The sequence below is a fragment of the Paenibacillus sp. JT31N17 genome (genome assembly GCF_056269255.1).
In genome coordinates this window covers 57,672-173,014 of record NZ_JBWDNP010000005.1, presented here as the reverse complement: position 1 = coordinate 173,014, position 115,343 = coordinate 57,672, and the positions used below count along the sequence as shown (strand labels likewise).

98 protein-coding genes and 1 pseudogene (2 of these 99 cut by a window edge) are annotated in these 115,343 nt (G+C 47.6%); 98 read left to right on the top strand and 1 reads right to left on the bottom strand.

Going from position 1 to position 115,343, the window contains the following annotated elements:
* From AC0YOB_RS18580 to AC0YOB_RS18360, 45 genes and pseudogenes are all read left to right on the top strand, one after another.
* Positions 1-471, top strand: partial view of a serine hydroxymethyltransferase gene (locus AC0YOB_RS18580; protein WP_475769601.1) — the end only. Its footprint begins 777 nt before the window's first position; the window shows 471 of its 1,248 coding nt (coding positions 778-1,248); its start codon lies off the left edge, out of view; the stop codon is at positions 469-471.
* Positions 472-745: 274 nt separating this feature from the next.
* Positions 746-1,687, top strand: coding sequence for a glycine-rich domain-containing protein (locus AC0YOB_RS18575; RefSeq protein WP_475794039.1), 942 nt, complete (start codon positions 746-748; stop codon positions 1,685-1,687).
* Between the two features lie 262 nt (positions 1,688-1,949).
* Complete coding sequence (gene upp, locus AC0YOB_RS18570) at positions 1,950-2,579, top strand: uracil phosphoribosyltransferase (RefSeq protein WP_210039064.1); 630 nt, start codon at positions 1,950-1,952, stop codon at positions 2,577-2,579.
* Positions 2,580-2,662: 83 nt separating this feature from the next.
* Positions 2,663-3,811 carry a non-hydrolyzing UDP-N-acetylglucosamine 2-epimerase gene (gene wecB, locus AC0YOB_RS18565; RefSeq protein ID WP_475794038.1) on the top strand — a complete coding sequence of 383 codons (1,149 nt, stop codon included), beginning with the start codon at positions 2,663-2,665 and terminating at the stop codon, positions 3,809-3,811.
* A 188-nt stretch (positions 3,812-3,999) separates the two neighbouring features.
* Complete coding sequence (locus AC0YOB_RS18560; RefSeq protein ID WP_475794037.1) at positions 4,000-4,221, top strand: hypothetical protein; 222 nt, start codon at positions 4,000-4,002, stop codon at positions 4,219-4,221.
* Positions 4,214-4,591, top strand: a complete 378-nt coding sequence (locus AC0YOB_RS18555) for an ATP synthase subunit I (protein ID WP_210039062.1) — start codon at positions 4,214-4,216, stop codon at positions 4,589-4,591. The genes AC0YOB_RS18560 and AC0YOB_RS18555 overlap by 8 nt, the downstream gene beginning before the upstream one ends.
* 10 nt (positions 4,592-4,601) lie before the next feature.
* The gene (gene atpB, locus AC0YOB_RS18550) at positions 4,602-5,369 is read left to right on the top strand and encodes a F0F1 ATP synthase subunit A (RefSeq protein ID WP_210039061.1); all 768 of its coding nucleotides are present in this window, start codon (positions 4,602-4,604) and stop codon (positions 5,367-5,369) included.
* A 100-nt stretch (positions 5,370-5,469) separates the two neighbouring features.
* The gene (atpE, locus tag AC0YOB_RS18545; RefSeq protein ID WP_036583039.1) at positions 5,470-5,685 is read left to right on the top strand and encodes a F0F1 ATP synthase subunit C; all 216 of its coding nucleotides are present in this window, start codon (positions 5,470-5,472) and stop codon (positions 5,683-5,685) included.
* Positions 5,686-5,786: 101 nt separating this feature from the next.
* Positions 5,787-6,269 carry a F0F1 ATP synthase subunit B gene (gene atpF, locus AC0YOB_RS18540; protein ID WP_475794036.1) on the top strand — a complete coding sequence of 161 codons (483 nt, stop codon included), beginning with the start codon at positions 5,787-5,789 and terminating at the stop codon, positions 6,267-6,269.
* Complete coding sequence (locus AC0YOB_RS18535; RefSeq protein ID WP_475794035.1) at positions 6,266-6,814, top strand: F0F1 ATP synthase subunit delta; 549 nt, start codon at positions 6,266-6,268, stop codon at positions 6,812-6,814. The genes atpF and AC0YOB_RS18535 overlap by 4 nt, the downstream gene beginning before the upstream one ends.
* A 16-nt stretch (positions 6,815-6,830) precedes the next feature.
* Positions 6,831-8,345 carry a F0F1 ATP synthase subunit alpha gene (atpA, locus tag AC0YOB_RS18530; protein WP_210039059.1) on the top strand — a complete coding sequence of 505 codons (1,515 nt, stop codon included), beginning with the start codon at positions 6,831-6,833 and terminating at the stop codon, positions 8,343-8,345.
* Positions 8,346-8,435: 90 nt separating this feature from the next.
* Positions 8,436-9,296, top strand: coding sequence for an ATP synthase F1 subunit gamma (atpG, locus tag AC0YOB_RS18525; protein WP_379114452.1), 861 nt, complete (start codon positions 8,436-8,438; stop codon positions 9,294-9,296).
* Positions 9,297-9,329: 33 nt separating this feature from the next.
* Positions 9,330-10,748, top strand: coding sequence for a F0F1 ATP synthase subunit beta (gene atpD / locus AC0YOB_RS18520; RefSeq protein ID WP_210039058.1), 1,419 nt, complete (start codon positions 9,330-9,332; stop codon positions 10,746-10,748).
* Between the two features lie 24 nt (positions 10,749-10,772).
* Positions 10,773-11,180, top strand: a complete 408-nt coding sequence (locus AC0YOB_RS18515) for a F0F1 ATP synthase subunit epsilon (protein WP_210039057.1) — start codon at positions 10,773-10,775, stop codon at positions 11,178-11,180.
* Between the two features lie 380 nt (positions 11,181-11,560).
* Positions 11,561-13,021, top strand: a pseudogene (locus AC0YOB_RS18510) (alkaline phosphatase family protein); the annotation flags it as partial.
* Positions 13,022-13,367: 346 nt separating this feature from the next.
* Entirely contained in the window at positions 13,368-13,592 is a 225-nt protein-coding gene (locus AC0YOB_RS18505) for a hypothetical protein (RefSeq protein ID WP_475794034.1), read from the top strand.
* Between the two features lie 138 nt (positions 13,593-13,730).
* Positions 13,731-14,501: a glycosyltransferase family 2 protein gene (locus AC0YOB_RS18500; RefSeq protein WP_475794033.1), complete on the top strand. Its 771-nt coding sequence runs from the start codon at positions 13,731-13,733 to the stop codon at positions 14,499-14,501.
* Positions 14,502-14,542: 41 nt separating this feature from the next.
* Positions 14,543-16,369 (top strand): glycosyltransferase family 39 protein, encoded by a 1,827-nt coding sequence (locus AC0YOB_RS18495; protein ID WP_475794032.1) that lies wholly within the window; start codon positions 14,543-14,545, stop codon positions 16,367-16,369.
* A gap of 127 nt (positions 16,370-16,496) precedes the next feature.
* On the top strand, positions 16,497-17,321 hold the full coding sequence (locus AC0YOB_RS18490) for a hypothetical protein (protein ID WP_475794031.1): 825 nt from the start codon (positions 16,497-16,499) through the stop codon (positions 17,319-17,321).
* Between the two features lie 15 nt (positions 17,322-17,336).
* A complete protein-coding gene (locus AC0YOB_RS18485) occupies positions 17,337-18,287 on the top strand; it encodes an FTR1 family iron permease (RefSeq protein ID WP_475794030.1) in 951 nt (316 codons plus the stop codon).
* Positions 18,288-18,545: 258 nt separating this feature from the next.
* Positions 18,546-20,153: a spore germination protein gene (locus tag AC0YOB_RS18480; protein ID WP_475794029.1), complete on the top strand. Its 1,608-nt coding sequence runs from the start codon at positions 18,546-18,548 to the stop codon at positions 20,151-20,153.
* Complete coding sequence (locus tag AC0YOB_RS18475; RefSeq protein WP_475794028.1) at positions 20,153-21,415, top strand: Ger(x)C family spore germination protein; 1,263 nt, start codon at positions 20,153-20,155, stop codon at positions 21,413-21,415. The genes AC0YOB_RS18480 and AC0YOB_RS18475 overlap by 1 nt, the downstream gene beginning before the upstream one ends.
* 16 nt (positions 21,416-21,431) lie before the next feature.
* Complete coding sequence (locus AC0YOB_RS18470; protein WP_475794027.1) at positions 21,432-21,674, top strand: hypothetical protein; 243 nt, start codon at positions 21,432-21,434, stop codon at positions 21,672-21,674.
* Positions 21,671-23,020, top strand: coding sequence for a GerAB/ArcD/ProY family transporter (locus tag AC0YOB_RS18465; protein ID WP_475794026.1), 1,350 nt, complete (start codon positions 21,671-21,673; stop codon positions 23,018-23,020). Before AC0YOB_RS18470 ends, AC0YOB_RS18465 begins: the two co-directional genes overlap by 4 nt.
* Positions 23,021-23,163: 143 nt before the next feature.
* Positions 23,164-23,535: an NADH-quinone oxidoreductase subunit A gene (locus AC0YOB_RS18460; protein WP_210039047.1), complete on the top strand. Its 372-nt coding sequence runs from the start codon at positions 23,164-23,166 to the stop codon at positions 23,533-23,535.
* Positions 23,520-24,038: a NuoB/complex I 20 kDa subunit family protein gene (locus AC0YOB_RS18455; protein ID WP_210039046.1), complete on the top strand. Its 519-nt coding sequence runs from the start codon at positions 23,520-23,522 to the stop codon at positions 24,036-24,038. Before AC0YOB_RS18460 ends, AC0YOB_RS18455 begins: the two co-directional genes overlap by 16 nt.
* Positions 24,035-25,048 (top strand): NADH-quinone oxidoreductase subunit C, encoded by a 1,014-nt coding sequence (locus tag AC0YOB_RS18450; RefSeq protein WP_475794025.1) that lies wholly within the window; start codon positions 24,035-24,037, stop codon positions 25,046-25,048. Before AC0YOB_RS18455 ends, AC0YOB_RS18450 begins: the two co-directional genes overlap by 4 nt.
* Before the next feature lie 6 nt (positions 25,049-25,054).
* Positions 25,055-26,155, top strand: a complete 1,101-nt coding sequence (locus tag AC0YOB_RS18445) for an NADH-quinone oxidoreductase subunit D (RefSeq protein WP_475794024.1) — start codon at positions 25,055-25,057, stop codon at positions 26,153-26,155.
* Positions 26,155-27,168 carry an NADH-quinone oxidoreductase subunit NuoH gene (nuoH, locus tag AC0YOB_RS18440; protein ID WP_475794023.1) on the top strand — a complete coding sequence of 338 codons (1,014 nt, stop codon included), beginning with the start codon at positions 26,155-26,157 and terminating at the stop codon, positions 27,166-27,168. The genes AC0YOB_RS18445 and nuoH overlap by 1 nt, the downstream gene beginning before the upstream one ends.
* A gap of 14 nt (positions 27,169-27,182) precedes the next feature.
* The gene (gene nuoI, locus AC0YOB_RS18435) at positions 27,183-27,638 is read left to right on the top strand and encodes an NADH-quinone oxidoreductase subunit NuoI (RefSeq protein ID WP_210039042.1); all 456 of its coding nucleotides are present in this window, start codon (positions 27,183-27,185) and stop codon (positions 27,636-27,638) included.
* 2 nt (positions 27,639-27,640) lie between these two features.
* Positions 27,641-28,156 carry an NADH-quinone oxidoreductase subunit J gene (locus tag AC0YOB_RS18430; protein ID WP_475794022.1) on the top strand — a complete coding sequence of 172 codons (516 nt, stop codon included), beginning with the start codon at positions 27,641-27,643 and terminating at the stop codon, positions 28,154-28,156.
* A gap of 1 nt (position 28,157) precedes the next feature.
* Complete coding sequence (nuoK, locus tag AC0YOB_RS18425; protein WP_210039040.1) at positions 28,158-28,460, top strand: NADH-quinone oxidoreductase subunit NuoK; 303 nt, start codon at positions 28,158-28,160, stop codon at positions 28,458-28,460.
* A 6-nt stretch (positions 28,461-28,466) separates the two neighbouring features.
* On the top strand, positions 28,467-30,338 hold the full coding sequence (gene nuoL, locus AC0YOB_RS18420; RefSeq protein ID WP_475794021.1) for an NADH-quinone oxidoreductase subunit L: 1,872 nt from the start codon (positions 28,467-28,469) through the stop codon (positions 30,336-30,338).
* Positions 30,338-31,969 carry a complex I subunit 4 family protein gene (locus AC0YOB_RS18415; protein WP_475794020.1) on the top strand — a complete coding sequence of 544 codons (1,632 nt, stop codon included), beginning with the start codon at positions 30,338-30,340 and terminating at the stop codon, positions 31,967-31,969. The genes nuoL and AC0YOB_RS18415 overlap by 1 nt, the downstream gene beginning before the upstream one ends.
* Before the next feature lie 3 nt (positions 31,970-31,972).
* Positions 31,973-33,562: an NADH-quinone oxidoreductase subunit N gene (locus AC0YOB_RS18410; RefSeq protein WP_475794019.1), complete on the top strand. Its 1,590-nt coding sequence runs from the start codon at positions 31,973-31,975 to the stop codon at positions 33,560-33,562.
* Positions 33,563-33,855: 293 nt separating this feature from the next.
* Positions 33,856-36,993: a S8 family serine peptidase gene (locus AC0YOB_RS18405; RefSeq protein WP_475794018.1), complete on the top strand. Its 3,138-nt coding sequence runs from the start codon at positions 33,856-33,858 to the stop codon at positions 36,991-36,993.
* 45 nt (positions 36,994-37,038) lie between these two features.
* A complete protein-coding gene (locus tag AC0YOB_RS18400) occupies positions 37,039-37,290 on the top strand; it encodes a DUF1146 family protein (RefSeq protein WP_475794017.1) in 252 nt (83 codons plus the stop codon).
* 217 nt (positions 37,291-37,507) lie between these two features.
* Positions 37,508-38,974 (top strand): UDP-N-acetylglucosamine 1-carboxyvinyltransferase, encoded by a 1,467-nt coding sequence (gene murA, locus AC0YOB_RS18395; RefSeq protein WP_475794016.1) that lies wholly within the window; start codon positions 37,508-37,510, stop codon positions 38,972-38,974.
* Between the two features lie 275 nt (positions 38,975-39,249).
* Complete coding sequence (gene spoIID / locus AC0YOB_RS18390; protein ID WP_475794015.1) at positions 39,250-40,458, top strand: stage II sporulation protein D; 1,209 nt, start codon at positions 39,250-39,252, stop codon at positions 40,456-40,458.
* A 135-nt stretch (positions 40,459-40,593) separates the two neighbouring features.
* Positions 40,594-41,349 carry a peptidoglycan DD-metalloendopeptidase family protein gene (locus AC0YOB_RS18385; RefSeq protein WP_210039034.1) on the top strand — a complete coding sequence of 252 codons (756 nt, stop codon included), beginning with the start codon at positions 40,594-40,596 and terminating at the stop codon, positions 41,347-41,349.
* Positions 41,350-41,565: 216 nt separating this feature from the next.
* On the top strand, positions 41,566-41,853 hold the full coding sequence (spoIIID, locus tag AC0YOB_RS18380) for a sporulation transcriptional regulator SpoIIID (protein WP_188997743.1): 288 nt from the start codon (positions 41,566-41,568) through the stop codon (positions 41,851-41,853).
* Positions 41,854-41,956: 103 nt separating this feature from the next.
* Positions 41,957-42,946, top strand: coding sequence for a rod shape-determining protein (gene mreB, locus AC0YOB_RS18375; protein ID WP_210039033.1), 990 nt, complete (start codon positions 41,957-41,959; stop codon positions 42,944-42,946).
* Positions 42,947-43,244: 298 nt separating this feature from the next.
* A complete protein-coding gene (locus AC0YOB_RS18370) occupies positions 43,245-44,315 on the top strand; it encodes a flagellar hook-basal body protein (protein WP_475794014.1) in 1,071 nt (356 codons plus the stop codon).
* A gap of 70 nt (positions 44,316-44,385) precedes the next feature.
* The gene (locus AC0YOB_RS18365; RefSeq protein WP_475794013.1) at positions 44,386-45,207 is read left to right on the top strand and encodes a flagellar hook-basal body protein; all 822 of its coding nucleotides are present in this window, start codon (positions 44,386-44,388) and stop codon (positions 45,205-45,207) included.
* A 16-nt stretch (positions 45,208-45,223) separates the two neighbouring features.
* Positions 45,224-45,589, top strand: coding sequence for a DNA-directed RNA polymerase subunit beta (locus tag AC0YOB_RS18360; protein WP_475794012.1), 366 nt, complete (start codon positions 45,224-45,226; stop codon positions 45,587-45,589).
* A gap of 140 nt (positions 45,590-45,729) precedes the next feature.
* Here AC0YOB_RS18360 and AC0YOB_RS18355 read toward each other — a convergent pair whose 3' ends face one another.
* A complete protein-coding gene (locus AC0YOB_RS18355; protein ID WP_475794011.1) occupies positions 45,730-48,075 on the bottom strand; it encodes an Ig-like domain-containing protein in 2,346 nt (781 codons plus the stop codon).
* Between the two features lie 316 nt (positions 48,076-48,391).
* On the opposite strand from AC0YOB_RS18355, the gene AC0YOB_RS18350 reads away from it, so the two are divergent.
* From AC0YOB_RS18350 to AC0YOB_RS18090, 53 genes are all read left to right on the top strand, one after another.
* Positions 48,392-48,919 (top strand): CDP-alcohol phosphatidyltransferase family protein, encoded by a 528-nt coding sequence (locus tag AC0YOB_RS18350; RefSeq protein WP_475794010.1) that lies wholly within the window; start codon positions 48,392-48,394, stop codon positions 48,917-48,919.
* 327 nt (positions 48,920-49,246) lie between these two features.
* Positions 49,247-49,681: a 3-hydroxyacyl-ACP dehydratase FabZ gene (gene fabZ / locus AC0YOB_RS18345; RefSeq protein WP_210039279.1), complete on the top strand. Its 435-nt coding sequence runs from the start codon at positions 49,247-49,249 to the stop codon at positions 49,679-49,681.
* Positions 49,682-49,758: 77 nt separating this feature from the next.
* Positions 49,759-51,471 (top strand): phospho-sugar mutase, encoded by a 1,713-nt coding sequence (locus AC0YOB_RS18340; RefSeq protein WP_475794009.1) that lies wholly within the window; start codon positions 49,759-49,761, stop codon positions 51,469-51,471.
* 12 nt (positions 51,472-51,483) lie between these two features.
* A complete protein-coding gene (locus tag AC0YOB_RS18335) occupies positions 51,484-53,595 on the top strand; it encodes a DUF5693 family protein (protein ID WP_475794008.1) in 2,112 nt (703 codons plus the stop codon).
* A complete protein-coding gene (csaB, locus tag AC0YOB_RS18330) occupies positions 53,544-54,752 on the top strand; it encodes a polysaccharide pyruvyl transferase CsaB (protein ID WP_475794007.1) in 1,209 nt (402 codons plus the stop codon). Before AC0YOB_RS18335 ends, csaB begins: the two co-directional genes overlap by 52 nt.
* An 18-nt stretch (positions 54,753-54,770) precedes the next feature.
* Complete coding sequence (locus AC0YOB_RS18325) at positions 54,771-55,544, top strand: WecB/TagA/CpsF family glycosyltransferase (protein ID WP_475794006.1); 774 nt, start codon at positions 54,771-54,773, stop codon at positions 55,542-55,544.
* A gap of 244 nt (positions 55,545-55,788) precedes the next feature.
* Positions 55,789-56,922 (top strand): glycosyltransferase family 4 protein, encoded by a 1,134-nt coding sequence (locus AC0YOB_RS18320; protein WP_210039277.1) that lies wholly within the window; start codon positions 55,789-55,791, stop codon positions 56,920-56,922.
* Between the two features lie 189 nt (positions 56,923-57,111).
* A complete protein-coding gene (locus AC0YOB_RS18315; protein ID WP_475794005.1) occupies positions 57,112-61,317 on the top strand; it encodes an S-layer homology domain-containing protein in 4,206 nt (1,401 codons plus the stop codon).
* 511 nt (positions 61,318-61,828) lie between these two features.
* Positions 61,829-64,687, top strand: a complete 2,859-nt coding sequence (locus tag AC0YOB_RS18310; RefSeq protein ID WP_475794004.1) for an S-layer homology domain-containing protein — start codon at positions 61,829-61,831, stop codon at positions 64,685-64,687.
* A 191-nt stretch (positions 64,688-64,878) separates the two neighbouring features.
* Positions 64,879-67,443: a hypothetical protein gene (locus AC0YOB_RS18305; RefSeq protein WP_475794003.1), complete on the top strand. Its 2,565-nt coding sequence runs from the start codon at positions 64,879-64,881 to the stop codon at positions 67,441-67,443.
* Positions 67,444-67,663: 220 nt separating this feature from the next.
* A complete protein-coding gene (locus AC0YOB_RS18300) occupies positions 67,664-68,212 on the top strand; it encodes a hypothetical protein (RefSeq protein ID WP_475794002.1) in 549 nt (182 codons plus the stop codon).
* A gap of 99 nt (positions 68,213-68,311) precedes the next feature.
* Positions 68,312-68,596, top strand: a complete 285-nt coding sequence (locus tag AC0YOB_RS18295; RefSeq protein WP_475794001.1) for a small, acid-soluble spore protein, alpha/beta type — start codon at positions 68,312-68,314, stop codon at positions 68,594-68,596.
* Positions 68,597-69,033: 437 nt separating this feature from the next.
* On the top strand, positions 69,034-70,236 hold the full coding sequence (gene metK / locus AC0YOB_RS18290) for a methionine adenosyltransferase (RefSeq protein ID WP_475788771.1): 1,203 nt from the start codon (positions 69,034-69,036) through the stop codon (positions 70,234-70,236).
* Between the two features lie 333 nt (positions 70,237-70,569).
* On the top strand, positions 70,570-74,883 hold the full coding sequence (locus tag AC0YOB_RS18285) for an Ig-like domain-containing protein (RefSeq protein WP_475794000.1): 4,314 nt from the start codon (positions 70,570-70,572) through the stop codon (positions 74,881-74,883).
* A 186-nt stretch (positions 74,884-75,069) separates the two neighbouring features.
* Positions 75,070-77,790 carry a stalk domain-containing protein gene (locus AC0YOB_RS18280; RefSeq protein ID WP_475793999.1) on the top strand — a complete coding sequence of 907 codons (2,721 nt, stop codon included), beginning with the start codon at positions 75,070-75,072 and terminating at the stop codon, positions 77,788-77,790.
* A 73-nt stretch (positions 77,791-77,863) separates the two neighbouring features.
* Positions 77,864-79,024 (top strand): sensor histidine kinase, encoded by a 1,161-nt coding sequence (locus AC0YOB_RS18275; protein ID WP_210039017.1) that lies wholly within the window; start codon positions 77,864-77,866, stop codon positions 79,022-79,024.
* A gap of 7 nt (positions 79,025-79,031) precedes the next feature.
* Entirely contained in the window at positions 79,032-79,760 is a 729-nt protein-coding gene (locus tag AC0YOB_RS18270; RefSeq protein ID WP_210039016.1) for a response regulator, read from the top strand.
* 170 nt (positions 79,761-79,930) lie between these two features.
* On the top strand, positions 79,931-80,329 hold the full coding sequence (locus AC0YOB_RS18265) for a glycosyltransferase family A protein (RefSeq protein ID WP_475793998.1): 399 nt from the start codon (positions 79,931-79,933) through the stop codon (positions 80,327-80,329).
* Positions 80,330-80,537: 208 nt separating this feature from the next.
* Positions 80,538-82,628 carry an ATP-dependent helicase ComFA gene (locus AC0YOB_RS18260; protein WP_475793997.1) on the top strand — a complete coding sequence of 697 codons (2,091 nt, stop codon included), beginning with the start codon at positions 80,538-80,540 and terminating at the stop codon, positions 82,626-82,628.
* A 12-nt stretch (positions 82,629-82,640) separates the two neighbouring features.
* The gene (locus AC0YOB_RS18255; protein ID WP_475793996.1) at positions 82,641-83,477 is read left to right on the top strand and encodes a ComF family protein; all 837 of its coding nucleotides are present in this window, start codon (positions 82,641-82,643) and stop codon (positions 83,475-83,477) included.
* A 120-nt stretch (positions 83,478-83,597) separates the two neighbouring features.
* A complete protein-coding gene (locus tag AC0YOB_RS18250) occupies positions 83,598-84,020 on the top strand; it encodes a TIGR03826 family flagellar region protein (RefSeq protein WP_475793995.1) in 423 nt (140 codons plus the stop codon).
* Between the two features lie 174 nt (positions 84,021-84,194).
* The gene (gene flgM / locus AC0YOB_RS18245) at positions 84,195-84,476 is read left to right on the top strand and encodes a flagellar biosynthesis anti-sigma factor FlgM (protein ID WP_210039012.1); all 282 of its coding nucleotides are present in this window, start codon (positions 84,195-84,197) and stop codon (positions 84,474-84,476) included.
* Between the two features lie 28 nt (positions 84,477-84,504).
* Positions 84,505-85,005, top strand: coding sequence for a flagellar protein FlgN (locus tag AC0YOB_RS18240; RefSeq protein ID WP_210039011.1), 501 nt, complete (start codon positions 84,505-84,507; stop codon positions 85,003-85,005).
* Between the two features lie 19 nt (positions 85,006-85,024).
* Positions 85,025-86,557: a flagellar hook-associated protein FlgK gene (gene flgK / locus AC0YOB_RS18235; RefSeq protein WP_210039010.1), complete on the top strand. Its 1,533-nt coding sequence runs from the start codon at positions 85,025-85,027 to the stop codon at positions 86,555-86,557.
* Positions 86,558-86,575: 18 nt separating this feature from the next.
* Positions 86,576-87,484: a flagellar hook-associated protein FlgL gene (gene flgL / locus AC0YOB_RS18230; protein ID WP_475793994.1), complete on the top strand. Its 909-nt coding sequence runs from the start codon at positions 86,576-86,578 to the stop codon at positions 87,482-87,484.
* A gap of 13 nt (positions 87,485-87,497) precedes the next feature.
* The gene (locus tag AC0YOB_RS18225) at positions 87,498-88,067 is read left to right on the top strand and encodes a DUF6470 family protein (protein WP_475793993.1); all 570 of its coding nucleotides are present in this window, start codon (positions 87,498-87,500) and stop codon (positions 88,065-88,067) included.
* A 108-nt stretch (positions 88,068-88,175) separates the two neighbouring features.
* Positions 88,176-88,613 (top strand): flagellar assembly protein FliW, encoded by a 438-nt coding sequence (fliW, locus tag AC0YOB_RS18220; protein ID WP_475793992.1) that lies wholly within the window; start codon positions 88,176-88,178, stop codon positions 88,611-88,613.
* 14 nt (positions 88,614-88,627) lie between these two features.
* The gene (gene csrA / locus AC0YOB_RS18215; RefSeq protein WP_475788760.1) at positions 88,628-88,876 is read left to right on the top strand and encodes a carbon storage regulator CsrA; all 249 of its coding nucleotides are present in this window, start codon (positions 88,628-88,630) and stop codon (positions 88,874-88,876) included.
* Positions 88,877-88,991: 115 nt separating this feature from the next.
* Positions 88,992-89,759, top strand: coding sequence for a flagellin N-terminal helical domain-containing protein (locus AC0YOB_RS18210; protein ID WP_475793991.1), 768 nt, complete (start codon positions 88,992-88,994; stop codon positions 89,757-89,759).
* Between the two features lie 153 nt (positions 89,760-89,912).
* Positions 89,913-90,296 carry a flagellar protein FlaG gene (locus AC0YOB_RS18205; RefSeq protein WP_475788758.1) on the top strand — a complete coding sequence of 128 codons (384 nt, stop codon included), beginning with the start codon at positions 89,913-89,915 and terminating at the stop codon, positions 90,294-90,296.
* A gap of 12 nt (positions 90,297-90,308) precedes the next feature.
* A complete protein-coding gene (gene fliD / locus AC0YOB_RS18200; protein ID WP_475793990.1) occupies positions 90,309-91,784 on the top strand; it encodes a flagellar filament capping protein FliD in 1,476 nt (491 codons plus the stop codon).
* A 14-nt stretch (positions 91,785-91,798) separates the two neighbouring features.
* Complete coding sequence (fliS, locus tag AC0YOB_RS18195; protein WP_475793989.1) at positions 91,799-92,176, top strand: flagellar export chaperone FliS; 378 nt, start codon at positions 91,799-91,801, stop codon at positions 92,174-92,176.
* Entirely contained in the window at positions 92,176-92,502 is a 327-nt protein-coding gene (locus AC0YOB_RS18190; protein WP_475793988.1) for a hypothetical protein, read from the top strand. Before fliS ends, AC0YOB_RS18190 begins: the two co-directional genes overlap by 1 nt.
* Positions 92,503-92,626: 124 nt before the next feature.
* Positions 92,627-94,897 (top strand): motility associated factor glycosyltransferase family protein, encoded by a 2,271-nt coding sequence (locus AC0YOB_RS18185; RefSeq protein WP_475793987.1) that lies wholly within the window; start codon positions 92,627-92,629, stop codon positions 94,895-94,897.
* 53 nt (positions 94,898-94,950) lie between these two features.
* A complete protein-coding gene (locus tag AC0YOB_RS18180) occupies positions 94,951-95,895 on the top strand; it encodes a class I SAM-dependent methyltransferase (protein ID WP_475793986.1) in 945 nt (314 codons plus the stop codon).
* A 46-nt stretch (positions 95,896-95,941) separates the two neighbouring features.
* Positions 95,942-96,949, top strand: a complete 1,008-nt coding sequence (locus AC0YOB_RS18175) for an SDR family NAD(P)-dependent oxidoreductase (protein ID WP_475793985.1) — start codon at positions 95,942-95,944, stop codon at positions 96,947-96,949.
* A gap of 35 nt (positions 96,950-96,984) precedes the next feature.
* Positions 96,985-98,265 carry an ATP-grasp domain-containing protein gene (locus tag AC0YOB_RS18170; RefSeq protein ID WP_475793984.1) on the top strand — a complete coding sequence of 427 codons (1,281 nt, stop codon included), beginning with the start codon at positions 96,985-96,987 and terminating at the stop codon, positions 98,263-98,265.
* A gap of 29 nt (positions 98,266-98,294) precedes the next feature.
* Positions 98,295-99,581 (top strand): sulfatase-like hydrolase/transferase, encoded by a 1,287-nt coding sequence (locus tag AC0YOB_RS18165; protein ID WP_475793983.1) that lies wholly within the window; start codon positions 98,295-98,297, stop codon positions 99,579-99,581.
* Between the two features lie 30 nt (positions 99,582-99,611).
* Positions 99,612-100,754, top strand: a complete 1,143-nt coding sequence (locus tag AC0YOB_RS18160; RefSeq protein ID WP_475793982.1) for a DegT/DnrJ/EryC1/StrS family aminotransferase — start codon at positions 99,612-99,614, stop codon at positions 100,752-100,754.
* A gap of 21 nt (positions 100,755-100,775) precedes the next feature.
* Entirely contained in the window at positions 100,776-101,975 is a 1,200-nt protein-coding gene (locus AC0YOB_RS18155) for a glycosyltransferase (protein WP_475793981.1), read from the top strand.
* A gap of 7 nt (positions 101,976-101,982) precedes the next feature.
* The gene (locus AC0YOB_RS18150) at positions 101,983-103,839 is read left to right on the top strand and encodes a sulfatase-like hydrolase/transferase (protein ID WP_475793980.1); all 1,857 of its coding nucleotides are present in this window, start codon (positions 101,983-101,985) and stop codon (positions 103,837-103,839) included.
* An 18-nt stretch (positions 103,840-103,857) separates the two neighbouring features.
* Positions 103,858-105,465: a phosphoenolpyruvate mutase gene (gene aepX, locus AC0YOB_RS18145; protein WP_475793979.1), complete on the top strand. Its 1,608-nt coding sequence runs from the start codon at positions 103,858-103,860 to the stop codon at positions 105,463-105,465.
* Complete coding sequence (aepY, locus tag AC0YOB_RS18140) at positions 105,455-106,588, top strand: phosphonopyruvate decarboxylase (RefSeq protein ID WP_475793978.1); 1,134 nt, start codon at positions 105,455-105,457, stop codon at positions 106,586-106,588. Before aepX ends, aepY begins: the two co-directional genes overlap by 11 nt.
* Before the next feature lie 16 nt (positions 106,589-106,604).
* Positions 106,605-107,324, top strand: coding sequence for a phosphocholine cytidylyltransferase family protein (locus AC0YOB_RS18135; protein ID WP_475793977.1), 720 nt, complete (start codon positions 106,605-106,607; stop codon positions 107,322-107,324).
* On the top strand, positions 107,272-108,429 hold the full coding sequence (locus AC0YOB_RS18130) for a phosphonoacetaldehyde reductase (protein WP_475793976.1): 1,158 nt from the start codon (positions 107,272-107,274) through the stop codon (positions 108,427-108,429). The genes AC0YOB_RS18135 and AC0YOB_RS18130 overlap by 53 nt, the downstream gene beginning before the upstream one ends.
* Positions 108,430-108,457: 28 nt before the next feature.
* Positions 108,458-109,153 carry a CDP-alcohol phosphatidyltransferase family protein gene (locus AC0YOB_RS18125; RefSeq protein ID WP_475793975.1) on the top strand — a complete coding sequence of 232 codons (696 nt, stop codon included), beginning with the start codon at positions 108,458-108,460 and terminating at the stop codon, positions 109,151-109,153.
* Positions 109,154-109,189: 36 nt separating this feature from the next.
* A complete protein-coding gene (pseH, locus tag AC0YOB_RS18120) occupies positions 109,190-109,729 on the top strand; it encodes a UDP-4-amino-4,6-dideoxy-N-acetyl-beta-L-altrosamine N-acetyltransferase (protein ID WP_475793974.1) in 540 nt (179 codons plus the stop codon).
* Between the two features lie 144 nt (positions 109,730-109,873).
* Positions 109,874-110,116, top strand: a complete 243-nt coding sequence (locus AC0YOB_RS18115; RefSeq protein WP_475793973.1) for an acyl carrier protein — start codon at positions 109,874-109,876, stop codon at positions 110,114-110,116.
* Entirely contained in the window at positions 110,116-111,576 is a 1,461-nt protein-coding gene (locus tag AC0YOB_RS18110; protein WP_475793972.1) for a class I adenylate-forming enzyme family protein, read from the top strand. The genes AC0YOB_RS18115 and AC0YOB_RS18110 overlap by 1 nt, the downstream gene beginning before the upstream one ends.
* Positions 111,573-112,649 (top strand): iron-containing alcohol dehydrogenase, encoded by a 1,077-nt coding sequence (locus tag AC0YOB_RS18105; protein ID WP_475793971.1) that lies wholly within the window; start codon positions 111,573-111,575, stop codon positions 112,647-112,649. The genes AC0YOB_RS18110 and AC0YOB_RS18105 overlap by 4 nt, the downstream gene beginning before the upstream one ends.
* Positions 112,642-113,781 (top strand): LuxE/PaaK family acyltransferase, encoded by a 1,140-nt coding sequence (locus AC0YOB_RS18100; RefSeq protein WP_475793970.1) that lies wholly within the window; start codon positions 112,642-112,644, stop codon positions 113,779-113,781. The genes AC0YOB_RS18105 and AC0YOB_RS18100 overlap by 8 nt, the downstream gene beginning before the upstream one ends.
* 65 nt (positions 113,782-113,846) lie before the next feature.
* Complete coding sequence (locus tag AC0YOB_RS18095) at positions 113,847-114,539, top strand: hypothetical protein (RefSeq protein ID WP_475793969.1); 693 nt, start codon at positions 113,847-113,849, stop codon at positions 114,537-114,539.
* Positions 114,533-115,343, top strand: the 5' portion of a protein-coding gene (locus AC0YOB_RS18090) for an acyl-CoA reductase (protein WP_475793968.1). 461 nt of this gene lie beyond the right edge of the window; only the first 811 of its 1,272 coding nucleotides appear in the window; the start codon lies at positions 114,533-114,535; the stop codon falls past the right edge of the window. Before AC0YOB_RS18095 ends, AC0YOB_RS18090 begins: the two co-directional genes overlap by 7 nt.

The following is a 115,343-nucleotide window of genomic DNA, read 5'->3' as shown; positions in this document are numbered from 1 at the left end:
ATGCATATTATTGCCGCCAAAGCGGTTGCTTTCGGCGAAGCGCTGGATCCATCATTCAAAGTCTACGGCAAAAACGTCGTCGATAACGCCAAGGCGCTGTCTGAATCGTTGATGGCCCAAGGCATTAATATCGTATCCGGCGGAACAGACAATCACCTGATGCTGATTGATCTGCGCAGTCTGAACATTACCGGCAAGGATGCGGAGCATGTACTGGATTCCGTGCAAATCACAGTCAACAAAAACGCCATTCCATTCGATCCGACCAGCCCGTTCATTACCAGCGGCGTGCGTATCGGTACTCCAGCGGCAACTTCACGGGGAATGGGCGTCGAAGCGATGAAGACCATTGCAGAAATTATCGCCATGACCTTGAAAAACCCGAAAGATGAAGCGGTGCTTGCCAAAGCACGCGGCATGGTCAGCGACCTGACCTCCCAATACCCGCTTTATCCCGGATTGAAATATTAAAAAAGCTTCATAACAAGGAAAGCGAAGAGGCTGCTGCGCAAGTCCACGAGGACAGCGCCGCAGCCTTTTTTGCAGCACCGGCCTGATACAGCCCTAATGTTTACCAAAAACGGCAGAAAGACATGGTTTATTCATGCTATGATGGAACTAATCCTACGAAAAGCGGGTGATAGCTATGGGTGGTTTCCTTATCATTGTTCTCGCTGTCATTATTATCTTTTTTATCGTATCGCGATTGAACAATCAGAAATCACAGAGCAGGGGATCGCGCGGGATGGCTTCAACCAAGCGCAAGCCGCCGGAGGCTCTCGGCGTACCTTCAGGACATCCCGCTCGACCGGCGGCAGAGCGTCTTGAAGCTGTGCTGACCGCCGATATGGAAGCCAGGGTAAAGGACCGCGTCTTGAGAAACAGGCCTTCTATGCGTGACGGCGAGTGGCAGTGGCTGTGGTTTGAATTGAAACGTTATTTCCTGATGTGCGCCATTATGCGGGGCGTACCGATGTATAGTGGGAAGGTTGATGAGGTTTGGCATGAAATGCTGATGTTTACCCGGGAGTATGAACAGTTTTGCATCCAGTTGAGCGGCGGATTTATTCATCATGCGCCGCATGGGGACGGAGCAGGGCCGGATCAGGGCGAACGGGCTTGGTTTGACTGGATTTACGGGGAGCTGTTTGTGCAGACGCCTGTGAGCAGCCAGCTGTGGGGAGCCTTCTACCGGACTCCGCTTACACCGCAGCGGATGGAAGCGCTGGAGCAGCTAAGCGCGAATGAACTCCGCGGACATTATTTTAATGTCAAGGCTGCAGAGAAGTTTCCTGATTTAAGTGCCGCGGTTGACTATTTAATTCAAAGGGGCCAGGAACTTGCAGCAGATGCACGGAGCGGCACAGGCAATCCATACGATAGATATGAAACGGGCCGGGGTACCCAATGGTCTGATCCGCTCATGATGACAGGAGCGCTATCAGGTGCGTTATTCATGTCCTCCATACTCCCGCCCGATCAGTTTGCGAACGAGATGGATGCCGCTCACAGGAAAGAACAGGGTGGCTCCGCGAGCAGCTGCGGATCAAACTCTTATGTGTGCGACAGCGACAGCTCAGGTAACGGTAACGGGGGCCACGATGGAGGCGGTTCTTCCTGCGGATCGGGCAGCGACGGCGGCGGCTCCTCCTGCGGGGGAGGCGGCTGTGGAGGCGGAGGAGACTGAGTCTATATTCCCAAAGCCATGGAACGCACTAAATCTTGGAGGTCCTTCGACTCACCGATCAACCGGCGTCCGTCTATTCGGACTGGCCGGTTTTTTAATATTTACAGGAGAAAATAATTCAAAAGAACCGTTTCTTCTTGATTTTTACTGTGCAGTGCATAATGAAGCTACCGATGCTATAATAGACGAGGTTGTGATAGGATTGTAAAGAATGAGGATGTTCCAGGAAGGGACGCAAAGCTTTTACAGGAGGATGAAACCAATGGGCAAATTGACGATTTGTGACCACCCGCTTATCCAACATAAGCTGACGCATATTCGCGACAAAGGTACCAATACGAAGGATTTCCGCGAGCTGGTGGACGAAGTGGCAACGTTAATGGCCTATGAAATTACACGGGATGTTCCCTTGGAACCGGTGCCGGTAACAACGCCGGTCACAGAAGCGGTAGGCCAGGTGATATCCGGCCGCATGCTCGGTCTTATCCCCGTGCTTCGCGCGGGCCTTGGAATGGTGGATGGCATGCTTAAGCTGATTCCGGCGGCCAAGGTTGGTCATATTGGTCTGTACCGGCATCCGGATACATTGGAGCCGATCGAGTACTATGTGAATTTGCCCGCGGATGCAACCGAGCGGATGCTGATCGTCATTGATCCCATGCTCGCCACTGGCGGATCGGCCAATGCGGCGATCGAGACTCTGAAGCAGCGCGGCTGTCTCCAGATTAAGCTGATGTGTTTGATTGCAGCGCCTGAAGGTGTTGCAGCCGTCCAGAAAGACCATCCCGATGTGGATATTTTCATTGCCGCACTTGACGAGCGCTTGAATGAGCACGGTTACATTGTTCCCGGTCTGGGAGACGCCGGCGACCGCATGTACGGTACGAAATAGCGGGGAAGTTTTGCGGCATACGCAGTTTCAATGTCACCGGAGAACACACATAACGCATTAATTTATCATAGGAGTGACAATCATTGGCTAAACTGAAGGTAATGACTATTTTTGGCACGCGTCCGGAGGCTGTAAAGATGGCTCCGCTTGTTCTGGAGCTGCAGAAACATCCGGATGAGATCGAATCGATTGTTTGTGTGACGGCGCAGCATAGGCAAATGCTGGATCAGGTGCTTGACTTTTTTGAGATCAGACCGAATTATGACCTGAACGTGATGCAGGATCGCCAGACGTTGACGGGAACGACCGTACGGGTGCTGGAAGGGCTTGAGCCTATTCTGCGGGAATCGAAGCCTGATATCGTGCTCGTCCATGGCGATACGCAAACTACTTTTCTGGCGAGCTATGCTTCTTTCATTCAGCAGATTCAGGTGGGTCATGTCGAGGCAGGCCTGCGTACGTGGAACAAAATGTCGCCTTATCCCGAGGAGATGAACCGCCAGCTCGCGGGCGTCCTGTCCGATATCCATTTTGCCCCGACCGAGCAGGCGGCCAGCAACCTTCGCCAGGAAAACAAGCCGGAGTCCGCCATTTATGTAACGGGCAATACAGCTACGGATGTTTTCGAGTATACGGTGGACAAGTCGTTCACCCATCCCATTATCGATTGGGCGGACGGAAAACGCCTGGTGCTCATGACGGCGCATCGCCGTGAAGCGCTTGGACAGCCTCACCGCAATATTTTTCAGGCGGTGAAACGGATTGCCGACGAGTTTGCAGATGTGGCTTTCGTTTATGCGGTTCATCCGAATCCGGCCGTCCGCGAGCCTGCCAATGAAATTCTGGGCGATCATCCCCGGATCAAGCTAATCGATCCGCTCGACGTATTCGAGTTTCATAATTTCTATCCTCATACCTACATGATTATGACCGACTCGGGCGGGTTGCAGGAAGAAGCGCCTTCATTCGGCGTTCCGACCTTGGTGCTGCGGGATACAACGGAGCGCCCTGAAGGGATCGAGGCGGGAACGCTCGAGCTTGTCGGCACGGACGAAGAAGTTGTATATACACGCGCCCGTGCTCTTCTCAAGGATGCCGGACTTTATGAAAAAATGAGCAAAGCGGCAAATCCCTACGGCGACGGTCAAGCTTCCCAGAGGATTGTACAGGCGATTTTGCATCATTTTGGGAGAAGGAAAGAACGGCCTGTCCCGTTCACACAACGTTCATAGTTAAGTCCAAATCGCCGCATGTTGCCAAACACCACAGCATACAGTGGTACTGTATGGTTTGCGATCTTGGAAAACCTTGATATAGCAAGGCTTTTCGGGGTCGCGTTCACAAACTGTTTGAATTTATATCAATTGACAAACGTCACTTCGCTTGGATAAAATGTATAAGGATTAACAGAGGTAAAGCCATGAATAAAAAGGGTATGGGAGACAACCCCTGGCGAGCTGCAGGGCTGGTTGGTGTAATGGGGCTTGACTTCGCAATTTGCATCTTACTGGGCTATTTTGTCGGCAAATGGATAGGTGGTTCGCAAGCCTGGATCATTGGCGGTGTGCTTGTTGGTCTGGCTGCCGGTATTCTGTCCTGCGTGTTGCTTGTCAAGGTTGTATTGGAGGACACCGATGAATGAGATCTTTAGGAAAGCAATGCGATCAGCTCTCTATCTGATGTCACTCTGCATCGTAGTATGGCTGCTTGTTCCATCTTTGAAGGCCATAGCCGCCGGAATCGTTGCAGGCTGCGCGGCAAGTTTGTTCAATGCATATCTTCTGCGAAGGCGTATTGATCTTCTCGGACAGATCGTTGTTGATCAAGGGCCAAGAAGGATGAGCATCGGCATGGCCGGAAGGCTTGCTACTGTTCTGTTTGTCGTCATGATTGCCAATAAGTTTCCTCAACATCTGAATGTAGCCGCTACATTGTCTGCATCTTTCTTTGTACAGATAGCTGTTTTTCTAATCACGGCCGTAACCTATTCAAAGCATAGCGGAAAGGGGTGAAAACAAAAGCATGCATTTATTTCCGATTATTGACGTTGGAGGCTTTCACATTGATCTTTCCACCTGGTTGTCCATCATCGTGTCCTGCCTGATTGTTTTTATTCTGGCACGGGTGGCAGTGGGTAATCTATCGGTGACCAATCCTTCAAAAATGCAAAATTTTATGGAATGGGTTATTGAATTCGTTCACAATACCATTGCAAGCACGATGCCGCTCAGCAAGGCAAAGAGTTTCATTAATTTGGGTATGACCCTGATTCTGTTCATCTTTGTATCCAATTTATTAGGGCTCCCATTCGGTATCATTACCGAGCATCATGAACCGTTTACTTTCGCGGGAACTGAAATCGTTTCCGAAGCCCAACTGGTCGAGGATGGCGGTCACGCGCATGTTGGTTGGTGGAAATCACCGACAGCCGATCTGGCTTGTACAGCGGGACTTGCGATTATAGTGATCTTTATGGTTCACTTCCTTGGTCTGAAGCAGAATCGTAAACACTATCTGAAGCATTACATTGAACCGTATGCTATTTTCCTCCCGCTCAATATCCTGAAGGAACTAGCTAAACCGCTTACGCTCTCACTCCGTTTGTACGCTAACATTTTCGCTGGTGAGGTTCTGATTTCCACGATTTTGATGCTGGGAGTAGTCGGTATTCCACTCCTCGCCGCCTGGCAGGCATTCAGTTTGTTTGTTGGGGCGATTCAAGCCTTCCTGTTTACCATTCTTACCATGGTTTACATTTCGCAGGCGACAGTTCATGAAGAAGATCATTAACAGGCACAAATCCCGCTACTTAGGAGGCTTCCAGCTCTTCTGACGGGAGTCATATATACTGGCACGACAAAAATAACCTACTATTAGGAGGATTTCAAAAATGGAATTTTTGGCAGCAGCATTGGCAATTGGTTTGGGAGCATTGGGTGCAGGTATTGGTAACGGTATGATCGTCAGTAAAACAGTTGAAGGGATTTCCCGTCAGCCTGAGCTTCGCGGTACGCTTCAAACCACTATGTTCATCGGTGTTGGTATCGTCGAGGTTGTTCCAATCATTGGCGTTGTAATCGGCTTCCTTCTCTATTTCGGAGCTTAGTATCCATATAACGGGTTGGCGGGGTTGGCCAAGGCCATCCACGCCTTCGTTTTGATTGGCACAATTATTATGATTCAGGTTTATGGAAAGGAGTGTCAACTATGGAGTTTGTGTGGGAATCGACAGTATTTACCATCATAGCGTTCCTGGTGTTGTTATGGTTGCTGAGCAAATATGCCTTCGGACCCTTGATGGGCATTATGGAACAGCGCAGACAGCTGGTGCAGGATCAAATAAAAACAGCAGAAGAGAGCCGTCTGCAAGCGAGCCAGCATCTTGAAGAACAGAAGCAAGCTCTTCAGCAGGCACGCAAAGAGGCTTATGAAATTATCGAGCAATCAAAAGTAACCAGTAATAAGCAGGCGGACGACATTATGCAGTCTGCAAAAGCTGAGGCAACCCGTTTGAAAAATGAAGCGGTCAGCGATATTGAAATTGAAAAGAATAAGGCAATTGCCGCACTTCGCAGTCAAGTTGGCGGCATGTCTGTTATGATCGCATCCAAAATCATCGAGAAGCAAATCGATGAGAAATCGCAAGAAGAGCTCGTTGAGCAATACCTGAAAGAGGTAGAAAGCAAATGAGCCGCGACGGCGTAGTTGCAAAACGTTATGCGAAGGCGTTGTTCCAAATTGCACAGCTGAATCAAACGATTGCTGAAAACCAGGAACAGCTTAAATTAGTAGTTGAGGTTATTGAGAAGAATGCGGAAATTCGCAAATTTCTCAGCTTTCCCAACATCGAAACATCCAAAAAAATCGCTTTGGTCAAAGGCGCTTTTTCCGATAAAATCTCAGAATCCGTTCTGAATACACTGGAACTTCTTATTATCCGCGGCCGTCAGGGAATCATTGGCGGCGTCTACGAAGCATATACGAAGCTTGCTGGCGAAGCGCTGGGCCAAGCCCATGCAACGGTGTATACAGCTAAGCAGTTAAGCGCGGAAGAGTTGTCCAAAGTACAAGCGAGATTCGGTGCAATTGCCGGCAAAAAAATTGTTGCGGAACAAATCTTGAAACCGGAGCTGCTCGGCGGTGTGCAGGTGCGCATCGGCGACCGTCTTTATGACGGCAGCCTGCTAGGCAAGCTTTCTCGTTTGGAACAATCATTGAAAACTCAAGCATTGTAGATAGGGGTGAGCGGAATTGAGTATCAGACCTGATGAAATCAGCACACTGATTAAACAACAAATCGAACAATTTAAATCCGAGATTCAAGTTGTCGATGTCGGTACGGTCATCCAAGTCGGTGACGGTATTGCTCGCGTTCATGGACTCGAAAACTGTATGGCAGGAGAACTGCTCGAATTCTCCAATGGCGTTATCGGCATGGCCCTCAACCTTGAAGAAAGCAATGTCGGTGTCGTTATCATGGGACCTTATACAGGTATTCGTGAAGGCGATCAAGTGAAGAGAACCGGTCGTATTATGGAGGTTCCTGTAGGTGAGGCGCTTCTTGGACGTGTTGTTAACGCACTGGGTGAGCCAGTGGATGGCAACGGTCCTGTCAACACTACAGAGGCGCGCCCGATCGAATCGCCGGCTCCAGGCGTTATGGCCCGTAAATCGGTATTCGAGCCGATGCAAACAGGTATCAAGGCAATCGATGCAATGATTCCGATCGGCCGCGGACAACGGGAGCTGATCATCGGTGACCGTCAAACCGGCAAAACCCAAATTGCCATCGATACGATCGTTAACCAAAAAGGCAACGGCGTTATCTGTATTTATGTGGCAATCGGACAAAAGCAATCCACTGTCCGTACGGTAGTAGAATCGCTTCGCAAGCAAGGTGCGCTTGATTACACAATCGTAGTTACCGCGAGCGCATCCGAGCCATCCCCATTGCTCTACATTGCCCCTTATACAGGCTGTACGATGGGTGAGTACTTTATGTACAGCGGCAAGCATGTACTGGTTATCTATGATGATCTGTCCAAACAGGCTGCCGCATACCGTGAGTTGTCCCTGCTGCTCCGCCGTCCTCCAGGTCGGGAAGCTTATCCGGGCGACGTTTTCTACCTGCATTCCCGTCTTCTGGAGCGTGCAGCCAAGCTGAATGATGAGCTCGGCGGCGGTTCGCTGACAGCACTCCCATTCATTGAGACGCAAGCGGGCGATATCTCCGCTTACATCCCGACCAACGTAATTTCGATTACGGATGGACAAATTTTCCTTGAGTCCGATTTGTTCTACTCCGGCCAACGTCCGGCTGTTAACGTCGGTAACTCCGTATCCCGGGTAGGTAGCTCGGCGCAAATCAAAGCGATGAAAAAGGTTGCGGGCACGCTCAAGCTTGATCTTGCCCAATACCGTGAGCTCGCTGCATTTGCCCAATTCGGGTCGGATCTTGATAAAGTAACGCAATCCCGTCTGAACCGTGGTGAGCGGACACTGGAAATTCTCAAGCAGGGCGTTAACCAGCCGCTGCCTGTTGAACGCCAGGTTGTATCTCTCTATACGGTAACCCGGGGACATGTTGACGATATTCCGGTTCAAGACATTCGTCGTTTCGAAGCTGAATTGCTGGCTTATGTGGATGCAAGCAAACCCGAGATTTTCTCGTCGATCCGCGATACCAAGGATTTAACTTCCGATAACGAGAAGGTTCTTATTGAAGCGATTAATACGTTCAAAAAAGGCTTTTCCGCATCGGCTTAATTCGGGGCAAGCTTATAAGCCTGGACTTAAGCGGAATAGAGCCGGATTCACTTCGTTAAGGGAGTCCGGCAATAAGGTGGTGACAACGAATTGGCTAAGGGTATGCGCGAGATTAAGCGTCAGATCAAGAGTACGCAGAATACCAAACAAATTACGAAAGCAATGGAAATGGTTGCTGCAGCCAAGCTCAGACGGGCTCAGGAGGCGGCAGTCGCTTCAAGACCTTACACGGACAAAATCCGCGAAGTCGTCGCCAGCATCGCAAACAGCGGCGGCAATGTGAAGCATCCTATGCTGCAAACCCGTGAAGTGAAGCGGACGGCCTACCTGGTCATCACGTCGGATCGCGGACTTGCCGGCGGCTACAATGTCAACGTGCTTCGTAAAATAGCTTTGACATTGAAGGAGAAGCACTCTTCCGCCAACGAATATGCGCTTTTTGTCATTGGACGAAAAGGCCGGGATTACTTCAAACGCCGGGATATTGCAGTCGTTCAGGAAACTACGGGCTTATCGGATTCCCCCAAGTTTGCCGACATCAAATCCATTGCAAATGCGGCCGTTAAGGGCTTTGAGAGCGGTGCGTATGACGAATTGCATGTTGTCTATAATCAATTCCATAATGCCATCACCCAGATCCCTGTTGTGAAGCGTTTGCTGCCGCTGGAGCAGATTGAAGTAACTGGCGCTAAAGCCAATTACGAGTATGAACCGTCTGCCGAGGAAGTGCTTGACGTTCTGCTGCCGAAATATGCGGAAACGGTCATTTACAGTGCGATTCTTGAAAGTAAAGCAAGCGAGTTCGGAGCAAAAATGACGGCAATGGGCAGCGCGACGAAAAACGCGACCAAGATGATCGCCGGATTAACGCTTACGTACAACCGTGCGCGTCAAGCGGCTATTACCCAGGAAATAGCGGAAATTGTCGGCGGAGCGAACGCCCAGCAATAAGAAATGTCAATTTATGTAGTAGGAGGGACATCAATGAGCAAGGGACGCGTTATCCAGGTAACGGGACCAGTTGTCGATATTGCTTTCGAAAACGGTCATTTGCCGGACATCCTAAATGCAATAAAGATTGAAACAAAAGCTCAAGACGCTGGCGGACGCGACATTAATCTGACCGTCGAAGTAGCGACTCACTTGGGCGACAATATGGTGCGCTGTGTAGCCATGTCTTCCACAGACGGTCTGGTCAGAGGAACGGAAGTTGTCGACCTTGGCAAACCGATTACTGTACCGGTTGGACCAGCTACACTAGGCCGCGTGTTTAACGTGCTTGGCGATCCGATTGACAATAATGGCGATGTTGACCGGACGCTTTCGAATCCGATTCACCGTCAGGCTCCTCCATTTGAAGAACTCTCTACCTCCCAGGAAATGCTGGAGACGGGTATCAAGGTTATCGACCTGATGGCTCCATACTCCAAGGGCGGTAAGATCGGTCTCTTCGGCGGCGCGGGTGTTGGTAAAACCGTAACGATGCAAGAGTTGATTCATAATATTGCGCAAGAGCACGGCGGTATCTCCGTTTTCGCCGGTGTAGGCGAGCGTACCCGCGAGGGTAATGACCTGTACCACGAGATGAGCGATTCCGGCGTTATCAGTAAAACAGCAATGGTATTCGGTCAAATGAATGAGCCCCCAGGCGCGCGTCTTCGCGTTGCGCTGACGGGTCTGACTATGGCTGAATATTTCCGTGACGAAGAAGGCCGTGACGTGCTTCTGTTCATCGATAATATTTTCCGCTTTACTCAAGCCGGTTCAGAGGTTTCCGCTTTGCTGGGCCGTATGCCATCAGCGGTTGGTTACCAGCCGACGCTGGCGACAGAAATGGGTCAGCTGCAGGAGCGTATCACTTCGACCAAAAAAGGATCCGTTACATCGATTCAGGCGATCTATGTTCCTGCCGATGACTATACCGACCCGGCGCCGGCAACAGCGTTTGCCCACTTGGATGCAACGACTAACCTGGAGCGTAATATCGCGGCAATGGGTATTTTCCCGGCTGTTGATCCACTTGCTTCCTCCTCCCGGATTCTGACACCGGAAATTCTGGGCGAAGAGCATTATCAAGTGGCGCAGGGCGTTAAGAAATTGCTCCAACGCTACAAAGAGCTTCAGGATATTATCGCGATCCTGGGTATGGATGAATTATCCGAGGAAGATAAAAGTATCGTTTTGCGTGCTCGCCGTATCCAACTGTTCCTGTCGCAGCCTCTTCACGTTGCCGAAGCGTTCAATGGTATACCTGGTGTTTACGTATCGGTTAAAGACACCGTACGCAGCTTCAAAGAAATTCTTGATGGCAAACATGACGATCTTCCGGAACCGGCGTTCCACAATGTCGGATCGATTGAAGAAGCAGTCGAGAAGGCGAAAAAGCTCGCACAAGGGCTGTAATAAGCCGCTTATGGAGGTATCGGGATGAGCACCTTTTTATTAGAAATCGTCACGCCTGAGCGGAAGGTTTACGCTGAGGATGTCAATATGGTGATCGTCAAAGGGCAGGAAGGCGAGCTGGGGATTCTACCGAATCATATCCCGCTTGTCACGCCGCTCAGGATCGCTCCGATTGTGATTAAGAAAGACAGATCCGAAGAAGTCATTGCCGTGAACGGCGGGTTTCTTGAGGTTCGCAAGGACAAGGTTGTCATACTGGCTGAAAGCGCGGAGCTGCCTGGCGATATCGATATCGATCGCGCACAGGAAGCAAAGCGGCGGGCTGAGGAACGTTTGGATAGCAAACGTGACGAATATGACCACCGGCGTGCAGAGCTTGCTCTGCAGCGGGCGATCAACCGTCTGGAAGTCAAGAATCGGATTAATCGATAACAAGATGGACCGCCACACTTTTGTGTGGCTTTTTTTTTGCCTTTTAGCATTTAATCGTTTCATTCCAAGGACTAGGGAAGAATAGGAATGGACGCCACAGAATGGCTGGAGGTTCCTGCTGTAAATTTAAAGGCACTGCACCTGCTGTATGATTCGTTCCCTATGAATACGGCAGTAGGCCGTTAATAAAAATTGACGATATACGATATGCCGTCTATACTGAATCGAGAATAGTTCTCAGTGGTCTTGAGTCGGACTGAACTTTAGCATAGCAGTGCTTTTTTTGAAAGAATCCGAAGGAAGAATCATGTTAGCGCCGCAGTGGGACGGAGCCATGCTGTTCTTCTTTTCAGTACATATGGCGGAAGGACGGACTGGCTATGAAGAAAGCATCAGCGTTTGAGATTGTGGCGGCGCGCTGCTGGAATTTGTTGAATGAGGGTCGGCCGTTTACGCCGATTTTTGTTATAGGAGCTTATCTGGTTTATCATGTGCGGGATTTGTCGGAGCCCTCCTTCTGGATTGCGTTCGCGCTTGGATTATTGGTTGGGCTGCCGGTGTTCGGGCTTTATTTTGTGTATGACTTTCCTTTGTTTTTGCGGAATTATTTGTGGCTGCCGATTGTGGCGGCTTTAGTGTTGTGGCGGGATGTGCCGCTTGATTTGGGCTTGTATGGCACTGCGCTGGGATTGTTCTTCTTCTTTACCGTATATTTTTGGGGGACCTTCTATTATCATCTGCGAATCGGCACGTCGTGGTGGAATTTTAGACGCTTCTGGAAGCTTGTCCTGAAAAACAGCGACTCCACCAGCGGGAATGCCCAGGAGCAGATGCCCAAATTCCTGCTGCTGCTGTTTATCGTGGATATGACGGCGCAGGGCTGGCAGTTCGACGGAGAGCAGACCAGGCTTTTCTACAGTTGGACATCTTATGCCTGTTTTGTTATCGCTCTGACAGTATATACTTGGGTACTGCACCGTTATCTGTTCGACTGGAAACCGCGGGAGATTGTCACACGGACCTCGAATGTGACAGTGCCGAAGAAGGGAATCAGCGATAAAGTGTTTGTACTTGTTATTGACGGGATGCGCAAGGACCGCTTCGAGGAGGCGGACGCGCCTTTTCTCAAGAAATGGCGGGCAGAAGGTACCGAATACACACAGATGGAGACGGTGTATCCGGCAAGGACGGTCGTCTGCTTCTCTTCCATGTTTACGGGAACCTACCCGAGGGAGCACGGCATTACCTCCAACATGGTATGGAGTCTTGGGATCAAGACGGAATCGATATTTGACAGTTTGCGAAAGGTTGGCAAACGGGGAAGGCTGCTCGGCATCGCGCATCTGATTGATTCCATGGGTGATGATGTGGAAAGTGTAACAGCTGTTATGCATAACGATAAAGCGGACCGCAATATTATGGAGAGGGCCAAGCTGATCATGACGGAGCAAAATCCGGATCTGCTGGTGGTGCAGTTTATTGCCACCGATCAGACGGGACACAGCATGGGGGCGCTGTATGATGAATACCGCGTCAAAATCGAGGAGGCCGACCACCTGATTGCCGAGTTCGCCGGATGGCTTAAAAGCGAAGGTCATGCTGACAATGCAACATTTATTGTCTGCGCCGATCATGGACAAGCAGACGGCATCGGCGGCCACGGCCATCTGGACGAGGGAGAACGCTACGTGCCGTTCTTCATGAATGGGCCTGCTGTGAACAGCGGCGTAAAGGTTGAGGACAAGCATTCACTGGTATCAGTTGCCCCGACGCTGAGTTATCTCCTTGGAGCGCCGTTTCCGGACCACAGCCGGGGGCCCGTTCTGATGGAAGCGATCAAAGCCAGAGCAGCAGCGGGAATACCGGGAAGCAGAGGAGCAGAATCCAAGAAGGCAGCGGCGGCTGCCAAGAGTGAAGCGGCAAAACATAAGGGTTCGTATTCATCGGCGGCTGTCAAAGGTAATGCGGCCAGAGCAAAAGGATTGTCAGCGGCGGCAGACAAAGGCGAAGCGGCGAGAGCAAAAGGATTGTCTGCGGCGGCCAAAGGCGAGGCGGCCGTTCCGGAAGGGTTGTCCAAGAGCGGCGGTAAAAGATGAAGGGACAAGCTTGAAGGTTTGTCCACTGCTGCAGGAGCAAAAGGCGGAGCAGTAAAGTCTGAGTAGCTGCCTGTAACCGCAGCTACAATGCGTGAAGCGGCAAGACAAGGTGGATTGTCTGCAGCCAATAGGGAACCGGCGTGGGGATAAGCAGTCTGACGCCAGGAGGGCACCGGGAATCAAGGATGAAGCTGTCAGTGATATGGTTGCTACCTGCAGCCAGGATCGGGGCGGCAAAGTCAGGGGGATTATCGGTTGTGCCCGGAATACAGCAGCTATGCCGGAGAGGACAAGCAAGCCTGTCCGGAAGAAATAAGCTGTTAGGTTAAGGGAAATTGCGCTTGTCTTAGCTGATGCTTGGGAAGTTTCTGTGTTGCGCATGCTGAAATGGGGGTCCTATCTTCTTAAAGGATCCTGAACAGGAAAGAATGACGGGAAAGAAGTTGGACATACGATGGTTGTGCGGAAGCTGATTGTTTTTTTGCCCGCTTATAATGAAGAATTGAATATTGGCCATGTCATTGCTCGTATTCCCCGGGAAATCAAGACGGGCTGGCAGGTTGAAGTGGCCGTAATTGATGACGGGTCCACAGATGGTACAGCTGCTGCAGCACGGGGGGCAGGAGCCGATCATGTGGTGTCATTTGGAAAAAATCGGGGGCTCGGCGCTGCAGTTCGTGAGGGACTGGCTGTTTGTGTGCGGCTTGGCGCAGATATCGGACTGATGATTGATGCGGATAATGAGTATCCTGCGGAACAAATACCGGAGGTTATCCAGCCGATTTGGGAAGGACGTGCCGACTATACGATGGGCTCGCGTTTCAAAGGCGAGATACAGGGCATGAAGCTGATGCGGCGGCTCGGCAATATAGGCTTCACCCTCCTGCAAGCGCTCATTCTGCGGCGGATGATCTGGGACGGCCAGTCCGGCATGCGGGGGTTTTCCAGAGAGGCGATGGAGCATGCCGAAATTATCCATGACTATAATTATGCGCAGGTGCTTACTCTTAATCTGGTCAGGCAGGGCTTTCGGATGGAGGAAGTGCCTATCCGCTATCAGGTTCGCCTTCATGGTGAATCCTTTATCAAATTCCGCCGTTATGTGACGGCAGTGCTTCCGGCGGTCTGGAGAGAGCTGCGCCGTCCGGTGAAGAAGCATCATCGCGCGGTAAAGGATAACAGCAAGCGGATTCTGGCAAACCCCGGACAGCGTACGGGAGATTAAAGGCCAACGCGACTTCCGGTGAAACAAGGGGGATTGACTGTTTGAGAGCAAGAGAGCGAAAGAAGCGGCTGTGGTCCATGCTGTTCCCGGCCGTGGCCGGTGTTCTGGTATTGATATGGACGTTGTACGGCTTCATGCATATCAGTCCGTTCGCCGCCACCTGGGATGAGGTGGATTTTGCGCTTGCCCTGACGCGTTTTGATCTGCTCACCATGCAGCCCCATTTTCCCGGGTATCCTTATTTTGTATTGGGGGCCATGGGACTCAGCCGCTTTATGTCGGAACCCATTCAGGCCTATGGTGCGTTGAACCTGCTTCTGACAGCCTCCTCGTGCGTGCCTTTGTGGCTGCTGGCGCGGCGGATTCTATCACGCTTCTGGTCAGCAATTGTTGGATGCCTGGTGCTGACGTCTCCCTGCCTGTGGCTCCAAACCGTTCGGCCTATGTCGGAGGCGTCGGGGATTGCCTTGTTATGGTGGTTCCTGTGGTGCTGGTGGCGGGCGATGGAGCATCCGGGCTGGCGGCGGTCCGTCATTGCCTTGTTTGGGTTTGGGCTGTTGATGGGCGTCCGACTGTCGTTTGCGCCATTTGGCCTGGCTATTGTATGGCTGCTTGTCAACCATTGTGCCATCTGGCGCAAAGAGGGCAAGCGGGTGCTGCCGAGGCTGCTGCTTTTTGGGCTTGCGGCTGCGCTCTTCCAGCTGCTGTGGGTGGCGGGCCTGGCTATGAGCGAGGGCGGGCTGGCCGGTTTTGTGAAGCTGGCGGCGGCTTTCACCGCCGGTCACTTCAGTGAGTGGGGAGGCGGGGTTGCGGCCACCGGCGAATATTCGTTTGCCGGGCGGCTGTTGCATTTCGCCGGCGGCAATCTGCTCTGGACCGGCATGTTTGCCCGGTCCAGTTCATTGCTGGCGGCTGCGGCTGCGCTGCTGCTGGCGGCCGTGCTCTGCGCGGGCAGCAGGCCGCCTGCGCAGAGCGCTGGCGACGGCCCGCGCCGCGAAGCTCTGGCCCGGGCGGCGGCATGGCTCCGCCGCCCGCCGCTGCCGGCGGCCCTGGCGGCGCTGGCACTCGCCTACGCCGCGTGGGCACTACTGGCGCAGAACATCGACAAGCCGCGGCACATCACACCGTTAATCGGTGTGATGTGGCTGCTGCTGCTTGCTCTGTTCCGCGCGGCGGCGCCGGGACCTGCGCCCGCTCCAGGACCGGCGGCGGCTCCGCGAGCTGAGCCGCCGGCCGAGACCCGCCAATCGGGCGGGCGGGTCATGGACGCCCCCGCCCGCATGCCCGCCCCCGCCCGCATGCCCGCCCCCGCATGCCCGCCACAGCCCGGCAGCTTCGCGGACCGGGCGCCCGCAAGCTTCTCGCCCCGGACTGTCCCGGACTCCAGGGCACGGAAACACGCCGCCTCCTCCGCGCTAGCGGCGCAGATCGGAAGTGTCCTGCGGGCGGCGGGCGGTGTCCTCGCCGCAAGCATCATCGTACTGCAGACCGTGCAGGGCAGTACGCTGCTCAAGCGGCAGGCGGAAGAACAGCCGGCTGTTTATCAGCTGGCAGCCGCCCTTGATGGCATGCAAAGCCATCCAGGTACAAAGAACCGGGCTGTCGTATATACGTGGGAGGAATCAAGGGTGCTGGATTATTTGCATACCGGGGTGAGCCACCGGCAAATCCTGACCTATTCGTATTTCCTGGCCGATGTGAAGGCGAATCCGGAGGCGGAGATTTTGTTGACGGACCATGTATTAAGCGGGTTTGAAGCCCAGGCGGGCCCCCTGCGCGATAAGGTCAGACTCGCAGCCGCTTTTCATAGCGAGGCTTTATTTGATCCGGTTTATCATGATATCCAATTATATGAATGGATACGTTGACGCCAACCCGTACGTGCTGAAAATGCAGCAGGTCTCGGACGATTTTTCATATTGACACTGTTATTGAAAATGATTATCATTGTCTACGTGATTAAAGCATTACGATTTCACAACAGAAGGTGAGAATATGCGCACAATCTCATTTACTATAACCGCAATGCTTGCTGTTGTGATTATATTCGCTCTGACGCCAGCCAGCGTCCGGGCTTATTCGTATGGCGATGCCAACACCGAAGATGTTGCGGAAACCTTCAAGCTGGTGGTGGCCGGTCTTACCGTATCGCCGGTTGACTGGAAAGGCGTAGAGGATGCGCATAAGGCGCGCCGATCCGAAATTGCCTCCCATTTTGGCGAAGAGGTCGCCGCTGAATTGGACGCAGACATTGCCTCACGCAACGCGGAACTGCTCACAGCCAACTACAAGGCGCTGCTCGTCATGAATCTGGACCGGCGGTTCGAGAGTGTTATCCAGTCCATAGATGAATACACACAGACTAAGCTGCTGCTGGCCAAAGCCAAGGCAACCTTCGAGGTGCTCAAGCCTTATGCGGAAGCCAAGCTCACCAAGGAGCAGACGGACGGCATAACGGATGATTTCCAGAAAGCGCTGGATGCCATCGGCAATCCGGGCCTGTTCGGCGTAGGCCAGAAAGAAGCCGATCCCGAGACTCTCAAAACGACGGTCAACCGGATTTACGATATATTGGTCCCTTTATTTCCCTACAGCGGGAAGCCCGGGACCGGTCAGCCGACAGAAGGCGACGCTGGCAATGCCGCAGCATCGCCGGGTGAGGGTTCAGCAGGCGGGGAGACCATACAAGGCAACAAGGAGCATGCTCCCATGGAACGCACGGAGAAGACCAACGCGGGCGTTACGATTGGTGTAATAGGCGGGGTCGCGGTTGTCGGTATTGGCGTGGTGTGGTGGGCCCGGCGCAAAGGTATTTTCTAAAGGAGTGGAGACACCATGAATGTGCAGGCATTTCTCATCACATTTCGTGAAGCCTTCGAAGCGATTCTCATCGTGGGCATTATTGTATCGTATCTGAAGCGCATCGGCCAATCGAAATGGAGCAGGTGGGTATGGCTTGGCGCAGGGTGTGCGGTTCTCGCCAGTCTTGGTGTAGCGCTGGTTTTTCAAACCGTGCTCGACGGCTATTCCACCATGGGCAGCCAGGACTACATGCGCATCGGCATTCTGCTTGTTTCCTCCATGCTTCTTACACATATGATTATGTTCATGAGCAAGCAGAGCCGTGATATGCGGGGCAAGCTGCAGAATAAAGTCGCCCTTATTTTGACGACCGGCGGCGCCATTAACATGGTCGTCCATTCTTTTCTCGTAACCTTGAGGGAAGGGGTGGAAACGGTATTCTTCTTCGCTGCTATCTCGCAGGGCGATCTCTCGCAGGCGCTGCAGAGCTGGGGCGCTGTTCTGGGCCTGATTTGCGCAGCCGCGCTCGGATTCCTTGTCTTCAAGGGGAGCAAGAAGATCCAGCTCGCCACCTTTTTTAAAGCGACCAGCCTGTTTCTGATTCTTATTGCAGCGGGGCTGTTCGTACAGGCGATCGGGGTTATGCAGGATCTGAAGCTGATGGGTACGGTTTATCATACATCCGGCGGCGAGATCGGGGAAGTCTACGATATCACATGGATCATGCCCGAGCATCCCATCGATGAGGCAAATTACATACGGGATACGGGTCGGCACCCGCTCGTTAACGGACAGGTCGGTGTATTCTTCAAGGCTTTCCTCGGCTATTCGGAGGCGCCCTCTGTAGAGGAATTTGTCGCCTATTGGATGTACTTCCTGCTGGTGTTTGTACTTATTGTCCGCCAGAGGAAAGTGGAATCGCCGCAAGGCGTCTCCGGTCAAGCCGTTCTCACTGCGAGAGCCGCCCTGCAGGATAAAAAATAGAAATTTGCTTTCATATCAAGGCTCTCACCCGTCTTTCGAGTAGGTGGGGAGCTTTTTTTGCGTTGTCTTGGGACAGACAATCCTCTGAATAGATTTGTCCAATATAAGCCATTCTAGTAAGAAGAAAGGAATTTGTCGTATTGTGTTCACTATGCTGCAAGGTTCCAATCATGATCATGATCGTGATCGTATTGCAGCTTTAAATATTAATTTCCTGATCCCATACAACATGAAGCGGCAACGAAAGAAGGTGGAAATATGAAAGGCCCGTTCTTAAGCAGTCACAGCGGAAAATCCGGAGGCGACAAGAAGCAGCAGATTCGTGATCGGGCTGTAGAGCCTCATATGAAAGCCTTTGAAGATATGAAAATCGATCCTGACATGAAGGCGACATTAAAGCTTATTGAGGAGGAGATGGGCGGAAGCAACGATGTCATTGTGAAGGAAATAACCCTGATGGGAGAGATTCCTTTTCAGGCTGCGGTTTTATACATACAAGGGCTTGTGGATGATAACCGGCTCAATGAGCATGTGCTTGAGCCGGTTCAGCGCGCCCGATTGACGGCTCCTGCTGTTAACGCGGACGAAACACTCAACCAAATTAACAAGAGTCTGCTGCAGGTAGGCGATGTGGAGGCAGTAGATGACTGGGCGAAGGTCTTTCAGTCACTGTTTGTCGGCAATACCATCTTGTTCGTCGATGGACTGAATAAGGCTATATCTGCGGGTACGATTGGGGGACCGAAGCGTGATGTAACGGAACCGCAGACCAATATGGTTATTCGCGGACCCCGGGAGGGGTTTACCGAGTCCATCCGTACAAACAGCGCATTGCTGCGCCGCAAAATACGCAGTCCCAAGCTTTGGCTTGATCAGCGGACCATCGGCAGTGTCACACAAACGCCGGTCGGAATCATGTATGTGAAAGGTATTGCGGATGATTCCTTGATTGAGGAATTGTCTATCCGGCTGGATGCCATAACCATTGACGGCGTCCTGGAGAGCGGTTATATCGAAGAACTGATCTCGGATCAGAAGATTACCCCATTTCCGACGATTTTTTATAATGAGCGGCCTGACGTTATAGCGGCAGGGCTGCTGGAGGGACGTATTGCCATTCTGGTCGACGGCACCCCCTTCGTCCTGATGGCTCCGGCAACCTTCAATGTCTTCTTTCAGGCTGCGGAGGATTATTATCAGCGCTATGATATTTCCACCTTTTTGCGTATGCTCCGTTTTCTCTCGTTTGCGATGGCCTTGATGCTACCTTCTGTTTATGTCGCTATCGTCGGTTATCATCAGGAAATGATTCCGACACCGCTCCTGCTGAAGCTTGCCGCACAGCGGGAAGGCGTGCCGTTCCCTGCCTACGTGGAAGCCTTCATGATGGAGATTATATTTGAGGTGCTGCGGGAAGCGGTTGTACGGATGCCCATTGCCGTAGGCAATACGATTTCCATTGTAGGAGGTCTCGTTATCGGGCAATCGGTCGTGGAGGCGGGCTTCTTCTCTCCAGCCGTTGTGATCATTGTTTCCTTGACGGCCATTACGAGCTTTGTCTCTCCTGCCTATAACCTGGCCATCGCCGCCCGGCTGCTGCGTTTTGGTTTGCTGATTGCCGCAGCTTCACTGGGCTTCTATGGTATTGCGCTAATTGTCCTTGCTCTGCTGCTGCATCTGACAAGTTTACGCACGCTGGGTGTTCCCTATTTGAAGCCTTTTGCTCCTTTGTTCTGGAAGGACATGAAGGATAGCATCATTCGGGTTCCCTTCTGGATGATGAAGCAGCGTCCGCAAGGAGCTGCACCTAAAAATAAAGTCAGGGAATCGACTGACATCAACAAATCCAAAGGTGGAGATTCGTGATGAATGCATCCGCAGCCTACGGCTTGTTCCGCGTGCAAAGAGTCCGAATCATGGCCGTTGTTCTCTGTTTGCTGCTGCTGACGCCGCTAATTTCAGGCTGCTGGGATGTTCGCTATCTGGATCGGATCGGGGTTGTGTTTGCGATTGGCGTAGATGATGATCCGACGGGCAAGCACAAGCTTTTACTGAGCGTACAGGTCGTTCTGCCGCAGAACGTTAGCGGCGGCAGCAAGGGCTCATCGGCGCAAGGGCCTGCGGTGATTACGTTCAGGGAGAGCGCCGACACCATGTTTGAGGGCCTGCGCCATATGGGGACGATGACCTCGAGAAGACTTTATTTTTCACACACTCAATTGTTTGTCATAGGGGATGCAATAGCACGACAGGGATTCTGGCCGCTGCTTGATTTTGTCGACCGCAATCCGGAAGTCAGAACCAATATCCAGATGCTGGTTGCCAGAGGTACGCGTGCAGAGCAGCTGCTGAAGACAACGACGCTTATGGAGCCCATACCTGTCCAGCAGATTCACAGCATGGTGGAGACCACCCAGAAATCCTGGCCCCAATCATATAAAGTAACCGCACAGGAATTGATCAGGGATGCGGTAGATGACATGAAGCAATCGACGATGCCTTCAATCCTGTTAGTAGGAAACAAGAGCAGCGGCAACGACAGCAAGAATGTGGAGAAAATCAAACCGGACGTTATTCCCAAGCTGTCCACAATGGCCATCTTTCGCAGCGGCAAACTCATTGGATATTTAAATCAGCAGCAATCGCTGGGGTTGGGATGGATCATGAATAAAGTAAACGATACGATTGTTAAGGTGCCATGCTTTGACAATGATAAATCGCAGGGGGAAGTAACGATTGAAATTCAATCCGCTGTAACGAAGCTCAGTGCACGCCGTTCCAAGAAATCCGCCCAACCGGAAATCATGATCTCCGTGAAAACCAAGGGGATTATCTCTGAAATTACATGCAGGGACCTGAATGTGATTGACGAGGCTACTTTTGAGCTCTTTCAAGCTAAAGGCGAGAAGAAGATTACCGCTGAGATCGAAGCGGCCATCAAGCAAATTCAAGGAGTTTACCATACGGATACCTTCGGTTGGTCAACCGTGATTTATAAGGGAATGCCGCAGACATGGAAGAAGCTTAAGCCCAGGTGGGATGATGAATTTACGCATATTCCTCATCAACTGAAAGTAGATGTCAAGATCGGCGGCACGGGTCTCCGGGGCAAATCGATTGTGAAATGAAGGAGGGATCTGACAGATGATTGTTTGCGGAGTTGTAGTGGTTATGGGAATTATTATTGGCATCCGGATATGGAGCCAATTGATTCAAGAGAAAACAAGAGAAGCCGTCTGGGCCATCGCGGTTTTGACGCTCGGGGTCGCTTATTCCTGTGTGGTTATCCTTAGAATCCCTATGCCCAATCCGGTCGATGTTATCGACAGAATGACGGAGCCTGTATACAGAGTAGTCCTCGAGGCTATGGGGATAACCCCTTTATGAGCGGCAGGAACGAAATTAATAATGGGCTGCTGTCGGGCAGCCAATTGGGGAAATTGCATGTACTCTTCGCGCTTGGCACCGCTGTTCTTATTCTGCCGACGCTTGTCGTCCTGGTGGCGAAGGAGGATTCCTGGATAACCTTGACGTTGGCATGGCCGTTGAATTATGTATTTCTGTTTGCGCCCCTGGCATTAAATAAGCGGTTCCCCAATTTCTCCGTGGTGACCTATTCCCAGAAAATTTTGGGGCAATGGGGCGGAACTTTTTACATGTTGATTTATATTGGATTTTTCATTCTCTTGAGCGCCTTTACACTTCGGAACATGGGTGATTTCATCGGCACCGCGATTCTTCCTGAAACGCCGCGCTGGTTTACCCATATTACGTTTATGATTGTTATCGCATATGGGGTACTGCTCGGAGCGGAAGTGATCGGGCGGACAGGCGAGCTGCTGTTTATGTGGATTTTCATTGTCACGGGAATCATTTTCCTGCTGCTGTTCAATAAAATGGATTTCAACAATATGTTTCCGATTCTGGCCAATGGTTGGGGTCAGCCGCTGGGAGGGCTTTACCCCATCGTTGGGTTCCCGCTTGGTGAATATACATTCCTCATGATGCTGCTGCAGCTCGTCCGGCCGGAGGACCGTCCCAAGCTTCGCCGTAAATTATGGTCATACGCTGTGGTTATCGGGGTATCCGCATTAGCGATGACGTTTTTGCTGTTGACGGTTCTAGGAGTTGAATTGGCAACGCGAAGCCCCTATGCAGTTTACGATATGGCCAAGGAAATCGATCTTGGCGACGTGGTGGAGCGCGTCGAAATTACGATTGCCGTCATCTGGATAAGCACGGTGTTTACGAAATTTGTACTTTGCTTTTATGTCGCCAATCTCGCTGCTGCAGAACTGCTGCGGTTCTCAACCTACCGGTCGCTCACTGTGCCTCTTGCGTTTATCGTGGTTCCGTTATCCCTGGTGGTTTACCGGAACTCTGCTCAAATTACCCAGTTTGCTTTTGATTCATGGCCGGTCCTCAGCGTTTTCCAAGGACTGGTTATGCCGCTGGTACTGCTTGCCATTGCGGCTATGAGGGGCCTGAGGGATGCCTCACATCCCGCTATCAATGTAATACCGGGGGCCGGGGGGAACGCCGGTGGAGGGCAGCCTGATGCTCAAGCAGGCAGCAAAGCGGACGGGCAGGCGGGCGGTACCGAATCGCAGGAAGCCGAAAAAGGGGATTCGGAGCCTGCCTACAACCGGACCCAAAGCAGTCTCGTTTTGACACAGGATGGCAAGGATATCAGCGGGAATATGGAGAATTCCGGGGAAGAAAAGCAGCAATGACGATATGGGCGGGAGAGATAAAGGAAACGCATTCAACTCCGACATAGACGGGGATGGGAGCATTTGTTATAATTGTGATGGAAATTTGACCAAGCGGTGCGGTCCTTCCCACCTGCAAACGGTTGTTCTATGGAGGCGATGGTGTGGAGAAGTACATCAATAATTATGTGATTGTAGCCATCTTCATTCTGCTTGGAATCCTTCTTCCGGTGGTGGCTTTGAGTGCCGGCCGACTGCTGCGTCCCCATAAGCCGACAGATGAGAAAAAGACGACGTACGAAAGTGGAAATGAGCCTGTAGGGGAAGGGCAAGTGCGGTTTAATGTACGCTACTACCTGTTTGCCCTGATGTTTGTCATCTTTGATGTGGAAACCGTTTTCTTATACCCCTGGGCCGTTGCATATAAGCAGCTCGGCCTTTTTGTGCTTGTCGAAATGGCGATATTTGTGGGACTTTTGCTGATCGGCCTTATCTATGCCTGGAAGAAGAAGGTGCTCAAATGGAATTCAATTTAGAGTCGATCTCCCCTGAAGAGCGGAAAGAGCTGGAGCGCAATGTATTTATGGGCACGCTTGAGGAGCTGAAGGCATGGGCCCGCAGCAATTCGCTGTGGCCGCTTACCTTCGGACTTGCCTGCTGCGCAATCGAAATGATGGGTACCGGGGCCTCGCACTATGATCTGGACAGGTTCGGAGTTATGTTCCGCACGTCGCCGCGGCAGTCGGATGTCATGATCGTAGCCGGTACGGTTACGAAGAAGATGGGGCCGCTGCTGCGAAGGCTGTATGACCAGATGCCTGAGCCCAAGTGGGTGATTGCCATGGGCTCCTGCGCGACTGCAGGCGGACCTTATGTGAAGTCGTATGCGGTGATTAAAGGCGTTGACCAGATTGTTCCGGTGGATGTTTATATTCCCGGCTGTCCCCCTAACCCGGCGGCGCTGATCTATGGGATCAATAAGCTGCAGGAGAAGATCCGCTATGAGGCGAAGACCGGGAAGCGGGTGACCAGCCGATGAGCGACGAGAAGGACAAAGAGCCTGGACAGCAGGCTGATCAGGAGAAAAAGGAGCCTGTGAAAAGCGGAGGGCAGCCGGAACAAGGCGCGGCTGCCGCGCCGGATCGTCCTGCGGAGGAGCGGAGCGATCCGGCTGCAGCCGCGGCGCAGGATGGCGATGCCGCTGCTGTGCGCCAAGCTTCAGCAGACAGGGCTGCGGAGGGCGCGGCGCAAGAGAATATCGCGCCGACTGCGGATGAGTCCGCCTCTCCTGCAGGGACGGCGGGCGAAGGTAAACCGCCAGCGCCGGCGGCAGCCGATCCGGAGCGCGAAGCCAAGCTGAAAGCGGCAGCGGAAGCCCGCGCCGCGCGTGCCGCGGCCAAAGCGGCGGCTGCCGGTGCAGCGGGTGAACCGCCCGCGTCCGCCCCGGCGGCAGGGGCCGATCCGGAGCGGGAGGCCAAGCTTAAAGCAGCGGCAGAGGCCAGGGAGGCCCGCGCTGCAGCCAAAGCCAAGGCAGAGAGCGAAGCCGCACCCGAGGAGCCCAAAGCTCCTTCGCACAGACAGCCCCAGCTCGATGAAGCAGTCAGCCTCGTCCGGGCGCTTGTGGCGGTAGATGCGGTTGATGAAGCCTTGATCAACGAAATGAATGACCATATGCCGACGATCGTCGTGAAGGGAGATCGTCTGCTTGACGTCGCCAGAGTATTCAAGACGCATCCGACGCTGGACTGCAGCTATCTTCGCAATGTCTCCGGAATCGACTACGAGACGCATCTTGAAGTTGTTTATCATCTGGTTTCACTGGCGACCAGGCATGAATATGCGCTTAAAGTCAAAACGGACCGGGAGGCGCCGCAGATCCCTTCGGTTGTATCTCTGTGGTCCACCGCAAACTGGAACGAGCGGGAAATATTCGATCTGCTTGGCATCGGTTTTACCGGACATCCCGATCTGCGGCGCATTATGATGCCTGATGACTGGGTGGGTCACCCCCTGCGCAAAGATTATGAACCGCTTGATCCGGAGGTGTAATCAGCTGTGATCCGTACTGAAGAACTGCTGCTTAACGTCGGGCCGCAGCACCCGAGCACCCATGGTGTGTTCCGTATTATCGTGAAGCTGGACGGCGAAGTGATCACCGAAGCGATTCCTGTCATGGGCTATTTGCACCGGGGCACCGAGAAGCTTGCGGAGAACCTGACCTATACCCAGATCATTCCCTATACCGACCGGATGGACTATGTATCGGCCATGACAAATAATTATGTGCTTTGCCATGCGGTTGAGACAATGATGGGGCTCGAAATTCCTGAACGCGCCGAATTTATGAGGCTCATTGTTATGGAGCTTCAGCGGGTCGCAAGCCATCTTGTCTGGTGGGGCACCTATCTGCTGGATATCGGGGCGATGAGCCCGTTCCTGTATGCGTTCCGCGACCGCGAAATGATCATTGATTTCTTCAATGAGCTGTGCGGGGCACGGCTGACCTACAATTATATGCGCGTGGGCGGAGTCAAGTGGGATGCGCCGGAGGGCTGGCTCGAAAAAGTCCGTGATTTTGTACCGTACATGGAGAAGAAGCTGAAGGAATATGACAGTCTCGTCAGCGGCAACGAGATCTTTTTGGCCCGGATCAAAGGGGTCGGACAATACGACGCCCGGACCGCAATCGATTATGGCTTGTCCGGCGCTAACCTGCGGTGCACGGGCGTAGACTGGGATTTGCGCAAGGCGAAGCCATACAGCTTGTACAGCCGGTTCGAATTCGATGTGCCGCTGGGCTCCAAAGGCGACTGCTATGACCGCTATCTTATCCGGCTGGAGGAGATCCGCCAGAGCCTGCGTATTCTGAAGCAGGCGCTGGAGCAGATGCCTTCGGGCGGTGAAGTCATGGGCAAAGTGCCCCGTGTAATTCGGCCTCCGGCAGGCGAGGCTTATGTCAGCATCGAATCGCCCCGCGGTGAGATCGGCTGTCATATTGTCTCCAAAGGGAAGGCGGAGCCGTACCGGCTCAAATTCCGCCGTCCGTCCTTCGTGAACCTGCAAATTCTGCCCAAGCTGCTGGTTGGCGAAACGATGACCAACCTCATTACGATTCTGGGCGGCATCGATATCGTCGTCGGGGAGGTAGATGCTTAATGGGAGCCTGGCTGGATGAAACGCTGACATGGGGCAATGCCTTCATTTTCTTCCTATGGGGCGTTGTGCTGCTTGTGGTTGTGCTTGGCTTTGTAACCTATGCGATCTTTTTCGAGCGGAAGGTGATTGGCTGGATGCAGCTGCGGATCGGGCCGAACCGTGTAGGCCCATTCGGGCTGCTGCAGACGGTGGCGGATATTACGAAGCTGCTGATCAAAGAAGATACAATACCGCGCAAGGCCGACCGGATGCTGTTTATTCTCGCGCCTGCGCTGGCCTATGTTCCGGCCTTTGCAGTGTTGGCGGTCATCCCCTACACGCAGAAGCTGTATTTTGCCGATATTAATGTCGGCTTGCTGTATTATGTGGCGTTGTCCGGCATATCCACGATCGCGATTGTGCTCGGCGGGTGGTCGTCGAACAATAAATATGCGCTGCTTGGCGGAATGCGCTCTGCCGCGCAGATGATCAGCTACGAGGTGCCTCTGGTCATATCGGTAGTGGGTGTCATTATGGTATCGGGCAGTCTGAATCTTCGCTCCATTGCGGAGCAGCAGGGCGACTGGTTCTGGCAGTGGAATTTCCTGCCCCAGATCATCGGATTTGTCGTGTTCGTGATTGCAGCGGTATCGGAGCTTAACCGTACCCCGTTCGACCTGCCGGAGGCGGAGTCGGAGCTGGTAGCCGGCTATCATGTCGAATACAGCGGCTTTCGTTTTGCATTCTTCATGCTGACAGAGTATGTTTACGTCTATGCGATCGCATCGCTGACGACTGTGCTCTTCCTGGGCGGCTGGCATGCGCCCGCGCCTTTTCTTGATTTTGTGCCGGGAATCATCTGGTTCCTGCTGAAGTTCTCCCTTATTGTGTTTTTCCTGTTCTGGCTGAGAGCGACGATGCCGCGTATCCGGGTCGATCAATTGATGGGCTTCGGGTGGAAAGTGCTGCTGCCGCTGGCTATACTCAATGTATTCATAACAGCCGTATATCTCGAGCTGTTTATTAAAGGGTAACGGAGGGATAAGGTATGAAGGGTCTCTTTAAAGGGCTGGGCGTTACATTCAAATCCATGACAGCAAAAAAGGTTACCACCTCCTATCCCGACAAGCCGATTATTATGCCGGACCGCTTCCGGGGCATTCAGCATTTCGAGCCGGACAAATGCATCGTGTGCAATCAGTGCGTGCGGGTTTGTCCGACGGAATGCATTACACTTACAGGCGTTGCCAACCCTGATCCGGATAAAAAGGGTAAAGTGATCGATACGTACGATATCAATTTTGAAATTTGCATTCTATGCGATCTTTGTACGGAGGTTTGTCCGACGGAAGCGATTGTCATGACGGGGAACTTCGAGCTGGCTTCCTACAGCCGAGATGACCTGTTCAAGGACCGCAAATGGCTGGATGAGAACAACAAGCTTGTCCGTCAGGACAACAACAACATCGGTGCTCCTCAAGCAGCCAAGGGGGGGGCCAAATAACCATGTTCAATGTGGATTTGACCGGCGAGTTCGTCGCGTTCTTCATCTTCTCCATTATTATTATCAGCGGCGCCGTACTCATGGTCAGCTTTACCAAGGTTGTTTATATGGTTGTTTCCCTGGCGGCCGTATTCATCGGAATTGCCGGGATGTTCATTCTGCTGAATGCGGAGTTTCTCGCCTTCGTGCAGGTGCTGATTTATGCGGGGGCCGTCTCCATTCTGATGATTTTCGGCATCATGATGACCAGACATGAGGATAGTGAAACGGAGAAATCCAGACCGCTTCAGGAGACGCTCACAGCGGTAGGCGCCCTGGCGCTGTTCGGCATTTTGTTCTACGCGATCCGCCAGAGCGATTTCCCGGTTCCCCCGGCAGCACAGTCTGCTGCGGACAACACGATGGAAATCGGCAAACAATTGTTCACTGCTTACGTGGTGCCGTTCGAGCTGGTTTCGGTTCTGCTCACCGTTGCGTTTATCGGAGCCATTGTGCTTGCGAAGAAGGAGGCGGACTAGCATGTTATCTTCCTATTTGACGATGGCGGCTATTCTTTTTTGCATCGGCTTGTATGGCGCGCTTGTCAAGAAGAATGCGATTGTCGTGCTGCTGTGTATCGAGCTGATGCTCAATGCGGTCAACCTGAACCTTGTCGCCTTCTCCAAATACGGCGTTGTTCCGTCGCTGACCGGGCAGATGTTCGCGCTCTTTACCATTACGGTTGCCGCTGCAGAGGTGGCGGTGGGCATTGCGATTCTGATCGCATTGTTCCGGGCGCGGGGCTCGATCAATGCCGATGATTTCGACGAGATGAGGAGGTAAACCGATTTGGAAACCATGTTCTCACAGGTTGCCTGGCTCATTCCGCTGTTCCCGTTCGTCGCTTTTCTGCTGCTGCTCGCCTTTGGCCGCAATCAAAGCCTCATTGGCACAACAGTAGGCATAGTCGCTTCCCTTGCTTCGCTGGTCGTGTCCATTCTTGTACTGGTGGAGCATATGAGCGACGGCACATCCTACTATCAGTACAGCTTCAAATGGATTGACCTGGGCAGCATTCAAATCAATGCAGGCTTCGAGGTGACGAACCTGACGGCCCTCATGCTTGTTGTGGTGACGGCAGTCAGTTTCCTGGTGAACGTCTATTCAGCCGGTTATATGAAAGGCGACGAGAGGATATCCGTTTTCTTCAGTTATGTCGCGCTGTTCACGTTCTCGATGCTGGGACTTGTGCTCGCGGACAACATGCTGACGCTTTACGTCTTCTGGGAGCTTGTCGGCGTATGTTCGTTCCTGCTCGTAGGCTTCTGGTATACGAAGCCCGAGGCCGTGGCTGCGGCCAAGAAAGCCTTTATCGTGACGCGGATTGGCGATGCCGGCTTGCTGATTGCGATTCTGCTGCTTTACTGGTACATGCCGGACCACGCGCTGGATTTTGTACATATTCAGAACGTCTTCGACGGACAGACAGGCGCAATCGCCGCGAGCGTCACTACGCTGATTGCCATTCTTATTTTTGTCGGCGCTATCGGCAAATCAGGGCAGTTTCCACTGCATGTGTGGCTGCCGGACGCCATGGAAGGTCCTACGCCGATCAGCGCCCTGATTCATGCCGCAACGATGGTTGCCGCCGGCGTGTATCTGGTTGCGCGCACGTTTGATATCTTCCAGGCTTCGCAGGCCGCTATGGATACAGTCGCTTATGTGGGTGCCTTTACGGCGATTTTCGCGGCGACGATTGGTGTTGCGCAGAACGATATCAAACGGATCCTGGCGTACTCGACCGTCAGCCAATTGGGCTACATGATGATGGCGCTTGGTCTTGGCTCGCTTACCGGAGGGATCTTTCACCTGTTTACGCACGCATTCTTCAAAGCGCTGCTGTTCCTTGGAGCGGGTAGCGTTATCCATGCCGTACATACCCAGAATATCCATGAAATGGGCGGTCTGGGTTCGAAAATGCGCATTACCGCCTGGACCTTCGGCATTGGCGCACTGGCACTTTCGGGCATACCGCCTTTCTCCGGATTCTGGTCCAAGGATGCGATCCTGACAACGGCGCTGCACGAGAAGCCGGTGCTGTTTGTTGTCGGCGTGGCGGCCGCCTTCTTTACCGCATTCTACATGTCCCGGCTCTTCTTCCTGGTCTTCACCGGCAAGCCCAAGGGAGAGCAGCATGCGCATGAGTCACCTTCCTCCATGACGCTGCCGCTTATTATTCTCGCGGTATTTGCAGTTATTGCCGGCTTCGTGCAGACGCCGTGGAATAACACGCTTGGTTCATGGCTGACCGATGGAGCAGAGACCGAGCATGGGGGCGGGGGCCTTGTCATGATCATCTCTACGGCGATCGGAGTGCTGGGCATTTACCTGGGCTGGCTGGTGTTTGTGAAGGGGACGATTTCCCGCGACGCGGTATCATCACGTGCCGCATGGCTGGTCAGATTGCTGGAGCGCAAATACTATATCGATGAGCTGTACCATGTGCTAATTGTCCGTTCTTTGCGGGCGTTCGGAGGTGGACTGGTCGCCTTTGACCATTATATCGTTGACGGAATTGTCCGTCTGGTTGGCGGAGCCGCGCTGCAATTGGGCCGCGGAGGTACCCGGCTGCAGAATGGCCAGGTGCAGACATATGGCCTGATTTCGGTGCTTGGACTTGTAATCCTCATTGTTGTAGTAGTCGGAAGGAGGTTCTGGTAATGCTGTCCGATCTTCCTATCCTGTCCTTTATTGTTTTTTCTCCGCTGCTGGGCATCATTGTGCTGCTTTTGCTTCCCAAGCAGAGCAGCCGCTGGCTGAAGGTAACGGCGATCACCGCTACATTTATTCCGCTTCTGCTCAGTCTTTGGCTGTATGCCGATTTTGAAGGAGCAAGCGGCGGGAAGCCGTATGAAGAGAATTCAACCTGGGTCGATGCGTCGCTGAGCAAAGAATCTGTCGGCGAGGTGACGTCCTATGCTTTCAAATTTCAATATCATTTGGGCGTCGACGGACTGTCGCTGCCGCTGCTGCTGCTGACAACCATTGTTGCCGCGATGGCGGCGCTCGCCTCGGTCAATATTAAAAAACGCTGGAAATCCTTCTACTTGTGGTTCCTGCTGCTGGAAATCGGGATGCTCGGCGTATTTTTGGCCAGAGACGTGTTTCTCTTCTTCGTCTTCTTCGAGCTCACCTTGATTCCGATGTTCTTCCTGATCGGAATCTGGGGCTATATGAACCGGGAGAAGGCAGCCAATAAATTTCTGATCTATAATGGTGTCGGTTCAGCAATCATGCTGATTGCCTTTGTTCTGCTTGTATCCACGGCAGGCTTTACCGTCGATCAGCCGGGAGGCGGTCAGGTCACGCATCTGTCCTACAGCGGTGATTACGCAGTGATCAAGGATAACATGGTCAACCCCGACTCGTATGTCAATATGCCGCCGGATGCCGCGCAAGGGCAGTCCAATCCATTTTACATGACGGATACGATGCGCTGGTCGATATTCATTCTGCTGCTGATTGCGTTTGGCATCAAGCTGCCAATCTTTCCGTTTCATACCTGGATGCTGCGTGTCCATGCGGAGGCTCCCCCTTCGATTGTCATGATTCATTCAGGCATCCTGCTCAAAATGGGGGCTTACGGGCTTATCCGCTTCGGCGTGTTTCTCTTCCCGCTCCAGACGAGCCACTGGGCCGTGGTGCTCGCCATATTGGGTGTCATCAATATTCTGTATGGTGCGGTGCTGGCGCTGGTGCAGAAGGAATTCAAGCTGGTGCTTGCCTACTCGTCGATCAGCCATATGGGGATTGTAATGCTGGGTATTGCTTCCCTGAATGAAATTGGCCTGCAGGGGGCTATGGTCCAGCTTGTGTCACACGGCTTTATCTCTGCGCTATTGTTCCTTATTGTCGGCATTCTCTACGAGCGGACCGGCACCACGGAGCTCAGCGAGCTGGGCGGCCTGGCCAAGAGCCTGCCGTTTATCAGCGGCATTCTTCTGGCGGCTGGGATGGCCTCGCTGGGACTGCCGGGATTATCGGGCTTTATCGGAGAGTTCCTCTCGCTTCTGGGATTGTTCGAATCGATGCGTATCCTAACGGCGGTCGCTGTGCTTGGTGTGATTCTGACCGCAGTGTATGTGCTGCGAAGCGTGCTCGGGATTACATTCGGTCCGATATCGGAGCGTTATGGAACACTGCGCGATGCAAGGCTCATCGAGGCTGTGCCGATGATTGCCCTGCTGGCATTCATCGTGCTGATCGGGGTGTACCCCGCCGTGCTGACCGAGCCGATGAAGCATGGCTTCGACGCTCTGCTGCAGCAACTTAACGGGAAGGTGGGGAGATAGACAATGGATGTTACCCAACAGCCGCTTCCGGCTCTTCAACCTCTTACCTGGAGCGATGCGGCCTATCTCGCCCCGGAATGGATTCTCATTGTTTTTACAATTGTATTGGTCATTATTGATCTGGCGATGCCAAGACAAACCAGCCGGGCGGTTATTGGCTGGCTCACGCTTGCCGGCCTGTTGACGTCGCTTGGTTTTGTGATCTGGCGGTTAATCGAACTGGTCAATCACCCGCTTTCTGCGAATGCCAACGGTGAGCCAACAGGCGGTGCGATCCGTCTGCTGGCTGACAGCTACCGGATCGATCAATTCTCCAGTTTGTTGAAAATCGTTTTTCTGGTGGCAACGGTGCTGATTGTGCTCCTGAGCCTGGGAACAGTCAAGCGCGCGGAGATTCCGGACAAAGGCGAATTCTATTATCTGCTGCTGCCGGCGGTCGTCGGTGCCATGATGATGGCTTCTTCCGGTGATTTGATCACCTTGTATCTAGGTCTTGAGCTGCTCAGCATCACAACTTATGTGCTGGTTGGAATTCGAAAGCATGCCGTCCAGTCTGCCGAGGCTGCATTCAAATATGTGGTGACCGGCGGTATCTCATCCGCGCTGATCCTGTTTGGAATGTCTTATCTGTACGGGATCACAGGCGCCACGAATTTGGGCGCGATTGCGATCGGTGTCCAGCAGCATGCTGCAGATTTCCAAGAATTGCTCTATATCGCCTTCTTCTTCATTATCGCAGGGCTTGGCATCAAAATTGCAGCAGCGCCGTTTCATCTTTGGGCACCGGACGTCTATCAAGGCGCACCGACGCCGATTACGGCTTTTCTCGCGGTTGTTTCCAAGGGTGCTGCGCTCGCTGTTGTCTTTCGGATCGTCTATAATGTTGTGATCTTCGCCAATACGCCGGATGCCCCCATTGCCGACGATATGCTGCTCGTGCTGCTTATTATGGCGGCCGCTGCGATGATCATAGGCTCCACGGCAGCGCTGCGTCAGGTGAATCTGAAGCGGCTCATGGCGCTCTCGGGTGTAGCCAATGCAGGGTACCTGCTCGTGCCGCTGGGGATTTCCTTCAAAGGCTATCACACGTCCAATTTCAGCGAGTTTCTGTTCTACCTGGCGGTATATATGCTGATGAATATCGGAGCGTTCGCCGTTATCACTGTTGTGAGCAAGGCATCCGGCAATGATGAGCTGAACGGGTTCGCCGGATTGTATTACCGGGCGCCCTGGACAGCGGCCGCTATGATTGTATTCGTGCTTTCACTGGCGGGACTGCCGGTTACAGGCGGGTTTTTTGGCAAGCTGTTCATCCTGCTTGGCGCTGCCCAGTCCCAGGCTTACTGGATTGTGGCGGTCATGGTGGCAACCAGCGCCATCTCGTATTATTTCTATTTCGGAATCGTCCGCCAAATGTTCATGCGCTCGGCGACTCAGGATACTGAGGTTCCCGTGCCGGTGACGACAGGCATTGTAATTTGGCTGAGCGCGGTTTTGACAGTTGCGCTTGGTATTGTCCCCGGACCTGTTCTGGGCTGGATCAATGAGCATTTTTCCGTCGTCAATGACTTGTTTACGCGTATTGGCAGTTAGCTTGTCTGCAACCTGCATGAAGCACGCTGATCTGGAAAGCGGTTCAGGCCCTGAACAGGGGACTTGGACCGCTTTTTTTTCCTTATCCCGGACCCTTCCGTGAAATTTAACATTTCGGATATTTCAAAAAGGTAATGAAGCGGGATCGCAGATGCATAGTATCGATAAGTAAATGGAATCCATGTAGGTCTCTATGGTCTCTTTATGAAGATTTAAAGAAATTGGCAAAAGGAGAATGTACCATAAAACGCGAAAAGGTTTCATAACACTAATTTGCAGGTTAAAGGCAGAATATGATGAACGAACCATACTGGGATCCGCATTCGAATAATAAAAGCAATCCGGAGGGCGTAGCCGGAAGGGTTGCAACTGGAGCGCAAGGCCGTATTGGCCAGGCTTGTTTGCCCATGCTCCAATCCGGTTACTTCTGTCCGCCAGAGGTTCACCAGGCCCTGATCGACGGGAATATATATGCAGCCGCGGAAGTTGACCAGTATGGAAATAAACGTTTGGACGAGTGGAGACGATTGAAGCGGAGATATGATTCCGCAGTCCCTGTAAATGCCCATAAAGCACAATCAGGACGTGCTGCACGCAGATGGTCTTTTATGCTTGCCGTGCTGTTAGTCTGGAGTCTCATTCTGGGGACTATATCTCCAGTTCTAAGCCGTTCGGGAGGCGAGTCTGTACAAGTTGCTCTATCTGCTGCTGAAGGCCCGCTAAGGGCAGCAGGAGGCTCCTCAGGGGAAACGCAAAGCTGGCTCCTCAAATGGAATCCCGGGCAGGAGCAAATACTGCCCGGGACCCATGTCATAAGCCGGCAGTCGCTGTCTGCAGTCGTGGATGTCGTTCGCCCTGAAGATCCGGGGACCGACACCGGGGAATGGCTCCGTACGCTTCGCCAAACGCCAGGTGTTGCGTATGTGGAGCCGAGCAGCACCGTCGCGGTGCTCGGCGTGGTCAGCACCAATGACCCTGAGCTGCCCAAGCAGCATTTTCTGGATCAGATCGGGGCCAGGGAAGCATGGTCGACCGTGCATGACCAGACTGGTCTGACGATTGCGCTCGTAGACACCGGAGTCGATCTGGACCATCCGGACCTCAAGGACAATCTTGTTGAGGGCACCAATCTCGTTCATCCTGGCAACGCCCCAGAAGATGATAATGGTCACGGCACGGCAGTGGCAGGTGTTCTGGCGGGCAATGGCAATAACGGAAAGGGGATATCCGGGATTCTGTGGAAAGCCAGGATCATGCCGATCAAGGCGCTGGATGAAGAGGGCTACGGTGATGAGGAGCGTCTCGGTGAAGCGATCCTGTATGCCGTAAAGCATGGCGCGAAGATTGTTGTTCTTTCCGTCGGACTTTACAGATATTCGCCTTATATGAAGGACATCGCCTTGTATGCCGAGTCCAAAGGCGTGCTGCTGGTTGCCGCAAGCGGCAATGACGGAGCAACACTGGGATCCAAAGCCAAGGTGAAATATCCCGCAGCTTATCCAAGCGTGCTGGCTGTGGGCGGCGTAACGGCAGAAGGCAAAGCGGAGCCGCGTTCCAATAAAGGGCCGGAGCTGGATATCGTTGCTCCTTGGAGCGTATATACTGCTGCGGTTGGAGGCGGTTATACGCGTGAGGAGGGGACCTCAATGTCTGCTCCGCAGGCCGCCGCCGCTGCCGCGCTTATCTGGGCCGTGCATCCGGATTACAAGCCTTACCAAATCCGGGAGACGCTAAGGCAGAGCGCGGAAGATATCGGGAAAAAGGGTGTTGATGACGCCTCGGGCTATGGACTGCTCAGCGTCGATAAGGCCGTTGCAGCTTCGCTCAAGACCGATCAATATGAGCCGAATAATACCCGTGACCAAGCGGCAGCGTTCCCTGCAGGAACCAAAATTGCCGCAGAAATCAGCGGGAATGCCGACCGTGACTGGTATAGGATTGATGCGCCTTATGATGGCACAATGTCTATCCAGTTTCAGGGGATTACGGCTGGAGAGGGCTCACAGCCATCGGTTACCATGACGCATTATACCGGCGACGATGCCCAGAGCACGAAGGAGACCAGACTGGGCAATGAAACCGCAGACTGGAAGGTTAAGAAAGGGATTAATTATTTTGAGCTTCAATTAACAGACAACCAGAATCAAACCGTGCTTCCTTATCTGCTTACCTCGAGCTTTGAGATGAGCGCAGACGCTTATGAGAACAATGATAAACAGTATTCGGGATTCACTTTGTCTCCCAGGTCCCAGACCATTGTCGGCAATTTTCATCAAACGGGAGACCGTGACTGGTATATGGTTCATTTCGAGACCGGAGGCACGCTCAAGCTGTCGTTATCGACGGATTCTGTCCGGATTGACCCTTCGCTTTCCATTCAATTAAAGGATGGGCCGCTGCTTGAGGTGGACGAGAATGGCGAAGGTGCAAGCGAGACCTCCGAACTGATGAGCATTACTCCGGGGACTTATTATTTTCGCGTATATAACGCCATGTCCGCACAGGCAAGTCCGGTCATCGGGCAGTATACGCTGGCAATGGATTTCAGAACCAAATATACGGATCCCAATGAACCGAACAACAAAACCTATGAAGCGACAGCAATCAGTTCAGGTTCTGATTACACAGGTGTAATTGGCGATGCGCAGGATGTAGACTGGTATCAGCTGCGTCTTGGGGCTGGAAGTGTCGTAGGTCTAAAGGTAAACGGCATCCCTGCCGATGTAAGAATAAAGGCAGTCATCATGGATAAGCGCCAAAAAATAATTTCCACTCTTCAATCCAGACCGGGAGAGACCGGAATCGCCGCAGAGACCAAGCTTGAAGCAGGCTTGTATTACATTAAAGTGACTGCAAGCGCCCCGTTCGACAAACAATATTACGGACTTCGCATCGATGCGGATCAAATCGTAGCGGGTTACCGAGATATTGCCGGACATTGGGCCGAAGAAGCGATTGTTGCCTTAAATAAAAAAGGGATTATCGCCGGCAGCGGCGCTTACCGATTCCGGCCGGATGAGAGCATTACCAGAGCCGAAGCGGTATCCATGCTGGTCCGCGCTTTTAAACCGGCTAAGGCAGGTGCGGTACAATATAGGGATGTTCCCGCGAAATATTGGGCAGCCGGAGCTATTGCGCAGGCGGTATCAGCCGGGTGGGCGAGCGGTTATCCGGACGGCACATTCGGACCGGAGCGTTTCATTACACGCGAAGAGATGGCCGCTATGCTCGTCAAGGCGCTGAGTCTGAGTACTGTCAAACCGCTGAAGGCACCCTACAATGACGTGGATATGAATCACTGGTCATCCGCATCTCTTGCTGCGCTGAAGCAAAAAGGCTTGATTGGCGGTTATCCCGATCAGGAGTTTAAACCGGAGCAAACGGCGAGCAGGGCTGAATTTGCTTCTCTGCTGCTGCGGGCTTTACAATAGTATTTGCACGTACGGTCAAACCTATGAGGTCAGGTGAACAAGGAAATGGATATGGACAATGTCGTTGCCACTGCAGGCCTGCACGCGCTGGTGTCCATCGTCACCGAGCTGATGTGCATTACACTGGCTTGGTATGTCATTCAAGATGTCAAACTGGATTTATTCATGCGCCGTCCCAAAAGCACCCGGGCCCGTCTCCTGCAGGTCATGATCGCTGTTATTTTGGGACATCTGTTCGCTGGATTTGTCATTGATTACTGGCAATGGTCCAATCTGCTTAGAGGAATTGTCGAATAACATCGAGGGAACATGTCAACAATGGGTAGTATATGACGGCACCAAAAACCAATCATGCTCCGAATGGTATAAAATGACGGTAATTTTGACATTCTGAAAATAAAGCTTGTCGCTTTATGTTGGTAAATGTTATGATGAAAGTTGGGTGCCGAAACCATGGTATCATATATTACACGATCAGTTAGACGAATCTACTGCGCGCGGAGGGAAACCTAAGATGAGCAAAATAATCGTCCGCGGCGGCCAGCGATTATCCGGAAATGTACGAGTGAGCGGGGCAAAAAACGCCGTTCTGCCGATTCTCGCTGCCACGTTATTGGCACAAGAAGGCGACAGCGTCATTTATGACGTGCCTAATCTAGACGACGTTACAACGATACAACAAGTGCTTACCGCATTAGGCGGCAAGTTAACATACGACAATGAGACGATGCGGATATCCGCGCAGCAGTTAACCTCCTTTGAAGCTCCATATGAGCTGGTCCGCAAGATGCGGGCATCATTTTTGGTAATGGGCCCTTTGCTTGCCCGCCTTGGCCGTGCCAGAATTTCGCTTCCGGGCGGCTGCGCGATCGGTACGCGCCCCATTGACCAGCACTTGAAGGGCTTTGAGGCCATGGGTGCAGAAATCATTTTAGGTCAAGGCTACATTGAAGCCCGTACAACAAACCGTCTTAAAGGTGCCAAAATATATCTGGACGTTGCCAGTGTCGGCGCGACCGAAAATATTATGATGGCTGCAGCCTTGGCACAGGGAACGACAACCATTGAGAATGCAGCCAAGGAACCCGAAATCGTGGATCTTGCCAATTATCTGAATGCGATGGGCGCAAAGGTCCGTGGAGCCGGAACCGGAATTATACGAATTGAAGGCGTTGAACAAATGTCCGGCGTTGCACATACGGTGATTCCCGACCGCGTTGAGGCGGGGACTTATATGATTGCAGCGGCAATAACCGGTGGAGATATACATATAGATGGTGCGATTGCCGACCATCTGGCCCCTGTGATCTCCAAGCTGCAGGAGATGGGCGTCGAGATCATGGAGACTGATAACGGGCTTCGTGTCAGTGCCCCGGGCAGGCTGAAGGCTGTCGATGTCAAGACATTGCCGTATCCCGGATTTCCGACGGATATGCAATCGCAGATGATGGCGCTGCTGATGATGTCGGAGGGCACAAGCATCGTGACGGAGACCGTCTTCGAGAACCGCTTCATGCATGTGGAGGAGTTCCAGAAGATGAGTGCTCAAATCAAGGTAGAAGGCCGCACAGCGATTGTCAGCGGCGGATTTGCCCTAACGGGCGCCAAAGTATGCGCCACCGATCTGAGGGCGGGTGCGGCGCTGGTATGCGCAGCGCTTTGTGCCGAGGGGGAAACGGAAATCACCGGTATCCATCATGTCGATCGTGGTTACGTGGATATTACGGGCAAGCTGGCGGGACTGGGCGCCACGATTTTCCGTATCGACGAGAATAAGGAGCGGGACACGGAAGCGGCAGCCGTCACACAGGAACCGGTTTATGCGAAGGCGCTGGAGGATGTCATTATGTTTCCGGCCCAGCCTGAGATGACGCCCGAGGTCATCATATCGGCAGTATCGGCCGAGCCGGCTGCCGAGAAGCATGATTACAAACGCGAAAAAGAAGTTGCCCGCATGAAGGTTCAGCCAACCTGGGCGTAATCAGACATTATTTACAACATACCCCCTTCACCGCTTGTTACAGGCGTTGAAGGGGGTATTTATTTTGCCTCCAGTTCGCTTTGCAGGTAAGGTAAATCCCCCTATTGATCAACGTGATTCGCCGCCTCTATTTATCGTAAACGCCCCTGTATCTAATAACCGTATCCCATTCCTTTCGGTACTATCCTACTAAAACACCTCATAGACTATAGAGCAGCGGATGTCTTAAGAGAGCAGGAAGAATAGAACCGGACAGGTCGGGAAAGGAGTGTGCAATGAATCAGATGAGATGGCAGACCGGACGGCGCCGCAGCTGGCGGAGAGGGACAAGGCGTTGGTGGGGCGGGTTTGCGGCAGGCCTGATAGTCATTGTCCTATGGAAAGGTATTTTACTGATGAACGCTCAGCGGGATATAAAGGAAACGAAGATTGAAGAGATAGAGTCTGCTCTTGTAAAAGCGCCGGATGAGAGTATAGGGGAACAGGTTAGCCCGCAACCATCTGAAACTGACCGGAAAGGTTCAGGCAATGGGCCCAATGGAGATGTTGATACAGGCTCCAAAGGGAATTCTCTAACGGAGTATGAACGGACGAGGGTTCAGGTTTTTCTCACGGCGGACAAGCGTATCGAGACACTGCCCATTGAACTTTATGTGCGCGGCGTAATTGCGGCGGAAATGCCTGTTGAATTTGAACTGGAGGCGCTCAAGGCGCAGGCAATAGCAGCCAGGACTTACATCTACAGACGCCTTGCCGCGGGTGAGAGAATAACTCCTCCGTCAGGCGGAGCGGCCGATGTGACAGACACCGTGCAGAATCAGGTTTATTTGTCCTTGAACAAGCTTTTAAGCCGCTGGAACGGGGCGGAGAGGGAAGCGAATCTGAACAAGCTGAACCGCGCAGTCGAGGAAACGAAAGGTCAGATTATCACCTACAAAGGCGAGCCTATAGAGGCCGCTTTCTTCTCTACCAGCAACGGCTATACCGAGAATGCCTCCGATTATTGGCAAATAGATGTACCCTATCTGCAAAGCGTAGCGAGTCCCTGGGATAAGGAGATCTCTCCGCGTTACAAAGAGACGGTAACGATGAAGCTGGGTGACTTTGCAGACAAGCTGGGAGTGAAGAAAAGCGCAGCGAGGTCGATGCGGATTCTGGAAACCACCGAGGGCAAACGGATCAAAACGGTTGCTGTAGGCGGAAAGACTCTCAGCGGCCGCGAGGTGCGTGAGAAGCTCGGGCTTGCATCTTCGCAGTTCTCGTGGTCAATCCAGGACGATGAAATTGCTTTCACCACATTTGGTTATGGACACGGCGTGGGCATGAGTCAATGGGGAGCCGACGGAATGGCAAAGAACGGCATCGGTGCGGTGCAAATTGTGACTCACTACTATTCTGGAACAAAGGTGGAGCAAGCTTCGAAGCTTCCGTTATCGGCGCTAGTCTTGCAGCAAAGATCCAGGTTATTGGGCGCAGGAGGTTAATAGGATGTACACTGCGGCCAGGCAGGCCGCGAGATCAACTGCCGCGCCCGCTTTCTGACAATCTTTCAAAAATGTTTGGCCCTCACGTATAAACTGCTAGGTTGTGGCAACAATGGCTAGTGAGGTGATAGAACAATGAATGATCAAAACAAACCAAAGCTCAATGAAGACTCTCCCAAAACTGCTATGGGAGGAACTGCCGTCAAACCTTCTGCATGGAGAAAGCTGCTGTCGAAGAAATGGACAGCACCAGCAGCGTTCATGGCCGCGGCAGCAATTATCGTAACCTTAATGTGGATTTACCAGGGGGCGGATGAAACAACTACGACTGCACCGACAACCACCGACTCTGCGGTAAGCCAAGGTACGACGGACGAAACTGCTGACACGACCGAAACGGAAGACACGCTGGAAGTCATCGCTTCTGCGAACGAGACTATGCAGTGGCCGGCTGACTACACGCAGCTGGAAGTAGTGTCCCCTTTCTATGATGAGAAGGCGCCAAGTGAAGAACGTCAGGCGGCTTTGATTCAATCAGGGAATACGTTTATGGGCAATATGGGAATTGATCTGGCCAACGCGGATGACAAAACCTTTGATGTCAACGCAGCGCTCAGCGGTAAAGTAACGGTAGCGGAGCAGCATCCGCTGAATGGCAGCATTGTTGAGATCAAGCATGCGGACGGTCTGGTGACCGTGTACCAAAGCCTTAGCGATGTACAGGTCAAAGTCGGCGATGATGTGAAACAGGGCACGCTGATTGCAAGAGCAGGCCGCAGCGAGCTTGAGAAGGATCTGGGTACGCATTTGCACTTCGAGGTTCGTAAGGACGGAAAAGCAATCAACCCGAACACGCTGCTGACCATGGCCTCCGCGGACGCCGCTCAATAAAAAACAGAATAAAATTGAGCAGGTCAAGAGCGAAAGTGTGAAAAGGCAGGGGAAACCCTGTCTTTTTGCTTATTTTCAAGCCCTTGGGATAAGCCTTGCGGCCTGCGTTTTTGAAAATATTTGCATAACTTGAGCTTGTCAGGCTTGGACATAAAGAATATATACCCGTACCCCTCATATAATGTACCAAACTATCTCGAGTAGGGAGGCGGGAGCGTGCACGATTACATCAAGGAACGGACCATAAAGATCGGCCGTTGTATCGTCGAGACGAAGCATACGGTACGAACGATTGCCAAAGAGTTTGGCGTCTCGAAAAGCACGGTGCACAAGGATTTGACGGAGCGATTACCGGAAATCAATCCCGATTTGGCGGACCAGGTGAAACACATACTGGAATACCATAAATCGATCCGGCACCTAAGGGGAGGAGAGGCGACAAAAATAAAGTATAAGAAAACAAGCGGTCGTAAACGCGAAGTCCTTGCCGCAGCAAAATCGTAAGCGATTTTTTCTACAAAAATAGAGGAATTTCGTTCAATTCAGCGAATAAAGTACGATATGATTTTTGCATCGACTACTATTCGTTCTGGGGGACTTCAGACTTATGTTTAGCAAGGACATTGGAATTGATCTAGGCACGGCTAATGTGTCCATTCATGTGAAAGGAAGGGGCATTGTATTGGATGAGCCTTCGGTCGTGGCGATCGAAAGCGAAACAAAGCGCGTGCTCGCTGTTGGCGAAGAAGCGCATCGTATGGTGGGGCGTACGCCCGGCAATATCATTGCCATCCGGCCCCTTCGCGACGGCGTTATCGCAGACTTTGAAATTACCGAAATCATGCTGAAGTCTTTTATTGATCGTGTGGGCGGCCGTTCGTGGTACAGCCGCCCACGAATTCTTATTTGCGCCCCCACTAATATAACATCGGTGGAGCAAAAAGCAATTCGTGAGGCTGCAGAGCGGAGCGGAGCAAGGGACGTATTCTTGGAGGAAGAGCCTAAAGCGGCTGCGATCGGTGCCGGAATGGATATTTATCAGCCAAGCGGCAATATGGTCGTGGATATTGGTGGCGGAACGACAGATGTAGCCGTTCTTTCTATGGGCGATGTCGTTACCGCCTCTTCTATTAAGGTCGCCGGGGACAAATTTGACGAGGCGATTATGAAGTATATCAAAAACAAGTACAAGCTCCTGATCGGCGAGCGGACTAGCGAGCATATCAAGATTCAGATCGGAACGGTTTATCAGGACGGCCGCAGGGAAGAAGTCGATATTCGCGGCAGGGATATGGTATCGGGCTTGCCGCTTACAGTCACGATTCACTCCGAAGAAGTAAGGGAAGCGCTTTGGGAACCGGTCTCGCACATCGTGGCGGCAGCCAAATCCGTGCTGGAGCAGACTCCGCCGGAGCTTTCGGCAGACATTATTGACCGCGGCGTTATTCTTACCGGAGGCGGCGCACTGCTCAGCGGGTTGGATACGCTGCTGGCAGAAGAACTGCGCGTTCCGGTTCTTATCGCTGAGAACCCTATGCATTGTGTAGTAAAGGGAACAGGACTGCTGCTGGATCATTTGGACCGGATGAAGAAATAAGCTAGGTTCTCTAAGCTCGCCAACAGATGAACAGATCCAGGTTGCGCTGCGCTTGGGTAGGACGCCAAAAGGGGGGCGTGCCGAGAAGCGTAAATGAGCCTAAAGACATAGGAATATACTATTCACCACGCTCATTTTCCTGCCGATATATAGGTATATGTATTCGTTTCGCCCGTTTCATGTGTTTCTTTGAACAAACACAGCATATACTTACGAAGTCAGCGCTCCTAGCGAAAGCTTGGGTTGAGGTTTGCGAAGCCAGCTTTCACGGTAGAAGCTCTCGGGAGGTTCCAAGTCCATGTTAAGAGGTCTATACACGGCTGCAGCGGGCATGATTGCCCAGCAGCATCGCCATGATACCGTCACGAACAATATCTCGAACATAAATACCCCCGGTTATAAGCAAAATAACGCAGTCACCCGGTCATTTCCGGAAATGCTGCTGCAGCTCACAGGAACAGAAAATTCAAACGGTCCGATCGGGAAAATCAACACTGGTGTTTTTGCCGAGGAGAGCTTGCAAATTCAGCTGCAGGGCGATTTGACGCAAACCGGTCAGCCGTCTGATTTTGCCATACTGTCGGATATCGAAGTGCCGGGCATTCAGTTTGATGAATCCGGCAAATATGTAGCGCCTGATGGCCAGCTGACTTTTCAGCCTCAAGCCTTTTTCACGGTACAGGATGTGGGCGGAGAAACGCAGTATACGCGCGATGGTTCATTTAAGCTGGACGAGCAGGGATTTTTGGCTATGGCCGACGGCTCAAGAGTACTTGGAGTGGATGGAGAGCCGATTCAGCTGCCGCAGGGGATTTCGATGGATCAGCTGACGTTAGGGGATCAGGGTTTCCTGGCTCTGTCGGCAGGTTCAAAAGTGCTGGGAGCGGGTGGAGACCCGATTGAGTTTCCCCAGGGCGTTGCTATGAATCAGATCAGGCAGGACGGGCAGGGATTTCTTGTCCGGATAGCCAATGGAACAAGAGTGATTGGAACCGATGGAGCACCGATTCAGCTGCCGCAGGGAATCGTATTGAACCAGCTGGAGTTGAATGGACTGAATCAGCTTGTTCATGGACCTGGTTCCAATGTCGGACAGCTTCTGCTGACACGGGTTGACGATCCGAATGAGCTGGTGCGTGGCGGCGACGGCAAATTCGCGTTGAATGGCAATGCCGGCAATGTGCGTCCTGTGAATGCGGCTGACCGTGTGGAGGTTCGCCAAGGCTACATAGAGCGTTCGAATGTCGACTCGGCACAATCCATGGTTGATCTCATGTCAGCCATGCGGGCTTATGAGGCGAATCAGAAGGTGATTCAGTTCTACGACCGGAGCTTGGACAAAGCAGTTAACGAAGTGGGCCGTGTTTAGACCTTATCGTATTGTATCAGCCCCGCAGGCATTCCAAGCAGATGGAAGCCTGTAACAAAGGAGACGGCTCATGAACAGTTCAATGATCAATGCCATGGTATCCATGAACGGATTGCAGCAAAAGCTGGACATACTCGCCGATAATATTGCGAATGCTAATACAACCGGTTATAAGCGCAAGCAAGGCTCATTCGAGGATCTGTTAACCACCTTGAAGCAGCAGCCGGAGGCTTTCGCGCAGCCTGGCAGGCTCACGCCGCTGGGCTTCAACCAGGGATGGGGCTCGCGCCTTACAAATGTACAGCCGGATCTGTCGCAGGGCCAGCTGCAGCAAACCGATCAGCCTTACGATGTGGCGATACAAGGCGATGCATTGTTTGAGGTGATGGCCGATGACGCGGGTAATTTGGCGTATACGCGCAACGGAGCTTTTCAGCTGACATTTGACAATAATGGCATGAATATATTAACAACCAGGGAAGGGTATCCTGTGTTGGATACCAATGATCAGCGTATTGAGATACCGGCTGAAGTGAAGTCGGTTAAGTTTGATAAGGATGGCTCCCTACTGGGAATATTGGCTGACGGAAATACATTGGCGCTTGGCCAGCTGAAGCTCGTTCAAGCAGTAAAACCGGCTCTGCTCTCGCCGGTTGCCGATATTCTATTCGCCCTTGCGGATGGATTAAATGTAGGGGATGTTCTTCGCACCGTGACGGCTGCTCCTGACAATGACATCTCTGTAAACCAGGGCTATCTGGAAGCATCCAATGTTGATTTAACCGATGAGATGACCGAACTGATTAACGTGCAGCGCGCTTATCAGTTAAGCGCTAGAGCGTTGTCCTCAAGTGATACCATGATGGGACTCGCGAACAACATGCGCGCTTAGAAATGAGTGAACTGAAATGGAAATAAAAAAACAGACGGCTATCGAAACGGAAGGTGTTTCACGGCCGGAACGAAAAAGTCTGCTCCGCGCCGCTCCGGATAACGTCAAAGCGCCAGAGGCGGAGGATGATTCGCGCAAGCAGCGTGGCCAGGAGGCTGGCGACGAGCGGCAGGTGGGCAAGAATACGCGTTCCAAAAGGAATCCTGGGCTGCGCATCCTGTTTTGGCTGCTGCGGAAAAGCATCGTACCCGCGCTTTGTATCATCGCGATACTCGGCGGGATGTATATCGGCTATTCCATGCTCGGGAAGAGGCCTGGAGAAGACATATTTGTATGGGACACCTGGAAGCATATGTATGATCTAATATTTGCTGATTCGTAGACGCTTGGTCCCATTTATTTCCTTCTGCTCGCCTGGAGCAGAGGGTTATTTGCATGTCTGAGAATGGTTCCCAGGTGACTGAGTAAAAAGCCGATCGCGGAGCATTCCGCGATCGGCTTTTTGAATTGTGGCAAATATGATTAATTGACGGTAACGAGAATTTTGGCCTTCTTGCCTGCAAAGCTGACGGTTATGGTGGCTTTCCCTTTGCCGGTCGCTTTGATGATGCCGTCCTTGGCCGTGGCAACCGTCACTTTGGAGGAAGCCCATTGTGCGGCTTTGGAAACGTCGGCTTCAGTCTGATCGGCGTAGGTTGCTGTCGAGATCACCTGTACTTGCTTTCCTGGAGTGAGCGTCAGGCTGACCTCGCTCGTTTCAAAATATTTTAAAGTGTCCACATCAATCGGCACTTTGACCGTTTTACCCGCATAGGTAGCGGAGATTGATGCTTTACCGTAGCCGACTGCCATGATCTTACCGCTTTTGGCGGTGGCCACCAAATAATTGGAGGTCTTCCATTCTGCAAGTGCGGTGACATCCTTGATTTTACCGTTGTTATAAGTCACTGTAACGGCAATCTGCTCGAACTTGCCGGATTTGAGCGAAACGTTGAATACCGATGCTTCGATTCTGGTGATCTGGTCGACTTCAACCGCGATAGCAGCGCTCTGCCCCCCGTAGGTGGCTGTAATGGTCGCTGTTCCCTTGGCTATGGCTTTGACGAGCCCTTTCTTCACATCAGCAATCGTCGCTCTGCTGGAGCTCCATTTAGCGTCTGCAGTAACGTCTGTGACTTTTCCGGAAGGGTCGGTTGCTTCCAAAGTAATTTGCTCCGTATCGTTAAGAGCCAATGAGACCAATGTAACATTGGCTTCAAGCTCTTTGGCCAAGCCAACCTTGACGGTTATTTTGGCAGTCACGCCATTATAATCGGCTGTGATTGTAGCCGTGCCTTCAGCAAGTCCGGTAATTTTGCCGGCCTCGACTTCGGCAATAGCTTCGTCCGATGTTGTCCATTTTGCTTTGGATGTTATGATTGCGGTCGAATCGTCGGAGTATACGGCCGTTAGAGTGGCTTGGTATTCACCGTTAACCTCCACATTCACTTCCTTGGAGCTGGTTGTCAATTTGCTTGGTACATCAACATAAACGGTTACCTTGATCGTTTTTCCGCCGTAGGAGCCGCTAATCTGGGCGGTACCTGACTTATAGGCCGTTATCAAGCCTTTGGATGCATAGGCTACATCCTCATTATCCGAGCTCCAATCGGCTTTTTCAGTTATATCTTCGGGCTTTCCATCGGCATAGGTCGCAATCAGTGCGAGATTGCCGGTATCACCCGCGCTCATCACGACTTTAACCGGGCTGACATCCAGATGATTGACGACTTCAACATCGACGTCGATGTCAACCGACTTGCCGTTGTACTTGGCCGTTATGACAGCTGAGCCCGACTTGTAACCAGTGACCAGTCCATTGCTGACATATGCGACCGTTTCGTCGCTGGAGGTCCACTCCGCGTCATTCGTGATATCCGAGTTGCGGCCATCGGCGTATTGGGCGGTTACCTTTAATTGCTGTGGTGTGCCTTTAATATGAAGGAAGATGCTGTCCTGGTCCACATTCAATGCGATCGTCTTGTCGACATCGACAGTGATGCTTGTCGTTTTTGTGCCATATGAGGCTGTAATAACAGCTGTTCCCGCTGCATAGCCGGTAATGACGCCTTTAAGCGCATCAGCAACCTGATCGTCGCTGGAAGACCATTTGGCATCGGCTGTCACATCTTTTGTAGTGCCGTCCGGGTATGTCGCTGTAAGAACCACGGTTTCTGATCCTTTAAGCAGCAAGGACAATTTGGATTTGTTTACGGCAATGCGATTGACCAGCTCTACATTGACATCTATGGTCACCGTTTTTTTGCCGAGTGTGGCGGTTATGGTTGCGGAGCCAGAGCTGATTCCGGTCACGCTGCCGTTCAAAACGGTCGCAACCTTCTCGTTGCTGGAGGACCAATCCGCGATGCTTGCCACATCCTGAGTCGAGTTGTCGCTATACGTGGCGGTCAACTTGATCGCGCCCGATTCATTTTTGCGGAGATTAAGAATTTGCGTATCTTTCGTCAAGGCTTTAACCTTCTTGGTTACGGCAACTTGAACGGATTGCACCAAGTCTCCATAAGCAGCAACTATGGTTACGGAACCTTCGGATTTGGCGGTAATGGTTCCATTATATACAGTGGCTACCGATGCCTTCTCGCTGCTCCAGTCCGCAAGGGCCGTCAGGTTCTTGGTCGTTCCGTCGGAATATACGCCAGTGGCTGTCAAGGTGGAGCTGTCGCCGACTTCCAGTGAAAGCTCATTGGCGGACAGCAATAATTTGGACAAGGTGACTTCCGCTGCCGCACCGGCGACAGATGCGAGACTGGTCATGCAGAGAACGAAGACCAGTGCGGTAACAGATAGTTTACGGATGGTTTTTTTCAAAATGCTTTAATCCTCCTGACTCAATTAGCTTGCTTTCTGGACAGATTTCAAGTAAACAACACTTAGGTGTAATATCATTTTCGGTCAGTATGGAAGGAAAGTTTAGACCAGGACAGTATCTTTTTTGTAAACGGGCGCTACGTTTTCATTTGGATTGACTTTGGCGGGGCGGATTGAAAATAGGATGGAAAGCATAAAAACCGTGGGGAAACGAGGGCAGCGGCATAGCCAAGTAGTTTTATTTTTCCTGGGCTAGAGGTATAATGGTTGAGGAACTTTGAAGCGTCATCCAGTAAAAATAAGGAGGCGTGAGCGTTTGAATCTGCCGAATATGTTGACAATGCTGCGGTTTATATTAATTCCGGTTTACGTCTTCATTTTTGCAGCAGGACATATGATTACGGCATTTTTCATCATGGTGGCCGCCGGTTTAACCGATATTCTGGATGGATATTTAGCGCGCAGGAATAATCAAGTGACGAATCTGGGTTCCATGCTGGATCCATTGGCAGATAAAACGATGATGATCACCGTCATTTTGTCGCTGCTTTTCACCGGACTTATTTCCTGGAGCGCGGGTGCGGCTATCTTCATTAGAGATTTGGGGATGATCATAGGTTCTGCTTTCTTTCATTTTCGGGGGAAAAAAACGGTACCGGCCAACTGGATGGGCAAGTTGACAACGGTGCTTTATTACGTGGCGATCATGTTTATTTTCTTTGAGCTTTCATATGCCACTGCTTATCTGTGGGCTGTTATTATTTTTTCGTTTATCACATCATTTATTTACATTTTCCTCTTTGTCGCTCTCAACAGGGATGAGAAGCTTGGCAAAGTCGAATAAATCGGCTTCAGTGCTCTTCCCGGAAACGTGGCGCTGGACATTCCTTCTGTTGCCCCCATCCTTTTGAGGAGGCGCGTCGTCTTACAAGAGAGAAATAAGTAAGCGCCGTCCTTTGGAAGGCAGGCTTTTCCCCTTGAAATATAAGCAAAGTATGATGGGAGTTATACTTTGCTTATACATTAAAAAAGGAGCTTGGCCATATGACGCTTCGGTCATTAGGCCAAACCCCTTATCTCAACCTCCACGACTGCAGTTTCATGAAGGATGACATTATTGTGGCACAATTCGAACGATTTTAAACGTGAAACACGAAAGGAGTTTTTTCAGCTGCTTGATATTAGACAAATTCAGGAGATTATTCCGCACCGTCCGCCATTTCTGCTGATTGACCGCATTCTTGAAGTGGAGCCGGGAAAACGGGCTGTAGGCATCAAAAATGTAACGATGAATGAGCCGTTCTTCACCGGTCACTTTCCTCAATATCCGGTTATGCCGGGCGTACTGATCGTTGAAGCGCTCGCCCAGGTGGGGACAGTTGCCATTCTGATGGTGGAAGCCAATAAGGGGAAACTCGGGTTTTTCGCAGGCATTGATAATTTCCGTTTCCGGGGACAGGTTACGCCAGGGGATACCTTGACGCTTGAGGTTGAGATCACCCGGTTTAAAGGCATCATCGGCAAAGGACAGGCTACCGCCAAGGTCGATGGGAAAATTGTCGCAGAAGGCGAAATTATGTTTGCCCTTAAGGACCCCAACGAATAAGGAGTCAAACGGTCCATGGATTTGTCCATTCCAACTATATAATATAGAAGAGACTTTATTTTTGTGGAGAGAAGGGAATGATAGGAATGGTACAAACGGCAAAGGAACGCTACGAGGCATGGTTGAACGATCCGGCCATCGATTCGGCGACAAAGGAAGAGCTTGCAGGCATTGCGGGCAACGACAAAGAAATCGAAGACCGCTTCTATCGTGATCTTGAATTTGGAACCGGCGGTTTGCGCGGTGTTATGGGAGCGGGCACGAATCGCCTGAATGCCTATACAGTTGGAAAAGCAACACAGGGGCTGGCAGCATGGACGCTTGCCAAGAGCAGCGCTCCCTCTGTCGTTATCGCCCACGACTCACGCAACTTCTCGCCGGAATTCGCCTTGGAAGCCGCGCTTGTGCTCGCCGGAAACGGTGTGAAGGCCTATTTGTTTAAAGGTTTGCGTCCAACTCCGCAGCTGTCTTTTGCCGTGAGGGCACTTGGTGCAACAAGCGGTATTGTCGTAACGGCGAGTCATAACCCGCCGGAGTATAATGGTTATAAAGCCTACGGTTCTGATGGCTGCCAGCTGGTTCCCGAGGATGCCGAGCAAGTAATCGCCGCAATCCAGCAGGTGAGCGGTTTTGATAAAGTCCTTCGCATCAGCCAGCAGGAAGCAGAGGCAAGCGGGCTGCTCATTTGGCTGGGGGATCAAGAGGATCAGGATTATATTGATACGGTCGTTTCGCATAGTCTGAACAGTGATCTGCTTAAAAGCGGGGCGGGAGCAGAAATTTCGGTTGTCTATACGCCGCTTCACGGCGCAGGCAATATGCCGGTTCGCCATGTGCTCGCGCAAGCAGGCTTCACCAATGTTCATGTGGTTGCACAGCAGGAGCAACCGGACGGTTATTTCAGCACAGTGAAATCGCCAAACCCGGAGGAGCGTGAAGCATTCACGCTGGCCATTGAGCTGGCCCATCAGGTTGGAGCGGATATTATAGTAGGAACAGATCCGGATTGCGACCGCATGGGAGCGGTTGTCCGCAACAATGAGGGCGAGTACGTGGTATTATCCGGCAATCAGTCTGGTGCCATCATGGTTCATTATCTGCTGAGCACCCTAAAGGAGCGCGGGCAGCTGCCTGACAACGGCGTTGTCGTGAAGACGATTGTAACGAGCGAAATGGGCGCTGATATCGCCCGTCATTATGGAGCCGGCGTTGTTAATACGCTCACGGGCTTCAAATATATCGGCGAGAAAATGACCCAATACGAGAAAACCGGGGAGCATTCTTTCCTGTTCGGATATGAAGAAAGCTACGGGTATCTTGCAGGTACATATGCGCGTGATAAGGATGCAGTCATCGCATCCTTGTATATTTGCGAAGCGGCTGCCTTCTATAAAAGCAAAGGCAAAACGCTGTACGATGTTCTGCTGGAATTATATGCACAATTCGGTACTTACCTGGAGCACTTGGAATCACGTACTCTGAAGGGGATCGACGGTGTCCAGCAGATTACCTCTATTATGGAAAACTGGCGTAATCATCCACCTGTGGAAATCGCCGGAACGGCGGTCGGCAAAGTGCTGGATTATTCCCTTGGAATTGACGGGCTGCCCCGGGAAAATGTATTGAAATACATGCTGCAGGATGGTTCATGGTTCTGCCTGCGCCCTTCCGGAACAGAACCGAAAATCAAAGTATATTTTGCCGTGCGGTCAAATAACCAGAACGAAGCAACGGATGCCCTCAAACGTTTGACGCAAGCGGTCATGGCTAGAGTGGACAACAAGGCATAGGGAGTGGAAGGCGTGCAACGAAGGTGGCAGCAATGGAATCGCAAGGCGCATACGGTTTTGTGGGCGCTTGTTGTAATTGGCATTATCGCGGCTTTGCCGCTCGGCGTAACCCGCTGGCAGATGGAGAAAACCTCCAAGCAGGTTGAATATATATTCGACTATCGCGACTTGGTGCAAATCGCTTCCTATAAAGCGCGTCCGCAGTCGTTTATCCAGGAGCAGCTCGGTCATATGAAAGATGCAGGCTTTACGACGATGGCTTTGTATGAAAGCTCCCTCCAGGAACTGCGCTGGGCTGGACGCCTTTCCCTGTATAATTCGGATCAAGCAGGAGAATTGGAAGGCAAGCCACCGGAAAGCGATGAGAACTTCACCTATGTTCTGTTTAATGGGCCGCAGGAGGTTCAGGCATACCGGGATCTCATCACAAGTACATTCAAAAGCTGGGATATCCAAGCTTCTCCATGGTCCTTCGGAGGACACGAAGGGCTTGTGATTGAAACGCCGATGGAGGATGCGGTGTTAAAGCAAATGAATCCCGATCCGCTTGCTGTGCAGACGCTGCATGATGCCGGATTTCAAATTCTGCCGCGTTTGTCCGACCGGACGCCTTTTGACGCAGCGGCGGTTGAAAAACTGTTTGCAGGTTATAAAGAGCTTGGTGTGACGCGTGTATTGTTTGACGGAGATGCTGTCAAAGGTTACGAGGACAATGCCGAGAAGAGCAGCTTATATACATTTGCCGAAATTCTGAACAAGTATGGCATCGGCATTACGGCGATTGAGAACTCCAAGCAGCAAAAAGGGATGAGCACGCTCGCCTATCTGACGCATTATAATGTAACCCGTTTATACTCACTTTCGGAAGGTGATGCTTATTCAATGGAGTCGGAGGCCATTGCCGACCGCTTCCATCTGGCGGCGAAGGATCGCAGCATCCGCATGTTCTATATTAATGGATCGCCGATAAGCAGTGCGAATAAGTCCGCCATTACGGACCCGCTGGACAACCTGTACACAGCTTTGGCAGGCAATGACGAGGAAAAAGGGGCAATCAAGAAGCTTGGTGAGCTTGGTTTCCAACCGGGCAGAGCAGTGGCATTCGACTATGAAGCGCCATCCTGGCACAAACCGCTTAAAGCCGTTGTCGTCCTTGGTGCAATCGCCTTTATTACGCTCCTGATCAGCGCGTTCATTCCGGGTGTTGCTATACCGGTATTCGTATTGGGCTTGATCGGCAGTGCAGGATTATATGTTCTTTCCAAATCAGCCCTGGAGCAGGGATTGGCATTAGGAGCTGCTATCAGCGCTCCGACGCTCGCTATTATATGGGCTATCAGGCGTGTGCAGGCACATACGGTGGGCAACAGGAGGCCTGTAGGCGGAGCTTCGGAGTCCGTCGTGCAAGCGAAGGCACAGTGGTTTTTTCCTGGAATCAGAGCCGGCCGCCGTCTTGCCATGGCGATTGCTTTGTTCGCCGCAACGGCCGTCATTTCTCTGGCAGGCATTCCATTTGTTACCGGTTTATTGAATAATATCACGTATTCGCTCGTTCTGGAGCAGTTCCGCGGAGTAAGCATGCTTCATCTGGCGCCAATCGGGTTATCCGCCTTGTATGTATTTCTTTATACAGGCGAATCTGTAATAGGCAATTTACGCCGGCTGCTAACGATGAAAATTACGGTTCTTGGTGTTGTCGTGGCTGTCATTGTTGGCGCAGCCGGAATGTATTATTTATCCCGGACTGGAAATGAAGGACAAACGACATCCATCGAAGTGCTGCTGCGCAATACGTTGGAGTCGACCTTCGGCGTGCGGCCGCGCAACAAAGAGTTTCTGTTTGCGCATCCCTTATTTTTCCTGGGCCTGTTCCTGGCGCTTCGTTATCGCGCGGCATGGGTATTGTTTATTGTAGGAGCGGTTGGGCAGCTGTCTATGGTCGATACTTTCGCCCATATTCATACGCCGCTGCATATTTCCATTATCCGCGTGCTGCTTGGTCTGGTGTTGGGCGCTATTATCGGATTTGTCATGATTGCGGTCTGGCAGGTTCTGGAGGGGGTCTGGAAACGATGGGTACCCCGCTCCGCGCAGGAGAAAATGAAGTTCAAACCCGGCGCATAGTTGTTTCCGGCTACTACGGCTTCCGCAACAGCGGCGATGAAGCGGTATTGAAATCGATTCTGTTCGCCCTTGAAGAAGAAGGCGCCAAGGCGGGCCTTAGGATTGTACCGGTCGTTCTGTCGGTCGATCCGGCGTGGACCACGGAGATGTACGGTGTAGAAGCCGTACATCGCATGCGCCCCGGAGCGGTTCTGGGCGCGCTCCGCGGCAGCGATGGGCTGATCAGCGGCGGCGGCAGCCTGCTGCAGGATGCGACAGGCGCGAAGACAATCCCTTATTACACCGGCGTTATGCGCCTGGCACAGCTGCTTCGCAAGCCGGTCTTTGTTTATTCCCAGGGCATCGGACCGGTGAACCGCCGGTGGATGGACCGGTTGATCCGCGGCGTGATGCGCCGCAGCGCATACGTGAGCGTCAGGGACGCCGAATCCGCCGCTTTGCTTGGGCGGATGGGCGTGGCTGCGGACCGGATCGAGGTTGTACCCGATCCGGTTATGGGCTTGCCGCTTCCCGGCGCGGCGCATTCGCGCGCCGGGGCGGCAGCCGGCCCTGGGACCGCTGGCGGAGCCGCGGGCCCGGGCCCTGCGCCTGCAGCGGCGGCGGAGCCTTTGCCGCGGGTGGGGGTGGGCGGGCGCCCATGGCGCACGGACGGCGCCGACCTTGCGCGCGTGGCCGCCGCGCTGGGCGCGCTGGCCCGCAGCCGGCCGGTGCGGCTGCGGTTCCTGCCTTTTCACACGCCATCTGATGCAGAGGCATCAGAGCGGGTGATCGAGCAGCTTGGCGACCTTGCCGGCAGCGGAAGTTCCGCTGAGATCGCCGGCTCATTGGATGATCCCCAGCAGATGCTGCTGGAGGTAAGTCAGTGCGACGCATTGCTTGGCATGCGCTTGCATGCGCTTATCTACGCGGCCAACCAATCGGTGCCTATGCTGGGATTGTCCTATGATCCCAAGATTGATCAATTTCTGAACCGCATAGACCTTCAGCCGATTGGAACAACGGAGCAGCTGGATACGGAGAAATTCGTTGCCGGAATGCTCAATCTGCTGGATGATCCCGAAGATTGGCATGCCAAGCACGGCAGGGCGATCGAGCTCTTGAAACAGGAAGCGCGCAGACCCGCGAAACAAATTATTGAGCTTTTGCGTTTAATCTAATAGAGGTGACAACCATAAATGAGTCAGTCTGCCTTGGCAAGTGTGCCGACGGTTTCGATATACGGCATCCGTTTTTCCAAGCTGAATATGCAGGATACTGTAAATTTGCTAACTGAATGTATTGAACAGCGCCAACCGACGCAAGTTATAACAGGGAACCCCATTATGGTAATGACGGCATTGGAACAAAATCATTTCCACGACGTAATGGCAGGCGCCGACCTGGTGGTCCCTGACGGCACGGGTGTTGTATGGGCAGCCTCTCATATTGGCCAACCGGTTGCCGAGCGGGTGCCGGGCTTTGATTTGATGCATCATCTATTTGAAGAAGGACATGTTCGCGGATGGCGTGTGTTTTTGCTGGGGACTTCTCAAGAAACCATTGAGAAGACCGCCGATATTCTTCAGCAGCAATATCCGGGGCTAACGATAGCGGGTTATCGCAACGGGTTTTTCGGGCCGGATGAAGACGAAGCAGTCATTAGGCAAATCCGGGAGTGCGCGCCCGATATGCTGTTTGTCGCACGGGCGGTAGATAATCAGGAGCCATGGATAGCCAAACACAAACGAGCCCTCCATGTACCGGTTATGATGGGCGTTGGAGGAAGCTTTGACGTTATTGCCGGCGTATTGAAAAGAGCCCCCAAGCTTTTTCAAAAGCTGCGTTTGGAATGGCTCTACCGGCTTTTGCAGCAGCCCTCAAGATACCGGAGGATGTTCGCTCTGCCGAAATTCGTCGTGAAAGTGATGCGAGATAAAGGAAACATTGGAAAACACCGCAAAGCTGCCTAGAAATCGCTAGTAAACCGCTATAATCGCTTGAAAACGGGAGTAGCGATTCTTTTTCATTCGGAGTATAATTCATTCCGGCGGTATTGGAAGAAACGGCTGGCGTCATGCACGACCGACTTGATAATGAAAGCTTTTGTCCCGGTACGGTACTGCTGCGAGTGACGACGATAATTGTTTCTTCGCCCCAAATGTAAGCGTGACTGAAGCCTGTATCATGCTTATGTTTTACGAAAGGGAGATGGAGATGGCTGAAGGCATTCTTTATGGAATCGGATTTGCAGTTTCACTTTGTATAGCGCTCGTGTTAACCCCGTTTGTTATTAAATTGGCTTTCAAGATCGGGGCTATAGACAAGCCTAATCATCGCAAAGTTCATACGCGTATAATGCCTCGTCTAGGCGGACTAGGTATATTTGGAGCCTTTGTAATTGCCTATTTCGTCATCAAACCATTCATTCCTGAAGGTATGCTTCGCCATTATGATTTGAATATTATCAACGCCCTTCTCGCAGGAGGCTCCATTATTGTCGTAATTGGCATGCTTGACGACCGGTTCGAGCTCTCCGCTAAAATAAAGCTTCTCGGTCAAATCGCGGCAGCGTGTGTGGTCGTATTTGGCTTTGGCGTCAAGATCGACCTGCTCAATATTCCATTCGGTGAATCGATGCAGCCTATTGCCGCATGGATCAGTATTCCCTTAACGATTCTGTGGATCGTTGGCGTCACGAATGCCATTAATCTTATCGACGGGTTGGATGGGCTGGCTGCCGGCGTATCAGGTATTGCGATCGGCACAATTCTGATTATGGCTGCTATCATGGGCTTTGCACCGGTCATTCTGTTATGTGCGCTGTTGCTGGGCGGTGTAGTTGGCTTCCTCGTCTATAATTTTCATCCCGCCAAAATTTTCATGGGCGATACGGGGTCTTTATTCCTCGGATTCGCTTTAGCCACCTTATCCATGCTGGGCTTTAAACAAGTGACAGTCGTTTCCTTTGTCACGCCGCTTCTCATTATTGGCGTGCCGCTCTCGGACACCTTCTTTGCCATTGTGCGCCGCTGGGTCAACAAGAAGCCGATTTTCGCACCGGACAAAGGCCATTTGCATCATTGTCTGCGCGAGCTTGGATTCAGCCACCGCCGGACAGTGCTGATCATCTATGCTATTGCCTCCTTCTTCGGCCTATGCGCGATTATTCAGTCAACGATCGTACAGTCCGTCGCGGCCAACTGGATCACCTTCGTAGTCATTCTGATCCTGGTTTTCGTCTTGCAGATAGGCGCTGAGCTGATAGGAATCGTCGACAAATCCAGGCGACCGCTCATCAATTTCATCCAACGCCTGTTCATGCGCACGGAGCAATCGCGAACGAAATAATGCCAATTGTAATTGGCTTCCAATAATTAGGGTTGGATAAATATAACTCCTCTTCCATCGCGAAGAGGAGTTTTTTGTTTTGTAAAGGAGCTTTTTTATCCGAAATGTCTAAACTTTTTCCAGTTTCGCACCGATAACAACATTACAACTAATTGAAATTTGGGTGCAAAAGAGTGGAGGAGGCTTACTGTGATTAAGAAATTAGGCATGTGGGTTATGTTGCTGTCCTTAGTCATTTCACTGCTGCCTATAAGCAGCGTTAAGACGGCAGAAGCAGCGACAGGGAATTTCACATTCCCGTCAGAGAGCGACCAGATCGGTTCACCGCGTATTACGACAGACGAGCGTATCACATTGCAAGGAACGATTAACAACGTAGATCCGTCGTCTATTTCTTATAACGTTTATCAAATTGTCAATCCTTCGACCGAAGAAGTTGGCAGCGAGCGCGAAAACTTAACAAGTAATGTTTCCCTTAATGGGTTCAGTATCCAGATATTCAACGTACAACTCTTTCCTGGTCTGAACAAGATTACGTTTAAAGGTACGCAGGGCGGTGGGGAAGTAACAAACTCCATTTTTGTTGAATACCGCAATGGCCCAATGCTGTATGACTTAACTGCGAGTCTGGATGGTAATCAGTATCCGATTATCGAGAACGGGACGACTGTCGTGCAGTCCAATGCTTCAAAAGGTCTCAACACGGCTGATATCAGCATCACGGGTAAAGCCCCAAATGCGCAGCAAGTAACGGTTGTTGTTAATGGCAGCAGCAAAACCTATTCGGTTAATAATACGAATGACAATACATTCGCCGCAGCACCTATCAATCTTAAAAAAGGAAAAAACCTGGTTACCTTCAAAATTGCGAATGGCACTCAGATTATCCAGACAACACGTGAAATCGCTTTTTATAATGGCAACGTAACCTTCTACGATGTGAATATCAATGAAACGTCAGATCCCGCCTCACCAACGGGCACGATTGATACGGGAGAAATGGAATATAGTCCGAATCTGGTAATCGACGATGGTAATGAGCTGATGATTACCGGTAAAGTTATAGTCCCGAACAGCCGATACGAAGTTACAAGTGGAACCCCTCCCACAACAGTTATGCTGCCGCACCCGAATCCGATTGCTTCACTAGGGGGGGATCCAAATGCTCTCAGCTCACTGAAAGCAGGAATCAAGTTGACAACTGCAGGAACCTATACGGATATCACAGGTGATATATCTTCTGTGTCAGTGGTAGGCACACCGCTGGAAACAGACAGCTTCTTTATTTATGAATATCAAATTGATCTTGGTCCTGCGTCAGTGATGTCTTTTGATCAATTATACAATGTCAAACTGACTGCGGATAATGAATACAATCGGCATGTGGGTTCAACAGACATCCAGCAGGGGACAGATGCTTTATATTTCTCACTCCGCAATGGAGACACACCATTTATCAGTCAAATCAATTATTTGCCGGGCTATAAGCCTACAGCCTTTGAAGGAATCGAAGGTGTTCCTTTGGAGGGTAAAAGTATTTACGGGCTTCCGATCGGGGTGGAAGTATTGATTGGGAATCCCGATGCTGTTGATAGTGATGATCTTAAAATCACGAAAATTCAGGATCTGTATGGCAACAAAAAAGACACATCATCGACCCCGACTGCAGATTCATTTGGTGTGGAGAAATCTAATACGATCGTTACCAAAATGGTTGACGGGCAATCGGTTTCATTCCGGCGCATTGTGCTGGAGTTTGCAAAAATGCCATTTGAGGGCACTCAGACGATCTTTATGAAAGTCGCTACAGGAGCAGAATCGACTGCCAAATTCACACTGTTATTCGGACCATTCGCAAGCTACAACAAAATTTATGATACAATGACGATTTATGATGATTCCACCAAAGTGCTGGGGGATCGTGTAGCTGAAATTATTGGTACAACAGCGAATGCTAATCCAGACAATTCGAAGCTGGGATTGTTTAGAGGTGAGCTACAGAATATTAATAATACAGATGAAATCCGATATGAAGCTGACACAACAACTGGACCACGTACGGTTTACTTCTACATTAATAATGTTCCATTTGCTCTGGAACCAGTTGATGGGGAACATGACACCCATTTTATACTGGCTTCCGATCCAACCGCTGCATTTAACGCAATGTTCAGTGGGGAAAATATAATCAAATTCGTATTTCAAGGCACAACAAGCTACTATGAAAAAACTGTAAAAGTAAACATCGTGCCAACCAACTTGCCGGTAATTCCGGCTCAAGCATCAGGTGTCTATCCTTTTACTTACGATGGTGCAGTGACAGATCCTAAACCGCTCGCAAATGATCCGAAGTTCCCTAAGCAGGGATCGATTTATACAACAACAGAGCCTTATATGAACATATTTGGAACTTTTGATTTTATTGATCTTGGTGAAACCTATGATCCAACAAACAATTCGGGATCAGTTAAAAGCAAGATGGATACTCTTCTAGTACCGAATAGTAATGGTCATAGACCTGCCGACGACTATATCCTGAATATCAGTGGAGCATCGCTTGCAAATGATATTCAATGGAAGCTCTCTGACCCTTTTATGGTTGTTAACGGGGATACGCCAGTAGGCATCTACCCAGCGAATGCGACCATTAATGGCGATCTGGTCGTGCAGTATAATCTGGCTAACCAGCAGTTCTCTTTTATTCTGAAGAGGCAGGAGCTTAATGCTGATGGCAGCTCGAGTGTTTATCTGTTTAATGTTTATAACAGTGGTACAACCGGTCCCAAAGCAACCTACCGCATGGAAGTTGATCCAACTACGCTTCCATACAAGGTTTTACGTCCATATCTGCCAGCCGAAGGTATCGTTAATAAAAACTTCGTTGATATAATCATCAATGCCAGAGGCGCTGATAAAGTTACAATTAATAAAATAGCAGCTGAGAAGTTCGAATATGATTACAATAACGATGGCGTTATCACGGACGAATTGGATTATCCGAATGCATTCAAATCAACGGTTACCGGGCTCAAAGCCGGTGTGAACAAAATTAGCTTCACCATCGAGAATGCAAGTGATAAAATCACCAGCTTTATAAATGTGACATACACACCAACGAATATACCTGGTGCTGAAGTTCTGGACGATATGAAAAGCTCCAACAAGGTTTTTGAAGGAGCTTTAACGCTTACTTTCCCTAAAGGTGCAGCTCTTATTCGACGTGATTTCAATGTGCCAAGCAATTTCAAGAACCAGGTTTTCTCCGGTCATAAACTGCTGTTTGCGATTGCCAATCCGGAAGATGGCGTCGTTGACCGTCGCGAGTATGACAATCCGCCAGCAGACTTTGATTTGATTATGCAGAACTTTGGGACAAGATTTAAAGTTTCCTTCCCAACCCGTTTCTCCAAATCAAGTCCTGTTTTCTGGGTAGATGCCGGATTGGCGGATGACTTGACAACACCTGGCTACGACCCCCTTACAATGGGTGTGGATCCGTATCAATATCCAGGAGCCAAGGGTCCAGGCGGTACTAAAATACCAACTTATGATGACAGGCCGGATGATCGTGAGCTTGTATCATCCAAGCGCGGAAGCCTGACATTGGCATTTGATCCAAGTATTCGCGATACTACAGGAACGATCATCACGGTGTTCCGTTATGATGTGAAGAACAAGTTCTGGGTGAATCTTGGCGGTGTTGTGGATACCAAGAAAAATACCATTACCGTTCCTTTTGATCAGTTTGGATATTATGTTGTTGCCAAAATGGTATACTCATTCTCTGACATTACCAATCATCCATACGCCAGAAATTATATGGAGGCTATCTTCTCCAAAGGTGTTATGAACGCAGCAAATTTTGATGACTTTGGAGCTGACATGTATACGGCGCGAGGTGAATTTACCCGTATGATGGTAAAAGCATTGGATATTCCGCTTAACTACGAGCTTAGCAAACCGCATTTCGATGATGTTGCGCCAATCATTAATCAGGATGCTTTATGGGATTATAGTTATATTGAAACAGCGGCTAGAGAAGGGTTAATCCGGGGAACGCAGCCTCGTACCTTCGAACCGAATGCTAATCTAAGCCGGGCAGATGCAGCTGTATTTATAGCTCGGGCTCTGGATCTCAAGCTTGAAACAGATCCAGCGAAGATCGATAAAGCTTTGCAGAAAACATTTAAGGATTATGGCGATATTAGTTACTATGCCAAAGCGTCAGTGCTCGCTGTGGCGAACAAAGGATATATTCAGGGTTCACCGGTCGATGCAAGCGACTTGAAAAAGGGATATGTATTTGAACCGCAATCTAATTTGCTTCGCTCAGATGCATCCGTTATTGTCGGAAAGCTGCTTGCTGATACGAAACGTTTACCTAAATTAACTTAATTAAAGCGGAACAAGGCTGTCTGGATTGCCAGGCAGCCTTGTTCCGTAATTAATACCTGTTTAAGTGGAAACCTAACTTTTAGAATGGGAAATGTTTGATATCGACGGAAACTGGGTATTCAAGCTATACTTAGCAATGTGTGAAAGCAGGGAGACTTCTACATAATACGTCAACGTACGATAAGTCTAAGCAGATGCCTTATGAAATTATTTTTGAAAATTTTTTTCCGGTATCGCAACTTTTTAAAACCTGCTGCGTTTAATTACATGAACGAGACGCAAACACCGACAACAAGCGGTGGAGAATACTTTGGAACATATTCACAGATTCCTCTTTACGCTAGTATTGACCCATTGTATAATGTTATAGTGGCAGAGGGACTCTACCAAAATTTTCTTGCGTTCATCAGTTTACAAGTTTCTGCGACATGTTCCTACAAGGAACGCCTAATGCTTGCAGACATCATTTATATGAATTGTGCTCTACTCTGGAAAGGGGGTGAATCAACAGATGAGTGAAACGGGCAAACAATATTACAAACACAACTCTCAACAACCGAAGGATTTAAGAGGAGGAGAAAAAAAGGTTATGAAAAAAAGTTTAGCTGTAATTGTAGCCGGTGCTATGGCTTTCTCGATGTTCGCTTCCGCGGCATTTGCTGCTGACGAGCAGAAGGACCTGACAGCACTTGAGAAATTCAACGCTCTGAAAGAACTGGGTGTATTTGAAGGTTATCCAGGGGGCGGCGCTGGTCTTGAAAACGAAATGACTCGCGCAGAATTTGCAAAAGTACTTAGCAAAATCTCAAACCTTACAGAAAACGCAAGTGCAGCTAATGTATACAGCGATGTATCCGCTACTCACTGGGCTAAAGGCTTTATCGGCGCTGTAACGGCTGACGGTATCATGGAAGGTCTTGGCGGCGGTAAATTTGGTCCGTCCGGCAAAGTTACAATCGAGCAAGTTGCTAAAGTAGCAGACGAAGTTGCTGGCTTGGAGCAATCCGATGCAGCAGTATCCGGTGCAGTATCCGCTTGGGCTAAAGGCTATGTAGCTGCAGCAATCCAAGCAGGGCTGATCGCTGAACTTCCTTCGTACAAAACAAACGCAACGCGCGAAATGCTCGTTAACGTTACTTACGACCTGGTAGAGAGCGGTACTAACCTTGTAACTGTTAAATCGACGAAAGTTATCGATGACAAGAACATTGAAGTAACCTTCTCCGATGATCAAGTTGTTAAGAAAACTCTTGATACTGCTCTTGTAGCTGGTCAAGACACGAAAGTTTCCGTTGAGTACAACGGCAAAACTTACGAAGTTACAGTTAAGCTGGATGTTCTTCAAGCAACTGAAGCAAAACAAACAGGCGCTAAGAAAATCACAGTTAACTTTAACCAACCAGTTTCCGCAACTGACAAAACAGATCTTACTTATGAGCTGAAATACAGTTTCTCACCATACCCGGTAACAGCTGAGTATGCTGAAGACGGTAAATCAGTAGTTCTGACAGCTGCATACTTGCCAGCAGGCGATTATGTGCTGACAGTTAAAGGCAGCCCGGCGATCAACTTGAAAGTTGTAGCAGAAGCGGCAACTAAAGTCGATATCACTGCCCCTGCTTTGCAAAAAGCAGCTAATCAATCTCTTGGCGTGAAACTTTACAATCAGTTCAATGAAGAAATGACTACAGCTAGTCCAATCATAAGTGCTATTAAAAGTTCTGTTGTAAATAACACGACCCAAACGCTTGCAATTTCCGATGGCAAGGTTGACCTGAGTAATGCTACTCTGGGAGACAGCGTTATGGTTCAAGCTGTATATGCTCCTGCTGGTCTTTCAAGCACTAAAACCCTTAAAGTTATCAATGGTAGTGCAGCTACTTCAATCAAAATTGGTACGGTAGCACCTTTGAAAGATAAAACCAGAATTTCCACTAATGAAACTGGTTTGATTCTTCCATTGACTTTGATCGATCAAAACGGTCAAACGATCAAGCTCCCGTCAGGTTCAAAAACTGCTGCCGCAAATGAAGACAGTTTTGAATACGGTGGATTGTTCTTCTATTTCAGTGACAAGCAGATTGCTGACGGAATAAACGTTGATTCTGATGGTGTTGTAACATTTAACACTAAAGGAAAAGCAGGTACTCTGTTTATTTCCATCACTAATGCAGCAACTGGTGCTAATGCAAACACTTCTGTTGTCGTATCAGGAGCAGCTGCAGTGAAAGAATTCCAACTGAATCACCCTGGTAAAGTAATTGTTAAGGGCGAAGACATTGTGTTCCCATTTGCAGCTGTTGATTCCTTTGGAGCTCAAATCGCTGGTAAGGATCTTAACCTGAGCAATGTACAATTCATGGCAGGGTTGCAATTAACTCAAGGGTACCCGAAAGTAAATGCTAAGGGCGAGTTGGTATTCAACTTTGCACAAACTGGTACATCTACTATCTACACATTTGTAAGTGGTCTGCAACAAACTAGCACTGTTCAGTTTGAAGTTAAAGACGTTGCTTACAAAACTGCAATTAATGGTATCAAAGATTTCACAACAACGCTTGAAGTCGGTGCTAATCCTGACTTCGACGCAGATAATATCACAATCGTTGACAACTATGGCCGTGTGTCGAACGTAACAGCTAATACTTATACTGTTAGCAGTTCAGCACCTAACATTGTTAAATACGAAAATGGTAAACTGCAAGCTGTTGCTCCTGGATCTGCTACTATTACTGTAGAAAATACAGCTCCAAATGCAGGTAAACCGGTTACGAAATACACGTTTAATGTTAACTCAGTTGCATCCGCTGATGTTAAAACTTTTGCAATTGATACCGTTGGTACTGTCTTCGGTAAATCATCTGCAGTTGATGCCGGTAACGCTTATAAAAAAGCAATTAAACTGGTTGGTAAAACAGCTAGTGGCACAACAGTTACTCTTGCTTCGAACAATCCAACATTTGTAACAAGCACAAACGAAGATATCTTGAAAGTAAGCTCTTCAGATAGTGCATCTGTATACGGTTTGAAAGCTGGTAAATCTACAGTAGCTGCATACTTCAATGGCGCTAAAGTTGCTGAACAAGAAGTAACGGTTTCTGAGGATGCTCCAGTCGTTAAAACAGTAGAACTGGGTGCTGACGAGTATACAACTACAAAAGGCGGTACAGTAAATGTTACTGTAACTGTTAAGGATCAATATGGTGTTGTAATTACAGCTCCATTCCAAATCCTTTCCAGCGATAAAGACATTGCAACTGCACCTGCTAATAGCACTGTTGTAACTGCTGGTAACAAATCAGGCAGCGCAACATTGACTTATGTTTCGTCTAACGGAACACAAGACACTGCTACTATCGTAGTTAACTAATACCATCTTTACTAAGAACAGGCGAGGAAAACCTCGCCTGTTTTTTTGCTTTTTATTTACGTTGATCCAAGCGCTTCACATTCATTTCATTTTGATTCTGTATAGTGAAACTATAAAACTTTATCGAAAGGACGAAACAAAGTAAAGCTGTCAAGCGTCTAATAGAATATACAGAAACAGGAGGAATGAACGTGAATTCAAAATGGATCAAATATGGTGTCGTGACATTAACGGCATCATCCTTACTCACACCTAATCTGATATTGCCAGCGGCTTCAGTATCAGCAGCAGCCCAATCGGCGATATCATCCAAAATTGTAAAACTGACCGGCTCCAGCTATTTGAATATTCGTGATGCTCATTTCTTAATGCAGGAAAAAGGAAAGGTGCTGGCTTTTTCCGTAGCGATTACGAATAATGGCTCCGCCCAATTGGATCTTATTGATTATTGGCTTCGAGTGAAGACAAAATCAGGCAAGTCCTTTAAATCGACTATTACGGAAGCGGATAAAACAAAAACAACGGTCGCTCCGAAGTCTACGCAATATTTGACGTACTACACCGTTGTAGATAACCAAACAAAGATTTCAGATCTAACTTTTGAAGTTGTCAAATGGGACTTCTCCGTAGCGAATTACGAGCGCAGACTGGGAATGATTCAATATCCAGCAAATACAACCGATCAGATTCCTGCTTATAAGGATACGGTTATGCTCTATAACAACAATAAAATCAGAAGCGCTATCAAACAGTCCTACATAACAAAGGATGCCAATAATGCTTACTTGACCATCAATTTCCTTCTGGAGAATGTCGGTCTTCAATCGGCGGATTTGTCTAAAATGAATTTCTTCATTCAAACTGATAGCATGTCCGTCTATAATGTGAGCTCCAACTTGGAAGGGGCCTCCATTCAGCCAAAAGAACGCAAAATCGTTACCCTGCATGCGACGTTACCGCTTGTTGTGGCTGATAAACCGCTCTCCTTTATTGCATCGCTGAATGATGATGTATCCAAGGTTCAGCTGCCTTCCGGCGTGTTCGCTCTGCCTGCGACCAAAGCCGCTGCTGTAACGCCCGCTGGAGCGACTCGAATGTTCTACATGGATGGAACACCAATCAATACGAAAACAGCTTCTGCTTTTCTCACACAAGGATCGGATAAGAACCAGGTATCGATTGATTATACATTGACGAATACGGGGACCGCATCGATTCCCAACCCCAATCTGGATTATTTTCTCGTAACCTCTTCAGGAACAAGCTATCCGTTAACATTTACCAAAGAGGAAAATGGTGTGCTTCTGCCGAAGATCGACAAGGTGGTTACATTGACCGGAGAAATCCCATCCACGATTAAGCCGGAATCATCGCAACTGCTCGTAAAAACAACGGCCACTGAGAAAGAAAAGTCGTATATTATCGGCAGCTACTATCTCAAATCGACATCACAGCAGGGATCGCTGCAAAGCTCATTTGCTTATAACGATTACACCGTTAAACTCGATTCTGTTGCACGTTCGCCGCTGGAAGACAATGATGTTCTGATGGCTAACCTGACGATCACAAACAACAGCGATGTAAGCAAGCAGGTTCCTTCTCTTAGCGGTTATTTTATGGTGAACGGTGTCAAAATAGGCACTGAACAAAAGGCTGTCGGGCTCGATGAATCGGTTACAATTGCTCCAGGCGCATCCTATGAGGAAGTCGTATATTCAGAAATTCCTTATACAACCGCAATCGATAAAATTACATTCGTAAGCACAGAACCGGTACAGGACAAAGAAGGCAAGCAGCTTTATCAATTCTCTGGCCAGACGCTTAGCGAAACTCCGGTACGCAATATTGACGTGCCTTATGATGTCACAAGTGTCGGAAAACGTGCTTCGGTCAAAGTTACCCGTTCGGCTGTATTTGCCGGTGAGCAGAAAAATAACTTCTATGTAGAACTGGAAGCTGTCAATAAAGAGACGCGAGCTGCGCTAATTGCTAACCTGGGTGGTTACATTCAGGATAAGAATGGCGTCATCGTACCTGTACAGTTTGCAGAGGTGAAGGAGAAGCTTTCACCAAATGGCAAAGCGCTGGTCTCAGCATGGGCTCAGGTTTCCAAAAATTTTGACACAACTTCCTATCAATTCATTATTGGACAGTCTCTCGTAGCTCCTAATGACACTGGATCTCCTCCGGATACAGGAGGCGGTACGGGAGGTGGCGCAGGTACAGGTGCTGGCACCGGAGGAACCGGAACAGGCTCGCCCACTCAAATCCCTGTTATTGTGAAGCCTGTCTCCTACACATTAAACGGAACGGATGCTCAAGGCACGAAGCAAGGTCTCACAGGCATTACGTTTGGCGGTTATACGCTTGATATTCACCACGTTAATGCTTACTTGAATGTAGCGGGTGAATACGATGTGCAGGGCTTGAAGATGATGTTTGACTATAATTTGTCCAAAGACAAGCAATATGATTACATTGCCGGCGATCATAAGCTGATGTTTGAATTTGTTAATAAAGACACGTTGAAAACGACCTATTCCAAACAATATGCATTAGGGACTGCTGGGACCGATGAAGAGCTTCTTAAAGAAGCGGCGGAGAGCACACCTCTTACCATCATTTTCGCGGATAAAGATATCCAGGCTAATGTTCAGAAATATGAAGACTATACCCTGAATGTGTATGATGTCTTCCAAAATACCAAGCTGCTGATTGCAACAAAAGATTTAAAATGGTTTACTCCTTCCGAATAACAGCAGCGAACCCCGTACGGGTCAAAAGGACCAGTGCGGGGTTTTTCTTCCTTTTGCGTGTGGAAGTAATACTTGAAATCTAGTAAACTGACATGAGTGATAACTAGCTTAGTCAAGCTTAGTTGCAGCACGGATGTTGATAAAATGAGAATAATTGAGATGATTTATTGTAAATGCAACTGGTACTGGGGACATTCATGTAGAAAGGAGATTAATGATATTGCGATACAAAGGATGGAAACTAACAGCGGCAGCCGTTGTAATTGGTGCCGGGTTATGGGCGGGCTTTCAGTGGCCGTCATTGGCAGAGGGAGATGTGACTGCGGTTACACCTGGCAGTGTGGATGATCCGGTAGTAACAAAAAGCTATGTGGATCAGAGAATCGCCGCATTAAGCGGCGGGAGTACAAATAGTGGCGGCACCGCTTCAGAGGATAAGCCAGTTCCGGAGGAACAGGCACTGGGAGAAGACAATAACACAACCAATATTGTTACGGTTCCTGTCGGAAAAACACTCATCGCCAAGGATGGCGCACAGATGGTTGTGCGGGCCGGTAAAGCGATCGCTTACAGTCCTGATTCGAATGGTATCGCTGATGTGACGGACGGAGCAGACATAAAGAGCGGCAGCCGTGTACTTAACAATCATCTTATTATGTTTCCGCGCGGCGGACGGGGCATACTGCCTGAGCCAGGTCAAAAATACAGCCTCACGGTCATGGTAATGGGCGGCTACGAAATCAAGGTGCTGGACAACCAAGGCAAGTAACATTTGCAAGTCCTGACAAATTGTTTAGCGCGTCAAAGCTTAAGGATGAAGGCACAATAAAGCCATATCCTTTTTTAAAACTTTGGAGGTGCTTAGACGATGGCAAAACGTTCTTCTAATAAAGTGTTGGTAAAGGAAAGCAGAGCTGCTCTTGAACAAATGAAATATGAAATAGCAGCTGAGCTGGGATTAACGACAGGCCTGCTTTCGGCGGATCGCTTGGGTCATACCGAGTTTGCAACCGAGTTAGGCGGTATCGGCCAGGCATCGTCTTCAGAAAGTGTGCCTTGGTCACAGCTGGCTACCAGGGACGCCGGATCGGTTGGAGGCTCGATGACCCGCCAGCTCATTCAGAAGGCAGAGCAAGCTCTGAACGGATTGTAAATAAACTTACAACCATTGACACAAAGCGACAGTTTCGGTATCATACTGTTCTAGAGACTTGTCATTCCAGACCTTTTCCACTTGGAAAAGGTTCATTTTTTGAACCAAAGGAAAGTGTGGATTTTCATTTGGCTTTTCTCTGAGTATTTAGAGAAAGATGGTCTTATGAAGTATGGTGCCGATAGCCATTTCTTCTTAAATCGGGACGTTCAACGTTAGATTTGACGTGACCTTGATTTCTTTATAATCTCGATTCGACTGCTGTTTTATTCAAAATATAATAAAGTAGTCATTTATACTTTTTCATATTTTGAAAGAAGAAATTGAACATTTCAGCCATGCGCGATTCTAAATCCGCGTCAGCGGTTTTTCGCATATCGATAACATTTCTTCGAATGGATACTTAACTTAATTATGTTACAGGAGGTTGATATTGAATGTCGCTTAAAGGCAGTCATTTGTTTACATCGGAATCCGTTACAGAAGGACATCCCGATAAAATTTGCGATCAAATCTCGGATGCGGTATTGGATGCTTTTCTGGAGGTAGATCCTTATGCCCGCGTAGCTTGTGAGGTTTCGGTTGCAACCGGTTTGGTACTTGTAATTGGTGAAATCAGCAGCAGGGCGGATTATGTTGATATTCCGGCTATCGTACGCCGTACGATCAAAGATATCGGATATACGCGTGCCAAATATGGTTTTGATGCCAGCACATGCGCTGTATTAACCTCGCTCAACGAGCAATCCGCAGACATTGCCCAAGGCGTCAACGCTGCGCTGGAGTCGCGCGACGGCAAGGATATGCTTTTGGAGAACGAAGATATCGGCGCAGGCGATCAAGGCTTGATGTTCGGTTTTGCAACTAACGAAACTCCGGAACTGATGCCGCTTCCGATCGCCTTGTCGCACCGGATAGCCCGTCAATTGTCCGAAGTGCGCAAGAATGGCAAACTGGACTACCTGCGTCCGGACGGCAAAACTCAGGTTACCATCGAATATGTGGATGGCAAGCCGAAACGGGTGGATACCATCGTTGTCTCGACACAGCATGCCGAGGAAATTTCGCTCGAGCAAATTCAATCCGATATCCGCGAGCATGTCATCAAGCCGGTTGTGCCGGTGGAGTGGCTGGATGAAGAAACCAAATATTTTATCAATCCGACAGGCCGTTTCGTTATTGGCGGTCCTCAAGGGGATGCCGGTCTGACAGGCCGCAAAATAATCGTGGATACGTATGGCGGTTACGCTCGTCACGGCGGCGGGGCATTCTCCGGTAAGGATCCGACAAAGGTTGACCGTTCCGCAGCTTACGCCGCTCGTTATGTAGCGAAGAATCTCGTTGCTGCAGGACTTGCGGACAAATGCGAGATTCAACTCGCCTATGCTATCGGCGTGGCCAATCCGGTATCCATCAATGTGGATACTTATGGAACAGGTAAAGTCAGCGAAGAAAAGCTGGTTGAAGTCATCAAGAAGAATTTTGATCTTCGTCCGGCAGGCATTATCAAAATGCTTGATCTTCGTCGTCCTATTTATGGTAAAACGGCTGCTTACGGTCATTTTGGCCGTACAGATATCGAGCTGCCGTGGGAGAATGTAGACAAAGCTGAGCAGCTTAAAGCTGATGGATTGGCTTAAATCTTTATCCTCCCGGACCAATCTGCAATCTTTAATAAATAATCGATCAAATACAAGCCGCTCCTTATTGCAGGGGGCGGTTTTTTACTGTCGACTTATTGGCATATCGATTTTTTGAAGGGCTGGATTCGAACAACATGATGATTGCCGCAGGCGAGGATAGTCTCTTTATTCTTGAAAATCATTAAAAGTCTTCATTTCAAGGTGTACTTGACCGAAAAAGATAATACGAGTGTCTTCTATTGGGGAGTGGTAAAGTTGGTCCGAAATCGTAGCTGGCTATTTTGTTTAACTGTAATAATATTCGTTGTACAAATCGGATTTGGAGCGGTTATGGCTGGTCCATCCGCAGCCTCAGCCGCATCCGGAGGGCCGGAAGTACTGAGTAAGTCTCCTTCAGCCGGAGCAACCAATGTACAGTTGAGCGAAAAATTGGTATTGATCTTTGATGAGAATGTGGCAAAAGGAACGGGATCGGCTGCCATATCGATTCGCAAACTTAGTGATAATACGCTTTTTGAATCGTATATCGTATCTTCGGACAGCCATGTGCAAATAGGGGCGTCCAGAAATGTCGTCACCATAACACCAAGCAAATCCTTCGAGGCAAATATGAGCTATTATGTGTATATTGACGCAGGAGCCTTCCGGAATGAAGGCAATAATGCCAATTTTGCAGGACTTACAAGCACAGCCGCCTGGAATTTCACAACAATTTCAACAGTAGATACATCGCCTCCGGTCCTAACGAATTTATCCCCTGGAAATGGCGCATCTGCAAGTATTGGTACAACGCTTGTATTATCCTTCAATAAGGCTGTTTATGCGGCCAGTGGCAATATTCAAATCAGCAATGTCAACCAATCCGGAGACAGTCAATCGATTGGTGTTGTTTCGGGCAGCGTTACAGGAAGCGCGTCCCCGAATATTACTGTACAGCTTGGCACTACGCTGCGGCCCAGCAGCACATATGAAGTGACCATTCCAGGGGGGGCTTTTCAAGACGCGTCAGGCAATAGTTTTGCGGGCGTCAGCTCGGGACAATGGCGATTTACAACGACGGCGCCGCCTCTCGGAGTCCCTTCTCTGCAGCCTGCTGACAACGCATTTTCTGTTGGAATTGCAAGTAATCTGATCATGAATTTTCCTGTCAACGTGGCCGCGAATACGGGAAATATCAGAATCAACAAAATCTCAGATAACAGCACGGTTCAAACGATCAGCGTCAATTCGTCACTGGTAAGCGTCAGCGGCGGCTCGGTGACAATTAATCCGCAGGAGGATCTCTTGGGCAGCTCCGGCTATTATGTGCTGATCGATTCCGGCGCCTTTAAGGACGCCGGTAATCCGGGACTTCTTTATGAAGGCATTTCGGATGCGTCAGTCTGGAACTTTACAACGGATGCCGGCAATGATACGACACCGCCAACGCTGGTTGGAGACCGGAAGCCGCTCAATACGCAGACAACGACCACGCTGGACATGGAAATGAACTTTAGTGAGCCGGTCTATCAGGGTTCGGGCAGCATCATCATCAAGAATGCAGCCAACAATGCAGTGTTTGCAACAATCCCGGTTACTTCAGATAAAGTCAGTGGTGGAGGAACGTCGAAGATCACGGTTAAGGATACGAGTCTTGTTTTTGTAAATAATACTTCTTATTATGTGCAAATAGGCGGACAGGCGCTTCGCGATTTGAAAGGCAATTATTTTACCGGAATAAGCGGAACAACCGATTGGCAATTTATCGTGACGCAGGATACGGAGAAGCCTTCGATCGTCACCCTTCTTCCTGCTAATAATGAATCCGCTGTAGCTTTGTCTGGCGTAAATCTCGAGCTGCTCTTCAGCGAGCCGATTCAACTCGGATCAGCTCCGTCGGTCAAGATAAAACGCAATTCGGGCAGCACCAACGAAAACACGGTAACCACGAAACTATCCGTTGATCCGCAAAACAATCGGAAGCTGATTATAGCGCCAGAGAGCGCAATGACCGCTAACACAAACTATTTTGTGGAGATTGCAAGCGATACGGTTACGGATTTGGCGGGAAATAAATTTGACGGGATCCTGAATCAGTATCAGTGGACATTCAAAACAGCCAGCTCCTCTACAGGCGCTCCCTCTGTATCAAAAGCGGAGGTGCTGGGTACAAATCAGATCGTGCTCACCTTCAATAATACACTTGATCCAAACTCAGTACCCGTTCCAGCCAACTTCTATGTTACCGTTAACGCGGCTTCCAGACCGGTGACGAATGTACAGGTCAGCGGCCAGACGGTCGTGCTGACCCTGCAGGGGACACTGGCCTCCGGCCAGCTGATCAAAGTATCGTATTCGGCAGGCGAGAGGCCGATTAAATCTACAGGCGGCACAGCTGCTGCGAATTTCTCAGGCCGGGATGTTTCCAATAATCCCGACACAACCGTGCCCAGACAGCTCAGCGGTACAATTAACGGCAACACGATTATTCTGACCTTCAGCGAGAACCTGGCTGCTGTTAATGCGGGCGCCTACAGCCAGTTCTCGGCAGCCATTGGAAGCTCTACACGTACGGTTACACAGGTATCAGGAAGCGGCAATATTGTATTTATCACGTTTAACGGCAGTCCGGCAGCGAGCACGGAGACTGTAACTTTGTCTTATTACGCTTCAACCTATGCGTTGAAGGATTTGGCGGGGAATGCTGTTCCTTCCTTTAGCAGCTTCTATATTCAGAACGGGCAGGATACCCTTCCTCCGGTTCTGCAGAGTACAGCTGCTGCGGGTAATCTCGTAACTCTGACCTACAATGAGACCATGAACCCGGCAATGAAGCCGCCGACAAGCGCTTTTAAAGTCCTGGTTAACGGGATAGCGCGCGCGGTAACGTCAATCAACATCTCAGGGCCTCAGGTCGTTCTCACCTTGGCTTCTGCGACGGAGACAACGGACAATGTGAATGTATCTTACTCCGGGGGCTCACCGGCATTAACCGATATGAGCGGAAATGCTGCTGCCATCTTCAATGGACAGCTTGCAAATGGAGGGAATGGGTCATCGGCTGCCTCCATATCTCTTAGTGGAGTATTAGCCAAAGCAAGCACGATCACGGTCACCTTTTCGACAACGCTGAATGCGTCCTATCTTCCTTCATCCACTCAATTTACGGTTAAAGTGAATAATACGACTCGTCCGGTATCTTCAATTGCAATAAACGGCGCCGCTGTTACACTTACGCTGTTCACGCCTGTGGCCATCGGCGATACGATAACGGTAAGCTATACAGCCACGGGAACGATACTGCGTTCCTCCTCCGGTGTGGAAGCAGTATCGTTTACAGATATCAATGCGGCGAACCAGACAACCTGGGCGGATAATACGTCAGGGGATTTCGAAGAAGCCCAGGGCGGCGGAATAGCCATCAAGACATCTGCCGCCGCCGTCACAACCGCTGTTTCTCCTGCCGGGCAATCAACCCATCTTTATACCATCACATCGGAGAAGATTACGAGAGCCTTCTCCACGATACGGACAGTCAGCGGAATGGCGCCAAGAGTCGTGTTCGTTGTTCCGGACAGCGAGAATGCCGCCATGGTTTCCGTGCCGCTGGGAGGATTGGAGGAAGCCAAAAAAGCTGCCTCCAACGCTTCTGTCGCAGTCGTATATAAAGGCGCAGCCTACGAGATTCCACTTAGTGCACTGGATTTAACAGAGCTGGGAAAATTGCTGAATGCAGCGGGTGCTGCAGGACAGCTTGTCATATCCATCGATACCAGTGCCACAAACATGGCTTCGCCCCTTACCACAGCGTTAAATGCGGGCAAGGCCCAGATGATGATAAGTCCGGTCAACTTCGATCTTACGGTTGCCAATGGAGCCCTGACGAAAAAGGTGGACGGCTTGAACGGTTATGTAACCCGGACCTTGAAATCAACCATGCCGTTGAACGGACACGAAGTGGCTGTTGTCTGGATGGATCCGGTAACGAATAAGCTGTCTTATGTACCTACCAGAGTAACCAGTGAAAATGGGCAATCTACAGTAACCTTCAAGAGCAGAAGCAACGGTGCTTTTACTGTAGTAAAAGGCTCGGTCGGTTTCTCAGACATCAACAAGCATTGGGCACAAAACGATATTCTGCTGATGGCGAATAAATATGTGGTTGAAGGGACATCTCTTACTACCTTTACTCCGGATAAATCAATCACCCGTGGAGAGTTTGCGGTTCTTATCGTCAAAGGTCTGGGTCTGTCCGGCGTTAAGCAGGGAGCCTCCAAGTTCAAGGATGTCAACACGTCCTCGATACTGGCGGCGTATATCGGCGCAGCGGCGAACGCCGGAATTATACTGGGCATGCCGGATGGCACCTTCATGCCAAACAGTCCGGTGACCCGGGAGCAGATGGCTTCGATGATGATCCGGGCATCCAATACGGCCGGCGTACAGGTGGTTCTTTCGCAGGATGTGTCGGCCGTGCTGAAGAAATTCAGCGATGCCAACAAAATCGGCACCTGGGCACAAAGCGATGTGGCCAAGGCCGTTCAGGCAAGCATCATCAACGGCATGTCATCCACAAGCTTTGGCGGCAAATCCAACGCGACACGGGCGCAAGCGACCGTTATGGTTAAGCGTCTGCTGGATTACGCCGAGTTCCTGGATCTTTGATCCAACCCTCTCTACCATAATAGAGATACTATGAAAACGCTGAGAAGCTATTCGAGAGCCAGAATCGGATAGCTTTTTCTTTTCGTTCTTCGTCCGCTGATAGGACTCTTCTATCAAGCGTAACTTTTTCCAACTAGTAATAGTCTATAGCTAATAGACTTTTATGATGGGAGAGTTGCAGGAGAAATGCGCAAACTTGATAGAATAAAAAAGAAAAATGTCGTGAACACACGGAATTTGACGAAAAAACAGGTACTTATCTTAACGTTGGGTGTATCTATACTCGCTCAGCCGCTCTCTATAGCAATTCCAACGGTTGCCTCTGCCGCCACCGATACAAAGTCCGCCAATGCCTCTCAGAGCACGCAGGAGCAGCTGGTGCGTGTCTACGAGGAGATGATCACCTCCGGTGCGAAGCGTGTGGATTACAAATGGGCAAATAAAACAGGCTCGGGCGCCGAGCAGTCCAATGTCCATGTCATAGAGGTGGATTTGACCAATCCCAATGTGAAACTGGATGTCATGAACGGCAAGACAGGTGCGATTACCGGCTATGCCTCGACCGGAAACATGGTCAAGAACAGCGGCGCTGTTGCAGGCGTGAACGCGGACTATTTCAACACGTCGGGAAAAGGGGTGCCCATGGGGGCTGAAGTCCTCGGAGGCACATTGGTAGCAAGCCCCTCCAAGCTAAAGGGGATGTACGCCTTCGCGGTGACTGCCGACCGGAAGCCGATGATTGACCTGTTTGACTTCAACGGAACGGTAACCGCGGCGGATGGTACGGTATTTCCGCTTGCCGGCATCAATAAAGCCTCTTATACGATCGAACCGGAGAATACATACAGCCATGCGAATGCGATGTATATCTACACAAGTGCCTGGACGGCTCCCCGCCCTGATGCCAAAGAGAGCTCCACAACACCGACGGAAGTTCTGGTAGTGGACAATGTTGTCACTCAAATTGCCGAGAATTCAATGATTCCGGGGACTCCACCGGCCAATGGCTATATTTTGCGGACGCACGGTAAAGCGGCAGATTTTGTGCGCGATCATCTGCAAGTAGGTCAGCCCGTTACTTCCATTTACGGCCTTGTCTCGCAAACAACGGGGAAAACATATGATCCGGGTTCTCTGCAAATGCTGGTTGGCGGACATACGATCCTGGTTGATGAAGGCAAAGCGTCAGCTTACTCCAGAAGCATCAGCGGGATCAGCGGCACAGGCGATCGTGCGCGAACTGCCGTTGGATACAGCAAGGATGGCACCAAGGTATATATCATCACCGTTGAAGACAGCGATAACAGTGAAGGTGTCACGATTGCCGAGCTTCAGAAGCTGATGGTTCAGCTTGGTGTGTGGCGGGGCGTGAATCTGGACGGCGGAGGATCGACCACGATGATCACACGGCCCCTCGGTGAATTCAGTGCAGGGCTCACATTCCCTACGGAATATGGCACCGTGCAGCGCCTGATTCCAAGCGGCTTGGGTGTATTTACGACAGCCCCGCAGGGACAGGTGAAAGGAATCAAAGCAAGCGGGAGCGGCGTCCTCTTTATCGGTCAGCAGGCTACCTATGAGATGAAAGCTTACGATACCTACTATAATCCGATCGATCCCGGAACGCTGACGCCGACCTGGAGGTCATCCAATACGCTGGGTACATTCTCGGGAAATACGTATACAGCTCAAAAAGCGGGAAAAACAATATTAACCGTCAAATCCGGCAGCGGCAGCGACGAGCTTCCAGTGGAAATTGTCGGCGGCGATCAGCTTGCCCAGATGAGCGTCGATGTGAGTTCGCCGGTCCTGGAGCAGGGCAAGACCGGCACGATTTCCGTAGAGGCAGTCCTTAAGGACGGTCGTAAATTGACGGTGCCCGCTTCCTCTATCAAGTGGGAGCTCCACGGCTTCAAAGGCACCATTAGTGACGGTACACTCACCATAAATTCGATTGATGAAGGCGCCAAGGCAGGTTATGTGATCGCCCGTTATGACGGCTTCTCCTCGGTAGCGGTTCTGGCTGCCGGAGCGGATAAGAAATTTGAGGATTTCGAGCAGACGACCTACCCAATCTCCTTCTCCAATACGAATGGTGTAGTGGGGTCTGCGACCCTGGTTGCCGGATTGTCCGAAAATGCGGCATCGAAGGCGCTGCAGCTCACTTATGATTTCACAGGGGGCAGCGGCACGAAAGCAGCCTACGCCGTCTTCAACACGACCGGCAAGGCATTGGAGGGCAAACCATCTGCCATTACCTTGGATGTCCTTGGCGACAACAGCCTGAACTGGCTTCGCGCTGAATTCATTGATAACACGGGCAAAGCGCATCTAGTGACACTTGCCAAACAGGTGGACTGGACAGGCTGGAAGCAGCTCAAAGTCAATCTTCCGGCTGACGAGATGGCGTACCCCGTGAAGCTTAAACGGATATATATGGCCTCACTCGAGGATGGCCAGGATGAACGGGCACTGGCGGGATCTGTAGCGCTCGATAATATAAGCTTCCAATATGCGGCACTGGTTGCGGAGCCCCCCCGCACCACAATCCAGCTGGTGGTCGGCTCCAAGTCGGCGAAGGTTGGAGGAGTGGCGATGAAGCTGGATGTGGCTCCTCTGGTAATTAAAGGCACCACGTATTTGCCGCTCCGCTTTGTTACCGAAGCGATGGGGGCACAGGTTGTGTGGGAGCCTGCGAATAAACGGGTGTCCGTCCTTCGCGGAGACAAGCTGATGGAAATGTGGATCGGACGCGAGGAATTCCTGCTAAACGGACTGCTTAAGGAATCTGAAGTAGCCCCAATTACCCGGTCAGGTCGGACCTTGGTCCCAATCCGCCTTGTGTCGGAACAACTAGGACTTACCGTAAATTGGGATGGCAAAATGGGCACGATTACCGTCGAATGATAGTGACGCGTTTGTGTAATTGTGTGCTATGATAGAAAGTAGATATTTTTTAAGAAAGTGGGCCGAGTCTAACGTGGATTATCGCATTAACGATATCGATCGCGTGATCAAAAACGCCGTTCTTGTGATGGAAGACAGTAAATACCAAATTTACGAAATTTGCGAATCCGCGCGCAAAGAGCTTTTTTCGCTCGGCCAGGAGCTTACCCAGGTCATTAAAGAAGCAGCTGAAATTATTGATAAAGTGGACAAGCTGGAGCTCGACTATCGTCGGGCTCGGATCCGGCTTACGGAAGTAAGCCGTGATTTTGTGAGGTTTAAAGAGCAGGACATTAAGATTGCCTATGAGAAGGCTACCCAATTACAGCTGGATCTTATGGTTTTTCGGGAGAAAGAAAGCTACTTGAAGGCGCGTCGCGATGATTTGCAAAAGCGGGTTCGCAATGTCGAGCGGTCTGTTGAACGGGCCGAATCGATCGGATCCCAGATCAATGTCGTCCTCGAGTATCTGTCCGGCGATCTGAATCAGGTGACCCGGATCCTGGAATCCGCCAAAAATCGCCAACAGATCGGGCTGAAGATTATTTTGGCCCAGGAAGAAGAGCGCAAACGGATCGCCCGGGAAATTCATGATGGTCCCGCACAATCACTCGCAAATATAGTTCTTAGGACGGAAATTGCGGAAAGAATGCTGGGAAAGCAGGAATTTCAATTAGTACAAGAAGAATTAATAGACTTGAAGGGACAGGTTCGCTCGGGAATTGAGGAGATCCGTAAAATCATCTTTAATCTGCGCCCTATGGCCTTGGATGACCTGGGACTTATCCCGACCCTTCGCAAGTATGTCCAGGATTTTGAGGAGAAGACCAAGATTCGGACGATATTCGACACAATCGGAAAGGAAATGCGATTGCCCTCCGCTATGGAAGCAGGCATGTACCGGCTTGTTCAGGAAGCCTATAGCAATGCTTTCAAGCATGCAAACCCTACTTTCGTCGCGCTTGAATTTACGTTTCAGGCACAGATGGTGAAGATTGTCGTTAAGGATAATGGCGTCGGTTTCCATGTCGATCTGATTGAATCCCGGACCAAGGACAACGCACATTTCGGTTTGATCGGAATGCGTGAAAGAGTGGAACTGTTGGAAGGGAGGATGGAGATCGAATCGGCAATCAACGAGGGAACAAGAATTACGATTCATATCCCTATCAACGCGGAGCAAAGAAAGGAGTAAACTGACGATGGATCAAAGAGCAACGACTGCCAAACGCAAGATTAAAGTATTAATTGCAGACGATCATCAACTATTCCGCGAGGGACTCAAGCGGATCCTTAATATGGAAGATGATTTGGAAGTCATTGGCGAATGCAACGATGGTATACAGGTGCTGGAGTTCTGCAACGAGAACAAGCCGGAAGTTGTGTTGATGGATATCAATATGCCCATTGAGAACGGTGTTGTCGCAACCGAGCGGCTGCGCGACATTTTTCCCGATGTGAAGGTTATTATTTTATCCATTCATGATGATGAGAGCTACGTGTTCGAGACCCTTCGCAAGGGAGCATCCGGTTATTTGCTTAAGGACATGGAGGCGGAGGCCTTAGCGAATGCGATTCGCTCTGTCGTGAGCGGCTATGCATACATTCATCCCAAAGTGACGGGCAAGCTGATCAATCAGCTGCGCAGGATGACTTATCTGGACGAAATCGGTTCGACTTCGGGCGCTGCGGCAAGCCGTGAGGCCGGTGTGAAATTTGTCCCCAGCGAGAATAATCCGCTGACTCGCCGTGAAGCGGAAGTGCTTCGCTTGATGGCTGAGGGCAAAAGCAATAAAATGATCGGCGAATATTTGTTTATCAGTGAAAAGACGGTCAAAAACCATGTCAGCAGCATTTTGCAAAAAATGGAGGTTGATGACCGGACGCAAGCGGTTATTAACTCTATCAAGTTCGGCTGGGTGACCCTCTAGCATTAACGTTTTACATACAAAGAAGAAGAGCTTCCGCATCTGGCGGAAGCTTTTTTTCATTTTCTTATCAGCTATCCCGTACAGAGGCCTTTTTGTGCGACTTGTCCGTTGGTGTCCCGCACTTATAGGCTGCTGGCGGCATATGATGTCACAAAAAGGAGGTGGCCGCCTTGATCCCGATTTTGCTTGGAATCATCGGTTGTTACGCCTTGGCGGCAGCTGCTGTGCATCTGGCCTATGTCTACACGAGGAAAAGGAGACGAGCAGAGCGGCATTATGTCCTGCTCGCCCGGAATGAGCAGCATATGATGGAATGGTATATGCGGTCAATCCGCCGGCTATCCCACCGGACAGGAGAAGAAGTAAAGGTTACAGTGATCAATCAGGGAAGCGAAGACGATACCATGCAGATTGCGGGGAGATTTGCAAGAAGCGGGATGAAGGTGGACATAGCTGCCGGGTTGCAGCCTGCCGTCACCAGTGGCGTATCGGACGATGAACCATATGAAGGAGAGCAGGTGCTCGTGGATCTGGGAAAACCTGCGGAGCTGTTGAAGCTTCCTCTATGACTGCCTGGAGGACAAGAAAAGAACCATTCATGAGGATTGCTTACGCAGAGGAGGTCGGGGTATAATCAGCTATATACAATTATCGGACGAGTGAAGCACACACGTACCGCTGCCCCAAGGCAGCTGGCGGGTGTGCTTTTTTTGTTCGATTTATACATTCTGAAGGGAAGATTCGCTTCGCTACAATCGGGATCTGGAGGAGGAGCCTTTGAAAGTTACTTTATACATAATGAGATCCGGTCAGGAATCCCGTGCGTCATGGTCGATAGCGCCCGAGATTGATTTTGCCTACTGGCTGGATACCGCTTTCCGGAATGAGGCCGATCAGGAGACCAAGGGGATTCTACTGGGTTCCGGGTATGGGAATATGAATACTATCGTCAATGAATTGAACGGGCGCTTGCTTGAAGCAAAGGTCATAGAACTGATTGTTTGGCCATATATGCTGCCGCTTGGTCTTGCGCAGAGGATTTCAAAACATTGGCCGGATTCTGTTCGCAAGGGGGCTGGCAAGAAGGAAATAATCAGCCAATTGACACGTCAGATTCGCGAGTCAAAGCTGATGGACATGAAGATGGATCACGCTCATCCAATGGCACAACCCGTCGAGATAAGAACACCGGATTCCCCCACTTCCACGAACGGGGTGGCTGCCCGGGAATTGGCGCGGCAGGCATGCGGCGCCGCCATGAGAGTGCAGGGTCGACTGCTCCTTACCGGCGAAGTCCTTGCACTACTTGCGGCGGATGCCCGTGAGATCTCTGAAAGCGTGCCTGTACAGGCGTCCTGGGACGCTGTTGCCCCCGCGCTCCAGTTGGCCGCTTTGCAGGGTCTGATGGGTTTGGAAAGCGCAGTTTCCCGGCAGGTCCCAGATTCGCAGCCGTTATGGCGTTCAATGCGACGTAAGGGTGCAGGGGCACAGCTTCAATGCCAGCGCTGCGGCAGCACAGCTGCCCGGATGAGACGAACGCCATGTGCAGTATGCGGGCAGTCGTGCGCCTATTGCGAGGCGTGCTTGACCATGGGACGAAGCCGCGAATGCAGCCTGCTTGTCAGCGGCACTCCGGTGCTTGCGGCCAGAGAGGACGGGGGCAGGTCTGCTGTTGTGCTTGCCGCGCCTCATACGCGTTCCCAAGCACGGGGCACGGATGACCGGCTTGCACGCTGGGGCCTGAGTCCGGCGCAGAGTGCGGCGACTGCGGCAGCGCTGAGTTATATGGAAGGCGGTGATGCTTCTGGTCGGACCACATGGATTCAGCGTATGGCCGGGCTTATTGGAGGCACTGCGCCAGCCAGCCAGCAGCGACGCTTCCTGCTGTGGGCCGTGACGGGGGCGGGCAAGACGGAGATGATTTTTCCGCTGATTGAAGCCTGCTTGCAGCAGGGGGGCCGGGCGCTTATTGCGACACCAAGGCGCGATGTTGTGCTTGAACTGGATCCAAGGCTGCGCAAAGCCTTCCCAGGCACAACCGTTGTTACCTTATATGGCGGGAGTGCACAGCGCTGGGAATATGGCGAATTGACGATTGCCACTACACATCAGCTGTTTCGTTTTCGTCATGCTTTTGATCTGGTAGTAATCGACGAGCTCGATGCTTTCCCTTACCATAACGATCCGATGCTTCAATATGCGGCAGGCCACGTATGCAAGCCTGGTGGAACAACAGTCCTGCTCTCTGCCACACCGCCTGCGCAGTTGAGACGTGCTGCGCAGCTTGGAGGTCTGGCGCATGTCCGTGTACCCGTGAGATTTCACCGGCATCCGCTGCCTGTGCCAAAGCTAATCCGGATTCCGCCGGTAAGCAAGCTGCTGCGGCAGCGAACTTTGCCGCACCTTCTCGTCTTAGCTTTGAGAATATCAATTGGGCGGGGCGCCCAAGTCTTTATGTTCGTCCAGCAAATCCGTGACGTGCAGCCGCTTGTCGTGAGGCTGCAGATTTTATTTCCCGACATTGTGATTGAGGGAACCTCCTCCAAGGACGGGAACCGTGCCGACAAAGTGCTTCGTTTTCGCGACCGCAGCATTCGTTTATTGGTTACAACGACCATTTTGGAGCGTGGTGTGACCGTTCCCAAAAGCGATGTCTATATTCTTGACTCCGATGGAAAATTATTCGACGATGCTTCGCTTGTACAGATGGCAGGACGTGCAGGCCGTTCCAAGGATGACCCGGCAGGTCATGTCTATTTCTGTGCTTCAGCACGAACAAAGTCTCAGAAGTCTGCGATTGCCCAAATTAGAGGAATGAATAGAATCGCAAGAAAAAACGGTTATCTTGTTACACCAGGGAAGGAGTAAGGATCAGAGCCCATGCCATCCTTTTGGAGCCTGCTGCACCAAACATTACCGAAAGCTATTCATAGCATTACCGCTCTGTTGGCGCCATCGTCCAGCCAGTGTCTGATGTGCGGCAATGCATCACGGCGTGCGGCGGATGCCCCATTCTCCGCTCTTTGCGGAGACTGCCAGCAGGCTATACCATGGATCAGGCATATTCATTGCCCGGTTTGTGGACGGCCCGAGCACTGTCCGGACTGCATGCGCCGCGAGGATACGGCATTTATATGCAACCGCAGCGCGGTTCGATATAGTCCGCTCATAAGAGAGTGGCTCGCTTTATATAAATACCGCGGCCATGAAGCGATTGCGCCGCTGCTCGGAGAGATGCTCTTCACTGCGTATTCACAGACGGTTACAGAGATGACAGGAAGGTCGGAAGCTTTTGCCATCAACGGATTTATTCCCGTGCCGGTGAGCGAAGAGCGTCTTCTTGAACGCGGGTTCAACCAGGCCGAGCGGCTCGCCAGGATTATGGCAGAACGCAGCGGACATCCGGTATTCGATATTTTAAGACGAACGCGGCATAGCGGCAAGCAAAGCTTCAAAACCAGAGGCGCCCGTATAAAGGATGCCGAGAATCTGTTTGCAGTGGATCATGATAGTTTTACATCCATGCTGCTTCAGCTTTCATCGGTTCGTTCGGAGGGAAGCTTACAGAATCATAGGCCCCGGCTGATGATCATTGATGATATTTATACGACGGGAAGCACAGTCAATGCCTGTGCTCATGCGATTCAGGACGCGTACCGCAGGAGCCCTTCAGGCGGCATAATCGAAATTTTTATTTTGACATTAGCCAGGTCCTGAGTTAATTACCGTTATATGGGGAATGGAGATGACGCAAACATTTGAAAAAGATGATGAATATTGTCAAATTATGAGTTAGAATAAAGGTAAGTGTACGTGCTGTAGAAGGAGGCAAGAGGCATGGAGCTCGACAACTGCCCGCGATGCGGCAAATTGTTTGCCAAGAACTTTCGTGAAGTATGTCCCGCCTGCATTAAAGTCATCGATCAGGAATACCAGACATGCGCCGATTATTTACGCAAAAACAGAGGAACAACGATCAACGAATTGTCGGATGAGACGGGGATTACGATTAAACAAATTACCAAATTCATTCGTGAGGGCCGGATCTCTCTCATCGATGCTCCTAATTTATCTTATCCATGCGAGGCTTGCGGAACGCTCATTCGGGATGGCAACATGTGTCTGGACTGCAAGACCCGGCTTCTGGCGGATGTCAAAAAATCAAATGCGCAGCAAACAGCCAAAGAAGAGCCGGAGAAACCGCCTTCCTCCGCAGCGGCAGCCTACCGGATTATGGACCGTCTTCGCGATCGAAAATAACGATATCCGTTCTTCTATAAATTTTTATACAAAAGTGCCGATAATACTCTTATACAGAGTTATCGGCTTTTTTACGTAGTAAAATATACATCTTCTCTGTACTTTGATTTAATATATAGGGGACGGCACCCGCCTGCCGATCCTGATGGTTGCCTTACATTTGGAGGGATTACAATGAAAATCAATGAAACACAGAGAATCGGAGCAATGAACCCTTATCAGAAGCAGAACGAGCAGCGGACTGAGAATGCAGGACGCAAGCGGCAGATCGATGAGGTACAAATTTCAGCAGAGGCGCAAGAGATGCTATCATACAGCCGCACAAGCAAAGCCGACCAAAGCAAGCGTATCGACGAACTGAAGCAATCCGTAAGTACTGGGAGCTATCATGTTGACGCCGGTAAAATTGCCGAGAAGCTGCTTCCGTATCTGACAGATAAGAAGAAAGACAACTAAACAACCATTATGAAAATAGGTGAGCCCTGTGTCAGTTGAAATCATCGTCGAAACGCTGGAGAAGCAGGCGGAGCTGTATGCGCTGCTTTTGGAAACGGCCAAGCTGAAAACTCCCGTGCTTGTGAAGAACGAAGTGGAGCAGTTGAATGCAATCATCCAAAAGGAGCGCAAGCTGCTGGTGCAGGCCGAGAAGCTGGAGCTGCAGCGGATGCAGTATTCGCACAGCTATTTTCAAAGCATTGGCGTGATCCGATACAAGGGCGGCAAGATAATTGATATCATTCGAACCATCACATCTCCGCAGGAAAAAAAAGAACTAACCGAGCTCCATGGAAAGCTGACGGGATTGCTGGATGAGCTTCAGAAGGTCAATAAACTCAACCAGGAGCTTACGATGCAATCGCTCAAATTTATTGATTATTCAATTGATCTTGTCATCGAGGATCCCAATGATTCGGTTACCTACCAGCATCCGATGAATACCGGTTACGGGAATCAACGAAACGGTTTTTTCGATACAAGAGGGTAGATAGAGGAGGCAACCTGCAATGGCGTCAACTTTTCATGGCATTGAAACGGCCAAAAGAAGCGTATTGACTCAACAAGCGGCAATCAATACGGTAGGCCATAATATTTCGAATGCAAATACGGACGGATACTCCCGCCAAAGAGTGACTATGGTTGCGAGCCGGCCTATGGAAGCATTCGGCATGAACCGCTCTACGGCTCCGGGACAGCTCGGGACAGGTGTGGAGTTCACGGCAATCAACCGGATCCGTACGGCTTATCTGGACGATCAATTCCGCAATCAGAGCAAATATCTGGGAAGCTGGTCGGTCCAATCCGATACGCTGAGCAAGCTGGAGGCTGTCGTCAACGAGCCATCAGATACGGGGATTCGCACGGTTATGGATAAATTCTATCAATCGTGGTCCGATTTGAGCAAAGACCCGGAGAATGTTACGGGACGTAAAATCGTTCGTGAAACCGCTTTGGCTTTAACGGATTCCTTCAACCAGACCAGCAAGCAGCTGTCCGATTTGAGCGCCGATCTAACGAGCAGCATCGATGTGAAAGTAACACAAGCCAATACGCTGCTCAGTACGATCTCTTCGCTCAATTCCGAAATCAAACGTATCGAATCCCTTGGCGACAATGCCAATGATCTGCAGGACCAGCGGGATTTGTTAACAGATCAGCTGTCGCAGATCGTGAATATTCAAGTGACCAATACACCCGATGGCTACACGATCGCTATGGGAGCTACCAATCTATTGACCGGTGATACAGCGGTTCCGTTAACCGCCGCTTCTGTGGCAACCGCTTATCAATCGGGAGACTTGAATAACGGCGAAGTATTCGGGATGATCGTTTCCCGCGATGTCTACGTGGCCGACTATCAGCGCCAGTTGGACGTGCTGGCCAATACACTCGCCAATGGCGATATTAATGTCACTGTGCCTGCCGGTTCCATTCTTCCGGGAACGACAACTCCGCTTGCAGCAGATACGGTGATGACGGTCAAAGGAATCAACGGCTTGCATAAATTGGGTTATACGCTCGAGGAGCCGGCAACGGCAGGGCAGGATTTCTTTACTTTCAAGGCGGGGACGACCGCTATAACGGCATCCTCCATTCAGCTTAATACGACTATCAGCAATGACGCCAATAAAATAGCAACTTCCATGCGGACGATTACGACAGGCGGCGTTGCATCGGTTGTGAAGGGTAATAACAGCATGGCTCTTTTGATGTCCGAGCTGAGCGACGTTAAATTCAAATTTGACCAGTCCGCAACGGGCAACGGGATTTCCGAAGCGACAATCAGCAACTTTTACAATTCGATGGTGGGTTCGCTTGGCGTGCAGTCGCAGGAATCCCAGCGTCAATACCAGAATGCGCAGGCACAGACCGATCAGGTTGAAGGCAGCAGACAGTCGGTCAGCGGTGTCTCACTTGATGAGGAGATGTCCGACCTGATCAAATATCAGCATGCCTACAGCGCCTCTGCGCGATTTATGACAACTTATGATGAAATGCTCGAAAAATTAATCAACGGAACCGGAACGGTCGGCCGTTAAGAATAGGAGGGGATCATAATGTCACTGCGAGTCACTCAAAGCATGATGCACTTACAGCTTTCCCGCAACTTGAACCGTAACCTCTCCCAGATGGAAGGTTTGCAGGATCAGCTGACAACAGGCCGTAAGATCAATAAAGCATCGGATGATCCAGTCGGTATCACCTATGCGCTGCGTTACCGCGGGGAGCTCGCATCTAATGAGCAATACCAGAAGAACGCGGACTCCGCCCATTCTTGGCTGGATTTTAACGATACCGTGCTGAATCAGGCGGGAGATGTTCTGAAAAGGGTAAAAGAGCTTACTGTACAAGGCTCTACCGGTACGAACCCCCAAGTCGCACTTGATAACATTCGGGATGAAATCGGCCAATTAAAGGGGCAGCTAATTGATATTGCAAATAGTAAAATGAATGGCAAATATGTTTTTAATGGTCAAACCTATGATAAAAAGCCATATGATGAAGCCGCTACAGGGTTTGATGCTTCAGCAGTTGTAACCGATGCAGGAGAAGTCTCTTATGCTGTTGGAGTCGGCGTAGTTCTGCCTGTCAATGTTACTGGGAATGAAGTTTTTGGTAATCCGGGTGAATCGGACAATGTGTTCACTGTACTTGATAATATTATGGCTTCTTTGGCTGCTGGCAATCATGCCGATGTATCGTCGCAGTTAAGCAGCTTGGAAACAAGAACGAACAAAGTTCTAAATGCCGCCTCTGATATCGGTGCAAGAGTCAATCGTGTAGAACTGATGCAGAATCGCCTTGATGATTTGGAACTTAATTTAACATCCATGCAATCCAATGTTGAAGATGCCGATTACGAGCAATTGCTCATTGATTCCAAGGTCAATGAAAATATTTATCAAGCGTCCCTCTCAGTAGGATCCAAAGTGATTTCGCCTTCACTCGTTGATTTTCTCCGATAGGGTGTGAGTAGCAATGAAGCTTCCCGTGATTCAAGCAGAGTCACAAAAAGGGCGCATTGGGATTGAGACCCAGCCAGGTTTCTATGATATCAAAACCCGTAGAGCAGATGTCCATATAGAGTCCTCTCCTGCACAAATAAATATTCAATCCCAGGCTCCTGAATTAGATATTAACCAGGACCGGATGTGGGAAGCCTTCAACGGTGGAAAACCAACTGCTTTCATCAATCGCATCTATTCCCAAATGCCCCAAATCGCACTGCAAGGTATAGCGCTTGTTGTGGAGAAAGGAAATAGAATGGGTGATTTGCGTATACGTCAGGATCCAATTCCGGATATCGCATTGGAAAGTATGCTGGAAGGAGCACCGGACGTTGAAGTTTTCGGTCCCGCCACTGCCAAAAATGTGGACATTCATTTCACTGTTCATCATCCCGATATTCAAATAAATCCGGGGAAGGTAGATATCCAGGTACAAGTGAATAAGCCCGAAATTCAATATCAGCGTGGTAATATCAACGTATATATGGAGCAATATGCATCGATACGCTTTCAGGTAGCTAATATGAATATGCTCGTTTAAGTTTGCAGTTGATGAACATTAAGCTATAGGGGACCCTAGTCGGTTTCATTCTATAGCTTTTTTCATTCGAATTAGCTAAGATGGCAACATGAATGGAGTGTGGAAAAGATGGAGCTTCGTACAAGTCGTTTCGGAGAACTGAACATTTCAGAGGAAGATATTTATAGGTTTCCTAAAGGATTGCCGGGATTTGAAGAGAACACAACATTTGTTATTATATCACCTGAAGAAGATGAACCTTTCTCTTTTTTGCAATCGGTTACGAATGAGAAGCTGGTTTTTGTGCTGGCTGATCCATTTTTGTTTTATGTGGATTACGACTTTGAAATTCCGGATTCTGCACTTGCGGAGTTAGGAATCACATCAGAGGTAGAGGTGCTTATTCGCTCGATCATCAGTGTTCAAGAGCAACTGGATGAGGCGACAATTAATTTGGTCGCCCCTCTCATTTTTAATATTAACAAGAATTTGGGCAAACAGATTGTTTTGGGGAAAACTAATTATATGACGAAGCACACACTATTTTCTACAGCGGGAAATAAATAGAAGGGAGCGTCGCAATGCTTGTACTCTCACGAAAAAAAGGAGAATCCCTTATCATCCAGGACAATATTGAAATTACAATATTGGAAGTGACAGGAGATACGGTGAAAATTGGTATCAACGCGCCCAAAGAAATCGAAGTTTTGCGAAAAGAAATCTATTCTATGGTAAAGGAAACAAATCAGGAAGCCGCGGCGCTGTTAAGCGATCTTCAAGCCATTAAGGATAGAATGAAAAAAATAAAAGAAAGTGATGAGAAGCTATAAATGTTTGCCATGTTTCGCCGATATATATAGTAGCACCGGTTAAGGGCGGCCGACCTCGACCCGGTATACCACACGGATGTGGGCACTATACGACCATTCAGGGAGGAAATTACAAATGCGTATTAATCACAATATCACAGCGCTTAACACACACCGCAACATGGGTTTGAACAACGTTGCAACCAGCAAGAACATGGAGAAACTTTCTTCTGGTCTTCGCATCAACCGTGCAGCTGACGATGCCGCTGGTCTTGCCGTTTCTGAAAAAATGCGCGGTCAAATCCGTGGTCTTGAGCAAGCTCAACGCAACGTTCAAGACGGAATTTCCTTCGTTCAAACAGCTGAGGGCGCAATGAATGAAGTTAGCTCCATGCTTACTCGTATGAAAGAGTTGAACGTTCAAAAACTGAACGGTACATACTCTTCCGGTGACAAAACTAATATCGATCAAGAATTAGATGAACTCGGTGAACAAATCGACAAAATCTTTGACGACACCAAATTCAACGGAATCAACATTACTTCCAGCGCTACGATCCAAATCGATGATGCTTCCGGTACGATCACGATCGATGCGATTTCAACCACTGGAATTAAAGGCTTGTCAAGCAGCTCTGATCTGTCTGCAATCGAGGATGCAATTAAAAACACTTCCACAGAGCGCGCTGCATTGGGTGCTAAACAAAACCGTTTGGAATATACTTCAAACAACTTGGGAACGACTGTTGAGAACCTGTCAGCTTCCGAATCACGAATCCGTGATACTGATATGGCGAAGGAAATGGTCGAGTTGACCAAGAACAACATTTTGCTGCAAGCTTCGCAATCGATGTTGGCTCAAGCAAACTCACAGCCGCAAGGCGTATTATCCTTGCTTCGTTAATTCTTATTTCAAGTGGAGAGACCTTGATATTTTCAAGGTCTCTTTTCTTTCCCTACATATAGCATTTTCTTGAATGGAGGGAATTAAAGCTAATAATCAAGCGGCTTTCTACCGATATTGATAATAGAAAGATTATTGAATCGGGGTGGGCATATGTCAATCAATGTATCTTCAGTAAACAACACGACGAGCTATACAACAGATAAAACTGTGAATAGTGTTCCGGCTGCGACTGCGGACGAAACAATTACGAGAATTCACTCTGTAGATGCTTTGCAGAAGGCCGAGCGAAGTGGGGAAAAAATATCGGTAGGAGACGAGCAAGTCGTGAAGAATATTGAGCGTGCTCTGAAGGCTATTCAGGGTCCGGATACGATGCTTGAGATGTCTGTCCATAAAGAAACCAATACAATTATTGTAAAGGTAAAAAACAAGGATACCGGAGAATTGATCCGGGAAATTCCTCCTGAGAAGACATTGGATTTGGTTGCGAAGTTTATGGAAATTAACGGCATACTTATAGATGAGAAGATATAGGAGGTTTGGCATATGAGAATTACGGGGCTTGCATCCGGTATGGATGTAGACGGCATGGTAAGTGAGTTAATGAAGGCTCGCCGCACTTCGCTGGATACCTTGGTTCAGAAGCGTACTACGGTGGAGTGGCAGCAGGAGGCTTACAGGAGCATAAGCACGAAGATCGTCGATTTTCGAAACAACAAGCTATCGAGCTATAATTTATCCAATTCCATTGGGGCCAAGAAAGCGGAGGTGAGCGGCAACACGAGTTCGATAGCCATTAATTCTGCTGCATCATCTGCTGCTGGTACTTTGGATGTCAAAGTCAATAAAATTGCAACAACGGCAAATACGGTTTTCACTTACAATGCCGGCGGCAGCACTAAAGATAAAACCTTGGAACAATTAGGCTTTGACGTCTCGGATGGCAACAGGCAGTTAACATTTGTTGTGCCAAATGAACAAGGCGGTACGACATCAGTATCCGTAGCTTATTCTGCCACAGACAAGCTTAGTGATTTGGTCAAAAAAATTAATGCAAACAAGAATACAAATGCAACAGCTATCTATAATGAAACGACTGGGCAGTTCTCCATTTCGAATACGAAAACAGGTGATGGAGAAGTGCCGGTGAGTGGGATTCCTACTTCCTTCACAGCGGCAGAAACGGCCGGAAATGACGCTGAAGTAGAGATTAATGGAATCGTATACACCCAGAAGAGCAATCAGTTTAATGTAAACGGAATTGACTTTACTGCTAAAGCTGTGTCGGGTACAAACGGGAATTCCAAGGTAACCGTAGCAACGGATACCGATAAAATCGTCAACACTATTAAATCTTTTATCAGTGATTACAATAGCTTGATTGAAACCATCAACTCGAAGCTGTCAGAGGAGAAGTACAGAGGATATACACCGTTAACAGATGCCCAAAAAGAGGATATGAAAGAGAGTCAGATTACTTTATGGGAAGATAAGGCGCATAGTGGTCTGCTGAAGAATGATTCTATACTATCAAAGCTGACTTCCGATTTGAGAGTAGCTTCTACAGCAGCGGTAGGTGGTCTGGATATTCAGTCTTTGGGTATCGAGACGGGAGAATGGTTCGATAAAGGCAAATTGGTGCTCAAGGATGAGAGCAAGCTTCGGGCTGCCATTGAAGGTGATCCGGATAAGGTTATTGCTCTATTTACACAGACAAGTACCGATAAATCACCTAGTAGTAGTACAACGGGTATCTTTGCAAAGATGACCGACTCTACTCTGGAAGCTTTGAAGATGCTTTCTACCAAGGCAGGAACATCTACAAGCAGCACAGACATCAATTCTACCTTTATGGCTAACTCTCTTCTAAGCACTCAGATTGCTTCTATGAAAGATAGCGAATCAAGCATGGCTGCAAGATTGTCGATTATTGAAGATCAATATTATAAACAATTTTCTGCTATGGAAACTGCAATTAATAAGCTAAACTCACAGTCATCCAGTTTATCGAGCTTCATGTAGAGGAGTGAATAAAATTGATGAATTCGCCATACCGTGCATACCAGCAATCATCTGTGCAAACCTCGCCTGCACAGCTTGTCATTATGCTGTATGATGGTGCTATACGTTTTACGAAGGCTGCTATTGATGGCATTCACAACAACCAATTTGATGTGGCGAATACGAACCTGAAAAAAGCTCAGTCGATTATCCATGAATTGACGGCTTCTCTTAATTTTGATTTTCCCATATCGAAGGAACTTGTTCGTATTTATGAATATATGCTTCATCAATTAATTCAAGCTAATATAAAGAAAAATGCAAGTTGCGCTGAGGAAGTATTACAGCACCTTCAAGAGCTTCGTGAAGTATGGAAGCAAACATTAAAAACAGCACCTGCAGGTCAGTTCTAATGAACACGCATTTAAAGAAACTATATAATTTTACAATGGTATTGACCAATAATGTATCTGTTATTGACCAAGCTGCTATTGAGGAATTGATTTTGCTTCGGGATGAAGTTATTGAGGAGTTAAAGGCCCAGGAGAAACTGACGCAAGAGGAGAAGGCTAGAATCCAGGATATAAACAAATTCGATGAGATCCTTATTAGTCGAATGGTTGTGCTTCGTGACGAAGCTTCTCAAGCACTGGATAAAATAAACCGGTACAAGCTCCAACGGAATATTTATGAACAAAAGTATTCTGGGGATAGTTATTTTATCGATAAAAAGAAATAAATTTATGATTACATATTCCTATCAATTATATTCAAGCCGCCAGGGTGAATTTGCCTAGCGGTTTTTCTTATACTTTTGCTTCATTTAGCCGATATAAAAGATATACCATCTAGGAGGAACAGGCATGGGAGTTCAAAGATTCGAAGTTGAAGAGGTCATAGAAGAAGTGAAGGATTTCTTGCCCAGAATCATTGAGGCTTGCGAATCCATTTCGGAGATATTCTTTGATAAAATGACTGAAGAATCATGGCAGATATTCGGACAACTTGTTCAAGGGATGGACGATTTGTATAAAACTATGAATTCTATATATAGAGGTATTACTAATTTAGAACAATATAGTGCTTTGTCTTTATTTATAGATAAAACAATTGAAAATTTTAATTTAGCCTTCAAAGAAATGAATCAATATATAGACGAAGAAGAATACATACAAGCGGCTGATTTTATTAAATATGAGCTTACGGCTGTTTTCAAACAATTTTCCATTGATCTGGGACCAAGCCGCTCCGATAGAAACCATCAATATCAGAGAAATTTTGATTATCTGAAGAAAAGCTACCCAGCTGTTTTCTTACAAATCTCATCTCTTGAGAGAAATTTCAAGACACATCAAATCACTTTTAATAGGGACGAGTCGCCTAACTTATATATCTCTATAAACAAGGATAAAAAAATATATATGTACAGTAAGTATAATCCATGGTACGAGGCTGGTCACTGGGCCAGGCAGATTGCCCATACTGTAGGCGAAAAGCGGAATGTAATTATTTATGGTTTTGGCTTGGGGTACCATTTGGAGCAGTTTGCAAAATTTTATCCACAGCAGCTGGTATATGTGTATGAGCCAGATGAACAAGTATTGCTGGCTGCAATGGAAATAATAGATTTGCAGCGTTTATTTTCTCAATTGAATGTAAAAGAATTTGTTGTAGGCCGGAATAAAAAAGATAGAGACTATATGTTTTACCGGTATTTAAAGCAAGTAAAAGGGGAAACTGCGACAATTTCCCTCCCGGTTTATGACAAGTTAAATATTGAGCAGAAAAGAGAATTTTATGTAGATGCCAAGACGGCCATATTGAATTACTTTTCTTCTAGGCAGATGTATGAAAAATTCGGATTACAGTGGACAAAGAATATTCTCTATAATATGCACCAGAATTTACATACTCAATCTATTGCAGGTCTAAAGGATAAATTGGAAGGTTTGACGGCTGTAATTGTAGGAGCAGGCCCCTCTCTAGAAGCGGATATCGAATATTTAAGAAATTTAAAGAAACACGCTATTATTATTGCAGCGGGCTCAAGTATTCAATCTTTACAGCATTATGGGATCGATCCTGATCTGATTGTATCAATGGATGGGGCAAACTCAAACTATAAAGTATTTGAAAGAATAGACACAAAAAATATTCCGCTTCTGTATGTGCCACAAATCGAATACAGGATTATAGAGGATAAACCACAATTATTCCATGCTTTTTTCTCTAATGATCCCATTACTCATTATCTGATGGGACTTTCCAAGAATGATCCCATTTTTGAATCAGGACACTCTGTAACTGGCACTGCTATACAAGCAGCTGTATTTATGGGCTGTAAAAGGGTCATTTTAACCGGACAAGATTTATCTTATCCTGGTGAGAGTATTTATGCACCTGGCGCTAAGCATCTCAATCAGAATTATAATGATAGGATTATCAGGGAAGCTTCAATAAGAGTTGAAAATGTTCATGGTTCGACCAATCGAACCAACCAAATAATGCAGATTACATTAGCGGATATAGAAGAGTTGATTGCCAAAAATCCCTCTGTCAGCTTTATTAATACTTCTCAGCTTGGGGCAAAAATAAAAAATACATCATGGTCCAGAATGGAGGATGTTTTAAAAAGTTTGCAAGATAATCAAGTCAGTTCAAATTATTTATTAGGCATGATAAATCAGCACCTAAATCATTATGACGATAAGCGCAAGACCGAAATAATGAATAGAACAATAGAACTAAATAAGCAAGTAAGTGAGTTGGAAATAAAACTTAAACGAATGAGTAAGAAATTGAGCAAGTTACCGGAGTTGAGCCGCACGAATCAACAGAAATGTTTAAATACAATGGTTGAAATTGAAACAGAGTGGGAATCTATTGTTGTAAGTGCATCTTTTAACACGATTTACCTGACTGCGATGAAAAATGATATTTATGAGTTTGATCGTGAGCGCCCGGCACTAATGGATGAGAAAAATCTGATTAAGAAGGCAGCGCTTTTTAATGAAATTGTTGGCAAGATTGTCGCAAAAATGCAGGAGCTTACTCCGGATATCTTGAAGTTAGTTGAGGAAGGACTTAGCAGAATAAAAGATAGAAGCAAAAAGGAATCCATACATGCAACTTGAGAAAGTCATTTTTTATGTTCGACTTTAAACTATTAAAAAAAGGGGAAATTAACGTGCTTAATATTATATTTGGAGCAAGCGGTTCGGGGCAACTCTTATTGAAAGAAATGAAAGAGAAGCAAATACATTGTTTTTTAGATAACGATAAAAATAAATGGGGATCAGAAGTGTTGGGAATCCCGGTTTACTCTCCCGATTATTTGATGGAATTGCCAAAGAATACTTTTAAAATAATTGTCGGTTCCGTTTATTATGATGAAATAAAAGTGCAACTTAATAAGTATGGTTTATATGAAGATGTTCATTATTGGGATGGAACGGATCTTATTTCTCGTGGCAAAATGAATGAGTTTTCTCTAGATAAAGATGCCTATAATATCCATCGTGAACTTCAAAGACGGGCCTTATCGGAAACTGTTGATTTTATTGAAAAGAACATGTATGGGGTGAAAACATATAGGGACCGGTGGAATCTACTGGATAGTGCAATAGAACTCGCAAAACCAGAAGGGCTTTATTTAGAATTTGGGGTTTTTAAAGGAAATTCATTAAACTATATTGCATCTAAAGTAGAAAACCTTGTATATGGTTTTGATTCATTTGAGGGTTTGCCGGAAGACTGGACTATAAACTATCCAAAGGGGACATTTCAAACAACAAATATACCTAAAGTAAAGGAAAATGTAAGGTTGAAAGTTGGCTGGTTTGATGACACATTGCCACAGTTCATTCTGGAAAATAATTCAGATGTCTCTTTTCTACATATTGATTGTGATTTATACTCTTCAACAAAAATCATTTTTTCACTGTTGGCAGGTAGAATCAAGTCAGGAACGATTATTCTTTTTGATGAGTATTTTAATTATCCTGGTTGGAAAAATGGTGAATATAAAGCTTTCATGGAATTGGTCGAAGAAAATGGTTTAATCTTTGAATATGTTGGATATACCGGAGGTTATCCATCGAGAAATAATGAAGTTCTGATTAGAATTATTTAATAGCAATTCTTAAAGCTATTAAGTAGTAAAGGAGTTCGAAGTTTTAATGGGGATGTATGAGGGCAAGAAAATACTTATTACTGGAGGAACAGGAACGATAGGCCATCAATTAGTTCGTGTACTTCTCAAAGATTCTCCAGCGGTAATTCGTATTTTTAGTAGAGATGAACATAAACAATTTGAGATGCAACAATTATTAAGCCAATATAATAATACACTCAGGTATTTAATAGGCGACATCAGAGATATAGACAGGTTAACAAGAGCTATGGAGGATATTGATTATGTGTTTCATTTGGCGGCAATGAAACATGTTTCAGCATGTGAATATAACCCGTTCGAGGCTGTACAGACTAATGTTATTGGAACACAAAATGTAATTAAGGCATCAATTCAATGTGGTGTTTCTAAAGTTTTGTTCACTAGTAGCGATAAAGCAATATCACCAACTAACACTTATGGGGCGACTAAATTGACTGCTGAACGAATGATTTCAGCTGCGGAGTATCAAAAGGGTCCTAAACCAATCATTTTTTCTTCTGTTCGTTTTGGAAATGTAATGGGATCACGAGGGTCGGTAATTCCTTTGTTTATTAGTCAGATTAAGGCAGGAAGGGCAGTTACCTTAACAGACCCAGACATGCTCAGATATATGATGACACCGAAACAGGCAGTAAACCTTATATTAAAAGCAAATAAGAATTCCATAGGCGGGGAAGTTTTTGTACTTAAAATGCCAGTTGTTAGGTTGGGTCACCTAGTCGAAATTGTAATTGAGGAAAATGCAATGGCAAGCATTGAAAACAATATTGTTGTGGAAAAAACAGGGCTCCGCCCTGGTGAAAAGATGTATGAGGAATTGTTATCAGAAAGTGAGCTCCCTAGAGCTCTTGAAACAGAAGATATGTTTATACTGCCTCCGTTATATCACAATTCAAGAAACAATTATGATATAAAATACGGTAATGTGGAGAAACAGCCGAGGCCTAGTTTGAAAGATGCTATATCCAAAGAGGTTTTACGTGACTGGCTGATATCGGAGAAAATTATCTAGTAATGCTATTAGTTAAACGAAAGAGGGCTATTTTGGTGAAGAATGTGTTAGTTTTTCCCTGTGGATCTGAAATTGGTCTTGAGATAAATCGTGCTTTAGGGAATTCTACTCATTTTAGGTTGTTCGGAGCAAGCAGTGTGAAGTCAAATCATGGAAGATTTGTTTATAGGAATTATATAGAGGGATTGCCTATGGTGGATTCACCATTGTTTTTTTCGGAAATGGAGAGAATCGTAAGAGAATATAAAATAGATTACATTTATCCTGCACATGATAGTGTAGTTACAGAATTATCAAAATATAAGAAAATCTTAAATGCTGAAATTATAGTATCTTCATATGAAACTTGTAAAATTTGTCGTTCAAAAAGCTATACTTATCGTTATTTTCAGGAACTCCTCGAAGTTCCCAAGCTCTATACCGATCCATTGAATATGATTATAGACTATCCAGTTTATTATAAACCTGATGAAGGGCAAGGCTCGAAAGGGACAGGAATAGCAAGGAATATAAATGAATTAAGTGTTCATTTAAATTCAGATCCTACTATTATTATTATGGAGCTTCTCCCTGGGAAAGAATATACAGTTGATTGCTTTACCGATAGCAGTGGAAATCTCTTGTTTGCTAAAGGAAGAATACGAAGAAGAATAAGCAATGGGATTAGCGCGGATACCACGCCTTACATGGATAAACGATTTGAGAAAATTGCCTCCACGATTAATCAACGTCTTCAATTAGAGGGGGCTTGGTTCTTTCAAGTGAAAGAGCGAGTCGATCATGAGTTGGTTTTGCTGGAAATAGCACCTAGAATTGCTGGATCAATGGGGATGTATCGGAATAGAGGGATTAATTTTCCTGCGTTGAGCCTATTCAATAAAATGGGGATTCATGTTGAAATTCTAGAAAACCAATTTGATGTTGTGATGGATCGAGCCTTGATAAATCGATTTATTATTGACTATGAATATGAACATATTTATCTGGATTTAGACGACACAGTAATAATTCATAATAAGATAAATCCTTTTGTTATGGCTTTTGTATTTCAAAGTATTAATAACGCTAAAACTGTACATTTAATTACTAAGCATAAGGAAAATATAACTACGACACTACAATATTACCGACTTGACAAAATTTTCGATTCTATTATCTGGCTTGAGCCTGGTGATGAAAAATACCGTCACATTAATGAAGGAAATGCGATCTTTATTGATGACTCTTATGCAGAGAGAAAAAAAGTTGCAGAAAATTTAAAAATACCTACTTTTGATGTCAATGCTGTTGAGAGTTTGATTGACTGGAGAATGTGAATCATCCCAATAGAGAAAAGAGATATAAGATGTTAAATAAAAAGCTTAAGAATCTCGTGGTCATTCATTTGGAAAGCCTTTCTGATGAGATACTCAACCAAGAGAAGGATCAATTTACAGCTTTGAAAAAAATACAAAGTCAATCATTAGTGTTAGAAAATTTTTTCACTACTGCTACATCATCTTTAATGGCTCTCACCGATTTTTTGTATGGGAATGATCGTGAACTAGATAACTCACCAAGTTTTGACGAATTTTTAGGGCCAGTAGGTTATGAAGCTAATTTATTTGATCTTCTAAGGGAACATAATTATCAAACATTAGGAATAGGTTTTCCAAAGATCTGGAGAGATGATATAAGAAAGTTTGGATTATGGAGTAAAAATAATCAAAATGAACAATTTATCTGGAAAGATACATTCTCCAACGCAATGGAACATATTAATGAGTTTGTCAAATCGTCTGAACAACCTAAAGCATTATACATTTGGAATGAATTAGGTCATATATATTATAGTGATGAATATAAGTCAGCCGGCAGTAATTTTCATGAAAGAAGGAGCAAAGGCTACAAAAGAATAGATCAAACAATCGAAGTAGTTCTAGATATATTGAAAAACAATGAAATGTTGGATAACACTATTATTGTAGGATTTGGAGATCACGGAGATGAGTTATGGACGCATTCATTAAATAGTGGTTTTTGCCACGGGATCGAGCCATACACTAATTTAATAAGAACTCCAGCTTTTATTTATAGACCAGGGGAACCAAGCGGCATAGAAAAGAAACTGACTCAATTAACCGATATGAGACAAACAATTCTACATTTATTGGGTTTGAATGAACCTAATAGCAATTCATTTTCGGGGTTAAACATTTTCGAAAATAGTAATGATTATGTATATAGCCGTAATATGTTTGCCAATCAATTAAGTGAAAGAAATTCCGGAGGAATCAATAAATCTTTTGCAGTAACCAATAAAGATTATCATCTTATGGTGAGTGATTTTGGAATGGAATTATACGCTTACCGGCTTGACCCGACTAACCATTCTAATTTATTGAGCTTTTTTGATATGAATCCCAATGGGGAACTGCTTTTCAATAATCGCGGTGCTTCGCACACTCACTTCAAAAAAATTATGCAGCAAGATCAAATCAATTATATTTTAGATAACTTTTATGCATTAAGGTCCAGACTTATTAGCAATATAAATAGCCGTAATAAATATATAAATAATAATGGAACTAATTACTTTTTTGATGTAGAGTCATTTTGCTTGATAAAGAATCGTACTTATATTTGGAAATAAAGACAATCGGTATAATATGGGGTTGTATAAATGGTATATGACAGCTTAGTTTTTGATAATCCAATATATGTTACGAGACCGTTGCTACCAGATCTTAATAAAGTTAATGATAAGTTATATGAAATTTGGACCTCGCAGCAACTCACTAATATGGGAAAACAGCATCTACTGTTAGAAGAGGAACTCGTAAAATATTTAAAAGTTCCCAATATTACATTGTTTAACAATGGGACCTCAGCGCTTGTGCTTGCGTGCAAGATGTTGGGATTAAAAGGTGAAGTCATCACCACGCCTTTTACTTTTGCAGCTACGCCGCACTCGCTGATATGGAATAATCTTGAGCCTGTTTTTTGTGATATACATTCTGAAAATTTAACTTTGGATCCCGCACGAATTGAAGAGGCAATAACTTCCAAGACAAGTGCGATATTGGGAGTTCATGTTTATGGTAATCCTTGTCAGGTAAACGAGATTCAACAGATAGCAGATAAGTACAATTTAAAAATTATTTATGATGGAGCACACGCATTTGGAACAGAAATAAATGGTGAAGGAATAGGAAATTACGGAGACATTACGATGTTCAGTTTTCATGCTACGAAATTGTTCCATACTATTGAAGGGGGGGCACTGACTTATAACGACAAAAAAAATAAAAAAGAATTAAATTTACTTAAAAATTTCGGTATAAATAATGAAGATGAAGTAATCCTAGCTGGTTTAAATGGTAAAATGAATGAAGTTCAAAGTGCTATTGGTTTGCTAGTAATAGACATGATAAATCAAGAACGAGAACTGCGAAATAACATTAAAATATCTTATGAAGAACAACTAAAAAATGTTGAAGGACTATCTTTTATAAATCCTATACATAAAAATGTGAAAAAGAGTAATCAATATCTACCGATTAGAATAAATGAAGAGATTGTTGGTAAATCTAGAGATCATATTTACACTGAATTAAAGAAATATAACATATTTACCCGTAAATATTTTTACCCTTTGTGTAGTCATTATGAGTGTTATTCACATCTGCCATCTTCCTTATCTTCCAATCTTCCTGCTTCTGAAAAAGCCGCCAGTGAGGTTCTTTGTTTACCATATTATGGGGCACTAAGTGGGAATGAGATCGAACAAATATGTAAAATTCTCTTGAAAATATGTCAAGAATAATTAAAAAAGGTTGATGTGTAAATGATTCGGAGACCTAAGGTATCAGTTTTTACCGTTACCTACAATCATGAAAAATATATTGCTCAGACTATAGAAAGTGTTTTAATGCAGACTACTAAATTTGATGTGGAACATATCATTACTGATGATTGTTCAACGGATAAGACAAGAGAAATTTTGGAGAAATATTCAAGAAAATACCCGGATAACATAAAACTGATATTTAATGATATTAACATTGGTTCAATGAGGAATTTTTCAAAAATACTTTCCGTTTGTGATGGCGAGTTTACAGCTATTTTGGATGGTGATGATTATTGGACTTCTCCAGATAAATTGCAGAGTCAAGTGGATTTGCTTCATTCAGATAATAAATTAGCAATATGTTTCACACGTGCTAAAGTTTTTTATGATGATAACAGTCAACCGGAGTATTCAATGCCTCCCCGTTCTTTTGCAGTAAAAAGATTAACAATTGAGGATTTGTTTAATGATTATTTTATGTGTACTTCTTCTGTTATGTTTCGAACCGGTACTATTAAAGAGTTTCCAAGTTGGTTCTACAATTTACCAATTGGTGACAGACCACTTCATATAATGAACGCTCATTTCGGGGATATTGGTTATATTGATCAAGAAATGAGTGCTTATAGACTTCATGTTAATGGAATATGGTCACTTAAGCATAATGATAATACTCTGTTTTACTTAAAGCAAAAGATTGTCATGCTTGAAAAGTTTGATGAATATTTCGAAGGTCAATATTCTAGCACACTATTAAATGCAATATCACGACTAAAAATTAGAATAATAGTAGAAGAAATGAAAGATGATCCACAACAAACCCGTACACTGCTGTTGGATGAAATATTAAAACATCAAAGAGCAAACAATGTGACTTTAACTCAACAGTCCTCAGTTGTAATATTTGGAACAGGCAGATATGCAGAAGATGTAATTAAAATTTGTGATATTTTAAAAATTAAGATTCTGTATATGGTGGATAACAATAGTAACAAGTGGGGAATATATCAATGGAATCTACTTATAAAGGATCCAAAGGAACTTCTGAAAGAAGAAGATGACTCAATTGTTATACTGATTTCTAGTATGTTTTATAAGGATATCTCATCTCAGTTGGATAACATGCAATTCAAAAGCAATATAAGGTATTTCAATGGTTTAGATTTAGAATTTCTTTATCATATAGATTGGAGCTAGGATCTAGATGGCAGAGGGAGAATTGATTGATTTTGATTTTTTTTTAGAAAAGTTGCTAGATAAATACGATTTAAACTTTAATGGAACATTGTTGACTTTTATAGAACATAAGACAATAGAATTAATTAATTCGAGAGCATTATCAAAACGTACTGCGATTTGGGGTGGTGGGGAGCACACTCAATATCTATTAAATCTGAAAAATTACTTAGATGTTGATATTTTGTTTATAGTAGATAAAAATGAGGAGTTATTAGAAAAGAGAATAAATGAAATCCCAGTAAAATCTATAAAAACCATTAATGATGAAGAGATCGAAGTGATAATAATCTCTTCATATTACTTCAGAAATGGAATAGCTACTCAAATAAAAGAAGAATTTCCACAATGTGAGATTATAGATATCTATGAATATATTGATATTCAGAACATCCATTCTGTTCATTACAATTATGTCTGCGAATTATATAAGTTATATTTAAATACACATATAATCCATGAGCAGTATTTGAAAGCCAATGATCAGATCGTAGCCCAAAAGAATTTATTGGATTTAATAAGGATGTATTTGTACATTCGTGATTTTATTAGTGCACAATACTTTATCCAAGAATATATTACGAAAGGGTTTGATGGAAAGGAATCTATAGTTTTTTTTCTAGCAGAACTTGAACAATTGCTTAAAGATTTAAGTAATTACCTGCAACTAAAAAATGAACCTCCTAAAGTTGTCCAGTTACTGATAGATGGATTACGTGCTCAAGACTTAGAAGAGTATACTATGCCATTTATTTCAAAACTTTCGAAAGAAGCGCTTAGATTCAATAATATCTTTGCTTCTTCCACTTATACTACGGCTTGTTTTTTAGCAATGTTCACAGAAAAACAAGTTATTGACGATAGAAAAGTAGGCATTAATACAGCCTTATTAAAACATTCTAAATTGTTTACTTATCTGTTAGATCAAGGATATCAAATATTTCACAATATGAATCCACTTGCATTTAATATATTAGAGGAAGAGAGCTCACAAGAAATCAGTACATATAGTTTTGCACAGAAAGAAATTATTGATGAAAAGGCAAAAAAAAATCCTAAGCAGCCCATATCCAGAGTACTTTGGAAACTACTATGTGAAATGGTTAAACATCCTGAGAAAAAGCAGTATCATTTTCTCCACATCATGGAATCGCACTTTCCGTATATCTCAGGAAATATGAAGGGTGTCATAAATCCGCATTATAATCCTTTTAATTTTTTTCACACTGATTTATCTTTTGAATCCGATGAGGCTACTGTTCAGTACAAACAAAGTCTTCATTATATTGATGAACAGGTTTCATGGTATTTAAATTTGTTGGGAGATAATATAACGTATATTGTTAGTAGCGATCATGCTGGTGGGGCTACGCCAGGTCGCCCTACAGGCCATGTCGTTACTTGGTATGATGAAGTAATGCATGTACCTTTTTTCATTCATCATAAATCGATAATGCAAAAAGAAAATAATGAATTGCTGAGCATGAATTCATTTAGTGAAATCTTAATTTCTATCTTTGAGAAAGGATGCTACTCCAAAAAGTCGGTTGGATATGTAACGATGCAACGAGATCCAATTAGAAATGCAGATGTCATAAAAAATGAAAGCGTAATGAAATCCCTCAAACAATTCAGCAAAGGATATAAGTGTGTTCGGACTGAAAAAGAAAAATATGTATTGTATGACGATGGTATTGAGGAGTATTACATACTTCCAGACGAAGACTCAAATTTATTTAGTATACCAAAATATTCTAAACGAATTGAAGAGGTTCGTACGTATCTTGTGAATAAAGATTTTTACTACTTAGATAAAGTAAATTAGATTAGAGGAGACTACACAATGAATAAGTCAACGCAGCTCAAGAAAATGATTCAGTCAAACGAACTAGAATTTATTATGGAAGCCCACAACGGGTTGTCCGCTAAAATCGTTGAAGAAGCCGGCTTCAAGGGGATTTGGGGAAGCGGTCTCTCTATATCGGCAGCGCTAGGAGTGAGAGATAATAATGAAGCCTCATGGACACAGGTACTTGAAGTCTTGGAATTCATGAGTGATGCAACAACTATACCGGTCCTGTTAGATGGCGATACCGGATATGGAAATTTTAATAACATGAGGCGTTTGGTTCGTAAATTGGAACAACGAAATATTGCAGGGGTTTGTATTGAAGATAAACTGTTCCCTAAAACGAATTCATTCATTAACGGAGAAGCCCAACCTTTAGCGGAGATCGATGAATTCTGCGGCAAAATTAAAGCTGCTAAGGACGAACAGAAGGATGATGATTTTGTTGTAGTCGCCAGATTGGAAGCTTTTATTGCAGGTTGGGGGTTGGAAGAAGCCCTTCGTAGAGGAGAAGCTTATCGGAAGGCAGGGGCAGATGCGATTCTTGTACACAGCAAAAAGTCAAATCCTTCTGATATCGAAGCATTTTGCGCGGAGTGGGGAAATCGCCATCCACTGGTAATTGTACCAACTAAATATTACTCTACACCAACTGATCGATTCCGGGAACTGCAAATCAGCATGGCAATATGGGCAAATCACAATGTGCGTACAGCCATTACAGCTATGCAGGCAACGGTCAATACTATTTATAGAGACCAAAGCTTGGTGAATGTAGAAGGTCAAGTGGCTACGGTTGCAGAGATTTTCCGGATTCAGGGAGCGGATGAGTTAAAGTTGGCCGAGAAGAAATATTTACCAACAAACGGAAAGGATGTTAATGCGATAATATTAGCTGCTTCTCAAGGTGAGGATCTTGTTGAATTGACCGAGAACATGCCTAAAGCCTTATTGAAAGTCAATGGAAAGACACTTTTGCACACGCAGGTGAGTGAATTCAACCACGCAGGGATTAAAGAGATTGCTGTAGTGCGCGGCTTCGGCAAAGATCAGATACAAGGTGGAAACCTGAAGACAATCGATAACGACAACTATGCTATCACTAAAGAACTATATTCATTGTGGACGGCTAAAGAAGAATTAAAGGAGAATACAATTATCAGTTATGGTGATATTATTTTTAAACCATATGTACTGCACGAGTTATTGAATTCTGATGATGCTATCACCATAGTAGTTGATGCCGATAGTCAAGTTGTTGAAGGTGATTATTGTGATTATGTTAAAGCCGACAAAAAATATACCAAAAGCGTGTTTAATGAATCTGTAAAACTTGAAATCATGAGCAATACAATTTCTGCACAACAGTTGGATGGAGAGTTCATTGGATTGTGGAAAGTAAATGAGCAAGGAGCAGCCATAGTTAAGAATGTTCTAGCAGAGCTATCAGCCAATCAGCAGTTTCCTCAAATGAGAATGAGTGATCTGCTTAATGCGATAATTGACGTTCACCCTGTAAATATTCTATATATAAAAGGTTCTTGGCTTGATGTGGATAATGTAATCGATCTCCAAAAGGCAGGAGAATTATATGTCCATTAATACATACCAATTTGGAGAATTGTTGAAGCAATCCGGATTCGATTTTTATTCCGGTGTCCCCTGTTCTTTTCTTAAAAACTTAATAAATTATGCTATTAATGAGTGTGACTATGTAATGGCAGCTAATGAAGGGGATGCAGTCGCTACCTGTGCAGGAGCTTACCTTGGAGGCAGAAAGTCTGTCTTCCTCTGTCAAAATTCCGGCTTAACCAACGCTGTATCTCCCCTTACCTCTCTGAACTACACATTTCAAATTCCTGTGCTTGGTTTTGTTAGTTTGCGGGGGGAAGAAGGGCTGCAGGATGAGCCCCAGCATGAGTTGATGGGAGTTATAACGACAGATCTGCTGGACGTTATGCGTATTGAATGGGCATATTTGTCGGATGACATTAATGAAGCAGAGGATCAATTAAGGGAAGCGAATAAAGTTATAGAAGAGAAGCGTTCCTTCTTTTTTGTTGTGCGTCAAGGGAGATTTGAATCTGTTAAACTTAAAGAACAACCTGAGAAGGAAACAAGATTTCATGCTATAGAAAAGATGACAGGGACGAATCAATTACCAAGACGAATTGAGGTTCTCTCTACTCTCCAGCAATTAAGTGATTCCAATTTGATATTAATGGCAACAACAGGCGTCACGGGAAGAGAACTGTATGAATTATCTGATGAACCCAATCAGTTTTATATGGTCGGCTCTATGGGTTGTATAGGTGCATTTTCTTTAGGAATGGCATTGGCAAGACCGGATAAGCAGATTGTTTGTATCGATGGAGATGGCTCATTGCTCATGCGAATGGGTTCTATGGCGACGAACAGTTATTACAGCCCATCTAATCTATTTCACCTATTACTGGACAATAATGCCCATGAATCAACAGGCGGGCAGTCCACTGTTTCCAATATTGTCGATTTTGTAGGTTTAGCTGCATCAGTTGGCTATGACAATGTAGTTCATTTGCATGATTTGAATGAATTAAAGGAGCAATTGAATAGTTGGAAGTCCGAACAGAAGCTGACTTTCGGTTACATTAGAACGAGTCAGGGAATCAAAGATAATTTGGGCCGTCCAAAAGTTAAGCCATATGAGGTAAAAGAGCGTTTGATGGAATGGATAGTCAATTAAATCTGCGGAGGTCTTCATGGTGAAAAAGGCGGTTATTGTCGCAGCAGGATTGTCCAGTAGGCTGTATCCACTTACGTTAGATTATCCAAAAGGGCTATTAGAGATTAATGGGCAATTATTGCTTGAACGTTCCATAGAGGCACTTCATTCCATTGGCATAACGGATATCGCCGTTGTTGTGGGCTATAGAAAAGATCAGATTAAAGAGGCATTGGGTCCGGATATTTATTACATATTCAACCCCTTCTATAAGGAATGTAACAACATGGGTTCGCTATGGCATGCAAAATCATTTGTTGGGGAAGATGAGTTTATTTATTTACATGGTGATATTATTTATGAGTACAGCCTTTTAGAATTAGCCTTAAAGGAATATAAGGCTCACGGTTATGATTTGGATTTAGTCACGGATATGGGTAGTGTAGATGAAGAAGCTATGAAAGTAAAGGCAAACGGGAGTGGAATGTTGCTTATGTCGGATAAAAGCATTCCTTTCGAAGAAAGTCTGGGAGAGTGGACAGGGATTGCTTTTGTCCGCAACCCTGTCCCTGTTTTTGAAAGTATAGAGCATATATTGTATAACCAAGGCCTCAACTATTATGATACATTTGCTTTTACCAAAATGGCACGGGAAGGTCATCAAATCAAGTGCAGTGCGACGCATTCCCGAAAATGGATTGAAATTGATTTTCTGGACGATTACGAGCGGGCAAAGGAGCTGTTCCCAGCTGATTAATTTCCAATATCATAATCCAGTGCGGATTACCTTTGGTGAAGGTTCAATTAATGAACTTGAAGCAATTATTGGTGATCGTACAGTTCTGCTTATAACGACACCAGGTTTTAGATGTCGTGGAGTAGTTGATAGGCTGTGTTCCAGATACACTGGCATAAAGTATGTAATTGATAGTGTGACGCCGAATCCTACTTTAGCGCAATTGAAACATCAGTATTTGGAATCACTGGTTATGGATTATGAACTCATTATAGCTTTAGGTGGAGGCAGCGTGATGGATAGTGCCAAGGTGCTATCGGTAAGACATCAACAACCCGTATTTTCTAAGGTAGAAAAGCTGGTGAAAAACGCCCCTTGCTCCGAGCATAACTACTCCATAACTCCTATGATCGCAATTCCCACAACGGCTGGTTCAGGAAGCGAGTTAACGCCATGGGCAACGGTGTGGGACGATGAAGAGAAACGTAAATATTCTTTGTTTCTGAAGGATACATGGTATCATAGCTGTATTTGTGATCCGGAATTGACCTATTCGGTTTCCAGGGAAGTTACTATTCAATCTGGTATGGATGCTTTGTCTCACGCATTGGAGTCCATTTGGAATGTAAAAGCAAATCCGATAACGATTCAATATGCCATTACAGCGGCTATCGGAATTACTGAAACGTTGCCGCTTCTGGTAAATGATTTGCGGAACATAGAATACAGAAGACAAATGATGTTATCCTCTATGAATGCGGCCCTGGCATTTTCAAATACTCAGACATCGATTGCTCATGCCATGTCGTATTATATGACTTTGAATAAAGGAATCCCTCATGGAATTGCCAGCAGTTTTACATTACCTGTAATTATCGAAGCCGTTACGGGTCAAAGTGAAGTTGTTGATAGAGCCATGGAGAATATTTTCGGAAGTAACCCTGCTCTACAACTTCGTGAAATAATGATACGTATCGGAATATCCAGCGATTTCAGGCATTATGGGTTGACATGGGAGGATTGGGGACATATTGAAGCTACCCTTCATACGACAGGCCGAGCACAGAATAGCATAGTTGAAATGGAAAAATTCATGAACTGCTTAAGAAAAAACATTGACAATTGAGCTAGCAGAATGAGGGGGCAAAGTGGGCATGTCAATGGACAATACAAGCTTTAGAAAACGCTACGTAGCCCATACGGAAAGAAAATTTGAATATATCACCAATTATTTTGTTCTTCTCACCACCACTCCAATATTGACGAGACTCTCCATCCTTTTCCGATTAACTCCGAACATGGTAACATTTTTATCGGGGATTTTTGGAATTGTAGCCGCGGCTTTTTTTTATTTCGGGCACTGGGTTTGGGGTGCGATTATTTTACAGCTTCACTATCACTTGGATTTGGTTGATGGGAATCTTGCCAGGTTAACAAATAGAAAAAGCCCCTTTGGTGCAAAATTTGATCGAATCACGGATCAAGTGGTTCGTTTTTCTGTGTTTTTAGGTATAGCACTTGGTGTTGAAGCGGAGTTATGGCTGAAAATTTTATTTTTCTTTACCCCTTATTTGGATATCCTGATCGTTCATCTCTATGTATTACCCTTTATGAAAAAAGGACCTTTAGTGAGGGCCAAGTGGAAGGAATGGATTCTATCGAAAGGTATCATTCCGGGATTTGATATTTTTATGATTTACGTTCTGATTTCTTTATTCAGTTTATTTGGAGCCATGACATTGTTAATGTATTTCATCATTGTTGGGAAGAACTTGGATTGGATTTATAGGGTTTGGGAATGTATGAAGACAAAGTGGTCCCACAAAAAAAGCGATTCAAAAAATCATTAAACATTGAATTTCAAATTATCCGGGAGACTACTGATTATGCTGAGCTTTATTAAACTACGGGAAGAACATCTTGAGCTGGTGCTGAGTTGGCGGATTAAGCCCGAAGTTACTAAATATATGTTTTCCGATGTGGAAAACAATATGGAAAAACACCGCGCATGGTTCTATCGCATCAAAGATGATCCCAAACAACGGTATTGGTTGATTTCATTGAATGAACGTCTCGTCGGCCTGGTTTCATTAAATGAAATTGACTGGTTTCATCGGCGGTGCAGCTGGGCATTTTATATAGGCGAAGACAGTGCCAGATTATTTGGGGCTATGATAGCCCCCTATGTGTATCATTATGTGTTTGAAGAGCTTAACTTTATTAAAATTATGGGTGAAGTTATGGAAGGGAACGAGAACGTTAGAAAAATTCACCTCGTTCAAGGATGCAGAGAAGTAGGCACTTATCGGAGACATATTTTCAAGGAAGGGCATTACCATGACGTTTATCTTTTTGAACTGTTAAATTCAGAATGGACACATTTGAAGACACGTTATGAGAAATGTGTAGCTGAATTTGAAAGTTAAGAATAGGAGTAAGAAGGACGCCATGCTCCTGTGCGTCCTTCTTACTCCTATTATGCTTATGCTATAATACAAAGCATCATACTACTGAATAAAAAAGCGATATCTACCGATAAAAACTATATACCAATTTTGGAGGAATAAATAATGAGCGATGGTAATGATAAGCTGAAAAACTTGTTGGTGGATATTTTTATGATGGATGAGAACGATTATAAAGATGAGAATGGTCCAGATGAAATTGAGGGCTGGGACAGTTTGGCTACAGTTTCGATGGCTGTGGCTCTTCAGCAGGAGTTTGGTCATCACATGACTGTCGAGGAAGTGGTGGACATCCATACGATTGGTGATATTAAAAACTATTTGCGCTCCAAGGGCATAGATGTATAATGACAATTTTGGAACATCTGAAAAGGCAGGCAGCAAGCCATCCTGGTCAGACATTTATCCGATCAGACGATGGTGACTGGTCATATTCTGATTTTTTTGGGGAAGTATCTCTGTTTGCAAGCTATTTAACAAGAGTACATCAAGTCACGAGCGGACAACGTATTATTATTTGCTTTCCTAACGAGATAGAGTATCTGATTGCTTACTTCGCTTGCTGGTATGCGGGAGCCACCGCTATACCGGTAGATTATGATATCCGGGAGCAAACATTGGAACGGATTACTGAAGATGCTATGCCACAATTAATCCTCTTGAGCCGACAGAAACAAATGATTTCTGCTCTGAATGTCCCTCTTGTATCTTTTCCGGAACGTTCAGAGTATGAAGTAGAGGTGAATGCTGCTGAGCCTGTCACAATAGCTCTATCAGAGTGTGCGCTTATTATGTACACAAGTGGAACGACTAGTAGGCCCAAAGGAGTTATGTTATCACATGAAAGCATAGTTTTTACTACTCAAAGAATCGTGGAGTGGGCTGAGCTGCGACCAGATAATTGCGAATCCACTGTTCTAAGGCTAAGTCATTCTTTTGGACTTGGCCATGTACATTGTGCTATTCTCCTGGGATCGAGTTTATATTTGACCCCGTCATTTCGGGAGCCAAAAAGATTTATTGATTTGATTGCAAATAAGGGAATCACTGGGTTTCCGGCAACTCCCGCTATGATTTATCTGCTTTTAACTTACCATCGTGAAGCATTCCTGAGGGCTTGCCAAAATCTTTCTTATATTATTATTAATACATCACCAATCTCAGGTGAACTTGTTCAGGACTTGTTGGATTCTCTGCCCCACGTCCGCATTTATATGTATTATGGCCTGACAGAAGCGAGCCGTACTTCTTTTATCGCGTATCGCAAAAATAATAACAAGTTAGGAAGCGTTGGGCAATCTCCAGAAGGCGTGCAAATCAGAGTTGATCCCGGAACGCACGAAATACAAATAAGCGGAAAAAACCTTATGATGGGATATTTGAATGAACCACAAAGCTTTATGAAAGATGGATGGTTTGCAACTGGAGATATCGGTGCATTTGATGAGGATGGTTTTTTATTTGTGATGGGTCGAATTAAAGAACAAATTAACGTGGATGGTATGAAAGTTAATCCATTTGAAGTGGAACAAGTCATAAAAAAACATCCGTTTGTCAAAGAATGTATCGTGTTTGGAGTCGCGGATCCGTTGACTTTTGAAAAAATTGTCGGTGTCATTGTCTGTGAAGCTTATCGGGAAAACCAGCGGGAATTGTTCGCTGATATCAAAAAGTGGTGTAAAGAGGATCTCGAGTTATATAAAATTCCTCGTGAGTTTCAGATTTGGAATGAAATTCCTTTGACGGACAGTGGAAAACCCAAAAGGGTGGAAGCGCGCAGCATATGGGAGAAGGGAGAGACACTATGAAGAGTCTAAGTTGGCCAAAGATAGAAGAGCAGCGTGGATTACTCAATGATGTATCATCCGCTTTATATCAGGATGCCTTATGGGTGATTTCTCCTTCACTTCGATATAAGCTCTCCAAAGAATTGCCGTTAAACCGGGTGTTTGAAGCTAGTCAAGCAAGTGAACAAGTTTTACTGGCCCTGCAACAGCGGGTGGAAGCAACGAATCCGACCATGATTATTGCTGTTGGCGGTGGTAAAGTACTCGATCTTGCAAAGCTGGCAGCTAGAACGTGCAAGCTGGAAAACCGATCAATGTGGTTCTCTAAAAATATAATGAAGGAACTGCAGCTTTCAAATCCCCTTTATCTCGTAGTAGTACCTTCTACCGCTGGTTCGGGGAGTGAGTCAAGCGAGACAGCGGTATTGACCGTGAATGGTGTTAAACTACCACTTCACGCTCCGTATTTGCTAGCGAATAAAATTATACTCGATGGTACACTTCTTCATGATGCTCCCAGCCGGGTTCTATTGAACGGGCTATGGGATACATTGGTCCATGCTCTGGAAAGTGCAGTTTCACCTATAGCAACGGCCCAGACGAAATTTCATTCGTTGGAGTCGTTTCGAAGCAGCAAAGATATTATTGATCAATTTTTAAGATCAGGCGGATTATCTGAATCTGATGCATCTGCCGTGCAGTGGAACAGCTTACGTGCAGGAAAAGCGCAAAGTGCAGCCTCAGTTGGACTAGTGCACGCTTTGGCACATCAAGTTGAGCTGCCCAGCCAATGGCATGGTGAAGCATGTGCCCGTTTACTTTCCAGGGTACTTCGCAAAAATAGGGAGAAAGCGGAAGAGAAGCTAACCCAGTTTGCGCATTCGGTTCATTTTTCAAGTTTGGATGACATGTTGGAATGGATAGATTGTTCTGTACAGCAAAGCGTAGGGAGTTATCATCCGTTGTCTCTCGATCATTCAACTAAAGATTTTGTTGTGCAAGCAATCGCAAAAGATCCTTGTTTTCGTACGAACCCTGCCTTTTGGACAAGAACAGAAATAGCCACATGGTTGGAGACGTGGTTCTATGAATAAAGAAGCTCCGGAAGCCTTTATTAATGAAATTGGCGCATATGAACTAGCAGAATCTGATAAGAGAAATTGGTTCACATCAGTAATGAGAGAGCTTGTGGGTTGGCATAGAACGGGTTGCCCGGAATACAATCAATTTTTAAATGGAAGCGGTCATACAGGGATTGAGATTGAAAGCTATTCAACAAATAATGAGGATATCCCCTATTTACCTACTTCAATTTTCAAACGGTTTCAATTGAAAAGCTCTAATTCGTCTGAGTTATCTGTAAAAATGAAGGCTATTCAATCCAGTAGCACATCTTCTGGGATTCCATCGCAAATATTTGTTGATGATGTCACTTCCTTACGCCAGAAAAAATCGGTCCAGATGATTTTCGATAGTTTTTTGGGAACGGACCGAAGGCCGTATATTATCTTTGATGCTATGGAAACAGCTAAGGGGAAGAGTACTTTGTCAGCTCGTGGAGCGGCCATCATGTCATTAATGGGCTATGCAAGTCAGTTTTTCTTTGTAATGGATTATCATAATGGTCAGCTCGTTCTGAATGAAGAAAAACTAGACGCAGCTGTGAAAGCTTCTAAGGAGGCAGGGAACTTCATCGCGTATGGATTTACATACATTTTGTATCAAGCCCATGAGAAATTAAAGTCATTTGATCAGACTTTCGAAGGCTTTGGTAAAAATAGTTTCTTGATTCATAGCGGAGGATGGAAAAAGCTGCAAAGTCTGGCTGTCGATAAAGACTCTTTTAACCGCAGCATTTCTTCCGTTTGGACATTGGATTCATCACAAGTCATTGATTTCTATGGGCTTGTGGAACAAACGGGAGTTATTTACCCGGATTGCCCATATGGGAACAAGCATGTTCCTTACTATGCCGATGTTATTATCAGGAATCCCCATACTCTAAAATCGGTGCCCACCGGGCAGACGGGCTTAATTCAACTGCAATATCTTCTTCCGCTATCTAGCCCTAATCACTCTGTCATCACTGATGATCTGGGGCAAATTGTTGATATTGACAATTGTCCCTGCGGACGAAAGGGGAAAGCATTTCGTTTTGTTGGACGTGCTCCAAAAGCAGAGATTCGCGGTTGTGGAGATGTTTACGCCGAAGGGAAATTAATGTGATCATTCAACCTTATAAGTCGTCGGATATAGTTGCCATAGAGAGGCTCTTCGAGGAGCGGGAATTAATGTTTGACAAAAAGTTATTTGAGTGGAAGAAAGAAGCACCATCTGTTTTTTCTTGGGTAGGTTTATCTCAAGGCGCCATCGTCGCACATTACTGTATTATTGAGATGCCGCTTATTCATAATGTCCGAACAGGGATTGCCGTTGATGCCATCTTCTCCAAGTCAGCAGGGCGTGTTCCTAATATCTCAGCTATGATAAGTTATGCTTTGAATACAGTCAAGTCAGTGGGTTTTAGCAGGGTTGTGGGCTTCCCAAATAAACGAATGGCACCTGTCAAACTTCTTTTGGGTTGGAAGCCTGGACCTGTTTATGAATGGAAAACTTCCAATGGAAATGAGAGGGCTACAGGAATTTCATCTATGGTACGGGCTGATTCAAATTATGAGACGTGGCGATGGGAACAATGCCCCCGGGTCTATGCCTCGCTGGACAACAGATCTACTATTATTGCTGAACAAGCTTCATATAAGGATGCGCCTTACCTTATGCGTTTCAATGCGGAAATCTGGAGCGGAATATCTCGGCAATATAAGTTTTCCTATTTGGAGAAAACCCGCACAAACCAGCAGTTTGGTGAAAATTCCGTTTTGCCACTTTACTACGATCTTGATAATAAAAGAGGTGAGATGAGTGAAACCTGGCCGGAGATTTGGCCACTGGAAACGATTGAAGGAGTGACGTTAGGATGGTAATTCAGCATCACCAGTCTTCCTTTGATGAAATTCGTCCAATTCCAATAGAAAAGTTTGGTCAATCACTTGAAGAGACGATTCAGCGAGGACAAGCTATTCGGGAACTATCATCGACAGAAATGACTGATGCATTTTATGGCGTTTATCAGAGCTGGGCACTCCCATCCCATCCTATGTATCATCAGTATCGTGATGCGGGTCTTGCATATCTGTTATCATTTCTCCATCCGGATTCTATTCGTAAGTTCATCGTCAAGGGATTGCGAAGTGAAACTGCTATGGATCGTATTTCCGAGCTTGGAGGATTCAGGGGGATGGCAGTACCAAAGGGTGTGGTAGGTCATTGGGTAGCCGGCAATGTGCCCCTCCTGAGCTTGATATCTGTGCTGCAAGCAGTGCTAACCAAGAATATTTCTATCGTTAAATTAAGTACTAACCAAGAAGATTGGATTACGCCATTCTTGCGTTCGCTATCTCAAACAGGTTCGGCGGGTAAAACGATTGCAGAGGCTGTATTCGTCGTATCTTATCCAGGTGAGTGGGTAGAAGCAAATGCGATGATCGCGAAATACAGTGATGTAAGAATCGCTTGGGGTGGCTTGGAAGCCGTACAATCAGTTTCTGCTCTGCAGGGTAAACCGGAGGGTGTCACCCTTTTGTTCGGACCAAAATTCAGCTGTGCTGCTATTGATCCAACTATTATGAGTAAGGATGATTGGGTGAAGTTGGCACGTGACTCTGTTCTTTTTGAGCAGTTGGCATGTACTTCGCCGCATGCCCTTATTGTTAAGGGTGATTTTGCTG

Excerpts from the sequence above, each read along its gene's own strand:
- AC0YOB_RS18575 (WP_475794039.1), top strand. The coding sequence starts at position 746 with ATGGCTTCAACCAAGCGCAAGCCGCCGGAGGCTCTCGGCGTACCTTCA.
- upp (WP_210039064.1), top strand. The coding sequence starts at position 1,950 with ATGGGCAAATTGACGATTTGTGACCACCCGCTTATCCAACATAAGCTG.
- AC0YOB_RS18560 (WP_475794037.1), top strand. The coding sequence starts at position 4,000 with ATGAATAAAAAGGGTATGGGAGACAACCCCTGGCGAGCTGCAGGGCTG.
- AC0YOB_RS18555 (WP_210039062.1), top strand. The coding sequence starts at position 4,214 with ATGAATGAGATCTTTAGGAAAGCAATGCGATCAGCTCTCTATCTGATG.
- atpB (WP_210039061.1), top strand. The coding sequence starts at position 4,602 with ATGCATTTATTTCCGATTATTGACGTTGGAGGCTTTCACATTGATCTT.
- atpE (WP_036583039.1), top strand. The coding sequence starts at position 5,470 with ATGGAATTTTTGGCAGCAGCATTGGCAATTGGTTTGGGAGCATTGGGT.
- atpF (WP_475794036.1), top strand. The coding sequence starts at position 5,787 with ATGGAGTTTGTGTGGGAATCGACAGTATTTACCATCATAGCGTTCCTG.
- AC0YOB_RS18535 (WP_475794035.1), top strand. The coding sequence starts at position 6,266 with ATGAGCCGCGACGGCGTAGTTGCAAAACGTTATGCGAAGGCGTTGTTC.
- atpD (WP_210039058.1), top strand. The coding sequence starts at position 9,330 with ATGAGCAAGGGACGCGTTATCCAGGTAACGGGACCAGTTGTCGATATT.
- AC0YOB_RS18515 (WP_210039057.1), top strand. The coding sequence starts at position 10,773 with ATGAGCACCTTTTTATTAGAAATCGTCACGCCTGAGCGGAAGGTTTAC.
- AC0YOB_RS18500 (WP_475794033.1), top strand. The coding sequence starts at position 13,731 with ATGGTTGTGCGGAAGCTGATTGTTTTTTTGCCCGCTTATAATGAAGAA.
- AC0YOB_RS18490 (WP_475794031.1), top strand. The coding sequence starts at position 16,497 with ATGCGCACAATCTCATTTACTATAACCGCAATGCTTGCTGTTGTGATT.
- AC0YOB_RS18485 (WP_475794030.1), top strand. The coding sequence starts at position 17,337 with ATGAATGTGCAGGCATTTCTCATCACATTTCGTGAAGCCTTCGAAGCG.
- AC0YOB_RS18480 (WP_475794029.1), top strand. The coding sequence starts at position 18,546 with ATGAAAGGCCCGTTCTTAAGCAGTCACAGCGGAAAATCCGGAGGCGAC.
- AC0YOB_RS18475 (WP_475794028.1), top strand. The coding sequence starts at position 20,153 with ATGAATGCATCCGCAGCCTACGGCTTGTTCCGCGTGCAAAGAGTCCGA.
- AC0YOB_RS18470 (WP_475794027.1), top strand. The coding sequence starts at position 21,432 with ATGATTGTTTGCGGAGTTGTAGTGGTTATGGGAATTATTATTGGCATC.
- AC0YOB_RS18465 (WP_475794026.1), top strand. The coding sequence starts at position 21,671 with ATGAGCGGCAGGAACGAAATTAATAATGGGCTGCTGTCGGGCAGCCAA.
- AC0YOB_RS18455 (WP_210039046.1), top strand. The coding sequence starts at position 23,520 with ATGGAATTCAATTTAGAGTCGATCTCCCCTGAAGAGCGGAAAGAGCTG.
- AC0YOB_RS18450 (WP_475794025.1), top strand. The coding sequence starts at position 24,035 with ATGAGCGACGAGAAGGACAAAGAGCCTGGACAGCAGGCTGATCAGGAG.
- nuoH (WP_475794023.1), top strand. The coding sequence starts at position 26,155 with ATGGGAGCCTGGCTGGATGAAACGCTGACATGGGGCAATGCCTTCATT.
- nuoI (WP_210039042.1), top strand. The coding sequence starts at position 27,183 with ATGAAGGGTCTCTTTAAAGGGCTGGGCGTTACATTCAAATCCATGACA.
- AC0YOB_RS18430 (WP_475794022.1), top strand. The coding sequence starts at position 27,641 with ATGTTCAATGTGGATTTGACCGGCGAGTTCGTCGCGTTCTTCATCTTC.
- nuoK (WP_210039040.1), top strand. The coding sequence starts at position 28,158 with ATGTTATCTTCCTATTTGACGATGGCGGCTATTCTTTTTTGCATCGGC.
- AC0YOB_RS18415 (WP_475794020.1), top strand. The coding sequence starts at position 30,338 with ATGCTGTCCGATCTTCCTATCCTGTCCTTTATTGTTTTTTCTCCGCTG.
- AC0YOB_RS18410 (WP_475794019.1), top strand. The coding sequence starts at position 31,973 with ATGGATGTTACCCAACAGCCGCTTCCGGCTCTTCAACCTCTTACCTGG.
- AC0YOB_RS18405 (WP_475794018.1), top strand. The coding sequence starts at position 33,856 with ATGATGAACGAACCATACTGGGATCCGCATTCGAATAATAAAAGCAAT.
- AC0YOB_RS18400 (WP_475794017.1), top strand. The coding sequence starts at position 37,039 with ATGGATATGGACAATGTCGTTGCCACTGCAGGCCTGCACGCGCTGGTG.
- murA (WP_475794016.1), top strand. The coding sequence starts at position 37,508 with ATGAGCAAAATAATCGTCCGCGGCGGCCAGCGATTATCCGGAAATGTA.
- spoIID (WP_475794015.1), top strand. The coding sequence starts at position 39,250 with ATGAATCAGATGAGATGGCAGACCGGACGGCGCCGCAGCTGGCGGAGA.
- AC0YOB_RS18385 (WP_210039034.1), top strand. The coding sequence starts at position 40,594 with ATGAATGATCAAAACAAACCAAAGCTCAATGAAGACTCTCCCAAAACT.
- mreB (WP_210039033.1), top strand. The coding sequence starts at position 41,957 with ATGTTTAGCAAGGACATTGGAATTGATCTAGGCACGGCTAATGTGTCC.
- AC0YOB_RS18370 (WP_475794014.1), top strand. The coding sequence starts at position 43,245 with ATGTTAAGAGGTCTATACACGGCTGCAGCGGGCATGATTGCCCAGCAG.
- AC0YOB_RS18365 (WP_475794013.1), top strand. The coding sequence starts at position 44,386 with ATGAACAGTTCAATGATCAATGCCATGGTATCCATGAACGGATTGCAG.
- AC0YOB_RS18360 (WP_475794012.1), top strand. The coding sequence starts at position 45,224 with ATGGAAATAAAAAAACAGACGGCTATCGAAACGGAAGGTGTTTCACGG.
- AC0YOB_RS18340 (WP_475794009.1), top strand. The coding sequence starts at position 49,759 with ATGATAGGAATGGTACAAACGGCAAAGGAACGCTACGAGGCATGGTTG.
- csaB (WP_475794007.1), top strand. The coding sequence starts at position 53,544 with ATGGGTACCCCGCTCCGCGCAGGAGAAAATGAAGTTCAAACCCGGCGC.
- AC0YOB_RS18325 (WP_475794006.1), top strand. The coding sequence starts at position 54,771 with ATGAGTCAGTCTGCCTTGGCAAGTGTGCCGACGGTTTCGATATACGGC.
- AC0YOB_RS18320 (WP_210039277.1), top strand. The coding sequence starts at position 55,789 with ATGGCTGAAGGCATTCTTTATGGAATCGGATTTGCAGTTTCACTTTGT.
- AC0YOB_RS18310 (WP_475794004.1), top strand. The coding sequence starts at position 61,829 with ATGAGTGAAACGGGCAAACAATATTACAAACACAACTCTCAACAACCG.
- AC0YOB_RS18295 (WP_475794001.1), top strand. The coding sequence starts at position 68,312 with ATGGCAAAACGTTCTTCTAATAAAGTGTTGGTAAAGGAAAGCAGAGCT.
- metK (WP_475788771.1), top strand. The coding sequence starts at position 69,034 with ATGTCGCTTAAAGGCAGTCATTTGTTTACATCGGAATCCGTTACAGAA.
- AC0YOB_RS18285 (WP_475794000.1), top strand. The coding sequence starts at position 70,570 with ATGGCTGGTCCATCCGCAGCCTCAGCCGCATCCGGAGGGCCGGAAGTA.
- AC0YOB_RS18280 (WP_475793999.1), top strand. The coding sequence starts at position 75,070 with ATGCGCAAACTTGATAGAATAAAAAAGAAAAATGTCGTGAACACACGG.
- AC0YOB_RS18270 (WP_210039016.1), top strand. The coding sequence starts at position 79,032 with ATGGATCAAAGAGCAACGACTGCCAAACGCAAGATTAAAGTATTAATT.
- AC0YOB_RS18255 (WP_475793996.1), top strand. The coding sequence starts at position 82,641 with ATGCCATCCTTTTGGAGCCTGCTGCACCAAACATTACCGAAAGCTATT.
- AC0YOB_RS18250 (WP_475793995.1), top strand. The coding sequence starts at position 83,598 with ATGGAGCTCGACAACTGCCCGCGATGCGGCAAATTGTTTGCCAAGAAC.
- flgM (WP_210039012.1), top strand. The coding sequence starts at position 84,195 with ATGAAAATCAATGAAACACAGAGAATCGGAGCAATGAACCCTTATCAG.
- flgK (WP_210039010.1), top strand. The coding sequence starts at position 85,025 with ATGGCGTCAACTTTTCATGGCATTGAAACGGCCAAAAGAAGCGTATTG.
- flgL (WP_475793994.1), top strand. The coding sequence starts at position 86,576 with ATGTCACTGCGAGTCACTCAAAGCATGATGCACTTACAGCTTTCCCGC.
- AC0YOB_RS18225 (WP_475793993.1), top strand. The coding sequence starts at position 87,498 with ATGAAGCTTCCCGTGATTCAAGCAGAGTCACAAAAAGGGCGCATTGGG.
- fliW (WP_475793992.1), top strand. The coding sequence starts at position 88,176 with ATGGAGCTTCGTACAAGTCGTTTCGGAGAACTGAACATTTCAGAGGAA.
- csrA (WP_475788760.1), top strand. The coding sequence starts at position 88,628 with ATGCTTGTACTCTCACGAAAAAAAGGAGAATCCCTTATCATCCAGGAC.
- AC0YOB_RS18210 (WP_475793991.1), top strand. The coding sequence starts at position 88,992 with ATGCGTATTAATCACAATATCACAGCGCTTAACACACACCGCAACATG.
- AC0YOB_RS18205 (WP_475788758.1), top strand. The coding sequence starts at position 89,913 with ATGTCAATCAATGTATCTTCAGTAAACAACACGACGAGCTATACAACA.
- fliD (WP_475793990.1), top strand. The coding sequence starts at position 90,309 with ATGAGAATTACGGGGCTTGCATCCGGTATGGATGTAGACGGCATGGTA.
- AC0YOB_RS18190 (WP_475793988.1), top strand. The coding sequence starts at position 92,176 with ATGAACACGCATTTAAAGAAACTATATAATTTTACAATGGTATTGACC.
- AC0YOB_RS18185 (WP_475793987.1), top strand. The coding sequence starts at position 92,627 with ATGGGAGTTCAAAGATTCGAAGTTGAAGAGGTCATAGAAGAAGTGAAG.
- AC0YOB_RS18175 (WP_475793985.1), top strand. The coding sequence starts at position 95,942 with ATGGGGATGTATGAGGGCAAGAAAATACTTATTACTGGAGGAACAGGA.
- AC0YOB_RS18165 (WP_475793983.1), top strand. The coding sequence starts at position 98,295 with ATGTTAAATAAAAAGCTTAAGAATCTCGTGGTCATTCATTTGGAAAGC.
- AC0YOB_RS18160 (WP_475793982.1), top strand. The coding sequence starts at position 99,612 with ATGGTATATGACAGCTTAGTTTTTGATAATCCAATATATGTTACGAGA.
- AC0YOB_RS18155 (WP_475793981.1), top strand. The coding sequence starts at position 100,776 with ATGATTCGGAGACCTAAGGTATCAGTTTTTACCGTTACCTACAATCAT.
- AC0YOB_RS18150 (WP_475793980.1), top strand. The coding sequence starts at position 101,983 with ATGGCAGAGGGAGAATTGATTGATTTTGATTTTTTTTTAGAAAAGTTG.
- aepX (WP_475793979.1), top strand. The coding sequence starts at position 103,858 with ATGAATAAGTCAACGCAGCTCAAGAAAATGATTCAGTCAAACGAACTA.
- aepY (WP_475793978.1), top strand. The coding sequence starts at position 105,455 with ATGTCCATTAATACATACCAATTTGGAGAATTGTTGAAGCAATCCGGA.
- AC0YOB_RS18135 (WP_475793977.1), top strand. The coding sequence starts at position 106,605 with ATGGTGAAAAAGGCGGTTATTGTCGCAGCAGGATTGTCCAGTAGGCTG.
- AC0YOB_RS18125 (WP_475793975.1), top strand. The coding sequence starts at position 108,458 with ATGTCAATGGACAATACAAGCTTTAGAAAACGCTACGTAGCCCATACG.
- pseH (WP_475793974.1), top strand. The coding sequence starts at position 109,190 with ATGCTGAGCTTTATTAAACTACGGGAAGAACATCTTGAGCTGGTGCTG.
- AC0YOB_RS18115 (WP_475793973.1), top strand. The coding sequence starts at position 109,874 with ATGAGCGATGGTAATGATAAGCTGAAAAACTTGTTGGTGGATATTTTT.
- AC0YOB_RS18110 (WP_475793972.1), top strand. The coding sequence starts at position 110,116 with ATGACAATTTTGGAACATCTGAAAAGGCAGGCAGCAAGCCATCCTGGT.
- AC0YOB_RS18105 (WP_475793971.1), top strand. The coding sequence starts at position 111,573 with ATGAAGAGTCTAAGTTGGCCAAAGATAGAAGAGCAGCGTGGATTACTC.
- AC0YOB_RS18100 (WP_475793970.1), top strand. The coding sequence starts at position 112,642 with ATGAATAAAGAAGCTCCGGAAGCCTTTATTAATGAAATTGGCGCATAT.
- AC0YOB_RS18095 (WP_475793969.1), top strand. The coding sequence starts at position 113,847 with ATGTTTGACAAAAAGTTATTTGAGTGGAAGAAAGAAGCACCATCTGTT.